117 protein-coding genes and 2 tRNA genes (2 of these 119 running past the window's edge) are annotated in these 112549 nt (G+C 54.0%); 63 read left to right on the plus strand and 56 right to left on the minus strand.

Annotation, left to right across the window (positions count from 1 at the left end; genetic code table 11):
* The 7 genes from cysG to M0D42_RS06555 all read left to right on the plus strand — a co-directional run.
* Nucleotides 1-956: the 3' portion of a siroheme synthase CysG gene (cysG, locus tag M0D42_RS06525; protein ID WP_265020786.1), read on the plus strand. 439 nt of this gene lie to the left of the window's left edge; only the last 956 of its 1395 coding nucleotides appear in the window; its start codon lies beyond the left edge, outside the window; its stop codon occupies nucleotides 954-956.
* Nucleotide 957: 1 nt separating this feature from the next.
* Entirely contained in the window at nucleotides 958-1260 is a 303-nt protein-coding gene (locus M0D42_RS06530; RefSeq protein ID WP_265020787.1) for a DUF2849 domain-containing protein, read from the plus strand.
* 2 nt (nucleotides 1261-1262) lie between these two features.
* Nucleotides 1263-2933, plus strand: coding sequence for a nitrite/sulfite reductase (locus M0D42_RS06535; protein WP_265020788.1), 1671 nt, complete (start codon nucleotides 1263-1265; stop codon nucleotides 2931-2933).
* Entirely contained in the window at nucleotides 2923-3717 is a 795-nt protein-coding gene (locus M0D42_RS06540; RefSeq protein ID WP_265020789.1) for a phosphoadenylyl-sulfate reductase, read from the plus strand. The genes M0D42_RS06535 and M0D42_RS06540 overlap by 11 nt, the downstream gene beginning before the upstream one ends.
* On the plus strand, nucleotides 3714-4142 hold the full coding sequence (locus M0D42_RS06545; protein WP_265020790.1) for a DUF934 domain-containing protein: 429 nt from the start codon (nucleotides 3714-3716) through the stop codon (nucleotides 4140-4142). Before M0D42_RS06540 ends, M0D42_RS06545 begins: the two co-directional genes overlap by 4 nt.
* Nucleotides 4143-4259: 117 nt before the next feature.
* Entirely contained in the window at nucleotides 4260-5117 is an 858-nt protein-coding gene (locus tag M0D42_RS06550; protein ID WP_265021110.1) for a ferredoxin--NADP reductase, read from the plus strand.
* Between the two features lie 139 nt (nucleotides 5118-5256).
* Nucleotides 5257-6906 (plus strand): U32 family peptidase C-terminal domain-containing protein, encoded by a 1650-nt coding sequence (locus M0D42_RS06555; RefSeq protein WP_265020791.1) that lies wholly within the window; start codon nucleotides 5257-5259, stop codon nucleotides 6904-6906.
* Between the two features lie 60 nt (nucleotides 6907-6966).
* On the opposite strand, the gene M0D42_RS06560 is transcribed toward M0D42_RS06555, so the two are convergent.
* Complete coding sequence (locus M0D42_RS06560) at nucleotides 6967-7692, minus strand: translation initiation factor 3 (protein ID WP_265020792.1); 726 nt, start codon at nucleotides 7690-7692, stop codon at nucleotides 6967-6969.
* A gap of 195 nt (nucleotides 7693-7887) precedes the next feature.
* Between M0D42_RS06560 and infC the strand changes: the two genes are divergently transcribed.
* Nucleotides 7888-8433, plus strand: a complete 546-nt coding sequence (gene infC, locus M0D42_RS06565; protein ID WP_265021111.1) for a translation initiation factor IF-3 — start codon at nucleotides 7888-7890, stop codon at nucleotides 8431-8433.
* Between the two features lie 80 nt (nucleotides 8434-8513).
* On the opposite strand, the gene M0D42_RS06570 is transcribed toward infC, so the two are convergent.
* The 3 genes from M0D42_RS06570 to M0D42_RS06580 form a co-directional block, all read right to left on the minus strand.
* Nucleotides 8514-9617: a dimethylsulfoniopropionate demethylase gene (locus M0D42_RS06570; RefSeq protein ID WP_265020793.1), complete on the minus strand. Its 1104-nt coding sequence runs from the start codon at nucleotides 9615-9617 to the stop codon at nucleotides 8514-8516.
* 228 nt (nucleotides 9618-9845) lie between these two features.
* Entirely contained in the window at nucleotides 9846-10397 is a 552-nt protein-coding gene (locus M0D42_RS06575; protein ID WP_265020794.1) for a thioredoxin family protein, read from the minus strand.
* A 19-nt stretch (nucleotides 10398-10416) separates the two neighbouring features.
* Nucleotides 10417-10800 (minus strand): GFA family protein, encoded by a 384-nt coding sequence (locus tag M0D42_RS06580; protein WP_265020795.1) that lies wholly within the window; start codon nucleotides 10798-10800, stop codon nucleotides 10417-10419.
* Between the two features lie 142 nt (nucleotides 10801-10942).
* Here M0D42_RS06580 and M0D42_RS06585 point away from each other — a divergent pair, with 142 nt between their 5' ends.
* From M0D42_RS06585 to M0D42_RS06625, 9 genes are all read left to right on the plus strand, one after another.
* Nucleotides 10943-11281 (plus strand): ArsR/SmtB family transcription factor, encoded by a 339-nt coding sequence (locus tag M0D42_RS06585; protein ID WP_265020796.1) that lies wholly within the window; start codon nucleotides 10943-10945, stop codon nucleotides 11279-11281.
* Nucleotides 11268-11711, plus strand: coding sequence for an SRPBCC family protein (locus M0D42_RS06590; protein WP_265020797.1), 444 nt, complete (start codon nucleotides 11268-11270; stop codon nucleotides 11709-11711). The genes M0D42_RS06585 and M0D42_RS06590 overlap by 14 nt, the downstream gene beginning before the upstream one ends.
* A 21-nt stretch (nucleotides 11712-11732) precedes the next feature.
* Nucleotides 11733-12113 (plus strand): DUF1761 family protein, encoded by a 381-nt coding sequence (locus tag M0D42_RS06595; protein ID WP_265020798.1) that lies wholly within the window; start codon nucleotides 11733-11735, stop codon nucleotides 12111-12113.
* 106 nt (nucleotides 12114-12219) lie between these two features.
* A complete protein-coding gene (gene pyrC / locus M0D42_RS06600) occupies nucleotides 12220-13260 on the plus strand; it encodes a dihydroorotase (RefSeq protein ID WP_265020799.1) in 1041 nt (346 codons plus the stop codon).
* A 69-nt stretch (nucleotides 13261-13329) separates the two neighbouring features.
* Nucleotides 13330-14010, plus strand: coding sequence for an orotate phosphoribosyltransferase (locus tag M0D42_RS06605; RefSeq protein WP_265020800.1), 681 nt, complete (start codon nucleotides 13330-13332; stop codon nucleotides 14008-14010).
* A 264-nt stretch (nucleotides 14011-14274) separates the two neighbouring features.
* On the plus strand, nucleotides 14275-15780 hold the full coding sequence (locus tag M0D42_RS06610; protein ID WP_419195962.1) for a replicative DNA helicase: 1506 nt from the start codon (nucleotides 14275-14277) through the stop codon (nucleotides 15778-15780).
* Nucleotides 15781-15855: 75 nt separating this feature from the next.
* Entirely contained in the window at nucleotides 15856-16890 is a 1035-nt protein-coding gene (gene alr, locus M0D42_RS06615) for an alanine racemase (RefSeq protein ID WP_265020801.1), read from the plus strand.
* Nucleotides 16891-16898: 8 nt separating this feature from the next.
* Complete coding sequence (locus M0D42_RS06620; protein ID WP_265020802.1) at nucleotides 16899-17672, plus strand: MlaE family ABC transporter permease; 774 nt, start codon at nucleotides 16899-16901, stop codon at nucleotides 17670-17672.
* Nucleotides 17669-18427 (plus strand): ABC transporter ATP-binding protein, encoded by a 759-nt coding sequence (locus tag M0D42_RS06625; RefSeq protein ID WP_265020803.1) that lies wholly within the window; start codon nucleotides 17669-17671, stop codon nucleotides 18425-18427. Before M0D42_RS06620 ends, M0D42_RS06625 begins: the two co-directional genes overlap by 4 nt.
* Before the next feature lie 8 nt (nucleotides 18428-18435).
* Here M0D42_RS06625 and M0D42_RS06630 read toward each other — a convergent pair whose 3' ends face one another.
* A complete protein-coding gene (locus M0D42_RS06630) occupies nucleotides 18436-18711 on the minus strand; it encodes a hypothetical protein (protein WP_265020804.1) in 276 nt (91 codons plus the stop codon).
* Nucleotides 18712-18992: 281 nt separating this feature from the next.
* On the opposite strand from M0D42_RS06630, the gene M0D42_RS06635 reads away from it, so the two are divergent.
* The 8 genes from M0D42_RS06635 to M0D42_RS06670 all read left to right on the plus strand — a co-directional run bounded on the left by M0D42_RS06635 (nucleotide 18993) and on the right by M0D42_RS06670 (nucleotide 26242).
* On the plus strand, nucleotides 18993-19790 hold the full coding sequence (locus tag M0D42_RS06635; RefSeq protein ID WP_265020805.1) for a DNA repair protein: 798 nt from the start codon (nucleotides 18993-18995) through the stop codon (nucleotides 19788-19790).
* A 100-nt stretch (nucleotides 19791-19890) separates the two neighbouring features.
* Nucleotides 19891-20316: a paraquat-inducible protein A gene (locus M0D42_RS06640; protein ID WP_265020806.1), complete on the plus strand. Its 426-nt coding sequence runs from the start codon at nucleotides 19891-19893 to the stop codon at nucleotides 20314-20316.
* Between the two features lie 16 nt (nucleotides 20317-20332).
* Nucleotides 20333-21700, plus strand: a complete 1368-nt coding sequence (gene radA / locus M0D42_RS06645; protein ID WP_265020807.1) for a DNA repair protein RadA — start codon at nucleotides 20333-20335, stop codon at nucleotides 21698-21700.
* 33 nt (nucleotides 21701-21733) lie between these two features.
* The gene (locus M0D42_RS06650; protein ID WP_265020808.1) at nucleotides 21734-22288 is read left to right on the plus strand and encodes a CvpA family protein; all 555 of its coding nucleotides are present in this window, start codon (nucleotides 21734-21736) and stop codon (nucleotides 22286-22288) included.
* A gap of 455 nt (nucleotides 22289-22743) precedes the next feature.
* Nucleotides 22744-24252, plus strand: coding sequence for an amidophosphoribosyltransferase (gene purF, locus M0D42_RS06655; protein ID WP_265020809.1), 1509 nt, complete (start codon nucleotides 22744-22746; stop codon nucleotides 24250-24252).
* Complete coding sequence (locus tag M0D42_RS06660) at nucleotides 24253-24684, plus strand: DUF1284 domain-containing protein (protein ID WP_265020810.1); 432 nt, start codon at nucleotides 24253-24255, stop codon at nucleotides 24682-24684. It begins immediately after the preceding gene.
* Nucleotides 24681-25604 carry an alpha/beta hydrolase family protein gene (locus tag M0D42_RS06665; protein ID WP_265020811.1) on the plus strand — a complete coding sequence of 308 codons (924 nt, stop codon included), beginning with the start codon at nucleotides 24681-24683 and terminating at the stop codon, nucleotides 25602-25604. Before M0D42_RS06660 ends, M0D42_RS06665 begins: the two co-directional genes overlap by 4 nt.
* A 164-nt stretch (nucleotides 25605-25768) precedes the next feature.
* Nucleotides 25769-26242 (plus strand): phosphoribosyl-AMP cyclohydrolase, encoded by a 474-nt coding sequence (locus M0D42_RS06670; protein WP_265020812.1) that lies wholly within the window; start codon nucleotides 25769-25771, stop codon nucleotides 26240-26242.
* A gap of 65 nt (nucleotides 26243-26307) precedes the next feature.
* Here M0D42_RS06670 and M0D42_RS06675 read toward each other — a convergent pair whose 3' ends face one another.
* Together M0D42_RS06675 and M0D42_RS06680 are read right to left on the minus strand one after the other, a co-directional pair.
* Nucleotides 26308-27279 (minus strand): YHYH protein, encoded by a 972-nt coding sequence (locus tag M0D42_RS06675; protein WP_265020813.1) that lies wholly within the window; start codon nucleotides 27277-27279, stop codon nucleotides 26308-26310.
* Nucleotides 27280-27299: 20 nt separating this feature from the next.
* On the minus strand, nucleotides 27300-27941 hold the full coding sequence (locus M0D42_RS06680) for a PEBP family protein (protein WP_265020814.1): 642 nt from the start codon (nucleotides 27939-27941) through the stop codon (nucleotides 27300-27302).
* A 168-nt stretch (nucleotides 27942-28109) separates the two neighbouring features.
* Between M0D42_RS06680 and M0D42_RS06685 the strand changes: the two genes are divergently transcribed.
* From M0D42_RS06685 to M0D42_RS06700, 4 genes are all read left to right on the plus strand, one after another.
* Complete coding sequence (locus tag M0D42_RS06685) at nucleotides 28110-28754, plus strand: SDR family NAD(P)-dependent oxidoreductase (protein ID WP_265020815.1); 645 nt, start codon at nucleotides 28110-28112, stop codon at nucleotides 28752-28754.
* Between the two features lie 91 nt (nucleotides 28755-28845).
* A complete protein-coding gene (gene surE / locus M0D42_RS06690) occupies nucleotides 28846-29628 on the plus strand; it encodes a 5'/3'-nucleotidase SurE (RefSeq protein WP_265020816.1) in 783 nt (260 codons plus the stop codon).
* The gene (locus tag M0D42_RS06695) at nucleotides 29625-30272 is read left to right on the plus strand and encodes a protein-L-isoaspartate(D-aspartate) O-methyltransferase (RefSeq protein WP_265020817.1); all 648 of its coding nucleotides are present in this window, start codon (nucleotides 29625-29627) and stop codon (nucleotides 30270-30272) included. Before surE ends, M0D42_RS06695 begins: the two co-directional genes overlap by 4 nt.
* A 124-nt stretch (nucleotides 30273-30396) precedes the next feature.
* Nucleotides 30397-31605, plus strand: a complete 1209-nt coding sequence (locus M0D42_RS06700) for a LysM peptidoglycan-binding domain-containing M23 family metallopeptidase (RefSeq protein ID WP_265020818.1) — start codon at nucleotides 30397-30399, stop codon at nucleotides 31603-31605.
* 120 nt (nucleotides 31606-31725) lie between these two features.
* Here M0D42_RS06700 and M0D42_RS06705 read toward each other — a convergent pair whose 3' ends face one another.
* The 4 genes from M0D42_RS06705 to M0D42_RS06720 are packed head-to-tail and all read right to left on the minus strand — an operon-like array spanning nucleotide 31726 to nucleotide 34080.
* Nucleotides 31726-32571 carry an ATP-binding protein gene (locus tag M0D42_RS06705; protein ID WP_265020819.1) on the minus strand — a complete coding sequence of 282 codons (846 nt, stop codon included), beginning with the start codon at nucleotides 32569-32571 and terminating at the stop codon, nucleotides 31726-31728.
* Nucleotides 32561-33436, minus strand: coding sequence for a twin-arginine translocase subunit TatC (gene tatC, locus M0D42_RS06710; protein ID WP_265020820.1), 876 nt, complete (start codon nucleotides 33434-33436; stop codon nucleotides 32561-32563). Before tatC ends, M0D42_RS06705 begins: the two co-directional genes overlap by 11 nt.
* Nucleotides 33433-33852 carry a Sec-independent protein translocase protein TatB gene (gene tatB, locus M0D42_RS06715; RefSeq protein WP_265020821.1) on the minus strand — a complete coding sequence of 140 codons (420 nt, stop codon included), beginning with the start codon at nucleotides 33850-33852 and terminating at the stop codon, nucleotides 33433-33435. The genes tatC and tatB overlap by 4 nt, the downstream gene beginning before the upstream one ends.
* 3 nt (nucleotides 33853-33855) lie before the next feature.
* Nucleotides 33856-34080, minus strand: a complete 225-nt coding sequence (locus M0D42_RS06720; protein ID WP_265020822.1) for a twin-arginine translocase TatA/TatE family subunit — start codon at nucleotides 34078-34080, stop codon at nucleotides 33856-33858.
* Nucleotides 34081-34238: 158 nt separating this feature from the next.
* Between M0D42_RS06720 and M0D42_RS06725 the strand changes: the two genes are divergently transcribed.
* Nucleotides 34239-34919, plus strand: coding sequence for a helix-turn-helix transcriptional regulator (locus M0D42_RS06725; RefSeq protein ID WP_265021113.1), 681 nt, complete (start codon nucleotides 34239-34241; stop codon nucleotides 34917-34919).
* Here the strand turns inward: M0D42_RS06725 and M0D42_RS06730 are convergent.
* The 5 genes from M0D42_RS06730 to M0D42_RS06750 all read right to left on the minus strand — a co-directional run bounded on the left by M0D42_RS06730 (nucleotide 34903) and on the right by M0D42_RS06750 (nucleotide 40180).
* Nucleotides 34903-35673, minus strand: a complete 771-nt coding sequence (locus tag M0D42_RS06730) for a squalene/phytoene synthase family protein (protein ID WP_265020823.1) — start codon at nucleotides 35671-35673, stop codon at nucleotides 34903-34905. The two genes, M0D42_RS06725 and M0D42_RS06730, sit on opposite strands and share 17 nt — an antisense overlap.
* Before the next feature lie 6 nt (nucleotides 35674-35679).
* Complete coding sequence (gene cimA, locus M0D42_RS06735; protein WP_265020824.1) at nucleotides 35680-37305, minus strand: citramalate synthase; 1626 nt, start codon at nucleotides 37303-37305, stop codon at nucleotides 35680-35682.
* The gene (cysS, locus tag M0D42_RS06740) at nucleotides 37302-38711 is read right to left on the minus strand and encodes a cysteine--tRNA ligase (protein WP_265020825.1); all 1410 of its coding nucleotides are present in this window, start codon (nucleotides 38709-38711) and stop codon (nucleotides 37302-37304) included. The genes cimA and cysS overlap by 4 nt, the downstream gene beginning before the upstream one ends.
* A gap of 193 nt (nucleotides 38712-38904) precedes the next feature.
* A complete protein-coding gene (locus M0D42_RS06745) occupies nucleotides 38905-39813 on the minus strand; it encodes a DMT family transporter (RefSeq protein ID WP_265020826.1) in 909 nt (302 codons plus the stop codon).
* The gene (locus M0D42_RS06750; RefSeq protein ID WP_265020827.1) at nucleotides 39806-40180 is read right to left on the minus strand and encodes a VOC family protein; all 375 of its coding nucleotides are present in this window, start codon (nucleotides 40178-40180) and stop codon (nucleotides 39806-39808) included. The genes M0D42_RS06745 and M0D42_RS06750 overlap by 8 nt, the downstream gene beginning before the upstream one ends.
* Before the next feature lie 81 nt (nucleotides 40181-40261).
* On the opposite strand from M0D42_RS06750, the gene soxR reads away from it, so the two are divergent.
* Both soxR and M0D42_RS06760 read left to right on the plus strand, forming a co-directional pair.
* Complete coding sequence (soxR, locus tag M0D42_RS06755; RefSeq protein ID WP_265020828.1) at nucleotides 40262-40735, plus strand: redox-sensitive transcriptional activator SoxR; 474 nt, start codon at nucleotides 40262-40264, stop codon at nucleotides 40733-40735.
* 216 nt (nucleotides 40736-40951) lie between these two features.
* The gene (locus tag M0D42_RS06760; RefSeq protein WP_265020829.1) at nucleotides 40952-42493 is read left to right on the plus strand and encodes a trimethylamine methyltransferase family protein; all 1542 of its coding nucleotides are present in this window, start codon (nucleotides 40952-40954) and stop codon (nucleotides 42491-42493) included.
* Between the two features lie 50 nt (nucleotides 42494-42543).
* Here M0D42_RS06760 and M0D42_RS06765 read toward each other — a convergent pair whose 3' ends face one another.
* The 3 genes from M0D42_RS06765 to M0D42_RS06775 form a co-directional block, all read right to left on the minus strand.
* A complete protein-coding gene (locus tag M0D42_RS06765; protein WP_265020830.1) occupies nucleotides 42544-42903 on the minus strand; it encodes a GrlR family regulatory protein in 360 nt (119 codons plus the stop codon).
* A gap of 313 nt (nucleotides 42904-43216) precedes the next feature.
* The gene (locus M0D42_RS06770; protein WP_265020831.1) at nucleotides 43217-46855 is read right to left on the minus strand and encodes a vitamin B12-dependent ribonucleotide reductase; all 3639 of its coding nucleotides are present in this window, start codon (nucleotides 46853-46855) and stop codon (nucleotides 43217-43219) included.
* Nucleotides 46856-47464: 609 nt separating this feature from the next.
* A tRNA-Pro gene (locus M0D42_RS06775) sits at nucleotides 47465-47541 on the minus strand.
* 169 nt (nucleotides 47542-47710) lie between these two features.
* Between M0D42_RS06775 and M0D42_RS06780 the strand changes: the two genes are divergently transcribed.
* Nucleotides 47711-48199, plus strand: a complete 489-nt coding sequence (locus tag M0D42_RS06780) for a GNAT family N-acetyltransferase (RefSeq protein WP_265020832.1) — start codon at nucleotides 47711-47713, stop codon at nucleotides 48197-48199.
* Nucleotides 48200-48216: 17 nt separating this feature from the next.
* On the opposite strand, the gene M0D42_RS06785 is transcribed toward M0D42_RS06780, so the two are convergent.
* From M0D42_RS06785 to pdxH, 4 genes are all read right to left on the minus strand, one after another.
* A tRNA-Pro gene (locus tag M0D42_RS06785) sits at nucleotides 48217-48293 on the minus strand.
* 70 nt (nucleotides 48294-48363) lie between these two features.
* Nucleotides 48364-48858, minus strand: coding sequence for a DUF192 domain-containing protein (locus M0D42_RS06790; RefSeq protein ID WP_265020833.1), 495 nt, complete (start codon nucleotides 48856-48858; stop codon nucleotides 48364-48366).
* A 1-nt stretch (nucleotide 48859) separates the two neighbouring features.
* Nucleotides 48860-49387, minus strand: a complete 528-nt coding sequence (locus M0D42_RS06795) for a cold-shock protein (protein ID WP_265020834.1) — start codon at nucleotides 49385-49387, stop codon at nucleotides 48860-48862.
* Nucleotides 49388-49509: 122 nt separating this feature from the next.
* Complete coding sequence (gene pdxH, locus M0D42_RS06800; RefSeq protein ID WP_265020835.1) at nucleotides 49510-50115, minus strand: pyridoxamine 5'-phosphate oxidase; 606 nt, start codon at nucleotides 50113-50115, stop codon at nucleotides 49510-49512.
* 108 nt (nucleotides 50116-50223) lie between these two features.
* Here pdxH and fabI point away from each other — a divergent pair, with 108 nt between their 5' ends.
* From fabI to trpE, 6 genes are all read left to right on the plus strand, one after another.
* Nucleotides 50224-51036, plus strand: coding sequence for an enoyl-ACP reductase FabI (gene fabI, locus M0D42_RS06805; RefSeq protein WP_265020836.1), 813 nt, complete (start codon nucleotides 50224-50226; stop codon nucleotides 51034-51036).
* A gap of 113 nt (nucleotides 51037-51149) precedes the next feature.
* Nucleotides 51150-51758 (plus strand): LysE family translocator, encoded by a 609-nt coding sequence (locus M0D42_RS06810; protein WP_265020837.1) that lies wholly within the window; start codon nucleotides 51150-51152, stop codon nucleotides 51756-51758.
* A 27-nt stretch (nucleotides 51759-51785) separates the two neighbouring features.
* Nucleotides 51786-52304 carry a xanthine phosphoribosyltransferase gene (gene gpt, locus M0D42_RS06815; RefSeq protein ID WP_265020838.1) on the plus strand — a complete coding sequence of 173 codons (519 nt, stop codon included), beginning with the start codon at nucleotides 51786-51788 and terminating at the stop codon, nucleotides 52302-52304.
* A 15-nt stretch (nucleotides 52305-52319) separates the two neighbouring features.
* Nucleotides 52320-53501, plus strand: a complete 1182-nt coding sequence (locus M0D42_RS06820; protein WP_265020839.1) for an aminotransferase — start codon at nucleotides 52320-52322, stop codon at nucleotides 53499-53501.
* Between the two features lie 165 nt (nucleotides 53502-53666).
* Nucleotides 53667-55511, plus strand: coding sequence for a SurA N-terminal domain-containing protein (locus M0D42_RS06825; RefSeq protein ID WP_265020840.1), 1845 nt, complete (start codon nucleotides 53667-53669; stop codon nucleotides 55509-55511).
* Between the two features lie 12 nt (nucleotides 55512-55523).
* Entirely contained in the window at nucleotides 55524-57035 is a 1512-nt protein-coding gene (gene trpE / locus M0D42_RS06830; protein WP_265020841.1) for an anthranilate synthase component I, read from the plus strand.
* 612 nt (nucleotides 57036-57647) lie between these two features.
* On the opposite strand, the gene M0D42_RS06835 is transcribed toward trpE, so the two are convergent.
* From M0D42_RS06835 to M0D42_RS06845, 3 genes are all read right to left on the minus strand, one after another.
* Nucleotides 57648-58271, minus strand: a complete 624-nt coding sequence (locus M0D42_RS06835; RefSeq protein WP_265020842.1) for a hypothetical protein — start codon at nucleotides 58269-58271, stop codon at nucleotides 57648-57650.
* 310 nt (nucleotides 58272-58581) lie between these two features.
* Nucleotides 58582-59082 carry a hypothetical protein gene (locus M0D42_RS06840; RefSeq protein WP_265020843.1) on the minus strand — a complete coding sequence of 167 codons (501 nt, stop codon included), beginning with the start codon at nucleotides 59080-59082 and terminating at the stop codon, nucleotides 58582-58584.
* Between the two features lie 40 nt (nucleotides 59083-59122).
* Nucleotides 59123-60571 (minus strand): polysaccharide deacteylase family 2 protein, encoded by a 1449-nt coding sequence (locus M0D42_RS06845; protein ID WP_265020844.1) that lies wholly within the window; start codon nucleotides 60569-60571, stop codon nucleotides 59123-59125.
* A 174-nt stretch (nucleotides 60572-60745) separates the two neighbouring features.
* On the opposite strand from M0D42_RS06845, the gene M0D42_RS06850 reads away from it, so the two are divergent.
* The 7 genes from M0D42_RS06850 to lexA all read left to right on the plus strand — a co-directional run bounded on the left by M0D42_RS06850 (nucleotide 60746) and on the right by lexA (nucleotide 66339).
* The gene (locus M0D42_RS06850; protein WP_265020845.1) at nucleotides 60746-61327 is read left to right on the plus strand and encodes an anthranilate synthase component II; all 582 of its coding nucleotides are present in this window, start codon (nucleotides 60746-60748) and stop codon (nucleotides 61325-61327) included.
* Nucleotides 61324-62346: an anthranilate phosphoribosyltransferase gene (gene trpD, locus M0D42_RS06855; RefSeq protein ID WP_265020846.1), complete on the plus strand. Its 1023-nt coding sequence runs from the start codon at nucleotides 61324-61326 to the stop codon at nucleotides 62344-62346. Before M0D42_RS06850 ends, trpD begins: the two co-directional genes overlap by 4 nt.
* A 23-nt stretch (nucleotides 62347-62369) precedes the next feature.
* Nucleotides 62370-63011, plus strand: coding sequence for a uracil-DNA glycosylase (locus tag M0D42_RS06860; protein ID WP_265020847.1), 642 nt, complete (start codon nucleotides 62370-62372; stop codon nucleotides 63009-63011).
* On the plus strand, nucleotides 63008-63820 hold the full coding sequence (gene trpC, locus M0D42_RS06865; protein ID WP_265020848.1) for an indole-3-glycerol phosphate synthase TrpC: 813 nt from the start codon (nucleotides 63008-63010) through the stop codon (nucleotides 63818-63820). Before M0D42_RS06860 ends, trpC begins: the two co-directional genes overlap by 4 nt.
* Nucleotides 63820-64305: a cyclic pyranopterin monophosphate synthase MoaC gene (moaC, locus tag M0D42_RS06870; RefSeq protein WP_265020849.1), complete on the plus strand. Its 486-nt coding sequence runs from the start codon at nucleotides 63820-63822 to the stop codon at nucleotides 64303-64305. Before trpC ends, moaC begins: the two co-directional genes overlap by 1 nt.
* Entirely contained in the window at nucleotides 64302-65477 is a 1176-nt protein-coding gene (glp, locus tag M0D42_RS06875; protein WP_265020850.1) for a gephyrin-like molybdotransferase Glp, read from the plus strand. The genes moaC and glp overlap by 4 nt, the downstream gene beginning before the upstream one ends.
* Nucleotides 65478-65631: 154 nt before the next feature.
* Nucleotides 65632-66339, plus strand: a complete 708-nt coding sequence (gene lexA, locus M0D42_RS06880; protein WP_265020851.1) for a transcriptional repressor LexA — start codon at nucleotides 65632-65634, stop codon at nucleotides 66337-66339.
* Here lexA and M0D42_RS06885 read toward each other — a convergent pair.
* Nucleotides 66333-68378, minus strand: a complete 2046-nt coding sequence (locus M0D42_RS06885; RefSeq protein ID WP_265020852.1) for a ComEC/Rec2 family competence protein — start codon at nucleotides 68376-68378, stop codon at nucleotides 66333-66335. The two genes, lexA and M0D42_RS06885, sit on opposite strands and share 7 nt — an antisense overlap.
* 107 nt (nucleotides 68379-68485) lie before the next feature.
* Between M0D42_RS06885 and gltX the strand changes: the two genes are divergently transcribed.
* Both gltX and gltA read left to right on the plus strand, forming a co-directional pair.
* Nucleotides 68486-69892, plus strand: coding sequence for a glutamate--tRNA ligase (gene gltX / locus M0D42_RS06890; protein WP_265020853.1), 1407 nt, complete (start codon nucleotides 68486-68488; stop codon nucleotides 69890-69892).
* A gap of 89 nt (nucleotides 69893-69981) precedes the next feature.
* Nucleotides 69982-71277: a citrate synthase gene (gltA, locus tag M0D42_RS06895; RefSeq protein WP_265020854.1), complete on the plus strand. Its 1296-nt coding sequence runs from the start codon at nucleotides 69982-69984 to the stop codon at nucleotides 71275-71277.
* 68 nt (nucleotides 71278-71345) lie between these two features.
* Here the strand turns inward: gltA and M0D42_RS06900 are convergent, their stop codons facing one another.
* The 11 genes from M0D42_RS06900 to M0D42_RS06950 form a co-directional block, all read right to left on the minus strand.
* Complete coding sequence (locus M0D42_RS06900; RefSeq protein WP_265020855.1) at nucleotides 71346-71558, minus strand: hypothetical protein; 213 nt, start codon at nucleotides 71556-71558, stop codon at nucleotides 71346-71348.
* 80 nt (nucleotides 71559-71638) lie between these two features.
* Nucleotides 71639-72607: an endonuclease/exonuclease/phosphatase family protein gene (locus M0D42_RS06905; protein WP_265020856.1), complete on the minus strand. Its 969-nt coding sequence runs from the start codon at nucleotides 72605-72607 to the stop codon at nucleotides 71639-71641.
* A 76-nt stretch (nucleotides 72608-72683) separates the two neighbouring features.
* A complete protein-coding gene (locus M0D42_RS06910; RefSeq protein WP_265020857.1) occupies nucleotides 72684-73475 on the minus strand; it encodes an enoyl-CoA hydratase-related protein in 792 nt (263 codons plus the stop codon).
* A gap of 66 nt (nucleotides 73476-73541) precedes the next feature.
* Nucleotides 73542-74006: a cytochrome c-type biogenesis protein gene (locus M0D42_RS06915; protein WP_265020858.1), complete on the minus strand. Its 465-nt coding sequence runs from the start codon at nucleotides 74004-74006 to the stop codon at nucleotides 73542-73544.
* Nucleotides 74003-75976, minus strand: a complete 1974-nt coding sequence (locus M0D42_RS06920; RefSeq protein ID WP_265020859.1) for a heme lyase CcmF/NrfE family subunit — start codon at nucleotides 75974-75976, stop codon at nucleotides 74003-74005. The genes M0D42_RS06915 and M0D42_RS06920 overlap by 4 nt, the downstream gene beginning before the upstream one ends.
* Nucleotides 75977-76049: 73 nt before the next feature.
* Complete coding sequence (locus M0D42_RS06925) at nucleotides 76050-76565, minus strand: holin family protein (protein ID WP_265020860.1); 516 nt, start codon at nucleotides 76563-76565, stop codon at nucleotides 76050-76052.
* Nucleotides 76556-77167 (minus strand): holin-associated N-acetylmuramidase, encoded by a 612-nt coding sequence (locus tag M0D42_RS06930; RefSeq protein WP_265020861.1) that lies wholly within the window; start codon nucleotides 77165-77167, stop codon nucleotides 76556-76558. Before M0D42_RS06930 ends, M0D42_RS06925 begins: the two co-directional genes overlap by 10 nt.
* Before the next feature lie 186 nt (nucleotides 77168-77353).
* Complete coding sequence (ccmE, locus tag M0D42_RS06935) at nucleotides 77354-77797, minus strand: cytochrome c maturation protein CcmE (protein ID WP_265020862.1); 444 nt, start codon at nucleotides 77795-77797, stop codon at nucleotides 77354-77356.
* 18 nt (nucleotides 77798-77815) lie between these two features.
* On the minus strand, nucleotides 77816-78844 hold the full coding sequence (argC, locus tag M0D42_RS06940) for an N-acetyl-gamma-glutamyl-phosphate reductase (RefSeq protein WP_265020863.1): 1029 nt from the start codon (nucleotides 78842-78844) through the stop codon (nucleotides 77816-77818).
* A gap of 107 nt (nucleotides 78845-78951) precedes the next feature.
* On the minus strand, nucleotides 78952-79764 hold the full coding sequence (gene murI / locus M0D42_RS06945) for a glutamate racemase (RefSeq protein ID WP_265020864.1): 813 nt from the start codon (nucleotides 79762-79764) through the stop codon (nucleotides 78952-78954).
* Between the two features lie 32 nt (nucleotides 79765-79796).
* Nucleotides 79797-80672, minus strand: a complete 876-nt coding sequence (locus M0D42_RS06950; protein WP_265021114.1) for a lysophospholipid acyltransferase family protein — start codon at nucleotides 80670-80672, stop codon at nucleotides 79797-79799.
* Nucleotides 80673-80989: 317 nt separating this feature from the next.
* On the opposite strand from M0D42_RS06950, the gene M0D42_RS06955 reads away from it, so the two are divergent.
* Nucleotides 80990-81892 carry a LysR family transcriptional regulator gene (locus tag M0D42_RS06955; protein WP_265020865.1) on the plus strand — a complete coding sequence of 301 codons (903 nt, stop codon included), beginning with the start codon at nucleotides 80990-80992 and terminating at the stop codon, nucleotides 81890-81892.
* A gap of 15 nt (nucleotides 81893-81907) precedes the next feature.
* Here the strand turns inward: M0D42_RS06955 and M0D42_RS06960 are convergent, their stop codons facing one another.
* Nucleotides 81908-82585: an SOS response-associated peptidase gene (locus tag M0D42_RS06960; RefSeq protein ID WP_265020866.1), complete on the minus strand. Its 678-nt coding sequence runs from the start codon at nucleotides 82583-82585 to the stop codon at nucleotides 81908-81910.
* A gap of 641 nt (nucleotides 82586-83226) precedes the next feature.
* Between M0D42_RS06960 and purL the strand changes: the two genes are divergently transcribed.
* The 5 genes from purL (at nucleotide 83227) to grxD (ending at nucleotide 86841) form a co-directional block, all read left to right on the plus strand.
* Nucleotides 83227-85386 carry a phosphoribosylformylglycinamidine synthase subunit PurL gene (gene purL / locus M0D42_RS06965; protein ID WP_265020867.1) on the plus strand — a complete coding sequence of 720 codons (2160 nt, stop codon included), beginning with the start codon at nucleotides 83227-83229 and terminating at the stop codon, nucleotides 85384-85386.
* Nucleotides 85387-85388: 2 nt separating this feature from the next.
* Nucleotides 85389-85919, plus strand: coding sequence for a hypothetical protein (locus tag M0D42_RS06970; protein WP_265020868.1), 531 nt, complete (start codon nucleotides 85389-85391; stop codon nucleotides 85917-85919).
* A 69-nt stretch (nucleotides 85920-85988) separates the two neighbouring features.
* Nucleotides 85989-86219, plus strand: a complete 231-nt coding sequence (locus tag M0D42_RS06975) for a BolA/IbaG family iron-sulfur metabolism protein (RefSeq protein WP_265020869.1) — start codon at nucleotides 85989-85991, stop codon at nucleotides 86217-86219.
* Nucleotides 86216-86482 (plus strand): hypothetical protein, encoded by a 267-nt coding sequence (locus M0D42_RS06980; protein WP_265020870.1) that lies wholly within the window; start codon nucleotides 86216-86218, stop codon nucleotides 86480-86482. Before M0D42_RS06975 ends, M0D42_RS06980 begins: the two co-directional genes overlap by 4 nt.
* A complete protein-coding gene (gene grxD, locus M0D42_RS06985; protein ID WP_265020871.1) occupies nucleotides 86479-86841 on the plus strand; it encodes a Grx4 family monothiol glutaredoxin in 363 nt (120 codons plus the stop codon). The genes M0D42_RS06980 and grxD overlap by 4 nt, the downstream gene beginning before the upstream one ends.
* Nucleotides 86842-86941: 100 nt before the next feature.
* Here grxD and M0D42_RS06990 read toward each other — a convergent pair whose 3' ends face one another.
* Nucleotides 86942-87337, minus strand: a complete 396-nt coding sequence (locus M0D42_RS06990) for a cell division protein ZapA (RefSeq protein ID WP_265020872.1) — start codon at nucleotides 87335-87337, stop codon at nucleotides 86942-86944.
* Nucleotides 87337-87918: a hypothetical protein gene (locus M0D42_RS06995; RefSeq protein WP_265020873.1), complete on the minus strand. Its 582-nt coding sequence runs from the start codon at nucleotides 87916-87918 to the stop codon at nucleotides 87337-87339. The genes M0D42_RS06990 and M0D42_RS06995 overlap by 1 nt, the downstream gene beginning before the upstream one ends.
* Before the next feature lie 276 nt (nucleotides 87919-88194).
* On the opposite strand from M0D42_RS06995, the gene tkt reads away from it, so the two are divergent.
* Nucleotides 88195-90168 carry a transketolase gene (gene tkt, locus M0D42_RS07000; RefSeq protein WP_265021115.1) on the plus strand — a complete coding sequence of 658 codons (1974 nt, stop codon included), beginning with the start codon at nucleotides 88195-88197 and terminating at the stop codon, nucleotides 90166-90168.
* A gap of 50 nt (nucleotides 90169-90218) precedes the next feature.
* Here tkt and M0D42_RS07005 read toward each other — a convergent pair whose 3' ends face one another.
* The 5 genes from M0D42_RS07005 to M0D42_RS07025 form a co-directional block, all read right to left on the minus strand.
* Nucleotides 90219-90437: a DUF6500 family protein gene (locus tag M0D42_RS07005; RefSeq protein ID WP_265020874.1), complete on the minus strand. Its 219-nt coding sequence runs from the start codon at nucleotides 90435-90437 to the stop codon at nucleotides 90219-90221.
* Nucleotides 90438-90498: 61 nt separating this feature from the next.
* Nucleotides 90499-91464: a DUF808 domain-containing protein gene (locus tag M0D42_RS07010; protein WP_265020875.1), complete on the minus strand. Its 966-nt coding sequence runs from the start codon at nucleotides 91462-91464 to the stop codon at nucleotides 90499-90501.
* Nucleotides 91465-91566: 102 nt separating this feature from the next.
* Entirely contained in the window at nucleotides 91567-92058 is a 492-nt protein-coding gene (coaD, locus tag M0D42_RS07015; protein WP_265020876.1) for a pantetheine-phosphate adenylyltransferase, read from the minus strand.
* A 102-nt stretch (nucleotides 92059-92160) separates the two neighbouring features.
* Nucleotides 92161-92595: a CBS domain-containing protein gene (locus tag M0D42_RS07020; protein ID WP_265020877.1), complete on the minus strand. Its 435-nt coding sequence runs from the start codon at nucleotides 92593-92595 to the stop codon at nucleotides 92161-92163.
* Nucleotides 92596-92670: 75 nt separating this feature from the next.
* On the minus strand, nucleotides 92671-93567 hold the full coding sequence (locus M0D42_RS07025; RefSeq protein ID WP_265020878.1) for a LysR family transcriptional regulator: 897 nt from the start codon (nucleotides 93565-93567) through the stop codon (nucleotides 92671-92673).
* Between the two features lie 102 nt (nucleotides 93568-93669).
* Between M0D42_RS07025 and M0D42_RS07030 the strand changes: the two genes are divergently transcribed.
* The 7 genes from M0D42_RS07030 (at nucleotide 93670) to M0D42_RS07060 (ending at nucleotide 100542) form a co-directional block, all read left to right on the plus strand.
* The gene (locus M0D42_RS07030; protein ID WP_265020879.1) at nucleotides 93670-95169 is read left to right on the plus strand and encodes a CoA-acylating methylmalonate-semialdehyde dehydrogenase; all 1500 of its coding nucleotides are present in this window, start codon (nucleotides 93670-93672) and stop codon (nucleotides 95167-95169) included.
* A 188-nt stretch (nucleotides 95170-95357) separates the two neighbouring features.
* A complete protein-coding gene (locus tag M0D42_RS07035; RefSeq protein ID WP_265020880.1) occupies nucleotides 95358-95801 on the plus strand; it encodes a hypothetical protein in 444 nt (147 codons plus the stop codon).
* Between the two features lie 113 nt (nucleotides 95802-95914).
* On the plus strand, nucleotides 95915-97048 hold the full coding sequence (locus tag M0D42_RS07040) for a carboxylate-amine ligase (RefSeq protein ID WP_265020881.1): 1134 nt from the start codon (nucleotides 95915-95917) through the stop codon (nucleotides 97046-97048).
* 158 nt (nucleotides 97049-97206) lie between these two features.
* Nucleotides 97207-98346, plus strand: coding sequence for an acyl-CoA dehydrogenase family protein (locus M0D42_RS07045; RefSeq protein WP_265020882.1), 1140 nt, complete (start codon nucleotides 97207-97209; stop codon nucleotides 98344-98346).
* A 22-nt stretch (nucleotides 98347-98368) separates the two neighbouring features.
* Complete coding sequence (locus M0D42_RS07050) at nucleotides 98369-99409, plus strand: enoyl-CoA hydratase/isomerase family protein (RefSeq protein ID WP_265020883.1); 1041 nt, start codon at nucleotides 98369-98371, stop codon at nucleotides 99407-99409.
* A gap of 3 nt (nucleotides 99410-99412) precedes the next feature.
* Nucleotides 99413-100285 (plus strand): 3-hydroxyisobutyrate dehydrogenase, encoded by an 873-nt coding sequence (gene mmsB, locus M0D42_RS07055; protein WP_265020884.1) that lies wholly within the window; start codon nucleotides 99413-99415, stop codon nucleotides 100283-100285.
* Nucleotides 100286-100353: 68 nt separating this feature from the next.
* Nucleotides 100354-100542, plus strand: a complete 189-nt coding sequence (locus M0D42_RS07060) for a YgaP family membrane protein (RefSeq protein WP_265020885.1) — start codon at nucleotides 100354-100356, stop codon at nucleotides 100540-100542.
* 130 nt (nucleotides 100543-100672) lie between these two features.
* Here the strand turns inward: M0D42_RS07060 and M0D42_RS07065 are convergent, their stop codons facing one another.
* The gene (locus M0D42_RS07065) at nucleotides 100673-101443 is read right to left on the minus strand and encodes a helix-turn-helix transcriptional regulator (RefSeq protein ID WP_265020886.1); all 771 of its coding nucleotides are present in this window, start codon (nucleotides 101441-101443) and stop codon (nucleotides 100673-100675) included.
* Between the two features lie 129 nt (nucleotides 101444-101572).
* On the opposite strand from M0D42_RS07065, the gene M0D42_RS07070 reads away from it, so the two are divergent.
* The gene (locus tag M0D42_RS07070) at nucleotides 101573-102016 is read left to right on the plus strand and encodes an excinuclease ABC subunit A (protein WP_265020887.1); all 444 of its coding nucleotides are present in this window, start codon (nucleotides 101573-101575) and stop codon (nucleotides 102014-102016) included.
* 55 nt (nucleotides 102017-102071) lie between these two features.
* Here M0D42_RS07070 and uvrA read toward each other — a convergent pair whose 3' ends face one another.
* The 9 genes from uvrA to M0D42_RS07115 form a co-directional block, all read right to left on the minus strand.
* Complete coding sequence (uvrA, locus tag M0D42_RS07075; protein WP_265020888.1) at nucleotides 102072-104930, minus strand: excinuclease ABC subunit UvrA; 2859 nt, start codon at nucleotides 104928-104930, stop codon at nucleotides 102072-102074.
* Nucleotides 104931-105189: 259 nt separating this feature from the next.
* The gene (locus M0D42_RS07080) at nucleotides 105190-105603 is read right to left on the minus strand and encodes a DUF1801 domain-containing protein (RefSeq protein ID WP_265020889.1); all 414 of its coding nucleotides are present in this window, start codon (nucleotides 105601-105603) and stop codon (nucleotides 105190-105192) included.
* A gap of 148 nt (nucleotides 105604-105751) precedes the next feature.
* Nucleotides 105752-106312 (minus strand): class I SAM-dependent methyltransferase, encoded by a 561-nt coding sequence (locus tag M0D42_RS07085; protein ID WP_265020890.1) that lies wholly within the window; start codon nucleotides 106310-106312, stop codon nucleotides 105752-105754.
* Nucleotides 106313-106340: 28 nt separating this feature from the next.
* A complete protein-coding gene (gene lpdA, locus M0D42_RS07090; RefSeq protein WP_265020891.1) occupies nucleotides 106341-107735 on the minus strand; it encodes a dihydrolipoyl dehydrogenase in 1395 nt (464 codons plus the stop codon).
* 102 nt (nucleotides 107736-107837) lie between these two features.
* The gene (locus M0D42_RS07095; RefSeq protein WP_265020892.1) at nucleotides 107838-108296 is read right to left on the minus strand and encodes an acetyltransferase; all 459 of its coding nucleotides are present in this window, start codon (nucleotides 108294-108296) and stop codon (nucleotides 107838-107840) included.
* Nucleotides 108297-108442: 146 nt separating this feature from the next.
* Nucleotides 108443-109015, minus strand: coding sequence for a DUF924 family protein (locus tag M0D42_RS07100; RefSeq protein ID WP_265020893.1), 573 nt, complete (start codon nucleotides 109013-109015; stop codon nucleotides 108443-108445).
* 96 nt (nucleotides 109016-109111) lie between these two features.
* A complete protein-coding gene (locus M0D42_RS07105) occupies nucleotides 109112-110365 on the minus strand; it encodes an MFS transporter (RefSeq protein ID WP_265020894.1) in 1254 nt (417 codons plus the stop codon).
* A 91-nt stretch (nucleotides 110366-110456) separates the two neighbouring features.
* Nucleotides 110457-111506 carry a tRNA preQ1(34) S-adenosylmethionine ribosyltransferase-isomerase QueA gene (gene queA / locus M0D42_RS07110; protein WP_265020895.1) on the minus strand — a complete coding sequence of 350 codons (1050 nt, stop codon included), beginning with the start codon at nucleotides 111504-111506 and terminating at the stop codon, nucleotides 110457-110459.
* 18 nt (nucleotides 111507-111524) lie between these two features.
* Nucleotides 111525-112549 carry the 3' end of a DUF3971 domain-containing protein gene (locus M0D42_RS07115; protein ID WP_265020896.1) on the minus strand. The gene runs 2296 nt beyond the window's last position, so the window shows 1025 of its 3321 coding nt (coding positions 2297-3321); the start codon falls outside the window, past its right edge; its stop codon occupies nucleotides 111525-111527.

The raw sequence follows: 112549 nt of genomic DNA on the forward strand, positions 1-112549 counted from the left end.
TCTCGCCAAATCTCGGCATGCTGGCACGTGTTGGTAAGACCTTCCGCAAGGCTGTAGAGGCCCTGCCCTTTGGTCGTCCGCGCCGTGACTTCTGGGCGGATTACTACTTCAAAGCGGGTCCTCGCGTAGAAACCAAAGGCGAAGTTGCAGCACAGCAAGAGCTCGACGAGCTTCTGTTTCAGCACATCTATGCTGACAAACAGCCGGGTCACGTGGCTTTCGTTGGTGCAGGCCCGGGTGACCCTGAACTACTGACCCTGAAAGCGCGCAAGGCTTTGGATGTGGCGGATGTTGTGATCTACGACCGTCTTGTTGCGCCAGAAATTCTGGAACTGGCCCGTCGCGAAGCGAAGCTGATCGATGCAGGCAAAACGCCTTATGGTCAGCATACTCCTCAGGAACACATCAACGGCCTGATCGTAGACCACGCTTTGCAGGGTCATCTGGTTGTCCGTCTGAAATCTGGCGATCCAACCGTCTTTGGCCGCCTCGATGAAGAACTCGAAGCCTGCGATGAGGCCCATGTGGCTTACACCGTTGTACCAGGCATCACCGCGGCCTCTGCAGCTGTTGCTTCCGTTGGTCAAAGCCTGACCAAACGCGGACGTAATACAAGCGTGCGCTTTCTGACCGGCCACGCGATCGATGGCTTTGCTGACCATGATTGGCGCGAACTGGCACAACCCGGTGCCGTCGCAGCCATCTACATGGGCAAAAAAGCCGCTCGTTTCATTCAGGGTCGTCTGATTATGCATGGTGCGGATCACGCAACCCCAGTCACCGTTGTGGAAAACGCATCCCGCGCAGATCAGCGCGTGATTGCATCCACACTTTCCTCTCTTCCACAGGATCTGGCCGAAGCCGATCTGACCGGACCAGCGCTGACTTTTGTCGGCCTCACTCCGCGTCGTGCCGCCGCCACCCTGACCAAGTTTCAACAACAGGAGCTCGCCTGATATGGCCCGCGCTTTCACACCTAAAGTCGTCACAGCAAACCACCTTCTGGAAGGTGATGTGATCTATATGACGGTCTCTGGCGAATGGACCCGCGATCTGTCCGAAGCAGAGCTGCTGACCGACGAAGCAGTCGCTGAAGAGCGACTGATCACAGCACAACAACAAGCGGCCGTCACTGTGGGCGCTTACCTTGCAGACGCAAAAGCAGGTGACGATGGTCGCCCTGCTCCAACCCATTTCCGCGAAGAGTTCCGCCGCACCGGCCCATCGAACTACTTCCACGGCAAACAGGCAGAGGCATAATCATGTATCAGTACAACGACTTTGACAGCGCCTTCCTCGCAGAACGCAACCGCCAGTTCCGCGCACAGGTTGAACGCCGCGTCGACGGCTCCCTGACAGAAGACGAATTCCGTCCGCTGCGTCTGATGAACGGGTTGTACCTGCAACTGCACGCCTACATGCTGCGCGTTGCTATTCCTTACGGCACCCTGTCCTCTGATCAGATGGACACTCTGGCTGTGCTGGCTGAGAAATGGGACAAGGGCTACGGCCACTTCACCACACGTCAGAACATCCAGTACAACTGGCCAAAGCTGAACGACGTGCCTGATATGCTGGACGAGCTGGCCAAGGTGAACATGCACGCCATCCAGACGTCCGGGAATACGATCCGTAACGTGACCGCTGATCATTTCTCTGGCGCGGCGGCGGATGAAGTGGCGGACCCACGTCCGATTGCGGAATTGATCCGCCAGTGGTCTACAGATCACCCTGAATTCCAAGCGCTGCCTCGGAAATTCAAAATCGCTGTCTCTGGCGCGATTGAAAACGATCGTGCGGTGATCAAGGCGCATGACATCGGCATCTACATCGTCAAGAACGATGCCGGTGAGATCGGTTACCAGATCGTTGTGGGTGGTGGCCTTGGCCGTACACCTATGATCGGTAAGGTTCTGAAAGACTTCGTAAAACAGGAAGACCTGCTCTCTTACCTGGAAGCGACTGTCTCTGTCTGGAACCTGCTGGGTCGCCGCGACAACAAGTACAAAGCGCGTATCAAGATCACCGTACACGAGCACGGCATCGAAGAAATCCAGCGTCGCGTGGAAGAGCGTTTTGCCCTGATCCGCCCAACGTTCGAAGGCTTTGACGTTGAACTGCTGAAAGAAATCGAAGCGCATTTCGCAAGCCCTGAGTTCCGCAGCGCGCCAACCGATGCATATGAAGCAGCATACAATGCGGACCCACTGTTCCGCAGCTGGGTTGACACCAACCTTGCCGCGCACAAGCAGGACGACTACGCGATTGTAACCATCTCGCTGAAGAAACACGGCGCGACACCGGGTGATGCATCCGCCGCGCAGATGCGCGTGATGGCGGATATCGCACGAAACTATGCGCACAATGAGCTGCGCATCAGCCACGAGCAAAACGTGATCCTGCCGCATGTGCATAAATCAGACCTTCCAGACATCTACGCTGCGCTGAAGGAAGCTGATCTGCACACGGCTAACATCGGTCTGATTTCGGACATCATCGCCTGCCCGGGCATGGACTACTGTGCGCTGGCGACCGCGCGCTCTATCCCAGTGGCTGAACAGATCGCTGAGCGTTTTGACGAGCTGAAAATCGAACATGACATTGGTCACGTTCAGATCAAGATCTCTGGCTGCATCAACGCATGTGGTCATCACCACGTCGGCCACATCGGCATCCTGGGTCTGGATCGCGCAGGCGTTGAAAACTACCAGATCACTCTGGGTGGTGACGCGACTGCGACAGCCGCTGTTGGTCAGCGCGTTGGTCCGGGCTTTGCCTATGACGAGATCGTCCCAGCGATTGAACGCATCATCGAAGGCTATCTGCAGCTGCGCGAGAGCTCCGATGAAACCTTCATCGAGACCTACCGTCGTGTCGGCCTGGAAGCGTTCAAAGGCTATATTTACCCTGAGAAACAAGCCAATGCAGCATGATCGGGTGAATAATCAATCGGCGATTACGCCTTTGTCCTTTGGAGGGGAAGCTTCCGCTGACCCGCTAAAGGAAAAGGTGGATCAGCTGAACGCGCGCTATAAGCACCACTCGGCGACGGCCGTGCTGGAGCGGGCGTTGAAAGACGATGACGTGGGCAAGCTTGCCCTCGTCAGCTCCTTTGGCGCGGAAAGCGTGGCCCTGCTGCATCTGGCGGCCATGGTGGATCGCAACATCCCTGTGCTGATGGTCGATACAGAGATGCTTTTCACTGAGACGCTGGAATATCAGCTAGAAGTGGCTGAACGTCTGAACTTGCAAAATATGCAGATCATCCGCGCTTCTGAGGTCTCTTTGGATGCAGAAGACCCGGATGGTACACTGCATCAGCGCGACACGGACGCTTGCTGTTCATTGCGCAAAACCCGCCCATTGCAGCGCGCGCTGCGGGATTACAATGGCTGGATTTCAGGCCGCAAACGCTTTCAGGCAGGTACACGTGCTCAGCTGGAGTTCTTTGAAGTCGAAGACTTTACCGGCCGTATCAAGGTGAACCCGCTCGCCTATTGGGCCCCTGAAGACGTCAAAGCCTACATGGAAGAAAACAACCTGCCGCGTCACCCTCTGGTGGCGAAAGGCTACCCGTCTATCGGCTGTGCGCCTTGCACAAGCCCTGTGAAACCGGGTGAAGACCCACGCTCCGGCCGTTGGCGCGGACAAGATAAAACCGAATGCGGCATCCATTTTGAAAACGGCAAAATGGTGCGCAATGGAGTAAACGCATGACTGTGATCATCACCGATACTGGCTTTGCAGCCGATGACTGGACTGAAGGTTTCGTTGCGCTTAGCAATGAAGACGAAGCGGCCAATGATATCAAAGCCTTGGACCTCGCATCTGATGTGTTCCCAGAAAACCTCGGCAACGCGATTGCCAATGTGGAATTCATCCGCATCGACTTTCCAAGCGCCGCTGATGGCCGCGGTTTCACCATCGCCCGCCAACTGCGTCTGATGGGTTTCAAAGGCCGCCTGCGCGCCAAAGGTCACGTTCTTGCTGACCAATACGCTATGGCGCGTCGCTCTGGCTTTGATGAAGTTGAAATCTCTGATGAACTCGCTGCCCGTCAGCCAGAAGATCAATGGCAGTTCCGCTCGGACTGGCAGGCACACGATTATCAAAACCGCCTGCGCGCCAAAGCAACAAGCTGAAGGCCCCATCTGACGCAGACATGTGCGAATTGGACATGTCGGCTATTCCCAGATTGGACCTGTCAAAACACGTAGAAACTGATAGATGGAAGGCGGTGTATGCCGCCTAATTGCACGATGAACGAGCTGACCAAAGTGACTGAAGCAACTGCTGTAGAAGCAAAAAAACCCGTCCTGCCAGACGCGCAGACCGTGACCGAAGTGAAACATTGGACCGATCGCCTGTTTTCCTTCAAGTGCACGCGCCCTGCCTCCCTGCGTTTCCGCTCTGGCGAATTTGTCATGATCGGCCTGATGGGAGATCCGCACCCAGAGACAGGCAAGCAGAAACCTTTGCTACGTGCCTACTCCATCGCCTCCCCATCCTGGGGCGAAGAGATGGAGTTCTACTCGATCAAAGTCCAAGACGGCCCGCTGACCTCGAAGCTCCAGCACATCAAGCCAGGTGATGAGATCATCCTGCGTCCAAAGCCTGTGGGCACATTGGTTCATGACGCGCTGATCCCCGGCAAGCGCATCTGGTTCTTTGCAACCGGCACCGGCTTTGCACCTTTTGCATCTCTGTTACGTGAGCCAGAGACTTACGAAAAATTCGATGAGATCATCATCACCCACACCTGCCGGGAAGCAGGTGAGCTGACCTACGGTCGAGAACTGATCGAGAGCCTAAAAGAAGACGAGCTCTTGAACGAAGTGATCGGCGAAGGCTTCTGGAAGAAGATCAAATACTACCCAACCACCACGCGCGAAGAGAGCGCCAAGATGGGCCGCATCACCGACCTGATGCGTTCTGGCGAAGCCTTCAAGGATCTGGGCGTGGAACCACTGAACCCAGACACAGACCGCGCGATGATCTGTGGCAATCTGGCGTTTAACCTGGAACTGAAGGACCTGTTTGAAAACGAATACGGTCTGGAAGAAGGGGCAAACTCCAAACCAGCGCATTATGTGGTTGAGAAGGCCTTCCTCGACTGATCGAGACGATATGAGTTTAAATTAAGCCGCTCAGTCATCTGGGTGGCTTATTTGCGTATATAACCTAACTTTCAGATGTAAATTTTCATCCCCAGCCACAGCCGTTAAAGCGGCGCAGACCTTTTCTTGGCTGGCGATCATGACACACCATCGTTCCGAACTTCTGATGCCTGCGGGCAATTTGCGCAAACTCAAGATGGCGATCCTTTATGGTGCGGATGCTGTCTATCTGGGTACGCCGGATATGTCCCTGCGCACGAAATCTCAGTTCTCGTTAGAGGACGTGATTGAAGGCGTGAATTTCTGCCATGAGCACGGCAAACGCGCCTACCTGACGCTCAATCTCTTCTCGCACAACAAAGACATTCCAAAGCTTGATGAGTACATCGAGACCGTGCGTAAGGTGAACCCGGACGGATTGATCATCGCTGATCCGGGCGTGTTCCAATATGTGCGTGAGCGTGCGCCGGAAATCCCGCTGCATATCTCGACCCAAAGCAACATCTGCTCTTGGCTTTCTGTGAAGTTCTGGGAGCAGCAAGGTGCGCAGCTTTGCGTTTTAGCGCGGGAGGTTTCCTACCCGGAACTCAAAGAAATCCGGGAAAAATGCCCGGATATCAAACTGGAAGCCTTCGTGCATGGCGCCATGTGCATGACCTATTCAGGCCGTTGCCTGCTGTCGAATTTCATGGCGGAACGCGGCGCCAATCAGGGCAATTGCGCCAATTCCTGTCGCTGGAATTACACCTTCCGCCTGCGCCTGAAGGATGGCACCGTGCAGGACCTCAACATCACCGATGAAAACGCCGAGATGTTCGAATTCCTTCTGGAAGAAGGCTGTCGCCCGGGTGAGCTGATGCCGATCGAGGAAGATGCGCGCGGCTCTTATATTCTGAACTCCAAAGACCTCTGCATTATGCCCAAACTCGACGAATACCTGTCGATTGGCGTCGATAGCCTGAAAGTCGAAGGACGCGGGAAATCCGAATATTACGCCGCCATCGTAGCCCGCGCCTACCGGATGGCGATTGATGACTATTATGCAGACCCAGAAAATTGGGACCCCAAACCCTATATGCGCGAACTCGAGGCGGTCGGAAACCGGGGCTACACGCTGGCCTTCCATGATGGCCGGCTGACGAACTACGCTCACGGTTTTGAACACACTGCCTCTCTTGCTCAGTGGGAGTATGCAGGTGTGGTCACTGAGGTGACCGAAGATGCCTTCCTGATCGAGGTGAAGAACAAGCTTGAAGCCGGAGACGTTCTGGAATTCGTTTCGCCTATTGCGCGAGAGACCATCCTTCTACGTGCCTATGACTTTGAGGAGGCCGCCACAGGCAAGCGATTGGATGTGGTTCACGGCAGCACCAAGACGGTGATCCGCATCCCATTCGATTTGTTTGATCACGAAGAGCTGGACGTTTTAAAGACGCTCTTCCCGGTCTATTCGGTCCTACGCAAAGAACGCGCTCTGACAGAAGAACAGTGGAGCCGCATTCGATTGGATAAGCTCACGCAAGGCCTGGAAACCAGCGGTAAGGACAATCCGAAAACCTATGCGCGCCGGCGAGACAGTCTGATCGAAAACATTGGCGACGCGTCAGAAGAGCGTCGCTTCAAAACCAATCGCGTTGGAACGGAAGGCTGTTGTGGACGTGGGTGCAATGGCTGCCTGATCTTCTGGCAAGATGATCAATACGCAAAGGCGCGCGACGCGCTCTTGCGGCGCAAACAGGGTGAGCAGCTGAGCCGGGAAGAAGCCAAAACACTCAAGCTGGTGCCATAGTGCAAAACAAAAAAGCCGCAGCGTTTATAGCTGCGGCTTCCTTTTTGTGAACGTTTAAGATCAGAGACCCAGCGCTTCTTTGACTTGTGTCAGAGCTGCTTCCAGAAGTTCAGGATTGTTCTGTGCGGCTTCTACAGCCTTCGTCAAAGCAACCTTCTTCAGACCATCAAGCTCTGATCCGTCGATCAGCTCTGCCACTTTTTCCATGCTGAAATTCTCTGGAGACAAAAGATCGAGCGCAGACATGCCTGTGTCAGCCGCCGCATCTGCGGTTTCTGCTACAGTCTCAGCAGCTGCGTCTGTTGTTGCATCGACCGCTTCGCTCGTGGCTTCGGTCACAGCTTCAGTTGTGCCTTCCGCGGTTTCTGCAGCGTCTTTCACCATCTCAGCTGCGCCTTCAACGACTTCGCCAGCGGCCTCTTCGGTAGCTTCAACGGTGCCATCAACGGCATCAGTCGCCGCATCACCAGCGCCAGTCAGGGCGTTGGTCGCATTCTCAAGAGCGTTATTCACCGCTTCTTCTGCGTCGTCTTTTGCCGCTTCGACGGCTTCTTCGACTTTCTCTCTCGCTTCCTCGACTGCGTTTTCAGCCTGTTCTTTCACGTCTTCAACCGCTTCGGTGACGGCATCTTGCGCTTCTTCAGCTTCTTCAACTACTTCCGCAGGTGCCTCGATTTCAGCAACGGGTGCTGCGTCCTCAGCGACCTCCGCGTCTTTCTGACCAAACAACACATAGCCTGCGACTGCGAGGCCAGCTGCGATAACAACCCAAATCAAATTTTTCATGGACTTTCTCCCATGTCCTTTCACCACGAAACCGTGGCATCTTTTCCATGATGACCAAATGCAGGCAGACAGGAAGGACAACAAGGGGGAAAGACTTGCGTTTTGGCGCAGAACCGCTGATTAACCGCTTGTATCGGCACAATCTCGCATATAGTTTGCAAACCCAAATCTGCTAATTATCGAAGGAAGAAAACCATAGCCCGCAGACCACACAATGCGCCTCCACAGCGCGACACTGGCCCACGTATCAACGACCGCATCCGTGCACCTGAAATTCGCCTGATCGGCGCCGAAGGTGAAAACGTAGGCGTCGTGCATCCCGCTAAAGCTCTGCAAATGGCGCGCGATGCTGAACTGGATCTGGTTGAAATCTCACCAAACGCCAACCCGCCCGTCTGCAAGATCATGGACTATGGTAAGTTCAAATACGAACAGCAGAAACGCGAATCTGAGGCTCGGAAGAAGCAGACCACCATTCAGGTGAAAGAAGTTAAATTCCGTCCAAACACCGACACGCATGACTATGACGTGAAAATGCGCAACGTGGTGAAGTTCCTGGAAAAGGGTGACAAGGTCAAAGTGACCCTGCGCTTCCGTGGCCGTGAAATGGCCCACCAGAACCTTGGTCGCGAACTGCTGGAGCGTGTTGCCGAAGACACCAAAGAAATCGGTAAAGTTGAGAACTTCCCTAAGATGGAAGGTCGTCAGATGATCATGTTGATCGGCCCACTGCCGAAGTGATCAACAGCTAATCGAGTGAGAAAACCCGGCCTTTTGGCCGGGTTTTTTGTTGTCCATGCGATAGGTATTCAGTCAGGTTCTCAGTTCCAGAAGCTCTGTTGCACGACTGCAGATCGAATGCCTTCAGAGGTCTCAACTGTTAACTGCATACCAGCATCCCAGTATTTTGCATCGACCATGCCTATCGCAACATTTGTTTTGAAATCTGGCGACCAGGCCGCCGACGTCACCTGCCCCACTTTCATCCCATCCTTCATCAGCGGCCAGGCAGCGGTGGGCGGCTTCACAGCGTCTCCTGAAATGGAAATCGCACGGATTTGCTGAACCGGGCCGCTCTCTTTTTCCCGTTTCATTGCCGCCAGTCCTGTATGATCACTGTCTTCAGTTGGATTGCAGAATTTACCCAACCCACATTCCATAGGTGTGTTTTCCATCGTCATGTCATTGCCATAGCTTAACAAGCCGCTTTCGATACGTTCGATGAGGTTGGGGCACCCCGGCCGCACATTGAGGTCAGCACCAGCCTCAAACAGCGCATTCCAAAGCGGCATGCCACAAGTCCCGCCCTCAACATAGACTTCATAGCCGCCTTGCTTTGAATACCCGGAGCGCGCGACAACGAAAGACGTGCCCTGAAACAACAGGCGCTTGTAGCGGAAGAAGCGAATATCCCGCACCTCATCCCCAAACACCCGCGCCATCAATTCGTCTGCTTTCGGACCTTGAATGGCAAGCGGTGAGACGTCAGGTTCAAAGACATTCACATCCAAACCGGCGCCAAGCGCCAGCCCCTTTACCCAGAACAAGAGATCGCTATCAGCGATAGAGATCCACCATCTGTCGTCACTGTGTTTGATCGCCACCGGGTCGTTCAGCATGCCACCGGTTTCATCAACGATGGGCACGTAATAGCACTGATCGTCTTGCATCTTATCCAGATTGCGCGGGGTCAGGCGTCTCATCAATTCGGATGCATCCGGACCTTTCAGCTCAACCTGTCTCTCACAGGAAACATCCCAGACCTGCACATGTTCTTTCAAGTGACGATAATCCGCTTCGACACTCTCAAAGACAGTTGCCAATAGCATCCGGTTGTAAACGGTGTAGGCCTTCACACCTTCTCTTTCGACACCTTCTGTAAAAGGTGTTTCGCGTAGGCGACGTGATCTAGACAGCATACTCATATTCGTGAACCTAATTCGGGGCGTTCCTGTTCCTGTGAATTCAGGAGATTGCCGGTTGACCAACACGGGGTAAGAAACGTGAGGTTTGTGTGGCCCCACAAGAAAAGATTTGCCGCGATCAAGCGATCGGGCAAGCGCCTAAATACTGTGCAATATGATAACGCTGCGTAACGGGTTTTCGAATTACGGGTTATTTCTGTCTCTCAGGGACCGCGCGGCCTCTCAGACTTATCGCCACTTGATCGAGCAGCCCATCGACGGAACCTGTTCAAGTGGCCCCTGCCCGGTTTTCGCGACCTGAATCATCGCATGGAACAGCTCACGTTCGGCCTCACTCGGCCTATTCATCCGCCCCGCCGCATCCAGGCGTCCGCGATATTGCAGGCCACCCACCGCATTGAAACCAAAGAAATCCGGGGTACAGACCGCACCATAAGCTTTCGCGACAGATTGGTCTTCGTCGTGGAGATAGGGAAAAGTGAACCCATGATCCCTTGCAAAATCTGTCATCGGATCAATTCCGTCCTGCGGATACATCTCCGCATCATTTGAACAAATCGCTGCAACGCCGACCCCATTTGATTGCAGTTCACCTGCGTCGCGCACAAGGCGATCAATCACGCCAACCACATAGGGGCAGTGATTGCAGATAAACATGATCAATGTGCCATTTGAACCGGCGACATCGGACAAGGCATAGGCCTTGCCATCGGTTGCAGGTAACAAAAATGCAGGCGCTGGCCAATCAAAGTCACAAACAGGTGGGTTCAATGCAGGCATGAAATATTCTTTCGCTGACTCAGTATTTCTGAATATGCGGAGCGTCTTCGGGTATCTGGTAGTACGCGCCCTTATCTTTCACAAAGATATGCCGACCCATCTTGAAATCGCTTGGATCATCCAAACAGCCCGCGCCGACAGACATGTGGTCTTCTTTGAACATCCGGTAAAATAGGCTCGATCCACATTTCGCACAGAACCCGCGCTCAGCCCAGTCCGAAGACTTGTACCATGTAAGCCCTTCTTCACTGAGAAATGTGTAATCCTCCCGACCAGCTGTTGTGGACGCCCAGACATGACCGCTGGTGCGCTGGCATTGTTTGCAATGGCAGGCCGTAATCGTTTCCCGCAAGTTTTTCACTTCAAATCGAACGGATCCACATTCGCATCCACCTGTGTGCATTGATCTAAATCTCCTAGTTAGTCCAGTAAGCCTCCTTCCATTCACTATGCCAATCAAGCCAATTTTCGTGATGCCTCCCATCATTCATCCTTTTGGTTGACTGAATATGTCTCACATGTTATTCACCCATATGGTTGAACGAATGGATCAAACCCAGCTCACGGAAATCATGAAGGCCGCCAGCGACCCGACGCGCCGCGCCCTGCTGACGCTGCTCGCACAGCATGGACCCAGCCGTGTCACCGCCCTGGCTACGCATTTCGATATGAGCCTCAACTCCGTCTCCAAACACATCAAGGTGCTGGAGAAGGCCGGGCTTGTTGTGCGCCGCACCGAGTGGCGCGAGCACATCATAGAAGTGCAGATGGAGCCTTTACGCCTCATCGACATGTGGTTCGCCGAGTTGCGTTCGATCTGGGCCATGCGCCTTGAGGCGCTGGACGATATTTTGACAATGGAGACTGCCAATGACGACGACTGATGTAAGACCCGACCTGAGCCTATCGGTTGACCGCGTGATCGCGGCGGCGCCAGAGAAAGTATTCAATGCCTGGCTGAACCCAGAAATGCTCGCCAAATTTATGCGCCCCGGCCCTGATATGGGCGCGCCAGATGTCACAACCGATGCCAAAGAAGGCGGTGGTTTTGAGATCATCATGAAAGCAGGCGATCAGGACCTACCCCACCGCGGCACCTATAAAAAGATCGATCCGCACAGCCAGATCATCTTCACCTGGGAAAGCGCCTTTTCGCCCGCAGAATCCGAGGTGACCCTCGACATCCGCCCGGAAGGTGACGGCAGCCACATCCGGCTCACTCATGTGACCTTCTATGACGAAGAAAAGCGCGACAATCACGAGGGCGGCTGGACACAGATTCTGGCGACCTTAGACAGCGCTTTGGCGGCCTAAGCAAAAACCGGAGGGACAATCATGGAAAGCGAAGCATTGAACATGACAGCCGTCTTGGTTGGCACAGTCGTAGCCTTCTTTGCGGGCTGGATTTACTACAGCGTGAAACCAATTCGCGTCCTTTGGGCCGAAGGCACGCGCATCAGCAGCGAGCCGCCTGAAAAGATGCCAATGATGGCGATGGCGCTGCAAATTGCCGGACTTTTCCTGCTGGCCCTGGTTGTTGGAATGACCGCGCAAACCAATGCGCTCTTCACGGCAATTGCTGCGATTTTGGCGACAGCGGTCATGGTTATGGCGCAGGACGCCTTTTCACAGAAATCAACAGCAGCCATCGTGATAGACGGCATATTTGTCGTACTGGCTGGCGTTATCATGATAGTCTGTCAGGGCATTTTTTGACCACTCAATCAAATCCCAAAGAAGCCTGCCCCATCGGCGGGCTTTTTCTTTGCAAGACACGGCAAACCCTCTAGCACCGATCCGCCAACCGGTGTAATCGGCAGACATGACCCAAAGCCTGACAATCACCCGCCCCGATGATTGGCACCTTCACCTGCGCGATGGCGCAATGTTGGAAGCCGTTCTGCCAGAGTCCGCCCGCCACTTCGCCCGCGCGATTGTCATGCCAAACCTGGTTCCCCCGGTTGTCACAGGCGCTCAGGCCGCAGCTTACAAAGACCGCATTATGGCAGCCCTGCCGGAGGGCATGTCCTTTGACCCGCTGATGGTGCTTTACCTCACTGAAGACACAGACCCGGAAGATGTCGCTGCTGCGCATGCTTCTGGCTTGGTGAAAGCAGTAAAGCTCTATCCAGCTGGCGCGACAACCAATTCTGCCTCTGGCGTTCAGAACTTTGACAACGTCCGCCCAACTCTGGAGAAAATGGCCGAGATCGGCCTGCCGCTTTGTGTGCATGGCGAGGTTACCAATCACGACGTCGATATATTTGACCGCGAAGCGGTTTTCATTGACTGCGTGCTTGATCCAATTCGCAAGGCCAACCCGGACCTCAAGGTGATCATGGAGCATATCACCACCAAAGACGGCGTCGATTACGCCAAATCCGGCGGCGATAACCTTGGCGCAACCATCACCACGCACCACCTGATCATCAATCGTAACCACATCCTCGCAGGTGGCATCAAACCGCACTACTACTGCTTGCCGGTTGCGAAACGCGAGAACCACCGGCTCGCCCTGCGCGAAGCAGCAACCTCTGGTGATAAGACCTTCTTCCTCGGGACCGATTCCGCACCGCATACGGACGAAAACAAACTTCTGCCCTGCGGCTGCGCGGGTTGTTTTACAGCCACCAACACCATGGCCTTGCTCGCCCATGTGTTTGAAGAAGAAGGCGCGCTCGATATGCTTGAAGGTTTCGCATCTCAGAACGGCCCAGCCTTCTACGGCCTGCCACTAAACAGCGACACCATCACGCTGACCAAATCTGACACGGCCACAACCTTCCCAGAAAAGATCGAAAGCGGCGACGGCCCTGTCACCGTCTTTGATCCGGGCTTCCCGGTTTTCTGGAATGTGACCTAAGCCCTTCTTCTTTGTCTAAATACTCAAAACAACCACGCTGCCACGCCCATACCGCCAAAGGAACGCACCATGCTCCCAACCAGCTACCCGACCAAAGAAGAAATCGCCCGCCTCACCGCGCGCATGCTGCTTGAGATCAAAGCCGTCAACTTCAACACCAAAGAGCCCTTCATTCTGGCCTCTGGCCTGCCAAGCCCAAGCTACATCGACTGCCGTAAGCTGATCTCTTACCCCCGTATCCGCAGCACCTTGATGGATTTCATGACCGTCACCGTCATGCGCAACGCAGGCTTTGAAGCCTTTGACAATATCGCGGGCGGCGAGACAGCGGGCATTCCATTCTCTGCACTGGTGGCGGAACGTATGGCGCTGCCAATGACCTATGTGCGCAAGAAGCCAAAGGGCTATGGCCGCAACGCACGTATCGAAGGCGACATGAGCGAAGGTCAGCGCGTTCTGCTGGTCGAAGACCTCACCACAGACGGCGGCTCCAAACTGTCCTTCGTAGACGCCATCCGCGAAACCGGCGCGACCTGCGGCCATACCGCGGTGATTTTCTACTACGACATCTTCCCGGAAACGACCAAAACTCTGGGTGATCATGGCGTGGAGCTACACTACCTCTGCACATGGTGGGATGTGCTGGCTGAGGCGCGTGCACAGCACGCTTTTGATGCGGAAACGCTGAATGAAGTGGAAAAATTCCTGAACGACCCGCGCGCTTGGCAGGAAGCCAATAAACAAGACTAAGCATGTGGAAAGCCTGTGCACAAAATGCGCAGGCTTGCCGATTCGAAGTCTCATTTCAGGATAGATTTGGCATATGCGCCCGCTTGTGCCACTATATCTAGGCGACACCGAAATTTGCGCCACTAAGGCGCGGATTTGTCCACAGAGTAATCCCAGGCTTATCCTCGAACCTTTCCAGATTTGAGATACGCCCGATGTCCGCTATCAATGTCTCATGGGGACACGCGGATAAAAACAAGACCCGCGAAAGATCCGGGGAGCAGTATGAACGAGCTAACGACAATAAACTCCGGTGTCCCCGAGGCGCTTGGCCAATCCGCGACAGGCATGCAAGACGGCGATCCGATGCCGCATTCCATCGAGGCTGAACAACAGCTTCTGGGGGCGATCCTGACCAATAACGATATCTATGATCGTGTGGCTTCGGTGATCAATTCCTCCCACTTCTATGACCCGGTTCATGCCCGGATTTACGAAGTCGCCGCTGCGCGGATTGCCAAAAACAATCTGGCGTCCCCTGTGACGCTGAAAGCCTTCCTTGAGGATGACGAGGGTCTCAAGGAACTTGGCGGGCCAGCCTATCTGGCCCGTCTGGCTGCCTCTGCGATTTCAGCCTATGCGGCCAAAGACTATGCGCAGATGATCTATGACATGGCGATCCGCCGTGAACTCATTGGATTGGGGCATGAGATTTCCAGTCGCGCCCAGACCATGGACGTTGCCGAGGAACCTCGCGAGCAGATCGTACAGGCAGAGCAAGCGCTCTATAAACTATCTGAGCAAGGCAAGACCGACAGCGGTTTCGTTTCCTTCCTGAAAGCGGTGACCGAAGCGGTGAATACGGCCAATGCGGCCTATCAGCGTGATGGCGGTCTTGCCGGCGTTTCAACCGGCCTGATTGATATGGACAAAAAGCTTGGGGGCCTGCACCCGTCAGACTTGCTGATCCTCGCTGGTCGCCCATCCATGGGTAAAACCTCCCTTGCGACCAACATCGCCTTCAACGTGGCGAAAGCTTATAAAAAGGGCATCCGCCCCGATGGAACTGAAGGCACGGTGGAAGGTGGCGTCGTAGGCTTTTATTCCCTCGAAATGAGCTCTGAACAGCTTGCAGCACGTATTCTGTCTGAGGCGGCAGAGGTCCCGTCTCAGCAGATCCGTTCCGGCGACATGACCGAACAGGAATTCCGCCGGTTCGTTGATGCCGCGAAGGCGCTGGAAGCCTGCCCTCTTTATATCGACGACACCCCGGCCCTGCCGATTGCACAACTTGCAGCGCGTGCACGTCGCCTGAAGCGCACCCACGGGCTTGATCTTCTGATCATCGACTACCTTCAGCTCTGTCGCGGTACATCGGACAACCGTGTTCAGGAGATCGGTGAAATCTCTATGGGCATGAAGGCGATTGCCAAGGAACTCAATATCCCTGTGATCGCCCTCTCCCAGCTCTCCCGTACCGTGGAAAGCCGTGACGATAAACGTCCTCAGCTCTCTGACCTTCGGGAATCGGGTTCTATCGAACAGGACGCCGACGTGGTGATGTTCGTGTTCCGCGAGGAATACTACAAAGAGCGTGAAAAACCAGGCGAGCATGATCTGGAAAAGATGGCCGCCTGGCAGGAAGAGATGGAACGTTTGCACGCCAAGGCCGAAGTCATCATCGGCAAACAGCGTCACGGTCCGATTGGCACAGTGGAATTGAGCTTCGAAAGCCAATTCACTCGCTTTGGCAACCTTGTGAAACCATGGCAACAAGAGCCGGATTATTAATCACATTTTGTCCTGAAATCAGGCCATTCGAAAACGCCTCTTGACCTAGCACTTCCTTGGCTTCAACTAACCTGCATGGCTACTGCAAAACTCACGATCGACCTCGCCGCCCTTGTCCGCAACTGGCAAGCGCTAGACGCAAAAACCAACTGCGAAACCGCTGCCGTGGTAAAAGCAGATGGCTATGGTCTGGGTGCCGCACGCGTGGCGCGCACCCTAGCAGGTGCAGGTGTGCGCAAGTTCTTTGTGGCAGCAACAGAAGAAGGCGCGGAAGTGCGTCAGGCTTTAGGCCCCGGACCAGAGATCAACATTTTCTCAGGCCACATGTCGGGTGACACCGATATGATCAACGATCTGCAGCTGACGCCAATGGTCAACTCCATCGACCAGATGTTGCGCCATGTTGAGAGCCTGCCCGGACGTCCGTTTGGCGTTCAGCTTGATAGCGGGATGAATCGCCTTGGGATGGAGCCCGCCGAATGGGCCGCCCTGCGCGAAATTGCCGAACAACAAGCGCCGACCCTGATCATGTCGCACCTGTCTTGTGCGGATGATCCTGAAAACCCTATGAACGCCCAACAACTCGCCGCTTTCATCGAGATGACCGAAGGGCTTGAGGCGCCACGCAGCCTTGCGGCGACTGGCGGCATTCTTTTGGGCAAAGACTACCATTTCGATCTGACCCGTCCGGGTGTTGGTCTTTATGGTGGCACCCCGTTTGAAGAAGCCGAACCCGTCGCTCACGTTTCTATTCCTGTCATTCAATGCCGCGATGTTGAGCCGGGTGAAACCGTTGGATATTCAAACACTTGGACAGCCAAGCGCCCTAGCCGTGTTGCGACTATTGCCGCAGGCTATGCAGATGGTCTCCCGCGCATCATGGGTGAGAACATTTCGGTTTATCATGGCAGCACCGCCTGCCCTGTGATTGGCCGTATCTCGATGGACATGATCGGCGTTGACGTCACTGACCTTGGCGAAGACCCGCGTGAATTGGATATTCTGACCGAAGATCAAACCGTCGATGTTTTGGCGGATGCTGCCGGGACCATTGGCTATGAAATTCTGACATCTTTGGGCGGTCGCTATGATCGTCGCTATACATCATGACGATCTTGATGACCCCACTGGCCCACCTTGGGCGCGCGGTTCTGGGGTTTCTCGCCGTCACAGGGCGTGTCGCCTTGTTTGCCTTTGAGGGCATCAGCCACATTTTCCGTCCTCCGTTTTACTTTCGCGAGTTCCTGACGGCCCTGATGCAGATCGGCTGGCTTTCGCTACCAGTTGTTGGGCTCACGGCCTTTTTCACAGGCGGCGCACTGGCTCTGCAGATCTTCGCAGGCGGCGCGCGCTTCTCTGCGGAGGCCGTTGTGCCCCAGATCGTTGCCATCGGCATGGTTCGAGAGCTTGGCCCTGTCTTGGTGGGCCTGATGATCGCGGCTCGTGTCACTAGCTCGATCGCGGCTGAAATTGCGACCATGAAGGTGACGGAACAGATTGACGCCTTGGTTACGCTTTCAACGCATCCAATGAAATACCTCACCGCGCCACGTGTGTTGGCGGCTTTGATTGTGGTGCCACTCTTGGTTGGCATAGGCGATCTCATCGGCATCTATGGTGGCTATATCGTCGGCACACAGCAGCTTGGCTTTAATGCTGCGAGCTACATTAAGAACACCGTCGACTTCCTTGAACCTGCTGACATTATCAGTTCCATGGTCAAGGGCTGCGCCTTCGGTGGCATCGCGGCAACCATGGGCTGCTACTTCGGGATGCAGTCAGGCCGCGGCGCACAGGGCGTGGGCCAGGCCACCAAGGCCTCCGTGCAAGCTGCAGCGGTTCTGATCCTCGCGGCCAACTTCCTTCTGACATCGGTATTCTTCGCCTCATGATCACGCTTGAGAACGTTCATAAGTCCTTTGGCCCAAAGAAAGTTCTGCAGGGCGTGAACCTGACCATCCCCAAGGGGGAATCCATGGTGATCATTGGTGGCTCAGGCACTGGGAAATCAGTATTGCTCAAGTCCGTTCTGGGCCTCGTTACCCCGGATCAGGGCAAAATCATCGTTGATGGCCAAGACGTGACCCATGCGCAGATCGGTAAAGACCGAGATGCGTTTCTGGCGCGCTTCGGCATGCTCTTTCAGGGCGGGGCCCTCTTTGACAGCATGCCGGTCTGGCAAAACGTGGCTTTCCGCCTTTTGCGCGGGTCTCTGAAAAAGCCGCTCACAGAAGCGCGCGCGATCTCAATCGAGAAACTGCGCCGCGTGGGGCTGACGCCTGATGTGGCTGATCTCTACCCATCAGAACTCTCAGGCGGCATGCAAAAGCGGGTCGGACTGGCCCGCGCGATTGCAGCTGATCCTGAAATCATATTCTTCGACGAACCGACCACGGGGCTTGATCCCATCATGTCTGGCGTCATCAACGATCTGATCCGAGAAATCGTGGTGGAGATGGGCGCAACGGCCATGACAATCACCCATGACATGACTTCTGTCCGCGCAATCGCTGACAAGGTTGCCATGCTGCACAATGGCGTCATTCAGTGGACCGGACCGATTGTGAATATGGACAACAGTGGCGACGCGCACCTCGATCAATTCACCCATGGGCGCGCTGAAGGACCGATTGAGGCTGTAAGATAGGTGCTGCCTTAGATCACGCTTGCCAGAGCTTGTAACACTATGGCCAATGCAGTTGCAAAAGCTGCCCATTTATTCCATTTCGCCTGATGTATCAAAGTCGCGATTAAATCATACTCCTTCCCATTGTCGATAAGAGCAACAGTCACCTTGCTTGGTGATGTTCCGGGTTCAGCTAACTTTTCTCGCCGTTGGTATTCCTTTTCGACCGAAATCGAGCTTGTTGAATAGAACCACAATGCGGCAGATAAAAACGCGAATAAGACACTCAATGTAGAAAGAAGCATGACACAGTTTAATTAGAATAATTTCACTAAGCCTTCTTAGCAATCAAAGGCACGGAAGTGGAACGGTAATTTGGAAGACATACCACCAATCTCAAGAATGTTCTTTGGCAGCTCAACAGGAGGATAGCGCTCTCAAGATTAGCATAGAACCGCACTAAAAAAATGTTTGTTTCTAAGGTAGAAACAATCCCCAAAAACCTAACACTTTGTTTAGTATCGAAGATTTTACTTAACAAAACCTTACCCAAGTGGGATCATATAGCCCTTGGAAGGGACACAAAATGGGTAATGGGTTCAACAGCTTCGCGCTGACAGTAGTGCGTCTCGTACAGACTTTGACGTTTTCAATCTTGGTGGCCGGTTCTTTGGCCTTGGTAGGATGGACGATTTTGGCCGCTCTTGGGGTTTGGCCATGGCTCTCGGTTGACATGAGCGTCGGCAACACAGCCATCCATGGCGCTTATCTTCAGATCGGCGTGATGGCCTTTGCGGTGGGGCTCTGTGTCTTTCTGCCAGCCAATGCGCGCATCATGAAACTGGAGAAGTCGCACCGGAAGTTTTCGGTGGATATGAATGACATTGCGCGGGCGTATCAAGTTAGCCATGACGCTGATCGCAAAGGGGTTTTCGCCCTTTCCAAAGAGTTTGACTCGGTGCGTGAACGCCTTGTGCATTTGCGCAATCATCCTGATCTTGGTGATCTGGAACCGGAGATTTTGGACATCGCGGCACAAATGTCTTTTCAGTCCAGAGATCTTGCGAAAATCTACTCGGAAGAAAAGGTCGAACGCGCATACCAGTTCCTGACCCACCGTCAGGAAGAGGCTGACAAGATGGAAGATCGCCTTGATGCTGCGCGGCGCACTTGTGATGAGTTGCGCCGCTGGCTTGAGGATGTTGAGGCTGAAGAGCGTATTGCAGCAAAGCAGATAGAACGGCTCGAATCAGACCTTATGGAATTGCTCCCAAGCATTGGATATGAGCTTGATGGCGACCCAAATATCGTGAAGCTTGAAACAAATCCAAACAAAGCGAAACGAAGCAAAGCATCAGATGAGCGTCCTAAACGGCTGAGCTGATTTCGCGCTGAAGTCTGAGTTATTTGCAAATTCCCCCGTGAATTCAAATGCTCCTGCATCTAGATGTCAGGGAACCAGAGTTCTTTGACCCGGAGTCTTGATGCTGCGCTATGCCAACCTCGCACTATTAATCCTCTTTCCGATCAGCTGGTTCGCCCCGCTCATGCGTGCAGGCATCCTGCCGCTATTCGGCTTGTCGGAAATCTCTGTTATTTCAGGCCTCATATCGCTTCTTGAAACCGACATCTTCTTGGGCCTTCTTGTCATGCTTTTTGCGCTCATCGCCCCGATGACCAAAACCATCGGTTTGGCACTGATTCACTTCGAGCGTATGTCGGACCGTGTAAAACCCCTGTTTGAGACGATGGGAAAACTGGCCATGGCAGACGTTTTTCTGATCGCGCTTTATATCGTGATCGTCAAAGGCGTGGGGCTGGCCACAGTGGAAACAGCCTGGGGCCTCTACCTCTTTTCAGGCTGCATTTTAGCCTCTCTCGCCATTAGCCATTTGACGCGCCGCCCATAAGGGGTAAAACGAGAACATGGCAAAGGCAAAAACCTCATTTTCATGCTCGGCTTGCGGGTCGGTTTTCAATAAATGGTCCGGGCGCTGCGATAACTGCGGCGAGTGGAACACCATCAGTGAAGACGCTGGCATTTCAGCTGGACCAAGCGCAGCAACGCTTGGCAATAGCAAAGGCCGCACAGTGCCTTTAACGGACCTGCGCACCGAAGAAACACCCCCGCCCCGCACCCTGTCAGGGCTTGCGGAACTGGATCGGGTGTTGGGCGGCGGCTTGGTACCTGCTTCTGCAATCCTCGTGGGCGGTGATCCCGGTATCGGTAAATCCACGCTTTTGCTGCAGGCTGCGGCAGAATTCGCACGTAAGGGCCTGAAAACCATTTATGTTTCAGGCGAAGAAGCCAGCGCTCAGGTACGCATGCGCGCTCAACGTCTGGCCCTAACAGATGCGCCCGTGAAATTGGCAGCAGAAACCAACCTGCGCGATATCCTGACCACGTTGGATCAGGAGAAACCACAGCTGGCGATCATCGACTCGATCCAGACCATGTGGTCTGACTCTGTTGGATCAGCGCCCGGCTCTGTCAGTCAGGTCCGTGCGGCGGCGCATGAGCTAACATCCTATGCCAAACGCAAGAATATGGCTGTGATCATTGTGGGTCACGTTACTAAAGAAGGACAAATTGCTGGCCCGCGCGTGGTCGAGCATATGGTTGATACCGTGCTCTATTTCGAAGGCGAACGCGGCCATCAGTTCCGCGTGTTGCGCGCGGTGAAAAACCGCTTTGGTGCAGCAGATGAGATCGGTGTCTTTGAAATGACGGGCGGCGGCCTGTCAGAAGTCACCAACCCCTCTGCCCTTTTCCTCTCCGAACGCGGCACCCCTGCTCCGGGATCTGTGGTTTTCGCAGGTATCGAAGGAACTCGGCCCGTCCTGGTCGAGTTACAAGCCCTCGTTGCGCCAAGCCCCCACGCGCAGCCGCGCCGTGCGGTCGTCGGTTGGGACAGCAGTCGTCTGGCGATGATCCTAGCGGTTCTCGAAGCGCGCTGCGGTATCCCCTTCACCGGTCTAGATGTCTATCTAAACGTCGCTGGCGGCATGAAAATCAATGAACCAGCGGCAGATCTTGCTGTTGCAGCCGCGCTACTATCTGCACGCGAAGACGCAAGTATTCCCGCTGACACAGTCGTTTTCGGCGAAATTTCACTGTCTGGTGCCCTCAGACCCGTCAGTCAGACAGAAAACAGGTTGAAAGAAGCCCAAAAACTTGGTTTCACGTCTGCAATAGCTCCGAAAGGTGGCAAATCTCCGAGCGTTGCAGGCATGGCGCTCAATCAACTTGCAGATTTGACGCAATTCGTTGGGGACACATTCGGCGCAGGCTAAGCCACGGCGATTTGGGACAGAGGGAAGAAAACCATGGAAGGTTTCACCATCATCGACGCCGTAGTGGCGGGCGTTATTATCCTGTCGGCCTTGCTGGCCTATTCACGCGGTCTTGTGCGTGAAGGCATGGCCATTCTCGGCTGGGTTGCCGCCGCTGTTCTGGCGTTTCTTTTTGCGCCTCAAGTTGAACCACTGGTGAAAGAAGTCCCCGTAGTCGGCGAATTCCTTGCAGACAGCTGTGAATTGGCGATGATTGCAGCCGCGGGTGCAGTCTTTGCAGGTGCTTTGGTGCTTGTATCTTTCTTCACGCCACTTTTCTCATCTTTGGTGCAGCGCTCTGCCCTTGGGGGTCTCGACCAGGGTCTGGGCTTCCTCTTTGGTGTGCTGCGCGGCATCCTGTTGGTGGCGGTTGCCTTCTTTGTCTATGAGACTGTGGTTACCAGCCAAGATATCGAAATGGTGGATGACAGCCGCTCCGCGGCAGTCTTTGCCCGCGTCACTGGCCAGATTGAAGATCGCAACCCGACTCAAGCCCTGGGTTGGATCACTGAGCAATATGAAGAATTGGTAGGCAACTGCGGTCAGTAAACTGCACTCACCCTAACCTTTTGATCATGTAAACACCGGGGCGTTCCTTTCGAACGCTCCGTATTTTTATGTTCACGTCGCTTTTCGTATCTGTAAGCAAAAGGAATGTGTTAGTTTCGTGACATATACGCTTCAACCCTCTAAGAGGTGCGCAGCAAGATGAACGGATTCGGAGCGACCTCCTTGTCAAGCCAGCGCCAGATTGCCTGCATGCCACTCGGACATATGTCCGGTCGCGTTGCTGCATCTAATGGTGCGACAGGAAATACCTGGAGCTATGGCCATTTCACGTCCAATATATGGTCCTATTCTCACATCTCTCAATCCCCCAATATTCTATCTCAACACCTGCCCATCACGCGCAGGTGTTTTTTGTCGGATTTCGGCCAGGAAAACTTGGCAGAGGCGGCAAACCTTAGCGAACGACCCAAACACCAAGACATTGGAGCCAGCGCATGTGCGGCATTCTAGGCATCTCTAATCGCAACAGCCACGTCTTTGCGGAACTCTACGACGGCTTGCTGATGCTGCAACACCGCGGCCAGGATGCTTCTGGCATGGTGACCTATAACGGCGAGTTCTTCCGTGAGAAGAAAGCCAATGGTCTGGTGAAAGACGTCTTTGACGCCGCCGAAGCAGAGACCCTGCTGGGCAAAGTCGGCATTGGCCACGTCCGCTACCCGACAGCTGGTTCCCTGTCCGCTGCAGAAGCGCAGCCTTTCTTCGTAAACGCGCCTTACGGCATCTACCTCGTGCACAATGGCAACATCACGAATACTGAAGAGCAACGCTCTAAAGTCACTGGCAAATACAGCCGTCACCTGCGCACCACCTCTGATTCAGAAATCATGCTGAACGTTCTGGCGGACAAGATCTTTGACGCCATCAAAGTGAACGGCAACGACGATCCGATCCGCAACATCTTTGCGGGCGTCAAGATGATGATGGAGCGCATTCAGGGTGCTTACTCTGTTATCACCATGGTCGCGGGCGTTGGTATGCTTGCGTTCCGTGATCCACATGGCATTCGCCCGTTGTCTGTTGCGAAACGCGCGGCAGATGGTGCTGGTGATGACTATTCCTTTGCCTCCGAGGATGTAGCCTTTGACATCAACGGCTTCAAAAAGCTGCGCGATGTGAAACCTGGCGAAGCAATCCTGATCGACCTTGAAGGCAATATGCACACCTTCCAAGCTGCAGATGGTGAGCTGACACCATGCATCTTTGAATACGTCTATCTTGCGCGACCAGACACGCTGCTTGACGGTATTTCCGTCTACAAAACCCAGATCCGCATGGGGGAAGCGCTGGCCAATCAGATCAAAGAACTTGATCTGGATATCGACAGCATCATCCCGGTGCCAGATTCCGCGCGACCAGTGGCGCTTGAAGTTTCCAATGCAACCGGCATTCGCTATCGCGAAGGTCTTGTGAAAAACCGCTATGTCGGTCGGACCTTCATCATGCCAGGCCAGGAAGAGCGTCAAAAATCAGTGCGCCGCAAATTGAATGCGGTCACGCTGGAGTTCAAAGACAAGAACGTGCTTTTGATTGATGACTCTATCGTGCGTGGCAACACCATCAAGAAGATCGTTCAGATGTGCCGCGAAGCCGGTGCCAAGAAGGTCTATGTGGCGAGTGCATCCCCGCCAGTGAAATACCCGAATGTTTACGGCATCGACATGCCAACCAAACACGAATTGATCGCCAATGGCCGTGATATTGAAGATATCCGCGAAGAACTGGGCTGTGATGCTTTGATCTACCAGAAACTGGACGATCTGATCTGGGCCGCCAAAGAAGGCAATCCAGATATCAAACAGTTCGACTGTTCTTGCTTTGACGGCAAATACATCACTGGTTCTGTTTCCGATAGCTATCTGGATCAGCTGGAACAAAGCAGCCGTGTCAGCGCGAAAATCAAAGATATGCCATCTCCGAAGAAGATGGCCAAAACCGCCTAAATGGCTGGCCACCGCGCCCCTATACGATTTCGCCCACATCACTTCCTGTGTTCGCTGGGCTTTCAGGGCGCGGGCTATTCTTCTGCTTTCACTGCCAATATGAGCGACATCGTTGACGGGCGTTTACGCGAGGCTGGCGGTGAAAACGTCAAGATCACTGTGACCTTTGTCGCCGACAGCATCTGCACCCCCTGCCCGGAACGCCGCGGTCTGGGCTGCGTGAAGATCAACACCATCAGGCAACTCGACGAGCGACACGCTAAGGCGTTGGGGCTGCGTGATGGCGACTGCATTTCTTGGGGTGAAGCCTTAAAGCGGATCAAGGCAAAAGTGCAGCCGGGATCGCTTTCTACCCTGTGTCAGAACTGCCAATGGCTTGAACTTGGTGCCTGTGAGGCGGCTTTGAAGCGGCTTCACGAAGAAACCTCATGACCCGTCAGGATCGTTCAGCAAAACTTCGCGACGATCTCGGCCAATTGCTGGGCCCCAGCTTTCTACAAAAAGGCCTGATGAACCCAGAAACGATTGGGATCAAAGAGGCTTTTGGCTGGGTTCTGGAGACCTTGCGTTTCACGGCCCCTGATGGCGAAGCAGTGCAAGCCTATTTCTTTAGACCACCAGAAGGAACTGCACCTGTTCCGGCGGTGATCTATGCCCACGCTCACGGAAATCGCTATGCGTTTGGGAAAGATGAACTGTTCGAAGGCCGCCCAACCCTACAGGGTGCTTATGCGAAGGTCCTAATGACTGCAGGCATTGCAGCGCTTTGCATTGAAATGCCCTGTTTTGGCGACAGGCAGCAGCCAGATGAAAGCACCCGCGCCAAAGCGAAGCTTTGGCGAGGTGATACGCTTTTTGGACAGATGTTAAGTGAGCAGCGCGCGGGCTTGGACTTTCTCGAAAATCACCCAGCCATAGACAAGTCCCACTTGGGTGCAATTGGCTTTTCGATGGGCAGCACCCTCACCTTTTGGCTGGCCGCGTTGGATCATCGTATACGCGCAGCCGCAGCGCTTTGCTCTTTTGCAGATCTTGATACGCTCATTCAGACCGGAGCCCATGACGGGCACGGTATCTACATGTCCGTTCCGGGGCTTACACAAGCTGCGAGCACAGGCGAAATCGCTGGGTTAACAGCTCCGCGCGCACTTCAGATCTGTGCTGGGCTAAAGGATTGGTCAACGCCGAGCGAAGCGCTTAGAATTGGGCTGCAAGACCTGGAGGCCGCTTATAGGTCACAAGATGCGTTGGAACATCTATATGTCCACATAGACCCGGACTGCGATCACGCTGAAACGCCAGAAATGCGAGCGGATGTTTTGAGTTTTCTAAAGAAGGAGCTTTATGGGTAATCCCTTGGAATACCCCGCCAATGTGGTTCAGGGACCGAAACACGGCGTCATAAGCGCAATTCAGGTAAATTATGCGTCGACGCTTGCCCAGACAGCCGTTAAACCAACCGGAAACCATCAGGCGCGAACTTGCGCAGCCGTGAAGACCTAAGAAGGAAAACAGGATGCCGATCACCGAAGCAGAAATCACCACAGCAGGTAAAATCTGGGGCGACGCGCTGGTTGCCGTGTCTAAGGCCTACGAAGCTGATGGCATCGATGGCGCTCGTGTCGTTGCCGAAGGCGCGTTGGACGCAGCCTATGGCTACAACCTTGGCCCGGTGCTCTTCAAACCAACTCTTGCAGGTGGTGAGAAAACCTTCCGGACCACCCGCAAAGGCGCCCTGTCCTATTTTGTGGGCCATGACGACGACTATCCAAGCGACGGCGGCTTTGGAATCAAAGGCTGGCGCACCGTGGTGTTTGACACCGCAGCAACCTTTGTTGAGGGCGATGTCGCCATGTGGATGGGTTGGGTGACCTTCACCGATAAAGACGGAAACGTCACCAAGGTAGACAAGACATTCGGCTACAAGAAAGACGAAGAAGGCACTCTACGCATCGTGCTGCACCATTCGTCCTTGCCTTATCAGGGCTAAATTCAAATCTGTGACGACGACGCAAGCGCTAAATAAGGAGCGCTTGCGTCGTTTCTACAACCGTTTCAGCGACAGAACTCTCCAGATTTATCTCTGCCGTTGTTGGTGACCGTTTTGGTCTTAAACTCATAACATCCTGCACGACCCGACGGGGTGTAGCGGATGTAATAGCGACTTCCCTCATACATGTAATCCATGCTTCGGCTGCCATCCGAAGCCTCTGTGAACTCTAAGTTTTTCACGCCTCCACGCGGCGGTTTCCCAGCGCTGGCCCCACCGCCACCTGACGCCGAAAGCGGACGGACGCGTGGGAGCTGATCAAAACCCGGAACAGCGCCCATCAAACACTGTAAGATGTACGGCGCACTTTCTGATGTGTGATACCTATATCCGAAGACGTCGTCAGGCTGACCGTTGCAAATGTCCAGAACACCCTTTGCAATCTCTGTCCCATCTGGATTGTTGTCACCATAGATAGGAAAGCCATCAAAGCCCCAGCCAATAATTGCATCATTGCCCGCGTTTGCCATCTGATTGATCATGCAAGTGGGCTTTGCGTGATAATGATAGTCGTCACCTCGACCGGCATGACCACCACAGATATCCAATTGACCTGTCTGGACCGTATCATGGCGCGCCTGGTGGTGCGCCAGATCCGCTTCGCTCATTTCACCCCCGGCTGTGTAGTCGTAGATCGGCACGCCGTTAACGGCCACTCCAATGGCTGCGTCTCTGGTGAGTGGCTTTGAACCAAGACTCGGCGACAAAATAACAGGGACGGCATATTCAGCCGGCACTGGAACCTGTTCATTAGTCCCGGTGATCCCGATCATTTTCGGATGATCAGGATAGGTATCAGAACTGATTATCCCGCTGTCTCCAGAACAGGTCACCGATACACGATCCGAAAATCCGGCCTCCTCAACCGAGGCTTTAATGGCTGCACAGTGATCGTCATGTGCCTGAGCTGGCGTAGTCATCGCAACTGTAATAAGCGCCACGACACTCGCTAGGTTCACCGGAATTGCAGAACCCAATTTTTCTGTTCCACACACCATCATTTCACTTCTACGCGACACAATACCGTGTTGCTCTGCTCAAGGTCCGGTCCCCAGATCAACTTGGCATCTCGGTCCCAACGAATGCGATCATAGCCATCTTTGGGTCCAACCTGATCTTCCGAATAGACCTCTGCATCAGGCCAATCTGTCGTGTCAAACCCCGCGATATCCCAACCTGCTGGCTCTTCCAGTGTCTCAAACCCACAATCGCCCTGCCCTGCAACCGGGTTTGATGACCTTTCGCAGGATTTATTAAGAGGTGCAGTATGCGTGACAAAACACTGCCAATCGGCGTTGCTAACGACCACCGTCTGACCCGACACATCTTTGATTTGAACGATAACACCACCGTCACCCATTTGTTGTTTGCGCGAGCCGATGTATTCCAGACCAGTATCATTTTCCTTGAAATCTTTCGCCACTAAACCGATCACAAATGGGCGTTCTGCCTGAAACTCAAAACTTTCTGAATTGAAGGACCGTTCCGTTGTAATGGGCACGCTGTCCTCCGCGACTTGTGCGCCGTTGATGCGCATTTCAAACCAATTGTCTGCCCAAACGTCTGCGGAAAAGGTTTCGGCCGATCCCAGAGTGGTTGATGACAGGAGCAGCAGGCCCGCGCAGCTCAAATGTTTCATGATATTTCCCTCAAACCAATTACGTTCATTAACTAAACGCAGCTTAAACATTTTTCCGTCGCGCCAATCACAAATGTTTTGCAAAATATTGCAGTGGGCGGTGCCCCGCTGCAATCCGAATTCTCATCCCCTCTTGACCTCTTCTTCCAATACGATCAAACCGAGCGCATGACTGAGAAAATCGCACTTGTTACCGGCGCATCCCGCGGCCTTGGTTTCGCTTTTGCAGAGGCGCTGGCGCCTGACTATCACATCGTGGCTGTTGGCCGGACCGTTGGCGGTCTGGAAGATCTTGATGACAGGATCAAAGCCAAAGGTGGACAGTCCACTCTGGCTCCTATGGACATAACCAATGTCGACGCAATGGCGCAGCTTTGCCGCTCTGTCTATGACCGCTGGGGTAAGGTGGATCTCTGGGTGCACACAGCTGTTCATGGTGCGCCTTTGACGCCCACCAGTCATATCGATGCGAAGGATTGGTCAAAGTCAGTGGCCTGCAACGTCATTGCGACAGGCCAGCTGATCCCTTTCATCGCACCCTTATTGGGTGAAGACGGCCAAGCGGTTTTCTTTGACGATGCCCGTGGAGGTGAAAAGTTCTTTGGCTCTTATGGGGCCACCAAGGCAGCTCAGATCGCCTTGGCAAAAAGCTGGCAGGTTGAAACAGCGACAACTGGGCCAAAGGTAAACATCCTGACGCCAAACGCGATGCCAACTGGCACGCGCGCGCGCTTCTTTCCGGGTGAGCCACGTGAGGCATTGACTTCCCCTCAAGATGAAGCTGCCCGCCTCCTGAAAGAGCTTGATCTTTAACGCTGGGTAACAGCTTGCGTCTCAATGCTTGCTGACCTCGAAGCAGTCGCTTAGAGAGTGAGAAACAGCCTGTTTTTCACCGGAGCCCCGCATGCGTATTTTGATCACCAATGATGATGGCATCAACGCGCCAGGGCTTGAGGTTTTGCACCGTATCGCGACTGATATCGCCGGCCCGGATGGTGAGGTTTGGACCGTTGCACCGGCTTTTGAACAATCCGGTGTTGGGCACTGCATCAGCTACACTCACCCAACCATGATTGCTAAAATGGGAGAACGCCGTTTCGCGGCAGAGGGCAGCCCAGCCGATTGCGTATTGGCGGGCATTCACGACGTGTTGGATGGTGAGCTGCCTGATCTGGTTCTATCCGGCGTGAACCGCGGCAACAATTCTGCAGAGAACACCGTTTATTCCGGCACCATTGGCGGTGCGATGGAAGCGGCTCTGCAAGGTGTGCCCGCTATTGCGCTTTCCCAATACTTTGGCCCCGGCAATGCGGAACTTGAGAATCCGTTTGAAGCCAGCGCGACCCATGGCGTTGAGGTTGTGCGCAAAATCCTCGCAGCCCAAACGCCCGACACTCAGGATTACCGGTTGTTTTACAATGTGAACTTTCCGCCTGTCGCTGCAGATCAGGTGAAAGGCATTAAGGTCGCTATTCAGGGACGCCGCAAAGGTGTGAACTTTGCCGTCAAAGCAGAAACCAGCCCGTCCTTCCGTCGCTTTCTCTGGGTGACCGGCGGGGATCAACGCGCGAAGGCGGGCGAAGGCTCAGATTCAGAGGCCAATCTCAACGGTTATATCTCTGTTACCCCTATGCGTGCCGATCTGACGGCTTATGATGCGCTAGAGGCCTTGAAAGTGATCGAATGACGGACTCACTTGCAGAACGCAAAATGCAATTCATGTTCGCCCTACGCAGCAAGGGCGTAACAGACATGAATGTTCTGACAGCCATGGAAAAGGTTGACCGCGGTCTTTTTGTGAAAGGTCTCTTTGCCGATCGTGCCTATGAAGACACGCCCCTGCCGATCCCATGTGGGCAAACGATCAGCCAGCCTTCAGTGGTGGGTTTGATGACACAGGTTTTGAATGTGTCTCCGCGCGACAAGGTGCTCGAAGTTGGCACCGGTTCTGGCTATCAGGCCGCCATTCTCAGTCATCTCGCGCGCCGTGTTTATACGGTTGACCGCCATCGTCGCCTTGTGGCTGAAGCGCAGAAGATTTTCCAAGAGCTTGATCTGGCCAATGTCACTGCCTTTGCAGCAGACGGCAGCTTCGGACTTCCGGAACAAGCGCCCTTTGACCGCATTATTGTGACAGCCGCCGCTGAAGACGCCCCAGGCCCCCTTCTTGCGCAGCTTAGAGTGGGCGGAACCATGGTTTTGCCCGTCGGTCAGTCAGACGCCGTACAATCCATGATCAAGGTGGAGCGCACCGATGATGGATTTGACTATGAAGAGATCAGGCCGGTGCGCTTTGTCCCCTTGGTTGAAGGGATGGCACGTGACAATTAGGCGGTAATTTGCTTATAAGTCCCCAAGATTTGTGACTGGGCCGCGTATCCTTTCGAAGTCCAGTATTGTTAATGCGTAAAGAAACCCTGCAGCGAAATAGACGGGGTTCTACGAGGATATCGAGATGACAGTTTCTCTGAAACGCCCTGCCTGGAATGTAACGGCCCGTCTTGTAATGGCGGTTTCTGCCATGGCGATGGTTTCAGCCTGTAGCGGCCCATTGGATTTAGACCTGCGGGATGTGTTTGGACAACGTCTGGACACCTCTGAGGCTGCCGTTGGTGCAACGGCGCAACGCCCGGAACCAGACAACCGGGGCATTATTTCTTACCCGAATTATCAGGTCGCTGTGGCGCGCCGTGGTGATACGGTATCGGACGTCGCCAATCGCGTGGGCGTTGATGCCAATCAGTTAGCTGAATACAACGCGGTCAACGTCGATGACCCGCTGCGCGCGGGTGAGATCGTTGCCCTGCCAACCCGCGTCTCAGAACCAACCTCTGGACAGATCGTATCGCCATCCAATGTCGACATCAGCTCATTGGCAGGAAACGCGATCGACAACGCGACGCCAACGGCTGTGGAAACCGATCAGCTTGAAGCAGCACCGGTTCAGATCACGGAAGACACGCAGATTGGCTATGAGCCGATCCGTCACACGGTTCAGCGTGGCGAAACGGCCTTTACCATCGCGCGGCTCTACAATGTTTCCGTTCGTGCGCTGGCCGAATGGAACGGGCTTGGTAGTGACTTCACCATTCGTGAAAACCAGATCCTTCTGATTCCACCAGCACAGCCTTCAGCACCGTCTGAAAGCGCTCGTCCGCAAGCGCGTTCGACAGAAACCAGCGCCCCTGGCCAGGGCAGCGCAACGCCAGTGCCACCAAGTGCGGCCAAGCCGTTGCCGGATGAGAAACCATCGGCACAGGTTGCCAAACCTGCAGCACAAGACCTGTCTAAAACCCAGACCAAACCAGCGAACTCCAGTGCGAAAATGTCCTTCCCTGTAAATGGCAAGATCATCCGCACCTATGCCAAGGGTAAGAACAACGGTATCGACCTCTCTGCCCCAGCCGGCACTCCTGTTGTGGCTGCTGCGGATGGTACGGTCGCGGCCATCACTACCGATGCGGATGGCGTAAAGATCGTGGTCGTGCGCCACCCCGACAATATCATGACGGTTTACTATAACGTCGATAGTATTTCTGTGGCCAAAGGCGCCTCAGTGAAGCGCAACGCAAAATTGGCGCAAATCCCGTCCAAGGACAGCTTCGTTCATTTCGAAGTACGTAAGGGTTTTGATAGCATCGATCCGATGCCTTACCTGCAATAAGTATCTGACGGGCTCTGCCCCTCGGCCTGCGGCCTCACCCCGGAATATTTTTGCAAAGAAGAATGCGGGATTGGAATTAGGCCGTGAGGTTGAATAAAGGGCCGCTGAGGCCCTTTACATTTATGAATTGATCAGCACGCCTTTTCGCCCCGCAAGATCAGTAAAATACTGCCATGCGACGCGGCCAGACCGGCTGCCTCTGGTGGCCTGCCACTCAATGGCTTCAGCCCAGAGCGTATCTTCATCGATCTTTACACCGTAGGTCTTGCAGTAGCCGCGGATCATGTCGAGGTATTCATCCTGCGAACATGGGTGGAAGCCCAGCCAAAGGCCAAATCGATCTGACAGAGAGACTTTCTCTTCGACCGACTCAGATGGGTTGATGGCCGAAGAACGTTCATTTTCAATCATATCCCGTGGCATCAGATGGCGACGATTGGAGGTCGCATAGAAGACCACATTCTCGGGCCGTCCTTCGATACCTCCATCCAGCACTGCCTTCAGGCTCTTGTAGTGCTGGTCATCATGGGAAAACGACAGGTCATCACAGAAGAGCACAAAGCGTTCCTCCCTGCCCCGCAGATGATTAAGCAGCCGAGCGACACTTGGCAGGTCTTCGCGCTGTAGCTCAACAATCTTCAAAGGCAGGCCTCGGTCTAACACCTCAGCATGCACAGCTTTCACCAATGAGGATTTCCCCATGCCGCGCGCGCCCCAAAGCAGCGCGTTGTTGGCAGGAAGCCCTTTGGCAAATTGAACGGTGTTTTCCAGCAGCGTATCGCGAGACCGGTTCACGCCGATCAACAGTTCGATGCCAATACGATTGACCTGAGGCACTGGTTCTAGTCGATCAGGTTCCACATGCCAGACGAAGGCATCTGCCGCGTCAAAGTCCGGGGACGGCAAAGGCGCCGGAGCCATCCGCTCCAGCGCCTCTGCAATACGTTTCAAGGTCTTATTTGCCATCTGTATTTAGCTCGTCCTCAAGGTCGGCTTCTTCTTCGTCGTCATAGTAACCTTCTGCGCGCAATTTTTCCTCGCGCTTGGTTTCCACTCGACGCACCAAGAAGATCGACACTTCATAGAGGCCATAGACCACCACAAACAAGATCACCTGTGTGATAACATCAGGTGGCGTCACCAGCGCGGCCAGAACCAGAATGCCCACAACCGCGTATTTGCGCATGTTACCGAGACCTTCAGAGCTGACGAGTCCCGCTTTGCCCATCAGGGTCAACAACACAGGCAGCTGGAAGCAGAGGCCAAAGGCCACAATGAACTTGATGGTCAGGTTCAGATATTCCTGTGCAGAGCCTTGGAAAACCACCGAGAGACCCTGACTGACCTCCTCACCTACGACAGCCTCGCCTTCATTGCCAAACTGCTGGAAGCCCAAGAAGAAATCATAGGCCAGCGGCGTCACAACGTAGAAGGCAAAGGACGCGCCCAGAATGAACATGAAGGGCGACGCAATCAGGAACGGCAGGAAGGCCCCACGTTCGTTTTTGTAAAGCCCGGGCGCAACAAAGCGCCACATCTGCAGGCCAATGTAAGGAAAGGCCAGGATGAATCCGCCCAAGAAAGAGATCTTGATCGCAACAAAGAAGCCTTCTTGCGGGCTGATAAAGATCAGATCACAGTCCTGGCCGCGCTCCCCCAGCACCTGACACAGCGGTGCGGTCAGGAAGTTAAAGAGCGGTGTTGCAACGGTGAAGCAAATCACCATGCCAATGACAAAGGCTACAACTGAGTGGATCAGCCGTGTCCGCAGCTCTGCGAGATGTTCGATGAGCGGCGCAGAGCTGTCTTCGATTTCGTCAGATGAGCTCATTCTGCGTCCTTTGCCTTCTCAGCAGCCTCTGTGGCTGCCTTCGCCTTTTGTGCGGTCGCTTCCTGGATTTTCTTGGCCGCCTCAGAGCGTTCCTCGCTTAAGGATTCGCTATTGAGGTCCAATTTGAAATCCGTCGCCTCTTTAACAGAGTCTTTCACGGAATCCGTGGCCGCCTTCAGAGGGTTTGAAATGGAATTCAGACCATCCGTTGCGCTTTTAAAGCCCGATGTCGCGTCTTTCACGCCTGCTTCGTCAGCGGCCTGGTTCATGGCGTAGGAAAACTCCCGCGCCATGCCACGCGCCCGACCAACAAAACGGCCCACCTGCTGGAACATCACCGGCAAGTCCTTTGGCCCGATCACGATCAGGGCCACAACGCCGATGACCAGAAGTTCGGTCCAACCGAGGTCAAACATCTGTTAGACCTTGTCTTTTTCGTCTGCTGGCGTGACGTCTTTTGCCACTTCAGCAACATCCGCTTCGCCTTCTTCGATCTCTTTCTTGCCGTCATCCACGCCTTTCTTGAACGCAGTGATGCCTTTGCCCACTTCGCCCATCAGGGACGAGATTTTGCCACGGCCAAACAGAACCAGAACGACAACGGCGATCAGCAGAAGACCCGGCAGGCCAATGTTATTGAGCATGAATTTTCTCCCAGTAGGTGCCCATGTCTCAGGGCGTCTATATCTCTGACCCAAGTTTTAAGCATTGCAGACAGCGGGTGACAGCGAGATTAGGTATGGATTTTCACGAAATCATTGCCGATACTGACACTAAACTGACAGTATATGGAATAGTCACCTTGCCCGGCTCAGAATCACGCAGTGCGCGCCTCAGTGCAATTATGAACCGACTATCGGGCGGTGAGACGCTGCGCGCCGAAGATCTGGCACGCGAATTTGGCGTCTCTCAACGCAGTATCTATCGCGATATGGACACGTTGAAAGCCAGCGGCATGCCGATTGAGGCCACACAAGGGACTGGATATCGCGCCGCTGCGGTCATCACGCTTCCTCCATTGCATTTGAATGAACAGGAACTAGAAGCCTTACACCTAGGTCTGCTTGCCGTGGCCGCCAGTGCTGATGAAGATCTGCAAGCAGCCGCACAATCGGTTTCAGAGAAGCTTGACACAGCCATACCCGCTGAAGGAGGCATTTCAGACCAAAGCTTTGCGGTTTATCCGTTTGAACATGCGGGCACAGCTTTGCAGCACCTCGCCACGCTCAGGGCTGCGATCAGATCACAGCAACGGCTACGCGTGACGCTGGGCAGCGGACAGATCGAAGATCTTAGGCCTCTGAAATTAGATTACTGGGGGCGTGTTTGGATTTTGACCAGCTATGGGGAAACCACGCAGGGATTTGTCAAAACCCATGTGAGCTCGCTGACATCCGTTTCAATCCTACCCGGACTGTTTGTGTCTGAGGAAGGCAAAGGGCTCGCTGATCTGACCTCAGCAGAGATCACCAATTTGCGTTAAGTGACTTCCACAAGAGACTGAATTTATTTCTGAATTCCCCGTTATACAGATTGCCTTCTTGCACCACATTCGGGTTTTTCATAGCCTGTTTCAACAGTGAACTAGATTGCCACGTTAGGCGCAGTACGGCGGCGACATCTCGATCAACGCGTCCAATTTCAACACGCGCCATCTTGAAATCAGCAAGCGCCTCTTTCGCCAGCTCTGCAACCGCACTCGCGCGGCCATCGACCAACGGAATACGCCCCTGCGCCTCAAGAGCTGGGATCGCCTGAAACCACCGCGCCAGCCCATCCACACGTCCGACAGTCTGAATATGCTGTGTCTCTGAAGCGCCCGCCAGTTCCGCAGCGACAGCCAGCAACACTCCAGCTGTGTCATCAAGATGGGTCTGAAACGCCGCTACATCCTCAAACGGATCTTTGTAAATGTCCCAACGCCGCGCTTCTACCAGCACATAAAGCGCCTCGGCTTGCTTGGAATTGAGAACCTCTGACAGTGGTGTCACCACCTCATGCCGACGCACCTCACCACCTTTGGCAATTTCTTCCAAGGCGTCACGCCACCATTGCAGGCGCATTTCGGCGATCATGCTTTCTTGAGTCACCCAAGGCGCACGGGCGACTTCGACATTCATGGCATAGAGCGGAAAGAGCTTTTCACGCAGATGCAATGGCCCCGACATAATCGCCAAAAATCGATCAGGATCGCCTTTCTGGACGATCCCGGCGCAGGCTGCAATGTCAGGATTCACGCGCGCTTACCCAATCGGCTGCGCGCCATCGCGCACCAGCTTCCAGACCGTGGCATCGACAAGCGCCTCAAAAGACGCATCCACGATATTGGCTGAAACGCCCACGGTAGACCATTGCCGCCCCTGCCCGTCCACGCTGTCAATAATGACGCGTGTGACAGCCTCTGTGCCGCCCTGTGTAATACGCACTTTGAAGTCCACGAGCCGCATGTCGTCGATCACGTCCTGATACGGTCCCAAGTCTTTCGCCAAGGCCTTCGCCAAAGCATTCACCGGGCCTCGGTCAGAACCGGTTTCATCCATGGACTCGCTTACACTCAGGAATTTCTCTCCACCCGCTTTCACCACAACCACAGCCTCAGACAGGCTGACCATTTCATTACGTTTGTTCTTTCGACGCTCAACCGTCACGCGGTAGCGTTTGACCTCAAAGAACTCCGGCAGCAGGCCAAGCTCTCGTCGCGCAAGCAGCTCGAAACTTGCCTGCGCTGTATCAAAACTATAGCCAAGCGCCTCTTTTTCTTTTATTTTCTCAAGGATACGCGCAAGGGCTGGATTGCCTTTTTCAACCTCAATCCCCGCCTCGCTCAGGCGACGCCTGAGGTTGGATTGGCCAGCCTGATTGGACATTGGGATGACCCGCGCGTTGCCGACAGTAGACGGATCAACATGTTCATAAGTCGATGGATCTTTCAGGATCGCGCTCGCGTGCAGCCCCGCCTTATGAGCAAAGGCGCTGGCGCCCACAAAGGCAGCCTGCTTCGTCGGAACGCGATTAAGGATGTCATCGAGCATCCGGCTGATTTTGGTCAGATCAGTCAGCGCTTCTGTGGTTACACCGGTATCAAACTGGCTCGCGTATGGCTCTTTCAGCAATAGCATCGGAATGAGCGTTGTCAGATTGGCATTGCCGCATCGCTCACCAAGACCATTGAGTGTTCCCTGAATATGACGCGCGCCTGCATCCACCGCAGCCAGTGAGTTCGCCACAGCGTGTTCGGTGTCATTATGCGTATGAATACCCACGTGATCACCGGGCACACCCGCCTCGATCAGCGCTGCCACCGCCTCATGGACTTCTCCCGGCAAAGCGCCACCGTTGGTATCACACAGCACAACCCAGCGTGCGCCGGCGTCGTAAGCTGCCTTCGCAGCCTCCACCGCGTAGGAAGGATTGGCCTTGTAGCCATCAAAGAAATGCTCCGCATCAAACAGCGCCTCGCGGCCTTGGGCTTTGATGTGCGCGATAGATTTCGAGATGTTTTCTGTGTTCTCCGCAAGCGTAATGCCAAGCGCGGTTTCAACGTGGAAATCGTGGCTTTTGCCGACTAGGCACACGGCAGGCGTGCCCGCGTTCAGCACAGCAGAGAGCACATCGTCATTTTCCGCAGACATGCCCGCGCGTTTAGTCATGCCGAAGGCGGTGAATGTCGCTTTAGTGTCCGGGCGGTTCTCAAAGAATTCGCTATCCGTCGGGTTTGCTCCGGGCCAGCCGCCTTCGATGTAATCCACGCCAAGCGTGTCGAGCGCCTGTGCGATCTGTTGCTTTTCAGTCGTTGAGAACTGAACACCTTGGGTTTGCTGCCCATCGCGGAGCGTCGTGTCGTAGAGGTAGAGCTTTTCTTTGGTCACGAAAGCACCTCCAGCTTGGCGGCATCAAAATCCGCACCCGGTAAAAGCTCCACACCCGCCTTGCTCATGCGCACTTCAACACCTGCTTCAATGAGGCCTGTTTTCAAACGATCAACCTCAGAGAAGTCTTTGGTTTCCATTGCCTTTTCGCGCGCGCCAGCCAGTAGTGCCTCAAAGGATGAAAGATCCACCTTCGGAGCTGCTGCCCATTCCGGAACAACATCGCCCACCAAGCCAACAAGCTGCATTGCCGACTTCAGACCGGCGGCATCACCTGCCCCAGCCAATCGGTGCATTTCCGTCAGCGCCTTTGAGGTATTCAGGTCGTCAGCGACAGCGATAAGCACCTCTGAAGGCAGATCGCCCTTCTCAGCGCCCTCCACCATTGCAAACCACTTGCGCAAAGTCGCCTCAGCCTCTTTCGCCTTCTTCTCTGTCCAGTCCATTGGCTTACCGTAATGGGTCGACAGGAAGACAAAGCGGATCACCTCGCCCGGTATACCCTTGTCCAGCAAGTCGCGCACAGTGAAGAAGTTGCCCAATGACTTGGACATCTTCTTGCCTTCTACCTGAAGCATCTCATTGTGCATCCAGTAGCGGGCGAATTCCCCTTCTGGGTGGGCGCAGCAACTTTGTGCGATTTCATTTTCGTGGTGCGGGAACTGCAGGTCATTGCCGCCACCGTGAATGTCAAAGCTTTCGCCAAGCAAATCATGCGCCATTGCGGAACATTCGATATGCCAGCCCGGACGACCCCAGCCCCATGGGCTATCCCAACCGGGCAGATCATCTGTCGAAGGCTTCCACAGCACGAAATCCATCGGATCGCGTTTGTTGTCAGCCACTTCGACCCGCGCACCAGCGATCATGTCATCTACGGAGCGGCCAGACAGCTTGCCGTAATCGGCATAGCTTTTCACCGAAAACAGCACATGGCCGCCGCCATCTGGATAGGCATGGCCCTTTTCAATCAGCCCTTCGATCATGGTGACCATCTGAGCGATATAGCCCGTCGCGCGGGGCATGAAGTCAGGCTCCATCGCCCCCAAAGCACCCATGTCCTTGAGATACCAACCGATGGTCTCATCAGACCGCTCGGCAACAAGCTCTTCAAGAGTACCAGCAGCGCCAGCCTCTTTGCGGCTCAAAGCGGTCGCGTTGATCTTATCATCGACGTCGGTGAAATTGCGCACGTAGGTCACGTGATCCGCACCATAGACATGACGCAACAGACGGTTCAGCACGTCAAACACAACCACAGGCCGCGCATTCCCCAAATGGGCGCGGTCGTAGACCGTTGGACCACAGACGTACATGCGTACATTCTTGGCGTCCAAGGGCTCAAAAACCTCTTTCTTGCGGGTCTTTGAGTTATGCAGTTTGATCGTCAGATCAACGTCGGTCATGGCTCGTCCTCACACGGCTTTCGTGCTGGCGGGCTTAGCAACTTTATCAATGTTTTGAAATAGTAGAACGGCCCGCCAAAATGTCTTAGCAGGTAATGCAGCAAATAATGATGATGCTTGCGGTGTTCATGGGGGCGACCCTAGAAGGCCGCCCCCATGAGGTCAAGGGTGGGTCATGATAATCTACGAAAACCTAGACCCGTGACCGGCGCAGAGAGACCTTGGATTGCGCCAATATTGTGAGAGCGATGCCAAAAAACACCAATCCAGCCCCGGCCCAAGTCACAGTGGAGTAGCGTTCGCCCAGAAACAGTGTTGCTGAGAAAAGGCTCGTCGCAGCAGCCACATAGCCGGTTTGGCTAAGCAATAATGGCCCGCCCAAATGTTGCAGTCGGAAGTAGGCCGGAAAGATCAGCGCGGCAGAGACGAGCTGAATAGCAGTCACTGTCGGAATCACACCGAATTTGGACAGTGGGATCGCGCCATAGAGTACAAACTGCGCTATGATCAATCCGATCAGAGCAGCGCCCTGGCTCCAGAACGCAAGGCTTGCGGGATGCTCGCCCTCAGGCCAGTGCAGCGTGCGATAAATATTCCCCGCGGCAAGCACCATCGGCAGTGCCAACCCTAGAAGCGCCCACGGGTTTATCCCGGCAAACGCGCCATCCCGACCAAGCACCACGACGCAGGCTCCGACAAGGCCAAAGACAATGCCCAAAACGCCAAGCGGCGAAACACCTTTCAAACGAAAGAGCACGGAAAGCGCCAATGTGAAGACTGGGGAAAGCGCGAACATCAACCCCACCTGCCCGGCCCCAAGCTCTGGGATCAAAGCAAAGATCATCACATTGACCAGGGCAAAAGACACCAGTCCTGAAATCAGAACATATTGCAGGACGCGGCCGCGTGGGATTTTGAAGTCCCGCCGCCTCCACAGGTCCGGCGCAATGAAGATCACAGCACCCAAGGAAATAACCATGGCCCAGACTATCGGCGGAACCCCGGCCTGGGAGGCCATTTTTCCGAGTGGAAAGGTCAAGCCAAAGAGGCCACCGGTGTAAAGCAGCAGCGCGCTAGGGCTTTTGTAGATCGCTTCAAGCATAGCTGACGACCTCAAATTCTATGCCCTCTGGGCCGTCAAAATAAAACCGCTCACCAGGTTCGTAGTCGGCATGGCTATGCGGCTTGTAGCCTGCATTAATGACTCGATTTTCGACCGCCTCTAGGTCATCCACAACAACCCCAATATGGTTAAGCCCGCTGAGCAGTCCGTAAGAATTATCGTTCTCAGTCAGAGGCTTATTCGGCGAATACAAGGCCAAATATGAATCATCACTACCAACGTGAACCGTGTATCCGTTGTTCATAGCTGTTCCCTCCCAGCGGATCTTCCAACCAAAGAGGTCATTTAAGATACCAGCCATTTCTTTCGGGTCAGCCACGGTGACATTCACATGTTCTAAGCGCATTTGCTGCTCTCCTATCTATTGAAACTCAATGGAATCTTTTCTAATTTCTCAAGTACTCTTTAAGTCAAACGGATAATATCATTGCAAAACAGACAGATAACAAATAGAGGGCTGAGCATTGGTCAGATTTCTGATCGAACTGGCCTCGCACCAAGCGCCATACGCTACTACGAGGATGAATCGCTGGTTGCACCCTTCCGCAATGCAGGCGGGCAACGTCGCTATGAAAGGGCTGATATTCGGCGGCTTTCATTCATTATGATCGCGCAGCAACTTGGGTTCTCAATCAAACAGATCAAAGCTGCGCTTGCGAGCCTGCCGGACAATCGTACGCCGACCAAAGCCGACTGGACGCGCCTGTCCAAACAATTCCGCGACGATCTAGAGGCGCGCATCGCTCAGATGGAAGCCCTAAGAGACAAGTTGGATGGCTGTATCGGTTGTGGCTGTCTCTCGCTAAAGGCTTGTAAACTCTACAATCCTCAGGATCGCATCAAAACCAAGGGCCATGGGCCAAGGTATTTGATGGGGAATTCAATCGAGGAGATTATGTAAGGTCGGTTTTGCGCTGGATTGGTCGCAAATAAATCAGAAGATTCCGGTATCTCACGGCATCCTGAAAAGCATGGAGAGCTCAATGATCGGCAACCGTTGGAAAATCTGTCTAGTGAGCCGCACGATTGGTGCGGAGCGCGGTAAAGCCGCGCGTGGAGGACCGTGGGCGTAATCACCCCACACGCAAACCTCAATACACTCACAGGACAGACCTCAATGACTCGCACTCAAACCCGCCGCGCTGGCGGACGCAACGCCCGCCGCGAAGCCCGCGCCGCTGCCCTTACAGAAGATCAGCGCGCCATCCACCCCGGCATGTCCGGCGGGAGCTGTAAACCGCTGTCTCCATCGGATATAGACCGCATCCACGAAGCCGCCCTACGCGCTTTGGAAGAAATCGGTCTTGCTGACACGCCAGACAGTGGCGTGGCCTATTTGAAAAAAGTCGGCGCGGTGCTGGGGGACGATGGCCGCGTGCGCTTCCCGCGTGAGGTTGTTAAGGATGCTCTAGGGAAGTCCTGCAAGTCCTTCACCCTCTACGGTCGGGATCCAAAACATGATCTAGAGCTGAATGGCACCCGTGTTTACTTCGGCACCGCTGGTGCGGCCGTCAGCATGGTCGACGTCGAAGGCCGGAACTATCGTGATAGTACGCTACAAGACCTGCACGATGCCGCGAAGATCTGCGACCAACTCGATAACATCCACTTTGTCCAGCGCCCTATCGTGGCGCGTGATGTCCTAGACAATCGCGAGATGGACCTGAACACGATCTACGCGACTTGTTCCGGCACAACAAAACACATTGGCACGTCCTTCACAGAGCCCGATTTTGTAGATGACGCATTGAAAATGCTACATAAAATCGCGGGCGGTGAAGAAGCATGGCGCGCTCGTCCTTTCGTGGCCAATACCAACTGTTTTGTTGTTCCCCCGATGAAATTCGCGACCGAGAGCTGTGAAGCGATGGAGCGCTGCATTCTGGGGGGCATGCCTGTTCTGCTTCTTTCAGCCTGCATGTCAGGCGCAACTGCTCCCTCCACCATCGCAGGAGCGATCGTTCAATCTGTAGCAGAATGTCTGGCGGGTCTGGTCTATGTGAACGCTGTGAAACCGGGTCACCCTGCCATCTTTGGTACATGGCCCTTTGGTCTCGATCTGCGCACCGGCGCTATGACGTCAGGTTCTGGCGAACAAGCGCTGCTTTCTGCAGCCTGTGCGCAAATGCATCAGTTCTATGGCATTCCAGGCGGATCACCAAACGGCATGACCGACTCAAAATTGCCAGACATGCAGGCAGGTTGGGAGCAGATGTGTTCAAACGTCATGAGCGCCCTGTCCGGCACCAATATGGTCTACGAAGCAGCGGGTATGCACGCATCGCTTCTTGGTTTCTGCCATGAAAGCTTAATTCTTGGAGATGACCTGATTGGTCACGCAATGCGCTGCCTACGTGGTATCGAAGTTAATGACACCACGCTCGCAGTTGAGCAAATCAGAGAGGTCTGCATTGGTGGTCCGGGGCACTATCTGGGCACAGATGAAACCCTATCTAGAATGCAAAAAGACTTTGTTTATCCAAGTCTTGCCAGCCGAACCTCACCTAAGGAATGGGAAGAGCAAGGCAAGCCAGATCTGATCGAAGCTGCCACAGCACGCAAAAATGAAATCCTTGGCCGGCCTTCAGCAGCGGCCTTTGATATCCTTCTCGATTCCGAGTTGCGTGAGATGTTCAACATTCACCTGCCACGACCGTAATGAGTGAATTGTTTTATGGTCGGGGGTCACTGTTGTGTCCCCCGGCCTATTTAGAATCCGCGTGGACGACGGTGTGTGCTTACCCGTGACATTTGAACGGACAGGCTCAGGTCTTCCTGACCAACCATCGTTGCAGACAGTTCCGCTTTTCCGTCTCGGATCTGCCCTTTCAGCATGAGTTTATAGGTCTGAAAATCACCAAAGACCGACTCCATGTCTTTGTTGTGCTGTCTCAGCTCAACATGTCCTGTGTATTCATCGTCTTTCAGCTCTTGGAATGCGCCGTCATAAAGAAAACCAACATCCACACCTGAAATCGTCAGGTCTTTCATGGTGAGCTTACCTGCGCCTACATTGCCTACGTTGCTCGCAAAATTGACTTCGTAGTAGCCGTCCGTCGGATGTGCCATGCTCAATACCCCTTCGTTTCACCAAAAAGCGATCTACTGCCGCATCACACAACCTAAGGGTCATCAAGGCTCAATTTGAAAGAAATTGAGACAATTTTATGGCATTTAAAATCTGGAAATAAAATTGGGGGGCCTCGCCCCCCAAGTTTCGCCGCTTAAGCTCACTCTTTGTACCGCTCGAAGTTTTATGCCTGCGGCCTAAGCGTCGTCTCCGGGTGAGCGCACCCACCCTAGAATTCGTGGCGGAATTAACCCTCCGCCGGGGGACGGGTCTGGCCCGAAGGCCATCCCCAGGTGTTCCTGGTCCTAGCTCTTAGCTACAACCTGATGTTGCACCACAGGTGTTGCACTTCATGCATGTCCCGTTGCGCACAAGCGTGTAGTTGCCACAATCCCCACAGGGATCGCCTTCGTAGCCCTGCATTTTGGCCTTGGTGCGCTCATCCATCGTCATTGTGCCGGATGCAACGGCTGTACCTGACGTCATCGCCGCAGGTTCTGCTGTTTCTGGCACCAATGTACTCAGCGCCACCTCAGCATCCATACCACCGTTTAGAACCATTAGTTCCTGTGGCAGACGTTTGCGCAGATAGCCCGTAGAAGAGACCTGTTTGAGCATCTCAAGAGACCGTGTTGCAGCGTTCTCACTCAGCTCTTTTACGTTCGCAACGCCTTCTTCTTCGCCACGGCCCAGATCATCAAAGGATGCGCCTTCTGGCTTCACGTGAGCCAAATCTGTTCGATCTAGATAAGAAACAGCCAGTTCACGGAAGATATAATCAAGTATAGATGTCGCATTTTTGATAGAGTCATTTCCCTGCACCATGCCCGCAGGCTCAAATTTGGTGAAGGTAAAGGCATCTACAAACTCTTCCAGAGGTACGCCGTATTGAAGACCAACCGAGACCGCGATGGCGAAGTTGTTCATCATTGCCCGGAAGCCTGCACCCTCTTTGTGCATATCGATGAAGATCTCGCCAAGCGAACCGTCAGAATATTCGCCAGTCCGCAGATAGACCTTGTGACCGCCAACGATGGCCTTTTGTGTATAGCCCTTGCGGCGCTCAGGCATTTTCTCGCGGTCAGCCTTATAGACCTCTTTGATGACGATCTTTTCGACGATCTTCTCTGCCAGAACCGCCGCTTTTTCCTGCGGAGTTCCGCTTTCGAGGATCTCTTCTGCCTCTTCATCATCCTCGATCAGTGCTGCAGCCAGAGGTTGAGAGAGTTTCGATCCGTCACGATACAGCGCATTGGCTTTCACACCCAAGGACCAGCTGAGCTCGTAAGCTTTCTGGCAGTCTTCGATGGTTGCATCATTTGGCATGTTGATCGTTTTAGAGATCGCGCCAGAGATAAAGGACTGTGCTGCCGCCATCATGGTGATGTGACTATCCACGGAAAGGAAGCGCTTGCCATTCTTGCCGCATGGGTTTGCACAGTCAAAGACCGGCAAGTGTTCTTCTTTCAAATGCGGGGCGCCTTCTAGGGTCATCGTGCCGCAAACATGGTCATTGGCCGCGTCGATGTCTGCTTTGGAGAAGCCCAGGTGGCTTAGAAGGTTGAATTCTGGGTCCATCAGCTTCGCTGCTGGAACACCGAGCGTGCCAGTTACAAACTCCTCACCCAGCGTGAAGTGATTGAAAACAAAGCGGATATCAAAGGCTGTTGCGAGAGCACCTTCGACTTTATCGAGTTCAGCCTGCGTAAATCCATGGCCTTTCAACGTTGTTGGGTTGATCGCTGGTGCATTGCCCAATGTGCCGTGACCCACTGCGTAAGAGATGATCTCTTCAATCTGTGCTGAACCATAGCCTAGCTTTTCCAGCGCGGACGGCACGGAGCGGTTGATAATCTTGAAATAGCCGCCGCCGGCAAGTTTTTTGAACTTCACCAGTGCAAAATCAGGCTCAATCCCGGTGGTGTCGCAATCCATAACCAGACCGATGGTGCCGGTTGGCGCAATCACAGAGACCTGCGCGTTGCGGTAGCCGTGTTTCTCACCTAGTGCGAGCGCTTCATCCCAAGACGCCATCGCCAATTTCGCAAGGTCTTGGTCTGGCACATTGGCCAAATCCAGCGGCACTGGTTTCACTGCCAAGTCTTCATAACCATCTGATGCGCCGTAAGCCGCGTTGCGGTGGTTGCGAATGACGCGCAGCATGTGGTCTGCATTGCGCTTGTAACCAGAGAACGGCCCTAGCTCGCCCGCGATTTCCGCGGAAGTCGCATAAGATACACCGGTCAGGATCGCGGTCAAAGCACCGGTCAGTGCGCGGCCATCTTCACTGTCATAGGACATGCCCATGTTCATCAGAAGACCGCCGATATTGGCATAGCCCAGACCTAGCGTTCGGAAATCATAAGACAATTGCGCGATTTCCTTGGATGGGAACTGCGCCATCATCACAGAAATCTCAAGTGTCACGGTCCACAGACGGGTCGCGTGCACATAGTCTTCGGCTTGGAACTTACCATCCTTCAGGAAGGTCAGCAGGTTCATCGATGCGAGGTTACACGCCGTGTCATCGAGGAACATATACTCAGAACATGGGTTCGAACCGCGAATCTCACCGTCTTCCGGACATGTATGCCATGCATTCACTGTGTCGTGGAATTGGATGCCCGGGTCTGCACAGGCCCATGCAGCATGCCCCACCTGCTCCCACAGATCACGCGCTTTGATCGTCTTTGCCACAGACCCGTCTGTGCGGCGGATCAGCTCCCAATCCCCATCGGTTTCCACAGCCTTCAGGAAGGCATCGGTCACGCGGATGGAGTTGTTGGAGTTCTGACCCGACACAGAGGCGTATGCTTCACTGTCCCAATCAGTGTCGTAGGTCGGGAATTCGATGCTGGCGTAGCCCTGCTTGGCATAGTCCAACACACGTTTCACGTAAGTCTCTGGAATCTTTGACTTCCGCGCCCCTTTGATCGCTGTTTTCAGCTGATCGTTTTTCTTTGGATCAACCGCATCTTCGGTGGACCCGTCCCAGCTGCGAATGGCTGAGAAAATCTCATTCAGCTTCTCTTCGTGAACTTTAGAGCCCGCGACGATCGACGCCACTTTCTGCTCTTCTTTCACTTTCCAGTTGATGAATTCTTCGATGTCCGGGTGATCGGCATCACAGATCACCATCTTCGCTGCTCGACGGGTTGTCCCGCCTGATTTGATCGCACCCGCTGCGCGATCACCAATTTTCAGGAACCCCATAAGGCCAGAAGACTTCCCGCCGCCAGACAGCGCTTCACCATCCGCGCGCAGGCTAGAGAAGTTTGTGCCGGTCCCTGATCCATACTTAAAGAGACGCGCTTCACGGACCCAGAGGTCCATAATGCCACCCTCGTTTACAAGATCATCTGACACGGACTGAATAAAGCAGGCATGAGGCTGTGGGTGCTCATAGGAGCTCTTCGATTTGGTCAGCTTGCCAGTTTTGTAATCGACATAATGGTGGCCCTGTGCTGGCCCATCGATGCCATATGCCCAGTGCAAGCCTGTGTTAAACCACTGTGGAGAGTTAGGCGCAGCACGCTGGGAGGCCAACATGTGGCGCATCTCATCAAAGTAAGACCGCGCATCGTCTTCGGTGGAGAAATAGCCACCTTTCCAGCCCCAATATGCCCAAGCGCCTGCGAGACGATCAAAGACTTGCTTGGCAGAGACCTCTCCGCCCATTTCAGCGCCATCAGCAGGTACAGAACGCCACAGAAACTCTGGAACACCCTTTTCTTTCACTTTCTTGAGCTTGGAAGGCACACCGGCTTTACGGAAGTACTTCTGCGCAATTACATCAGAGGCGACCTGGCTCCACTTCGCGGGGATTTCGACATTTTCTGCCTGAAAAACAATCGACCCATCCGGGTTTCTGATCTCTGATGTAGTGGTGATAAAATCTAGGTCCGCGTATGCGTCTTGGTCTGCCTTGGTAAATTTACGCTCGATCTTCATTTCTGCCCCGAAGTCTTGAACTTACTCTAATCTACATACGAAACAGAGCCATCCAGGCAGCGAGCAGTGGTCAAACTTTACCGGTCAAAACTCTACCGGGCGTGCGCCTAATAGCGCGCGCTGAAGCCAGAGAAATCCCTGGGCAACGTCTTGTTGTGTTTAGTCCCTCTGCGGTCGCTATACCCACTATATATGGTGGCCATCTGATCCGCCCATACAATCTGACGTATATTCACCGATTTGGTCAACGAATTTATTTGAGATTTTTTCGGCTATTTCCTGTTGACCGAATTCCTAAATCCGAGGGTATAGCCCCCTCCTCACGATTCTTAAGAATACCTTCATATTTGTGGCAAAGGTTCTAAGACTCAGGTCCTTTTCAGAAGCCCTTATAACAAAAGAAAAAAACAAAACTGTCGGGATCAATGCCTCGCAACACACCAGATATAGGGGTTAACACCGCATTAATAACCAGATGCATACAGGACGTGAGAAAAAGCTATGCTTCGAAACCTGCAGCTTTTCTGTCGCGGCACCAATTATCTCAACTTTGCGTAAAACTTACGCGCATCAAAACACGTAAAAGCTGGGTCTTCAATGTGAGGAAAGTGGTCGGGGCGGCGAGATTCGAACTCACGACCCCCTGTACCCAAAACAGGTGCGCTACCAGACTGCGCTACGCCCCGGACCGTTCGCACCGTTTAAACATCAGCGCGCGGAAAGGAAAGAGGAAAAAGTGTGATTTTTGCCCTGTTCCCAAAATTCCGCAAAACAAAGACGCGACTTTTCTGAAAGCTCTAGGATAACTAGGTCAAGGCACATTCCAATGCCCAATACAGTTGATAACTCCTAGCTATGACCAACAACTATAGATTTTTGCGTCTGACGGAAATTCCAACCGCTGCTATACGCGAGCACATGTCTGATCCGCGTGTTGCCAAACACCTCCCCCTTATGACGAAGACGAGTTGGCAGGACAGCGACGTCGAGGCCCTTATCGCCTCCAAAGAGGCATGCTGGACAAAAGACGGCTTGGGGCACTGGGGAATACTTTCAGGCGACACATACCTCGGCTGGGGAGGGTTTCAGAAGGAGGCTGAGGAATGGGACTTTGGTTTGGTCCTTCATCCTGATCATTTCGGTCACGGGTTAAAGATCGCGCATCAGGCGCTGCGTTACGCGGTACAACACCCAGATATTTCCGAAGTCACTTTCTTGCTGGCCCCATCACGCAAAAATCTGAGCGCTTTAAGCCGCTACGGCGCAGAGTTTATTGGAGATGTCAGCCACGCCGATCAAACATTCCTCAAGTTCAGGCTGCCGACCCCTCAGGGTGGGTCTTAAGATTATTTGGTGGAAAGTGGTCGGGGCGGCGAGATTCGAACTCACGACCCCCTGTACCCAAAACAGGTGCGCTACCAGACTGCGCTACGCCCCGGACCGTGACGGGGGAATTAGTCTCTAAGCGCTGGAATGAAAAGACCTAAAGTTCAGTTTCTGCGATTTTTTTAGCTTGCTTCGGAACAACGCCAGGCAGCGTTGGTTTGAAGGATCGACGGGTGGCGCAATTCGCTGCCCGCATTGATACCCAGGGCCTTCGATAGGCCTGCATTGACTTCCAGAACGTAGCGCGCAGGCGCGCCGCTCGGAATTGGCGTTTCATCCAATGGCACCGCATTATGATGCACTCGCACAACAACCCCGTTTTCATCCAGGAAGATCATATCTAACGGAATCAAAGTGTTACGCATCCAAAACGCAAGAGGTTTTGTCTGATGGTAAACAAACAGCATACCGCTGCTCATTGGCATCGACGGGCGTCCCATCAAGCCTCTTGAACGTTCAGCGGCATTATCCGCAACTTCAACAGTAAATCGCGCCTGTCCCCAATCCCCACGCAAATGCACGGTATTTGGGCTACAGGCTGCAGTCGCTGCAATAACGCTGAGAACTGATAAGATTATCGCCAAAGCTGTTGAGAGCAAACCTTGGCGAAGCGACATGTCAGTCTTCCTTATCGAGTGCGTTCTCCCAAGAGCAGACCTGCGCGGCCATAAGTCCGCGTCGCCCTTCCATCACACGGATAGCAAGCGCCTCTCCGGGCTGCAACTCTGCCAAGCCTTGGCGGCGCAACACTTCCACGTGAACAAAGATGTCTTCTTCGCGCCCAAAGACATTGGCAAATCCAAAGCCTTTGCCTTTATCAAACCACTTTACGCGCGCCGGCTGCAGCGGCAGGTTTTTGACATCAGGCGCATCAAGTTCTTCGAAATCTGCAAGCGGAACGGAATCCTCTGATTCTGCCACATGTATGCTTAGAATTTCGACGGCTTGTACGCCTCTCTGTGTTTCCTGTGCGAGAAGTTCGATGTTGGCCCCATCCGCCACCGAACTCTGCCCAAAGTTGCGTAACACATTGGCGTGCAAAAGAATGTCCGGCCCGCCGCCTGATGCAACAACAAAACCAAACCCTTTCACAGGATCGAACCACTTCACCTGCCCGTCGATCTTGTGGGCAGTCACATTATTCATTTCTATGCCTTACCATACGTTACCCCATCCCCAGGGCATGTTTCTTCTGCGATAAATCCCCACCTACAGCAAGGAAAAAATCGTAAGCGTTTCATAGACTTGCATTTTACGTGACGTGAGTGTCAAGGGTTCAAACGTATAATTTCCCATGCATCAGAGGGGGTTGCGCGACGCCAAACAAAGCGGTCATGGAGGCGAAATGCCCCATCTGCCCAAAACTCAATTTCCGTTGGCGTGATGCGATATCCCCCCCAAAACGGAGGACGTTTCGGATTCAAACCGTGCTTAGTCGACATTTTAGCAGCCTTGGCCACCAGAGACGCACGCGAATCCAATGGCTGAGATTGATCGCTGGCCCAGGCGCCTAATCTGCTCTTGAGCGAGCGCGACTCATAATATGCATCAGCCTGTTCGCCATCTTCGCGTTCGACAAGCCCCCGCACTCGCACCTGACGGCGCAAAGATTTCCAATGCATTACGAAAGCCGCCTTGCCACCCTGCTCGATTTCCCGCGCTTTGGCTGAGCCATAGTTGGTATAGAATACAAAAGCTGCATCTTCGACTTCTTTCAACAGCACCATACGTGCGTTTGGCATGCCCGATGCATCCACCGTGGATAATGCAATGGCATTGGAATCGTTGGGCTCACTCCTCTCAGCTTCAGCCAGCCAGGCGCGTGTAATCTCAAACGGGTCATCACCAGCAAATATTCCGGTACGATCTGACATGTGTTTCTCCATTGCCATGAAAGCTCTTAACCCGCTCTAGTGGACTTGATGCCAAAGGGGCTATCGCCTAAAGGTGCGTCAAACGAAATAAGGGACGGAGTTGTCCAAATGTCAAACAATCTGATGGCAGGCAAACGCGGCCTGATTATGGGCCTGGCGAATGACAAATCGATCGCTTGGGGTATTGCGAAAGCCTGTGCAGAAGCAGGTGCGGAAATGGCTTTCTCTTATATGGGCGACGCCTTCAAAAAGCGCGTACAGCCTTTGGCCGACCAACTCGGTGTTGAAACCCTGATCGATTGTGATGTGTCTGATCCTGACTCCATTGATGCTGCATTCGCTCAGATTGAAGAAAAATGGGGCAAGATTGATTTCATCGTGCACGCCATTGGTTTCTCTGACAAAAACGAGCTGCGCGGCCGTTACGTAGACACCAGCCGCGACAACTTCCTGATGACCATGGACATCTCTTGCTACAGCTTCACAGCCGTCATGAAGCGCGCCGAGAAGCTGATGACAGAAGGTGGTTCTGCCCTGACGCTGACATACTACGGTGCAGAGCAAGTTATGCCGCATTATAACGTCATGGGTGTTGCAAAGGCCGCTCTTGAAGCCTCCGTAAAATATCTGGCGGAGGACCTTGGTAAAGACGGTATCCGCGTAAACGCGATTTCCGCCGGTCCGATCAAAACACTGGCGGCCTCCGGCATTGGCGATTTCCGCTACATTTTGAAGTGGAACGAATATAACTCTCCGCTGCGCCGCACTGTGACCATCGATGATGTTGGCAACTCTGCTCTCTACCTGCTGAGCGATCTGGCTTCCGGCGTGACAGGCGAAAATCTACACGTAGATTCTGGTTATCACGTGGTTGGTATGAAAGCGGTCGACGCTCCTGACATCGACGCCAGCAAGAAGTGATCTCCGCCAAAAAAGCGAACACTAAGACGGACCCAGCCTCGCTGCGGTCCGTTTTTCTTTGACATTTGTCCTGTCGCGCCCTTCCCTGCAGCAACCAACTTTACGGAGCTGACATGGAACTGAACCATCTAGTTGCATTTAATCTGACGTTGATCGCCGCCATTCTTAGCCCCGGCCCGGCCATGCTGGTGGCCCTGCGAAAAAGCATGGCGCAAGGACGGCGTGCGGGCATTCTGACAGGTATGGGTCTTGGCCTCATGGCGGCGAGCTGGACAGCGCTGGCACTGCTTGGGTTGGAAAGCCTGTTCCTTCTGTTCCCCTGGGCCTATGCTGCCATGAAAATCCTAGGCGCGCTGTATCTACTTTGGATCGCATATAACACCTGGCGATCCGCCAAACGGCCCATCAGCGAAGACCCGTCTCAGCTGGCTCGGCGAAGCTTCCTTAATGGGCTCTCAGTAAATTTGGCCAATCCAAAATCTGTGCTTTTCGCATCTGCTGTGCTTCTCGTAATCTTTCCAAATGATCTCAATCTGTTTGAGAAAGGCTTTATTGTTCTTAATCATCTTTGCATCGAACTGGCTTTCTACACAGGATTTGCGCTCCTACTCTCGACCAAAAGGTCAAAATCCGGCTATTTGCTTCTCAAACCAATATTTGACCGAGTCGCCGCGCTTGTCTTGGGTGCGCTTGGCATTCGCCTGTTGCTCGATCGCACTTGAGCAACGGACGCTAGAAAGGAATATGAGATGAACGATCGTCTGCCCCATGAAAAAGGCTTCCACATCAGTTGGGATCAATTGCACCGCGATGCCCGTGCGCTGGCATGGCGCCTCGATGGTAAAGGTCCAGATGACGGCGCGTGGAAGGCTGTGGTGGCGATCACCCGTGGCGGCATGGCCCCTGCGATGATCGTGGCGCGCGAACTCGATATCCGTGTCGTGGATACCATCAGCGTAAAATCCTACAGCGCCGGTGGCGGCGATACAGCACAACGTCGCGAAGCGCAGGTTCTGAAATCCCCGTCTGACGAGATCATGGGTGACGGCGAAGGCGTTCTGATCATTGATGATTTGGTGGACTCCGGGAAAACTCTGGAACTTGTCCGCAAGCTTTATCCCAAGGCGCATTTTGCAACGGTCTACGCAAAACCGATGGGTGAGCCGCAGGTTGACACGTTCATCACGGGTGTAAGTCAAGACACATGGATTTTCTTCCCATGGGATATGGCGCTGCAATATGTACAACCCTATCGTGGCACCGACTAAGCAATAGCGACGCAAATGACAGGCAGCCGTACTTCTCAGACATTTCTACCACCGGTCATGGAAGCCCGGCGCTGGATTGCGGGCAAACCTTTTCCCAAAGACAAGCCCCTCATTAATGTGAGTCAGGCGGCCCCGATTGAGCCGCCGCCGAAAGCGCTGCGCGAGAAAATCGCTGAAACTGCCCTGTCAGTCCCAGAAGCACATATTTACGGTCCCGTTCTGGGATTGCCGGAACTGCGCAGCGAGTTGGCGCAACAGTGGTGCCAGAACTACGGCGGTCAAATCACGCTGGAACAGGTGGGGATCACCTCAGGCTGCAACCAAGCCTTCGCCGCTGCCATCTCAAGCTTGACCAACCAGGGGGACGAGATCATTCTGCCGACCCCTTGGTATTTCAACCACAAAATGTGGCTCGATATGCAAGGGGTCTCTGCCGTGCCTTTGCCATCGGGTGCGGGCCTGTTGCCTGACATTGCGATGGCGGAATCTCTGATCAGTGAAAAAACCCGCGCTATTGTTTTGGTCACACCCAACAATCCAGCCGGTGTTGAGTATCCTGCGTCACTTGTAATGGACTTCTATTTGCTGGCGAAAAAACACGGTATCGCGCTCATCATCGATGAGACCTACCGCGATTTTGACAGCCGGTCAGCAGCTCCTCATGAGCTCTTTAAGCAATCCGATTGGCCTCAAACACTGATCCAACTCTATTCGTTCTCAAAGGCTTACAGGTTAACCGGACACCGCGTTGGCGCGATTGTCACCAGTGAAGGGCGGCTTCAAGATATAGAAAAATTCCTGGATACGGTGACCATCTGTCCAAATCAGCTTGGTCAACATGCCGCTCTCTGGGGCATGCAGAATCTCGGCAAATGGCTGGCCGGTGAACGAGATGAAATCCTCTCGCGCCGCGCAGCGATAGCTTCCAACATGCCAATACTGGAAAGAGCGGGATGGAAACTGCTTGGGCTTGGGGCCTATTTCGCTTATTTGAAACATCCATTTGATCTGCCGTCAGATCAACTGGCTCAGGAGCTCGTGGACGAAGCACATGTCCTTGCCCTGCCCGGCACCATGTTTCATCCTGAAGGCAGCATAGACGGCGCTCGTCAATTACGATTGGCCTTTGCCAATGTGGATGGTGAACAGATCAAAGAGCTTTTCAATCGGCTCGCTGCTTATCACCCGAAAAGCTGATCTCGACATTCTCGCTCCCGCTTGGCTGGGACAGGTCTAAAAAACAGGGCTGCATCCAGCGCAGACTGCTTAATCAGCATGTTAGCGCTTGCCCCCCTCCCCAGCCCGTCGTAGACATCCGAAACCATTTTGTGCAGCAACGTCAAAACCCGATAGAGGTCTCAAATGTCCAAACAAAATTCTATCTCCAAAACCTTGGTTTGGATCCTAATGGGCATGTTGATTTTGGGCCTTGGCGGATTTGGCATCACCAACCTGGGCGGGGCTGTGCAATCGGTCGGCAATGTGGATGGCAAATCCATTGACGTAAACGACTATTTCCGCGCGGTGCAGCAAGAACTCGACGCGATCCAGGCGCAAACAGGTCAGCGCATCACCTTTGCTCAGGCCCAGCAATTTGGCCTGCAGCAACAGGTACTTGCGCGTCTTGTGAACCAGCGCGCATTGGATGGTGAAGCAGAGCGTCTTGGTCTCTCCATGGGCGATGAGAACCTGCGCGATCAGATCCTGAACATCTCTGCCTTCCAGGGTCTTGATGGCTCATTTGATCGCGAAGCCTATCGCTTTGCACTGCAAAACTCAGGTCTGAACGAAACCGATTTTGAAGATTCTCTGCGTGAAGACGCAGCACGTACCCTGCTACAATCTGCCATCGTGGGTGGCATCGAAATGCCAGCAGCATATGGAGCCGCACTGACAAGTTTCCTGGGTGAAAACCGCAGCTTCTCTTACGCGATCCTGACCGAAGAGAACCTCGACGCTGAAATCACAGAAGCGAGTGAAACTGACCTGCGCGCCTTCTATGACGCGAACGTCGAAAGCTTCATGCAGCCTGCAACACGCGACATCACCTATGCATGGGTTGCACCATCCATGTTGCTGGACACCGTTGAAGTCGACGAAGACAGCCTGAGAGCGCAATACGACGATCGCAACGCCGAGTTTAACCAGCCGGAACGCCGTCTCGTTGAACGTCTTGTTTATGGCACCTCTGACGAGGCTGCGGCGGCGCTGGCACAGATCACTTCAGGTGAAAGCACTTTTGAAGCACAAGTCGAAGCACGTGGTCTTGATCTCGCGGATGTCGACATGGGCGACGTGACACTGGCGGCATTGGCTGGCGCAGGCGAAACCGTCTTTGCGGCAGAAACCGGTGCGGTGATTGGTCCGCTCCAAACTGATCTTGGCCCGGCTCTCTTCCGGGTAAACGCCGTACTGGAAGCGCAGAGCACCTCGTTTGAAGAAGCCAAAACCGCTCTGCGTGCCGAGCTGGCCGTGGATCGCGCTCGCCGCGTGATTGACGCGCAAATCAACACTGTCGACGACCTTCTTGCCGGTGGTGCGACCCTGGAAGAAGTGGCGGAAGAAACTGATCTGGTTCTGGAAACCATTAAATTCCACACAGGCTCTGACGAAGCGATCGTAGGTTACACCGATTTCCGCGCCGCGGCTCAGGCCGTGCAAGACGGTGATTTCCCAGAAGTCGCAAGCCTTGATGATGGCGGTATCTTCGCGCTGCGTTTGGATGGCACATCAGAAGCTGCGCCTACCCCGTTTGAGGACGCGCGTGCAGATGTAGAAGCCGCATGGCGCGCCGATCAGATCGCCACCGCTTTGGAAGCCAAAGCCAACACTCTGATTGATCAGATGAAAGCTGGCGCCGACATCATCACCTTGGGCCTAGTGGTTCAGCAGGAACAAGACGTGACCCGCAATGATTTCATCCCAGATGTGCCAGCAACCTTGCTGCCAACCATCTTTGAGATGGCCGAAGGAGAGCTGCGCGCGGTTGAAGGCGCTGGGTCTTACCTGATCGTTGAGCTTGATGAGGTGGCTGAGGCCGATCTTCAGTCTGGTGAAAACACAACCATCCAGAACCTCGTGGGCCAACAGGTGAGCCAATCCCTGACCCAAGATATTCTGGACGCCTATGCCAACTTCGTGCGCTCCAATGCTGAGATCGAGATCGATCAACACGCTTTGGCAGCCGTGCATTCACAGCTTCACTAAGGACGGAACATCGTGGCACTAACTCCTTCCTTTGACGCCTTTGAAGCCGACTATAAGGCTGGTAAAAATCAGGTGGTCTACACCCGCTTAGCAGCAGATCTCGACACGCCTGTGTCCCTGATGCTGAAACTGACGGGCGCTCAGAAAGACGCCTTCATGCTGGAGTCTGTAACCGGTGGTGAAGTGCGTGGGCGCTATTCCATCATCGGCATGAAGCCTGATCTGATCTGGCAGTGTCATGACAAGCAAAGCCGGATCAACCGTCAGGCGCGTTTTGATGGAGATGCCTTTCAAAATCAGGATGGCGATCCTCTTGAAAACCTGCGGTCCTTGATTGCCGAAAGCAAAATCGACCTACCAGATGACTTGCCGCAGGCTTCAGCTGGTCTCTTTGGCTTCCTTGGCTATGACATGATCCGTCTGGTGGAACATCTACCAAATGTGAATCCAGACCCACTTGGCCTGCCTGATGCCTGCATGATGCGCCCATCCGTCGTAGCCGTGTTGGATGGCGTCAAAGGCGAAGTCACTGTTGTCTCCCCTGTTTGGGTGGCCGAAGGCCAATCTGCCCGCGCAGCATATGCACAGGCCGGTGAACGTGTGATGGATGCGGTGCGTGATCTTGAGCGTTCCATGCCAGAGGCAAGCCGTGATCTGGGCGAAGAACTGCAGGTGGGCGAGCCCGTCAGCAACTTCACCAAATCGGGCTATATGGAAGCCGTCGATAAGGCCAAGGAATATATCAAAGCCGGTGACATCTTTCAGGTCGTGCCTGCACAGCGCTGGACGCATGACTTCCCGCTGCCGCCCTTTGCGCTGTACCGCTCTTTGCGTCGCACAAACCCGTCGCCCTTCATGTTCTATTTCAACTTCGGCGGCTATCAGGTGATTGGCGCAAGCCCGGAAATTCTGGTGCGCGTCTTTGGCAACGAAGTCACCATCCGCCCGATCGCAGGCACCCGCCCGCGCGGAGCGACGCCAGAAGAAGATCGCGCCAATGAGGCGGACCTGCTGGCGGACAAAAAAGAACTCGCAGAGCACCTTATGCTGCTGGATCTGGGCCGCAACGACACAGGCAAAGTATCCAAAATCGGTACCGTGCGCCCAACCGAAAAGTTCATCATCGAGCGCTACAGCCACGTGATGCATATCGTGTCCAACGTTGTAGGCGAACTTGCCGATGATCAGGACGCGCTGTCAGCCTTCTTTGCGGGCATGCCAGCGGGCACGGTCTCTGGCGCCCCAAAGGTGCGCGCGATGGAGATCATCGACGAGCTCGAACCTGAAAAACGTGGCGTCTATGGCGGCGGTGTTGGCTACTTCAGCGCCGGCGGCGACATGGATATGTGCATCGCGCTCCGCACAGCGATTGTGAAAGACAAGAAGCTCTATGTTCAGGCCGGTGGCGGCGTTGTCTATGACAGCGACCCTGAAGCCGAATACATGGAGACCGTGCACAAATCCAACGCCATCCGCCGCGCCGCTGAAGACGCGGGTCGGTTTAATGGGCGTGGGAATAGTTAGAAGATTAAAGAGCACTATTCGAAAATATTATACTACAGTGACTGCGGATCGCGCTTCCAAGATTTTTGTTGTATGGCCAAACCAATTTTAAAAATTCTTGCGGGGCCCACGAATGCCCAAAACGGTATTAATCAAGCTTCTTCGGCAGGACTGGGTCCTTTAATATCGGCTGCAAGTAAAGCGGCTGATCTATATCCTCATGATATCGAAGGTCTCATTCAAATACTCCACTTCCGAGGCCATACATCGAAAGCTGCCCAACGGAGAAGCCGCTGGATCGGGGGAAGGCTATATAACAAGTTCTCAGGTGAAGATCCCGATTACATTCCATTGTCTGGGACTCATCTTCGTCAAACACTTTCTGCGGCGGGGATTATCACGCCTGACTTAGTAGTCGCATCCGGTAAGTATCTCCTCCGCTTAGACATCGCAGAAAAGGCTGTGTCTGAACTGATTGAGATGAGAGACCAAAGTTAGTCTGATTCTGGAATCTCCGAAGCATGATGCGCACAGTTGAGTTCTGCATCGTGCGCGATTTAGCCATTTAGCCGTTGACGCAATCGCAAGATGCGTTGCACCAACGGTTCGGTATTTGGCTTTCTCAAGTGACAGTCATTGCAAATCCACAAAGATCTGAGACTCGACACCCGCATTATGCAGGCCTTCTTTGATCGCATCGATCGTGCTTGCATCTGCTGAGCTGACAACAACCACCTCATTGACCACCAGCGAATAAAGCGGCGCGTCAGGCTCTAAACTTGGCTCCAAGCTTGCCAGATACTCTTCTGCCGCGCCACGAGACTTTGGACCCCAGCGGCCGTCATGAGCAACGCCAATGGTGTATTGCACATCCATAATGGTTTCTTTGCTGACAGTACGCCCTTCGTTGAGATCCAGCAGCACCTCTTCAAGCCGCGCCTCGTCGTTGACCCGTTCGGGAATAAAAACATTCCGGCAGGTTTCGACGTTCTTATACTTTGTCACGGTCTTTTTGCTGTTGTGGTGACCAACAGCCCCGCCGATCACCGCACCCGCGGCAGCGCCGGCGTTGTCTTTGGTGACCACCTTGCCAAGCACGCCACCAATAAGCGCGCCTCCAATGACCTTCTCAGGTTGCCCGCCTTTGACGGTTTCCTGATAGGGTACAGATTTCGTTGAGCATTTTACTTCGTAAGACCCAGCAAAGGCCTGAGATGCAATCAATGTCGCCGCAGCGGCTTTTACCAGAATTTTCATGGTCTAACTCCTTCATTCTGAACATCGCGTGGTCTGGGCCCTCGTTTGGGCCATAGTGAAACACACCAACGCAATCGTCCTTTCGCCCATGAAACAACGTGTCACGTCAGGACACGGTTGCTTTGCACGAACCTAAGGAGAGCTAGCCAGTCACTCTGTTGTTATTCAATATCACAGCAGTTTTCTGCTGATTTTCAAGGCGAGAAGGCAAAAACCCGCGAGTCAGTTGTATGCCGATATGTGTGATCTGCCACCCGGGGAGATGCTCTTGTGAGTTACCAGATCGTAAATTCTAGTGATGAGTTTGCAGTTACTTGCGATGCACAATGAAAATTGTCAGCGGCCCCATCCCATGCAAGTTGCTGATGACGGCGCGAGATTCAAAAGTCAGATTCCCTTTCTGAAATCCCCCTTTTGGTGCACCGCTTTTGTAGCGCAATTGTATAGGCCGATAGCCGCGTTTTTCCAAAGCTGAACCATAAACCTTAAAAAGTGATCTAGCATCATTCGCAAACAGAGACGACACAGTAATCGTACAGGACGTTGCCTTCTTAGATGCACGAGAGACCACCTTAACAGACGAACCGGTCGCAAGAATGGGCGATTTGTAAGGTGCTTTTTTGTACCCTTTTCCTGCCTTGGCATATTGGTATCTCCGCAGGTCCGGCAGACTTTTGGAGTTGTTTTCTATCATTTCTGAACAGGCGTTTGCCATGCGGATAACCTCAGTTTTTAGATCAAGGGGTTCCGAGGCTGTCGCTGGCAAAGCCAAAATTAGAGTAGAAAGACAAATTGCTAGAAACTTATTCATTTGATTTTCGACCTAAATAGAGAATTTCGAAATATTCGACTTATTGGTTTTTGAGCGCAGAAAGAAGCGCAGACACAGGCGCCACAGAAACTGTGCTTGCGCGATCTTGCAGCGCCCAGCTAGCCAAGGCCGCAATGGTGCTTTCTTGCAAACGGCCCAGCATCAAAACCGATTCATTCTGACGCGCTTTGAATGCCGCCTGATCAAGGAAGCGCCGGATCACCACTTCGCTCTGATCATTGCCGTCTATATCCCGGAAGACTGTCACAGCCCCTACCCCTTCGCGCACAGCAAGTTTCTGCGCTGTGTTGAGACCCTTTGGTTGTAACACCAGCCCATGCCCACTGTTGAGCGCATAGGCAATCACCTGATCCGCAATATCTCGTGTTTCCTGTACGCCCGTTTCAAACCCATCCATGACGGCAACGGCTTCAGGCACATTGGCGAGTTGACCGCTGATGTTCACTTCCACCTCGCTGGCCGTTGCCCCCGCTGGGAAATCCATGATCGCAATCACCTCAAGACCTGCCGCTCGCAGCGCGGCGGCGCGGGCTGTGGCGGTCTCGGATTGCGCATTCACAGCGATAGAGACCGGGAGTGGGAAGGACGCCAAAGTTGCAAGATCAACGCCAGCCGCATCATCGTCCAGCAAGACAATCGACATCAGAGGCTTGTCACCATCCGCTTCAAAAGCGGCTGCAAACCCTTCAAGCGGAGGCAAGTCTAGGGCGACCACATCTTCGGCAGAGACTTCAGGAGCTTCAGTCGCCCCAACTGTCGGGAGGCGCGTGGATGTTCTTTGTTCAAACTTTTCATCAAAGCCGGTCACAGGTTTCAGCAAAGACGCGGTTTCTTCCTCAACCGGCTGTTCTGCCAGACTTGGCGCTGCCACGTCCACTGAGGGCAACGTGTCATCGCCAGTTTGATCCTGTTGAGAAGGTGCAACCTGAGTCGGGGCTGTGTCCGTCGCCACAACCGGTGCATTACTTTCTCCATTGGTCTGCGGTGCATCAAAGGCCTGATCTTCCACATTGGCCGGGCTTTGCGGTTGCGCAGGGTCGACGGAAATAGACGGCTCGTCATCTTCACCCGGGCTCGCAATCGGATTGGCCTGCGGATTTGGCAGAACCGGAGAGTCTGACTGCAAGGCCAAATCGACATTGCCATTCTCAGTGGGCGCTTCGGGTGCGTTTTCCACTGCCACGGCATTTGGACGAGGTGCTGACTGTTGATCCGCATTTGGAGCGCCATCGACGCCATCAACAGCCGCAGGAGATTGCGCAACGGAATCAGCCTGAACCGGCGCGTCGGTCGCAGAGGTTTCAGAAAGCGATGTGCCACTTTGAGTAGCAGGTTGGCTCGCGCTTGGCTCTTCCGCCTGAGGCACAGCCACATTTGAGGGCAGCGGTGCCAAAAGCGACACAATGCCCGCAAGCATCAAACCCAGCACACCGCCAAAGAATAACCCTGTGATAATCCCGCGTAACATCGCTCTTGCCCTCAGTTTATACTCAACTCGATTTAACATCGTATTTTTGGGTCGGTTTTTAGGCTGATGACCCGCAGCCCCTCTTGACCCTTCCGGCCAAGCCTGTCCATGTATACCCCGTCTATGGGCTGGGTTAATACCCTGTTCTTACTTTGAATGAAAATGAGTGCCGCTATGCTGCTTCTGATCGATAACTACGACAGCTTCACCTATAACCTCGTACATTATTTGGGCGAGCTTGGGGCCGACGTACAGGTCTGGCGCAACGATGCGCTGAACACTCAGGAAGCCATGGCGATGAATCCAGCAGGGATTCTTCTGTCTCCGGGACCATGTACGCCGAATGAAGCAGGTATTTGCCTCTCTCTGGTCGAGGCTGCGGCTGAAACCAAGACACCTCTGATGGGGGTTTGCCTTGGCCACCAATCCATTGGGCAGGCATTCGGTGGCAATGTCATCCGCTGCCACGAGATCGTGCACGGCAAGATGGGCACCATGCATCATTTTGACAAAGGTCTGTTCAAAGGGCTGCCAACACCGTTTGAAGCCACCCGCTATCATTCGCTGGTAGTGGAACGTGAAACCCTGCCTGATTGTCTTGAAATCACGGCTGAGCTGGAAGACGGCACCATCATGGGCCTGCAACACAAAGAGCTGCCAATCCAAGGCTGCCAGTTCCACCCGGAAAGCATTGCTTCCGAGCACGGCCACGCCATGCTGCAAAACTTTCTTGATACAATGAAGGTGCCAGCATGAGTGACGCGCTGAAACCCCTGATCGCCGCGGCGGCCGATGGGCCGCTTACTCGCGCGCAGGCTGAGGAAGCTTTCGAGATCCTGTTCAACGGTGAAGCGACGCCAAGCCAAATCGGTGGGCTGCTGATGGCGCTGCGTACACGTGGTGAAACCGTGGATGAATATGCGGCGGCTGCAGCCGTCATGCGTGCAAAATGTGTACCGGTGAAAGCGCCGGAAGGTGTGATCGACATCGTTGGCACTGGTGGATCCGGTAAACACACGCTGAACATTTCAACCGCGTCGATCTTTACTGTCGCCGGCGCAGGCGTGCCGGTGGCAAAACACGGCAACCGCAAAGCCAGCTCCAAATCCGGCACCGCAGATGTACAATCCGAACTTGGCATCAACGTCATGGTTGGCGCAGAAGTGGTTGAAAAAGCGTTGGAAACCTGCGGCGTGGGCTTCATGATGGCCCCAATGCACCATCCAGCGATCAAACATGTGATGCCAACCCGTCTGGAGCTAGGCACGCGCACGATCTTCAACATTCTTGGCCCATTAACCAACCCGGCAGGCGCGAAACGCCAACTCACCGGCGCCTTCTCTCGCGATCTGATCCGCCCGATGGCGGAAACACTCGGCAAGCTGGGCTCTGAACGGGCATGGCTGGTGCATGGCTCTGACGGAACGGATGAGCTGACCATCACCGGAACAAGCTATGTTTCCGCTCTGGAAACCGATGGTTCGGTGCGTGACATTGAAATTCACCCGGAAGACGCTGGTCTATCGGTACATCCGTTTGAGGAAACTGTCGGAGGCACGCCTGAATTCAATGCAAACGCCCTGCGCGCACTGCTGGATGGCGCGGAAGGCGCCTATCGTGATGCGGTTCTGTTGAACTCTGCTGCCGCGCTGGTGATTGCCGACAAGGCATCTGACCTGAGACAAGGCGTTGAAATTGCAAAAGAAAGCATCGATTCTGGCAAGGCCAAAGCTAAACTGGATTGCCTCGCAAAATTGACTTCGGAATCGGTCTAAGACGCGGAGCGGGCGGACACACTATGACGCCTACAGCTTGGGCACATCTTCTATTCTTTGCATCTGATGTCGCGGCTATCGAAGCGAAAGTCGCGGCAGACGCAAGAGACATTCTGCCACCAGCGCACCAACGTTTTGCGGCTCTGGACGCATGCGCCCCAGAGAAAGTGCGCGTTGTTATTCTCGGCCAAGACCCCTACCCGACACCCGGACATGCACACGGTCTTGCCTTTTCCGTGGAACCAGACGTCCGTCCACTGCCGCGCAGCCTCAACAATATCTATAAAGAGATGGTCGAAGACCTTGGCGCCGCGCCTCTCAATGGCGACCTGCGCGGCTGGGCAGCTCAAGGCGTTCTTCTCCTGAACACAGTGCTCTCGGTGCCTGCCGGAGAAGCTAACGGGCACAAAGACCTCGGCTGGCAGAGCTTGGCCCATCAGGTGCTTGCCGAAGTCTCACAAAAACCCACCGCCTTTGTCCTTTGGGGCAAACAGGCGCAGGCACTTGCAAAGCATATTCACCCCGGGGATCATTTGATGATAGAAACCGCCCATCCCTCGCCGCTCTCGGCGCGGCGCGGTTTCTTTGGCTCCCGGCCATTTTCGCGTATCAACACTTGGCTCACCGACCGCGGCGAGCAACCCATCGACTGGACCCTGCAATGACGATCACCGTTCTGGATAAAATCAAAGCCTGTAAGCTTGAGGAAGTCGCCGCTGACAAAGCCGCGAAACCCTATGCAGAGGTCGAAGCCGAAGCGAAAGCCGCCAGCCCAACACGCGGCTTTGCCAACGCGCTGATTGAGGCGTCAAAAACTGGCTACGGCCTGATTGCCGAAGTCAAAAAAGCCAGCCCCTCCAAGGGTTTGATCCGCGAAGACTTTAATCCGTCAGTATTGGCGAAAGCCTATGAGGATGGCGGCGCAACCTGCCTGTCTGTGCTGACTGACACACCGTCCTTCCAGGGCGCGAAAGAGTTTTTGGTCCAGGCCCGCGCGGCAACCAACCTGCCAGCCCTGCGCAAAGATTTCATGTATGACACCTATCAGGTCGCCGAAGCGCGTGCCTTGGGAGCTGACTGTATCCTGATCATCTTGGCCTCGGTGTCTGACGCGCAAGCTGAAGAGCTTGAAAGCGCGGCCTTTGATTGGGGCATGGATGTGCTTCTGGAAGTACACGACGCGGAAGAGCTGGAACGCGCGAGCAAGCTAAAATCCCCGCTAATGGGCATAAACAATCGCAATCTCAAAACCTTCGAAACAACTCTGGACACCACCCGAACCCTTTCAAAGATAGTCCCAGAAGACCGCCTGATTGTCTGCGAAAGCGCGCTCTCTACTCCTGCGGATCTCGCCGACATGGCGCGCCACAACGCGCGCACTTTCCTGATTGGCGAGAGCCTGATGCGTCAGGACAATGTGACCGCGGCCACCAAAGCGATCCTCGCAAATCCACTGATGCCGGAGAACATCTGATGGCAGATAACAAAGGTCTCACCCATTTTGACGCCAAGGGCGAAGCCCATATGGTCGATGTCTCCGACAAGGCTGTGACAGACCGTATCGCCACCGCGGTCGGACACGTCAAAATGAACAAAGAAACCTTTGATATCATTGCAGAAGGCCGTGCCAAGAAAGGTGATGTTTTGACCGTTGCTCAGCTTGCTGGCATCATGGGCGCAAAACAGTGCAGCACACTTATTCCGCTCTGCCATCCCTTGCCCATCACCAAGGTATCCGTTGATCTATCAATGAACGCAGATCTGCCGGGCGTCGATATCAACGCGACGGTGAAAACCACCGGTCAGACCGGCGTCGAAATGGAAGCACTAACTGCCGTCAATGTTGCCGCGCTGACGGTTTACGACATGACCAAAGCCGTCGACAAAACCATGGAGATCAGCGGCATCCGCGTGGTACTGAAAGACGGCGGCAAATCCGGCCGGTTCGAAGCCAGATGATTTCTGTCGCAGAGGCCCTCGCCCATCTTTTTGATCTCGCCACACCTCTGGAAACCGAGGTCGTGCCGCTTAAACAGGCCAACGGACGGGTTCTGGCCAAGGACGCCATTGCGTGCCGCGACCAGCCACCCTTTTCTGCCTCTGCCATGGACGGCTATGCGGTCCGCAATGCGGATGTCAAAACCGGCGTGACACTCACCATGATTGGTGAAAGCGCGGCAGGCCACCGATTTGATGGGGCCATCCGACCCGGCGAATGCATCCGCATCTTTACAGGTGCGCCACTGCCAGAAGGTGCCGATCGCATCATCATCCAAGAGGATGTCACAGCCGAAGGCGACCAAATCACAATCGGCGACAGTCTCGACAGCAATCCCTACGTCCGGGCGAAAGGCTTTGATTTCAAAGACGGCGAAGCTGTTGCAGCCCCCAAAACGCTGCGCCCGTCCGATATTGCGCTTCTCGCGGCCATGAACATCAGCGAAGTCACGGTGACACGGAAACCAAAGGTCGCGATCCTGTCCACCGGCGATGAGCTGGTGATGCCGGGAGAAACACCCTCCGAAGATCAGATCATCGCGTCCAACAGCTTCGGCCTTTACGCGATGCTGAAAGACATCGGCGCAGAACCTCGCCTTTTGCCCATCGCTCGCGACAATGAAGCGAGCCTGAAAACCGCTTTCTCACTCGCAAATGATGCCGACTTACTGGTGACCATCGGCGGGGCCTCTGTCGGCGACCACGATCTCGTCGGTGATGTTGCCGCAGACCTTGGTATGGAACGCAGCTTCTACAAAATCGCCATGCGCCCTGGCAAACCTCTGATGGCAGGTCGTCTGGCCAACGGTGCCATGATGATCGGCCTGCCGGGCAATCCCGTTTCTGCAATGGTTTGTGGCAAGATTTTCTTAGAACCAGTTGTTCGCACCATGTTGGGGCTTGGCAAGGCCCCCGCCCCCGAATTCACCGCCCCTCTGGCCCAAGATGTCAAAGCCAATGGCCCACGCGAACACTATATGCGCGCATCACTGGAAAACAGATCGGTCACGATCTTTGATCGACAAGACAGCGCACTTCTCAGCGTGCTGGCTGACGCGAATACCCTGGTTATCCGCCCGCCAAACGACCCAGCACGTAAAGCTGGCGAACTCATGCGTTGCGTCGCTCTTTAGCGGCAACAATGTCCTTCTTTTTGGCCTAAATACCTCCGCCGGAGGCATCTACCTTAACCAAAAAACGGCTCCAAATGGGGAACAAACCCTAAACTCTTGACACAAAACAAGAACAAGGGTAGAACAAAAGCAAATTATTGGTGGAGGCGAGCAGATGCTGACCAAGAAGCAAAAAGACCTTTTGGAATTCATCCACAAACGGCTTCAAAAAGACGGTGTTCCGCCGAGCTTTGATGAAATGAAAGACGCGCTGGATTTGCGGTCAAAGTCGGGTATTCACCGGCTGATCACAGCTTTGGAAGAACGCGGATTCATTCGGCGCCTTGCCCATCGGGCCCGCGCAATAGAGATTGTGAAACTACCAGATGGCATGGCACCGATGGCTGGCATGGGGGGATTTGAACCCAAGGTTATCGACGGACCACATCCCTCACCCGCCCAAGCAGCCAATGTCACTCCTGATGAGGTGCAGCTCTTTGCGCGCGAACTTCCCGTAATGGGTCGCATTGCTGCGGGTGTTCCAATTGAGGCGATCAGCCATGTGCATCACCACGTAGCTGTGCCCGGTCAGATGCTGAAATCCGGTGGGCAGCATTATGCGCTTGAGGTGAAAGGTGACTCAATGATCAACGCGGGCATCAATGATGGCGATGTGGTGATCCTACGCGAGACCTCCTCTGCGGATAATGGCGATATCGTAGTTGCGCTTATCGAAGATGAAGAAGCGACGCTAAAAACCTACCGCCGTGTTGGCAGCTCCATTGCCTTAGAAGCCGCGAACCCGGCTTATGAAACCCGCGTCTTCCCGGATGAGAAAGTGCGCGTTCAGGGCCGTTTGGTCGGGTTGATCCGCAACTACTGATTTAACTGGTTTGGGGGCGACCATAGTCTTCGCCCCCGCCGCTCTGCGACTGTCTGAAATGACAGCTCACCAGCACCACCGATCCAGATGGCAACTGCTCCGGTTGACGCCAAACGACTGGCATCAAAGACCTCACAGTTTTCTAAGGTGGCTGCGGTTTGATCAAGAACCACTATCTCAGAGGCGGTACATTCCGTAAATTGAGCGACACCTTTTTTGCCCTGATAGTGTAGGAGCGCGTGCTCCGCGAGCTGTGAAACAAAGACCCCCGGCTGGATTAGTTCTCCACGTGCCGCAGCCTCTGCTTGCGGAGCCTCGTCGCCATCGTTTTCAAGCCAATTCTTCGCAACAAATCCCTGCCCGCGCGTTTTGCTAAGCGCTCGCCCCTGATCTGTTAAAACACCAACCAGTTTGCCATCTCCTGAGATAAGCACCATTGGGCGATCAGTCTTTACCCAAAACATAATCGCTACCCCCATGCCGAAGGCAGCCAGCCATCGCAAATGCCCTTTCCAAAGAATAAGCCAGCACCCGCTGAAACCCAGAACCGGCAGAACCCAAGCATTTGGCGTCACGACAGGAACGCGCGCGCCTTCAAGCGCACTGACCCAATTTGCCACAAGCAATATCCAGCGCAGCCCGATAGCCATGAAATCCAAACCGATGCCTGCCCCTCCAAAGGGGGAGAGCAGCGCAGCCAATACAGCTCCTGGAATGACGATCATTCCCATGGCTGGCACCGCCAAGACATTGGCGAGCAAACCATACGCAGCCCATTGATTGAAATGCGCCGCCGCGAAGGGTGCGGTTGCAAGTCCAGCGATCGCTGAAGACAGTACCAATGTGAAAATTGTTTTCTGCCAGCGCCGTAAAGACAAACCTGGAATATCTCTCAACGCGGAAAACACATAGACCAAGGCCGTTGTCGCTGCGAATGACATCTGAAACCCCGGAGAAAGCAGGCTTGATGGTCGCAGCGCTAATACAATGAATGCTGCTATGGCGACCGACCGCAAAGTCAGCGCCCTTCGATCCAAAGTGACCGCGATCAGCGCAACGGCTGCCATGATAAACGCCCTCTGTGTTGCAATTGATGCACCTGACAACAGCAAATACCCAGTGGCCCCTATCAAAGCGGCAATGGCTGCGATTTTTTTTACGGGTATGCGAAGTGAAATTGATGGCCTTAGGGAGAATGCCAACCTGATGGTTCCAAAAAGAAATGCCGCCAAAAGCCCCATGTGCAAGCCAGATATGGCCAGAAGATGCGCAAGGTTGGAGATCCTAAGCGCGTTGATTGCCTCTTGTGAAAAAGCACTTCGATCCCCGGTGGTGACGGCAGCGGCAAATCCTCCAACATCGCCACCAAGATAATCCGCCACAAATCGTGAGATGGCAAAACGCAGATTGGCAATCGGCATTGCCCCCTCAGGTGGCTTCATTTCCAAAGCAGGTGTGCGTGTGTAACCGACGGCGCCAAGCTGTAAGAACCAAGCATGCCGTTGAAAATCAAATCCTCCGGGTTCAACAGGTCCGTCGGGCCCAGAGAGATGCCCCGTCAGACCAATGTATTGCCCGGGTTGCGGCTTTAACCACTCCTGCCGACCATGCAATGAAATGCGGATTCGCTCAGGCGTTTGATCCTCTGACATCTTCGTCAGCTGCACCTGATCCAATGTCAGCCGTAAAGCATGCGAACTTGATCGGTCGATATGGATCACACGTCCATATATCGGCCCATAGTAATGATAGGACAGGATCGGCGCGGCAAGACTGCGGGCATTTATCCCTGCCCAAGCACAGCCGAGCACCATCATGACCGGCAGAAACGCTGCCACACCAATGAGATAGCGAAATCTGGCGACCAGTGCGAAACTGAAAAGTCCGAACAGAGATAAAGCGACCAAAAACAGAAAATCTGGCTCAAATCGCAAAGAAAAATAGAGACCTATTCCAATAGCGAAACACACAACAGACCAGACGAAGACCTGACCATATTGCTTTGAAATCTGAAAGTTAAGCCAGGTATAGACGGCCAAAACGGCACCTCGTTATCTTGTGCGCCCTATCTTGTTCTCTGGCCCTCTGGTCGTTACACAGGCACCAAATCTATTCCTCTCTTGGTTACTGAAAGGTTAAGCCTGTCATGTCCGGCACGGTTGTCACACGATTTGCACCATCCCCAACTGGGTTCCTTCACATCGGCGGCGCCCGTACGGCTCTGTTCAACTGGCTTTATGCGCGCGGTCGCGGTGGGAAATTCTTACTGCGCATCGAAGATACAGATCGCGAACGCTCTACCCCAGAGGCCACCAACGCGATCCTGCAGGGCATGGAATGGTTGGGACTGGATCATGACGGTGAGATCGTTAGCCAGTTTGAAAACGCAAACCGCCACGCAGAAGTAGCGCTGCAACTTCTGGCCGAAGGCAAGGCTTACAAGTGCTTTGCCACACAGGAAGAAATCGCCGAATTCCGTGAGAAAGCCCGCGCAGAGGGTAAATCCACGCTCTACCGCTCTCCTTGGCGCGATGCAGACGTCTCCACACACCCGGATGCGCCCTATGTGGTGCGCATCAAGGCACCTCAAACGGGTGAAACTGTCATTAAAGACGAGGTTCAGGGTGACGTCACCATCAAGAACGATCAGCTGGATGACATGATCCTGCTACGCTCTGATGGCACGCCTGTTTACATGTTGGCCGTTGTTGTGGATGACCACGATATGGGTGTTACGCACGTAATCCGCGGCGATGACCATCTGAACAACGCAGCACGTCAGATGTTGGTTTACAATGCGATGAACTGGGACATACCGGTCTGGGCGCATATCCCGCTGATCTTTGGCCCAGACGGCAAGAAACTCTCCAAACGCCACGGCGCTACTGGTGCGCAGGAATATCAAGCGATGGGCTATCCAGCCGCTGGCATGCGTAATTATCTGACCCGTCTGGGCTGGAGCCATGGCGATGACGAATTCTTCACGGATGCACAAGCGCAAGAGTGGTTTGATCTCTCTGGCATTGGCAAAGCACCCGCACGATTTGACTTCAAAAAGCTCGAAAATATCTGTGGCCAGCACATTGCAGCTTCTGACGATGCCGCACTGCTGCAAGAGCTAGAGGCATACCTACACGTTAAAGGCGAAAAATCTCTAGAAAGTGATGTTACCGTACTTCTACGGGAAGCAATGTACTGCCTCAAAGATCGAGCGAAGACTTTCCCGGAACTCCTTGTAAAAGCTGAATTTGTTCTCGCGAAACGCCCAATTGCACCAGATGAAAAAGCCGCAAAAAATCTCGATTCTGTATCCCGTGGTATACTCAGTGAATTGACGCCGCAGCTGCAAAATGCTAGCTGGTCGCGTGAGGGGCTTGAGGCGGTCACCAACTCCTTTGCTGAGGCGAAGGAAATCAAATTCGGCAAGATGGCAGGACCGCTCCGCGCGGCACTTGCAGGCCGGGCGGTGACTCCAAGCGTGTTTGATATGATGCTCGTTCTCGGGCGCGACGAAACCATCGCGCGCCTGCAGGATGCGGCAGAGCCATCATAAGGCAAAAGGACGACACGTCGCCCTTCTGTCTTGTGCACGAACGAACGCCCGGGGCCTTGTGCCCGGGGCCACAAGAGGAAGGGAAACCTATGACCGACAGCAAGAAATCCGCCACACTCAATATTGATGGCGAATCCTACGACCTGCCGATCTTCTCACCCACCGCTGGCCCTGATGTGCTGGATATCCGCAAGCTTTATGCGCAAGCGGGCGTCTTCACATATGACCCGGGTTTCACGTCTACTGCGTCCTGTGACTCCACCATCACCTTCATCGATGGCGGCAAGGGCGAGCTGCTGCACCGTGGCTACCCGATTGATCAGCTGGCCAGCAAATCCCACTATCTAGAGGTCTGCTACCTGCTGCTTTACGGTGAACTACCGACAGCCGCGCAGCTGGAAGACTTTGAAACTCGCGTGACAAACCACACCATGGTGCATGAGCAAATGCACAACTTCTTCCGCGGTTTCCGTCGCGATGCGCACCCAATGGCGACATTGGTGGGCGTGGTTGGTGCGATGTCTGCCTTCTACCACGACTCCACAGATATTTCTGACCCTTGGCAGCGTGAAGTGGCGGCGATCCGTCTGATCGCGAAACTGCCTACCATCGCAGCGATGGCTTATAAATACTCCATCGGTCAGCCGTTCGTTTACCCACGCAACGATCTCGATTACGCGGCGAACTTCCTGCACATGTGTTTCTCTGTGCCTGCAGAAAACTATGAAGTGAACCCAATCCTGTCCCGTGCGATGGACCGGATCTTCACTCTGCATGCAGACCACGAGCAGAACGCATCCACATCCACTGTGCGTCTGGCGTCTTCTTCTGGTGCAAATCCATTTGCATGTATCGCAGCCGGCATCGCCTGCCTCTGGGGGCCTGCTCACGGTGGCGCGAACCAAGCCTGCCTTGAGATGCTGAAAGAGATCGGTTCCGTGGACCGCATCCCTGAATTCATCGCACGTGCGAAGGACAAAGACGATCCATTCCGCCTGATGGGCTTTGGTCACCGTGTCTACAAAAACACCGACCCACGCGCGACTGTTCTGAAGCAGTCCGCAGACGAAGTTCTGGAGCTACTGGGTGTCGAAGACAACCCACTGCTGCAGGTCGCAAAAGAGCTGGAACAGACCGCTCTGAACGATCCATATTTCATTGAGAAGAAACTCTTCCCGAATGTGGACTTCTATTCCGGCATCATTCTGGAAGCGATGGGTTTCCCGACATCCATGTTCACACCGATCTTTGCCCTGTCCCGCACAGTTGGCTGGATTTCTCAGTGGAAAGAGATGATCGGCGATCCACAAAACAAAATTGGTCGCCCTCGTCAGCTCTATCTGGGCGAAACAATGCGCGATTACACAGATATCGAGAACCGCTAAGGGTTTCTAATGTCGAAATGGAAAAGCCGCCCGATGGGCGGCTTTTTTAACGTATTCACTTGTAAAGCTTATGATGTGGAGAGCATCTTACTTTCAATCGCGATGTCCAAAGTTTCGTTATTGATATCCATGAGACCCAATACATCGATGTTGGCAGGTGTATTGTTGGTCAACACCTCGATCGCCTGATCTTCAAGACCTCCGTCGACAAACCAAGTATAAAATGCCTGCGCTACGTCGTCTGAGCCATCCCCGACAAAAGTCAGTGTTACTTTACGCATGTGTATTCTCCAATAAATTGGTGGTTGAATTTTTTGTACATCAAAGCCGTACACCCCTCGTACGACAATTTGATTACGTTCTAGGACACATCAAATTGCGCCCAGATTGGCCTGTGATCTGAAATGTGAAATCTCAGATAGGCATCGAAATCGGATTCATCGCGCTGAGGATCATCCCACAGATCACTAAAGAGCGCGCCGTCGAAATCAAAGACGCCTTCTTGAATGAAAGATTGTCCGGCATCGCCTGGCAGGAAGGCCAGCTGGTCATAGTGTTTCCCTTCGGTGATCGTCGTTCCGATCCTCGATTGATGTGCCGGAATATGAAGTCCACGAGCCGTCAGCGCGTCATACATCTGATCCCCCGGCTCAGCCGCCGGCATATTCAAATCTCCAATCACCACCACATTGTCGGAATAGGCATTCCCGCGTTTGTCACGCAAATCTGCCCATCGCCCCAGGGCATAACATTCGAGTGCGCGACGGTTCTTAGAGTGCGTGGAGTCGCTCCCGAAATAGAGATGCGCGTTTACAATCGTGAATTCGCGATTCCCGCAGGAAAACGCAACGGCAAAAGGATTACGATCAAATCCATCAAATTTCTGCTCTGAATGCGGCAAACGAATATAACGATGAGAGGAAGGAGGAATAGCAATTTCACCCGCCAGCTCTAGCCTATCAACTCGCGCAGTGTCATGGATGAACACCATACGTTCGTTGTTGCCTCCTTGGTCAGACATCACGGCTGCATAGCCGCTTGGCAGAGCCGCCTGCAGGCGCCGAAAGTCACTAAGTCCTTCTTTAACTTCTTGAATTGCAACGACATCAAACCAACTCAGCACCTCGGCCATCACTTCGATATCATCTTGCGCCCTTACTTGTTTCTCGTCTCCCAGATTGGCAATATTCCAACTGGCCAAGAGCATTTTGTCGTTCTGCTTGGTTGGAATCTGACGCCCTGGCTCTGTATCACGCCAAGTTCGCAGTTTCTGAATTTCGGTTTGTGGGTCGTAGGAATATGAAAAGTCGGGTTTAGGAAATGGAGGCATAAAAAATCTCGCGCTAGTAAACAACCAACGCGAGATTAACTTAGTTTTAAACTATCACCAAAGGTGAATTTAAAGGTTAACGCCCTTCGTAATTTGCAGGCCTCTTCTCAAGGAAAGCCACAACTCCCTCCTGGAAGTCACGGGTTTTACCGCAAGCGCCCTGCAACTTCGCCTCATGCGCCAGTTGCTCATCGAGATTGTTGTTCCACGTTGCGCGCATCGCTTCCTTGATCCGCGCGTAGGCGGCAGTCGGACCATTTGCCAGATGAGCTGCACGGGATTTCCAGTGATCCGAAAATTCCTTATCGGCCACATGTTCCCAGATCATGCCCCATTCATCCGCTTGTTTCGCAGTGATCTTGTCTGCAAACAGAGCTGCGCCCATCGCTTTAGCCATGCCCATTTGACGTGGCAGCATATAGGTCCCGCCAGCATCTGGCATCAGACCAATACGCGTGAAGGCTTGGATAAAGACGGCACTTTCAGAGGCGATCACCACATCTGCTGCCAAAGCAAGGTTAGCCCCTGCCCCGGCTGCTGCACCGTTCACCGCTGAAATCACCGGCAATGGGCAATCCAGAATGGCCCGGATCATTGGCGTATATTCGTCTCGCAGCGTGCGCTCCAGATCAAGTGTCGCGGCATTGCCGCCATCGCCTAGGTCCTGCCCCGAACAGAAGGCAGCGCCAGCTCCTGTCAACACCAGGACACGAATACCCTGAGTCTGACCATGCAAGGAAATATCATGCACCGCATGTGTGATCTCCGCCCGCATCTGCGCATTCAGTGCGTTCATTTTCTCCGGGCGGTTCAGTGTCAGAACGGCCACGCCGTCTTTCACATCGAGTTCAATCGCTTGATATTCCATCAGGGCCTCTCAAATTCTTTGCCTCAAGATAGGATCATTCACAGCCCTGTGAAGGGGAACCGCACGTCAATCTTTCAGGATTTCCTGCAATCGCGCTTTTTCTTCGTCGGATAGAGCCTCAACCTTGCGTTCCGCGCGTTTGGACCGGCGGCGCAAATAGCCACCTGACAATCCCAACCCAAGGATCAGCATCACCGGGCCTGCCGCCCATAGAACGATGTTACTGCCACCTGTCTGAGGTTTCAGCAGCACGTATTCTCCGTAGCGATCAACCACGAACTCCACCACATCCGTGTTGCTGTCACCGGCAACCAGACGTTCGCGCACGAGTACCCGAAGGTCTTTAGCGATCCCTGCATTGCTTTCATCGATGCTTTCGTTGCGACAAACCAAGCAGCGCAGGTTCTTCGAAATGATCCGGGCGCGTTTCTCAAGCACCGGATCATCGAGAATTTCGTCCGGCTCCACCGCCCAAAGCGGGGTCGCGACAATCATCAAAAGGATTAGCAGGCGTTTCAGTCCCCAGGTCATTCCGCAGGCACTCCAACCCGTTTGCGCGCACCAGCCGCGACCCGATAGCGGCGGTCAGTGAGGCTTAATAGGCCACCAAGAGACATCAGGGCGCAGCCCAACCAAATCCAGTTTGCAAGCGGCTTCACATAGGTGCGCACAGTGTGGCCACCATTATTCTGTGCATCACCAATCACCACATAGACGTCTCGGAAAACACGGTAGTCAATCGCCGCCTCAGTTGTAGGCATGCCAGCCACCGGATAGATGCGCTTTTCAGGCTGCAGCAATGCAACCTCACGCCCGTTCTGCGTCACCAGAACATCCGCCATGGTCGACAGATAGTTCGGCCCTTCCACGTCACGGACCTGTTTCAGGGTGATCTCGTAAGTGCCAACTGGGAACGGCTGATCAATCTGTGCCACGCGAATGTCTTCCACTTCCCAGGCCATCAGACCCGCGATGGCAAACATCGTAACGCCAAGACCTGCATGGGCGGTTGCCTTCCCCCAATCCGCACGCGGCAGACGCATCAACCGAGCCAGACGTTGAGACAGCGATCCACGGCCCGTGCGGCTCATCACATCGATAAATGCACCAACCACGACCCATGTGCCCAGCAGCAGCCCTACCGGCCCCAGAAGGCTCTTTTCTGTCTGCAGCGCCCAGGCCAACCCGGCCAAGGCGATAGCCAGGACCGCAGCTGGCACCAGCTTCGGTGCCACTCGCCCCAACATAGCGCGCTTCCATGGCAACATGGCCCCGATGGGCAATAGTGCCCCTAGCGCGATCATAAAGGGCGTAAAGGCAAGATTGAAAAACGGTGGTCCGACGCTGAGCACACGGTCAAAGAACATCTCGGAAAAGAGCGGCCAGATCGTACCGACGAAGACCACAAGACAGGACACAGCCAGAAGAAGGTTGTTTAGGACCAAGACGCTCTCACGGCTAATCACGCCAAAGACACCCTTGGCTTCAAGCGCTCCAGCACGCGCCCCAAAGAGCGTCAGCGCCCCCCCCATGAAGATCGCCAAGATTGCCAGAATGAAGACTCCGCGTTCAGGGTCGTTCGCAAAGGCATGCACCGAGGTGATGACACCTGACCGGACAATGAATGTCCCGATCAAGGAAAAGCCAAAAGCGAGGATTGCCAAAAGAATCGTCCAGCTTTTCAGGCTTTCGCGCTTTTCCACCACAATCGCGGAATGCAGCAAGGCCGCAGCCAAGAGCCATGGCATGAAGGACGCGTTTTCAACCGGATCCCAGAACCAGAAACCGCCCCAGCCCAGCTCGTAATAGGCCCACCACGATCCAAGCGCGATACCGATGGTCAGGAAGATCCAAGCCGCCAGGGTCCAGGGGCGCACCCAGCGGCCCCAGGCAGCATCGACACGACCTTCGATTAAGGCAGCGACGGCAAAGGAGAAGGCCATAGAGAGACCAACATAGCCCAAGTAGAGAAACGGCGGATGCAATGCCAACCCCGGATCTTGCAACAAAGGGTTCAACCCACGGCCATCAAAAGGAACACCATTGATATCAATGCGATCAAACGGGTTTGATGTGAACAGAATGAAGGCAAAGAAGGCCACCGCTATGGCCGATTGCACCGCTAATGCGCGCGCTTTTAAACCCGGAGGCAGACTGCCTCCAAACCAGCTGAGGCACGCGCCAAAGAGCGTCAGGATCAGCACCCAAAGCAGCATCGACCCTTCATGGTTCCCCCACACACCGCTGATTTTATACAGCATCGGCTTCAGCGTGTGCGAGTTGGCGTAGACCAGTCGAACAGAAAAATCAGAGGTCACAAAAGCATGGGTCAGAACGCCAAAAGCAAAGGCTGTGAGGAGAAACTGCGCAGAGGCCGCTGGATCAGCCAGCGCCATCCAACCAGACCAACGTTTCTGCGCCCCAATCAGAGGCACCACCGCCTGAACTACGGCCACAATCGCGGCAAGTATCAGGGCAAAATGACCAAGCTCATGTAACATGAGCACTATATACGACGCGCAGAATTGATCGCCAATTCAATTCGCTGTGCTTCCTAAGGCCAATTGTCGCGCGTCAGGAAGCTTTCGAGTTTTGCCAATCCACAAGCGCGGCATTGGGCTCTTCCTGCAAAAAGGCAGGGGCATTCTGCTGCCCTTGCACCTCTGCAATCTGTGAAAGCGCGGCGGCCATAGACCGTTGAAATTCCATTCCTTTCATCTGATGTCGCGCCCCAAAGTAGAAACTGACGATCACTCCCAAAAGCCACCAAAGGGGCTCCGGTACAAGCGCAATGCCCTGCATGCGCGCTGCAAACCAAACCGGATCGACCATGGCTGAGACAAAGAGCCCCAAGCACCCCAAAGCCATCAAAGGACGCGGCAGTCGATTGATCGCGTCCATAAGACGGTCAAACCGACCTCGTCTCCCCCTCAAAAACTCGCCACCAAATTGCGCCATGGCCGCGGTGTGGCGCTGATGTTCTCGCTGCGCCCCGGATTCCGCATTCTCGCGAAAGACCTCAACCGTTTCGCGCACCACGTTGCGCCCGCCACCAAAAATGAAATCCAGTACTCGAGTGATCACGCCCATGCCGCCACCCTTTCAGAGAACTCCTCTTCAGTCATGTGATAGCGCGCTGACATGAATTCCTCCGCGCGCTTGATCCAACCGCCCTTCCCGCCAGAACGGTTACGCGCGTATTTACGCGACGCGGGTCGCCGGTCAGCCAATCTGAAATAGTAGTTTCGCCGCGCAATGGCATAGGCGTCGGCAAGATGATGCGGTGCCAATGCCGCTGCACTTTCGCAGGCTGCCAAAGATTTTGGGCCAAGCACCCCATCAACTGCTATGGACTGCCCCATCTGGTTCAGCAGTCTTTGCAGTATCTTCACCGCATTCGCGCCAGCATTCACATACATATCAAAGACACTGGCCTGTAACTCGGCAGGCAGCCCACCAAGCCCCGGTCCGTCGAAATAGTGTTTAAGGAATATCTCAACGGCCTGCGACCTGCCCAAGCGGCGCACATCTTCCCCGTCCACATCACCGTCCCCGTCGACGTCAATGCCAAGTCGTTTCAACGTGCGGATTGTCACCCCGTAGTTCGTCGCCCCTCCGGGATCATCGGGATCATTCACATACCCCCCCTCACGCGCCACGATCTCTGTTGCGATCTGTCTGACATCCAACATTTGTCGCCCCTCTTCTGCTGAGGCGAAATTCGCAAAAGACCTCTTAAATCTACGCAATTTCACCGCGCGCGGCATAGGCAACGCCAGATCGGGTCGACGCATTCGCTGCTGGGGTCGAGAGCACATCAAAACAAAGCGGCCCGGTGAATTCTCACCGGGCCACCGCTTACCTACAAAAGCAAACTTCTAGGTTTCAGGCTCTACATAGACACCTTGCTCTTTCAGAGCGTCCAGCACTTCCTTTGGCATATATGTCTCATCGTGTTTCGCAAGGATTTCAGAGGCTTGGAAAACACCATTGATGTAACGACCTGTGCCAATCATGCCCTGATTTTCTTCAAAGAGATCGGGTAAAACCCCGGTGTAAGCCACAGCCACTGAGCCGCCACCGTCTGTCACACGGAAGGTCACGGTCTCCCCTTCGCCGCGCACAAGGCTGCCTTCTTCAACCAGACCACCCATGCGGAATTCCTCGTTTTCCGCAGGTGGTTCGGCAATCACTTCGGCTGGAGAGCGGAAATAGTTGATCCCATCCCGCATCGCATAGCCAATCAGTGCCGTTGAAAGCGCCAGCGCCACGGCGGCGACCAGCACGATCTGAATGCGTCTTTGCTTTTTGAGGCCTTTCATTGCCTCTCCTTCACATGCTTATGGGAAACATGGTGCCAGCATCAGGCCGGCGGTTTCCTCTTCACCCAGCATCAAGTTGGCGTTCTGCAACGCCTGCCCGCTGGAGCCTTTGGTCAGGTTATCAAGCGCCGCAATAACAATCGCGCGGCCTTCGATCCGGTCCGCGGTCACACCAATGTGGCAGAAGTTGCTGCCCCGCACATGCCGCGTGCTTGGCGCCTGGCCAAAGGGCAGCATCTCGATAAACGGCTCATCCGCATAGGCTTTTGACAGGGTATCATAGATCACCTGCGCATCACCCTGCACATAAACCGTCGCCAGAATGCCACGGTTCGCTGGCACCAGATGCGGTGTGAACTGAACTTTGACTGGCCGCCCTGCTATCGCTGAGAATTCCTGGTCAAATTCACCCAAGTGCCGGTGTGTGCCGCCGATGGCATAGGCGTGGTAGCCCTCGCTCAGTTCCGCGTGCAGTAGATTCTCCTTCAATGACCGTCCTGCGCCAGATACTGCACATTTCAGGTCCAGAATGATCTGATCAAGATCAATAACACCGGCTTCAATCAACGGACGCAGCACATATTGGCCGGTTGCCGCGTTACAGCCGGTTCCGGCAACCAAACGCGCTTCTTTAATCTGATCGCGATAGAACTCGGTCAGGCCGTAAACTGCCTCTTCCTGACACTCCAGTGCATCATGCTGACCGCCATACCATTTGACGTATTCTTCTGGGTCACGCAGACGGAAATCCGCTGACAGATCAACGACTTTGACTGTCTTAGGCAGTGCCTTGATGACTTTCTGGCTCGTGGCATGCGGCAAACCACAGAAGACAAGATCAACGTTATCAAAGTCGATCTCATCAATCTTCACCAGATCAGGCAGCTTCAGATGGCGCAGGTGCGGGAACACATCTTCATAAGCCATGCCAGCCTTGGAGTTTGCCGCAAGAGCGACGATTTCCATAGATGGATGGGTGGCAATCAACCGAACCAGTTCAGCACCTGTGTATCCAGAAGCGCCAAGAATAGCGATTTTATGGGTCATATCAGACCTTTCATATCTTCAATGCCTAGATAGGCAGCTTCGCGGCGCTTTGAAGCCGCGAATTGTCACATGTTGGGAATGGGTTTTACGGATGCCTTGAAAGGACATCAAGCCGAGATGAACTGGATCTCTCGTCGCAAAAACCGTGTCGCATGGGCAGAGACCAATTTCGGATCACCGGTGGTCAGGAACATGCTCTCTTGTCCAGATCCGCGCATATTCGGGTGCCGCTCCAGATAATCGCCCAGACTTTCTGCAACCAGTTTCGCCTGACTATAGACTTTCACGTCTGGCCCCAACGCATCCTGAAACGTCTCAGCCATCCAAGGATAATGTGTACAGCCCAAAATAGCGGCTTCTGGATTTGGCATTTTGCGCTTCAGCGCTTCCACATGGCTGCGCACCAGGGCCTGCGCCAGAATGGTGTCGCCTTCTTCGATGGCATCAACGACACCACCGCAAGCCTGCGCTTCTACATCCACGCCAATCGCACGGAATGCCAATTCACGTTGAAAAGCACGGCTAGAGACCGTCGCTGGCGTCGCAAAGAGCGCCACATGTTTCACAGCAACTTCACGCGGTGGGCTATTGTCACCCCAGCTGCGTTCGGTCATGGCCTCGATCAAAGGGACAAAAACCCCAAGCACACGCTTATCAGCAGGCAGCCAGCTTTCTTGAATGCGCCGCAGAGCCGCGGCACTTGCCGTATTGCACGCCAGAATAACGAGATCACATCCCGCCTCCCATAGGCGTTCAATCGCAAAGGTGGTTTTCTCAAAGATATCGTCTGCATCACGCACACCATATGGCGCGTGCGCATTGTCGCCGAAATACACAATTGGCTGATCAGGCATGGCCGCATGAACCGCGTCATAAACCGTCAATCCGCCCAATCCGCTGTCAAAAATTCCCACTGCCATGGTTTTGCCCTTGCTATCACCCGATTGGGGTATCAGCCCTTATATTTCTCTTCAAATTCAAACCCATAGGACGATGCGTCGATCCCATCTTGAGATAAAGCATAGGTACGCGTGCGAAGGAAGTCCATGAGACGCTTTCTATCACCTTTAAATCCCACAATTTCAGACCGGTTTATCGCTTTTCCGACCACAATTCGAACCGGAGCGTCCACGCGTTTACGAAATTCGCGGATTAGAAACCCCATTCTTAAAGTATAGTGCAAATGGCTTGCCAGCTGAAACAGACGTGAGGTGGTGCCCTCAAAGAAAACTGGTACGATCTGTGCGTCAGACTTTTCAATCATACGCGCTGTGAACCCGCGCCAAACTGGATCAAGCGGAACCCCGAATGGCGCAGCTGCTGTTGAGACCGTCCCGCCCGGAAAAATACCTATGGCGCCGCTGTCATGCAGGTAATCCAGCGCCACCTTACGGGTCCGAATATTCAGAGCAAGCGCTTCCTTCGTGGCGTCAAAGCTGATCGGCAGAATGATGCGGTCCAGATCCTCGGCCTTCCGAAAGACCTGATGCGCCAGGATGCGAAAGTCACCGCGCAACGCGCTCAGGATATGCCCCATCACAAGTCCATCCAAGATGCCATAGGGGTGATTGGCGATCATCAAAAGCGGCCCTTCGCGCGGTATCAGGTCCAACGAACCACCCACGACTTCGAGCTTCAGCCCATAGCGCTCCATCATGACCTGCCAGAAATCAGCGCCCTGAGCGACTTCCTCTTCGTAGCCTTTGGCGCGCCTGATCAGCCCTAACCGACCGGTGGAATTCTCCAGAAGCCGGATCATGGCCTCGCCGGCTGAAGTTTCTGCGGAATAGGCATAGCTAATATCGCGCGCCGTTGCGTCTTGGGGCATTTTTTGAAGCACTCGATCTTTCCTCCAGGTCACCGAATTCCACGGCGAATTGGTCTTCCTTCATCGAAGATAAATGCGAAGCCATTCAATTTCCATCAACGTTTGCTTGAAACCTGCAGCATCTTTGCGACAAACGCCTCAAACAGAGGCAATCTGGGCTGGATCACTCCGCAATCGGTCTCATTTGAAGCGCCTAGCCCCCTGAAAACATGACTTTTTGCTACACCCACCAATATTCTCCACACATTCTTTCTTGGGAGTGTTTTACTCATCAATAAACTCTATTATGCCTTTACGCGCGACAAAGGGGTACGGTCATGGACTGGGACAAATTACGGATTTTTCACGCGGTTGCCGATGCAGGGAGTCTTACCCATGCGGGCGACACGCTGCATCTGTCACAATCCGCCGTTTCCCGCCAAGTTCGCGCACTGGAAGAAAGCCTGAACACAACGCTTTTTCACCGTCATGCCCGTGGTCTCATCCTGACAGAACAAGGCGAATTGCTGTTTGAAGCCACTCGTTCAATGTCCAAACGGTTGGATGCCGCAGCGGCGCGCATTCGCGACAGTGAAGAAGAGGTTTTTGGAGAGTTACGCGTCACAACCACGCTTGGATTTGGCACGCTTTGGCTCGCTCCGCGCCTGCACAAGCTCTATGAGCTCTACCCGGATCTGAATATCGACCTGATGCTGGAGGAAAAGGTGCTTGATCTCCCAATGCGCGAGGCCGACGCGGCAATCCGCATGAAAGAACCTAGCCAAGCTGACTTGATCCGCAAACGCCTGATGAGCGTTCGTATCCGCCTGTTCGCAACACAGGCCTACATCGACAAACACGGCGCGCCTGAGTCCATCGATGATTTGACCAATCACCGGCTTATCTATCAGCGCACCGAATCCATTCAGGTTGGCGCCAGCTCATCCTTAACTCACACACTTCTGGCCAACGAAATCCCGTCTCGCCTGATGGTGAATAACTATTTTGGCGTTCTTCAGGCCGTCCTGCATGATCTTGGAATTGGCGTGCTGCCCGACTATGTGGTGGAAGAGCACCCTGAACTTGTGCGTGTTTTGCCAGATATTGAAAGCGACGATGTGCCTGTCTACCTCGCCTACCCAGAAGAACTGCGTCACTCCAAACGCATTCAGGCCTTCCGCGACTTCGTGCAGGAAGAGATTATCGATTACCGCAAACACCTGCGCGAAATCAGCGGTTAATGGGCAAGCCCAACATTAGAAATCAAAACTTGCCTGTGGCGGATCATAGGGCTCGATCAGATCGGGCCCGTCGCTTTTTCGATCAATCGGTTTCACACGATGATATTCAAAGCGCCCTGCATGAGAGGTGCCCAATGTTTCCTGCGCTTGATCAGCGGTAGTGACATTGCCAAGCCAATCCTGAATCTCATCTGGTGATAATATTACTGGCATACGCGGATGCAGATGAGCGATTTCTTTTGCCGCAGGTCGGGTCATGATGGTGCAGCATTTCGTACCCGATCGATCAATCGAGTAGAAACCCGCAAAAAACAGCATAGGTGCGTTGCGTTTCACGGTCACGAAATAGGGTTCCTTACGCCCACTCGCGCCACTCCATTCGTAATACCCTAGCGCCGGGATCACGCAGCGACCGTCTTTCCAAAAGTCTTTCCAGAAATCGACATTCTCGATCTTAGAGTTGATCATCTTATGCGTGTTCTTGGGCAGTTCCATCTGCCACTTGGCGCTGGTCAAAAGCGTCGCCCCCTCGATCGCATGAGCCAATTGCACCTGATCTGTTGGGCTGATGTTAAAGCCCGGTTTTGAGGTTGGCGCACTGCCGTCCGGGAGCAACTTTCCATAAAGAAAGTACTCCATCAAAGCCAACATTTCGGCTTGGGTCAGGTGTCCAGCAGCGAATTTTCCACACATAGACTTAGACTACCGCTGTCCATTCTGATGGCAACGTCTCAATGAAAGAAATCCAACCAAGGGTTAACCCTGCAAAAACATTCGATAAACACCGCGCGATGTCAGCCATGCATATAGCGCATAACGGGTTTGACTCATGTTTTCTTGAAAGATTCATCCCTGCCTACTATTTCAGCTCTCGAAGACGGTGATTGCACTTAGGCGCATCATCTTCATACCTCCCTGTTGGACTAAGGCCGAGCTTATTTGCTCGGCCCTTTTTTTTGCCCAATCGATTGGCAGTTCACACGACTCTTATGGTGTCTCTATCTTTTCAGCTCCCTGCAGAAGCCCCACCCGTTAACAAAGTGATTTCTTTTTAATCAGCGGAGCCAATATTTCCGGGTTAACCGAGAGCACCTGAGCCTTTAGCGAACCCATTTTAATATTCAAAGACACCCGGAAGGGTCACCCATGCTTTCGCGGCCCCCGTCAAGGAGGAGCATTCAGTGTGACCGGGTCTAAATCCGAGGCCAAATCGAATTAATTCCACAGCACATGGCCTTTGGGTCAACGGCCCCCTTCCCCTTTGAGCGTCCTTGTCGTAAAGAGCGCGCAACATCATCCCGCATGCCACCGCATTGCGAAGTCAGGGGACAGAAATGCAAGATCCAGAAATCACTGAAGACGTCATCGCGAGCCATGGTTTCACACCAGAAGAATACGCCGAGGTGATCAACATTCTGGGGCGCGACCCTACTTTCACCGAGATGGGTATTTTCTCTGCAATGTGGAACGAACACTGTTCCTATAAGTCTTCCAAAAAATGGCTGCGCACCCTGCCAACCGATGGCCCACAGGTGATCTGTGGACCGGGCGAAAACGCGGGTATCATCGATATTGGTGATGGCGATGCTGTGGTTTTCAAAATGGAAAGCCACAACCACCCATCTTACATTGAACCTTACCAAGGTGCCGCCACCGGTGTTGGCGGCATTTTGCGTGATGTCTTCACTATGGGCGCGCGTCCTATCGCAGCCATGAACTCTCTAAGCTTCGGTGAAACCTCCCACCCAAAGACCAAACAGCTGGTCAATGGCGTGGTTGAAGGTATCGGCGGCTACGGCAACTGCTTTGGTGTTCCAACCGTGGGTGGCGAAGTGCGCTTCCACCCGGCTTATAATGGCAACTGCCTTGTGAACGCTTTCGCAGCGGGTCTCGCGAAAACAGACGGCATCTTCTACTCCGCGGCATCCGGCGTTGGCATGCCCGTTGTTTATCTCGGCGCAAAAACTGGCCGTGACGGTGTTGGCGGCGCGACCATGGCCTCGGCTGAATTTGACGACACCATCGAAGAAAAGCGTCCAACCGTTCAGGTTGGCGACCCGTTCACTGAAAAGCGCCTGATGGAAGCCACTCTGGAGCTGATGCAGACCGGCGCAGTGATCTCTATTCAAGACATGGGCGCTGCAGGCCTGACCTGTTCCGCTGTTGAGATGGGCGACAAAGGCGGTCTGGGTGTGAAGCTCAACCTCGAAGACGTGCCACAGCGCGAAGAGAACATGACAGCTTACGAAATGATGCTGTCTGAATCTCAGGAACGCATGCTGATGGTTCTGAAACCAGAACTGGAAGCCGAAGCGCGTGCTGTTTTCGAAAAGTGGGACCTTGATTTTGCAATCGTCGGTGAAACCATAGCCGAAGACCGCTTCCTGATCGTTCACAACGGCGAAGTGAAGGCGGACCTGCCGCTGTCCAAACTTTCCTCCACGGCGCCTGAATATGATCGTCCGTGGATCGAAACTCCGGCGGCAGAGCCTCTGGCAGACGTACCTCAGGTTGATCCAATTGATGGTCTGAAAGCTCTGATCTCTTCCCCGAACTACGCGGGCAAGCAGTGGGTTTATGACCAATACGACTCCATGGTTATGGCTGACACCGCGCGTGGTCCGGGCAAAGGCTCTGGTCTGCTGCGTGTCCACGGCACTGATAAGAAACTGGCCTTCACTTCCGACGTGACCCCACGCTACGTGAAAGCGAACCCAGTGGAAGGCGGCAAACAGGCCGTTGCAGAAGCCTACCGCAACCTGACAGCTGTTGGTGCGCTGCCTCTGGCAACCACTGACAACCTGAACTTCGGCAACCCGGAAAAGCCTGAAATCATGGGCCAATTTGTGGGCGCGATCAAAGGCATCGGTGAAGCGGTTGCGGCTCTTGATATGCCAATCGTTTCTGGCAACGTCAGCCTTTACAACGAAACCGACGGTAAAGGTATTCTGCCAACCCCAACCATTGGTGCTGTGGGTCTGGTTGCCGCAGACGAAGAACCAATCGACGGTGAAGTCCGTGAAGGCCACGTAGCGCTGCTGGTTGGCTCAACCGGTGAACACCTCGGTCAATCCGCCCTGCTGGCAGAAGTCTTCAACCGCGAAGAAGGCGACGCGCCTTCGGTTGATCTGGCCGAAGAAAAGAAAAACGGTGAATTCATCCGGGCGAACCGCGCATTGATCAAAGCCTGCACTGACCTTGCAGACGGCGGTCTGGCCCTCGCAGCCTTTGAACTTGCTGAAGCAGCCGGTGTTGGTGTGCATCTGGACAGCGATGCAACGCCAGAACTCTTTGGTGAAGACCAAGCCCGCTATCTGGTGGCCTGCAACTTCGATCAGGCCGAAGCGCTTATGCTGGAAGCAGGCAAGGCGGGTGTGACTATCCAATCTGTTGGTAAATTCGCAGGCGACAGCGTGAAATTCGGCGGCTCCGAAGCTCCTCTGGCCGAACTGGCTGAAACCTTCCGCGGCAGCTTTGCCGCTGCGGTAGCCTGATTATGTCGGGGAAAGCCACCCCTTTCCCCGATCTCACAGCTGATTGCTCTCGATGTGCCGCGCTCTGTTGCGCGGCATATCCGTTTGACGATGACGAAGATTTCGCGCTTTTCAAAGAGGTCGACACCCCCTGCCCGAACCTTTCAAAATCCTGTTTTGATTGCTCGATCCACGCAGACCTGCACAAACGCGGCTTTCGCGGTTGTGTCACCTATTCCTGCGCGGGGGCTGGTCAGAGGGTCACACAGGAACTCTTTAATGGGGAAACATGGCGAGATGATCCTGATCTTCTCACCCATATGACCTATGCTCTGCGCGTGGTGCGCCCCATCCACGAGGCGCTGCTGCTTCTGCAGGAGGCGCAACGGCTGCCCATTCCGGAACATAAAAACGCCGAGGCCAAGGCGCTTATGGCAGCGCTTTGCCCAGACTCTCCGAAATCGATCTATGATTTTGAGGAACCTGAAGTTCAGGATGCGCTGGCAAGCGTGCCGGATTTTCTGCAATCTTTGGCACCTTTTGTCTCGGTCTAGTGATCGAATGGCGCTTGCAGCCCCCAAAGGCGCACCCTAAGTTAAGCTCGAAGAAAATGAGGAACATTCATGGCCATTCTCGCCTCTGATATCGAAGCAATGATCCGCGCCGGCTTTCCGGATGCCAAAATCACCGTCATGGGCGATGACGGGCAGCATTTTGCGGCTGAGGTCGTGGACGCAAGCTTCAAGGGCATGTCCCGCGTCGCACAGCAACGTGCCGTGAACGCAACTGTTAAGTCCGCGATCGATAGCGGCGAATTGCACGCTTTGGCCCTGACGACAAAGGCGCTTGAGTGAATTTCGAAATCTGGGTTTACGTGATTGCCATCGTCGGCGGTATAATCGGTTCGATAGCGATCATTATTACTACTCTGAAGCGTGGAGTGCCCAGAAAACCAAAAGGAACCGCACCAGGACAAGGCAGTTCGCTTATTGTAGGTGGTGCGGGTGCATCAAGTGGCGAAGGTGGCGGCACGTCTCGTGCTTACACGGTACCCAAAGACCCGAACGAATATGCGAAGGCCTTTGTGCCTAGCTCTGCAAAGGATCAAAAGAAATGACCGACGTAAAAACCCGGATCGACGAAACCGTTAAAGGCAACGACGTAGTGCTCTTCATGAAGGGCACCAAAGAGATGCCTCAGTGTGGCTTCTCTTCTCGCGTGGCTGGTGTGCTGAACTACATGGGTGTCGAATATACCGACATCAACGTTCTGGCAGATGAGGATGTGCGTCAGGGTATCAAAGACTATTCTGACTGGCCAACCATCCCACAGCTCTACATCAAAGGCGAGTTCGTAGGTGGTTGCGACATCATCTCTGAGATGACCCTATCTGGTGAGCTCGACACTTTGTTTGACGAAAACGAAGTTGGTTATAGCAAAGAGATGGCAGATAAAATCCGCGCGGCAAACGCTTAAGTTTCAGAACTTCAAAAGAATAAAGCCGGGCTGAAGCCCGGCCTACATCGCCAATATAGGCAGGCCGGGCTTCAGCCCGGCTTATTTATTGGGTGCCGCCTTACTTGGCCGCCTTCTCTTCTACGGTGCTGGCCAGGGCTTCTGCGCGCGCGGCAAGTTCCGCCAAACTGTCTTTGATAGAGTTCGGCACCACAGGCACTTCAACCTTTTCAGGCATTGGAAGCGGCATGTTCTTCATGCTTTCGATTTCCTCTGCCTGCTCAGCGATCTTGGCTTCGAGTTCGCGCAGCTTGTCATCCATGCCTGCTGATTTATCTGCCAGCATAAGACCCGCCATCAGCAACATGCGTGCCTCCGGGATGCGACCGATTTGACTGGTCAGAACACGCGCCTCATCATCCAGCATCTTGGCCGCAGACTGCAGGAAGTGCTGTTCACCCTCCTGGCATGCCACTTCGAAGGTGCGGCCACCGATTGTGATATCGACTTCTGGCATTAGAGCGACTCCTCTGTATCTTTTTCAGGATCGCCCAAAAGCGGCTGAAGGGTCTTCAGGATCACATCCGTTTCGGCGCGTTCAAGCTCCTGAGCTGCCTGCAGCGCTTCCAGCTCCACTTGCAGGGACTGATTGATCGCCTCAGCATCTGCCACCTTGGCGGTTGCAGCCTGACGCATTTGCGCTGCGTTGCTGCGCATCAACTTGTTGGTCCGGCGCATGCGCACCAAGCGGCTGTTCAGGCCTTCCCAGGCTTCGCGTTCCGAGGCTGAAACCGCACGGATGTATTCCAACTCTTCCGCATGCGCCTTTTTCAACGCATCGAAATCCCCGTCACTGGTGCTTGCCGCATTGGCTGCAGCTGCACCGGATAGGGTTTTAATCTGTTCTTCCAAAACGGCCTTTGCGCTGCGCTCTTCTGCAAGCGCCGCCTCGAGCTCCGCGATCCGCTCCGCCTGAGCATCTGACCCTTCAGAACTCGGCGCGGAAGCCGCAGGATTAACATCTATTTGATCAACACCCTGAGCGATCCGATCCAGTGCCGCTGATAATCTGTTTTCCAGATCTGCAATCTCACTCATCACTGCCGTCCTTTCGTCCGTCCCTCAAGACACATGCGCTGCTCCCCGAATCGCGCGCCGGTCCAAATTTCTTTGAGTTTACCCAAAGGCTCTGGAAATTGCGCCCCCTTTCATTTCAAAGACTTGCGGCCTGCGCTTAATCCAGCCGACAAGGCTGTCCTTGAACTTATGTGTAACCCTGCTATTGAGCGCTAAAGCACATATAAACCAGAGGACGTCGCCCCAGTGGAAAACGCTGACATCGCCGCATTGAAAGCCAAAAATCCTGATCACTGGATGAAGGCCACCGCCATCCGCGCTCTGGCGCTTGACGCAGTAGCAGCCGCAAATTCCGGCCACACCGGCATGCCGATTGGCATGGCAGATGTGGCAACTGTGCTGTTTGAAAAGCACCTGAAATTTGACGCTGCAAACCCACAATGGCCAGACCGCGACCGCTTTATCCTGTCTGCGGGTCACGGCTCCATGCTGATCTACGCGCTGCTCTATCTCTCTGGTGACAAGCAAGTCACTCTGGATCAGATCAAGAACTTCCGTCAGCTCGGCGCTCTGACCGCTGGCCACCCGGAAAACTTCCTGATCGACGCTGTGGAAACCACCACAGGTCCGCTGGGCCAAGGTATTGCAAACTCTGTTGGTTTCGCCATCGCAGAAGAAATCCAGCGTGCGCAATACGGCAAGAAAATCGTCGACCACAACACCTATGTGATCGCGGGCGACGGCTGCCTCATGGAAGGTATTTCTCAAGAAGCCATCGGTATCGCGGGTCGCCACTCTCTGGGCAACCTGATTGTCTTCTGGGACAACAACAACATCACCATCGACGGGACTGTTGAGCTGTCTGACCGCACCAACCAGGTGCAGCGTTTCAAAGCATCCGGCTGGCACGTGCAGGAAATCGACGGTCACGATCCAGAACAGATTGATGCGGCCATCACCGCTGCGAAGAAAACCAAAAAGCCATCCATGATCGCTTGCAAAACCCACATCGCGCTGGGTCACGCTGCACAGGACACATCCAAAGGCCACGGCGCTCTGACCGATCCGGATCAGCTAAAAGCGGCCAAGGAAACCTGGGGCTGGAACTACGGGTCTTTCGAAATCCCTGCAGACGTGAAAGCCCAATGGGAAGCCATTGGGTCCCGCGGCGCGGCGGATCGCGAAGCTTGGGAAGCGCGTTTTGCAGAGGTTTCCACTCAGAAACAAAACCGTTTCAACCGCGCATACGCTTTGGAAGCGCCAAAGAAACTCTCTGCAGTGATCAAAGCGCTGAAGAAAGAGGTGTCTGAAGGCCAGCCAAAAGTGGCAACCCGGAAGTCTTCCGAGATGGCCCTGAAAGTGATCAACGCGGTGATGCCTGAAACCGTGGGCGGCTCTGCCGACCTCACCGGTTCCAACAACACCAAGACCGATGATCTTGGCATGTTTGACACCAACAACCGCAAGGGTCGTTACATCTACTGGGGCATCCGTGAGCACGGTATGGCTGCTGCCATGAACGGTATGAACCTGCACGGTGGGATGCGCGCCTACGGTGGTACCTTCATGGCTTTCACCGACTACGCACGCCCATCCATGCGTCTGGCGGCCCTGATGAAAGTGCCAACTGTTTTCGTAATGACCCATGACTCCATCGGCGTTGGCGAAGACGGCCCAACCCACCAGCCGGTTGAGCACGTGGCGATCTCCCGCTCCACGCCAAACACCTATGTGTTCCGCCCAGCGGACACTGTGGAAACAGCGGAAGCCTGGGAAATCGCTGTGACGTCCAAGTCCACACCATCTGTCATGGCCCTGACCCGTCAAGGCCTGCCAACCGTGCGGACCGAGCACAAGCTGAAGAACCTGACAGAGCAAGGCGCTTATGTGCTGGCGGATTCCGAAGGCAAACGCCAAGCGATCCTGATTGCCACCGGCTCTGAAGTCGAAGTGGCCCTGAAAGCCCGCGATCTGCTGCAAGCTGAAGGCATCGGCACCCGCGTGGTTTCCATGCCGTGTATGGAGCTCTTTGCTGAGCAGGACGAAAGCTACCGTCGCAAGGTTCTGCCAGCAGGCCCAGTCCGCGTTGGTATCGAAGCCGGTGTACGCCAAGGCTGGGATCAGTGGCTGCTGGGCGAGCGTGGCAAGAACGGCAAGGCAGACTTCGTCGGCATGGACAGCTTCGGCGCGTCCGCACCTGCAGGTCAGCTCTTTGAGAAGTTCGGCATCACTGCAGAAAATGTTGCCAACAAAGTCAAAGCGATGCTCTAAACATCGCACCTTATCAAATTCAAAGGGCGCCCCAATCGGAGCGCCCTTTTTTATTGACCTGATCTGATCATTTCCCTGATCTTCACAGCTTTCTCGAAGTGATCCAACTCATGGACCTTGATCCACCATGTCGCCGCTTCAAAAAGCGCATCTGGGTCATCATTCCGATTGGCAAAAAACGCATAGAAAGAGACACCAACCGTCTCGCCCTTCTTTGCTATTTTCTCATCACAGACCTGAATGATTTTTGAACGTAAACTTTCTCGCACCAAACCTATTCTTCTTTGCAAAAATACTCCCGCCGGAGGCATCCAACGGATCAAAGCAGCGCTAGGCCTTCTTAGGCCACAGCGCCTTCCACACCGGGGCAATCACCTTTGAGGCAAGAGGAATAAGCAAAAAACCAAGCGCCAACCCAAAGACGCCGTCCATGGTTGCCTTGCTCAACCACTCCACAAAGCCCTCCCAGGCTTCCGGGACTGAATGACCCGCCGCATAGGCCCAGTCGTGGATGTGATGGCCAAGCCAGCTAAAGCCAAGTTCCTCAAGCCCGTGAACGATAATCGACCCGCCGACCCATAACATGGCCGCGGTGCCAACAATCGTCAGGAGAGTCATGAACTTCGGCATGGTTTTCACAATCCCACGACCAAAGGCGCGAATTGCTCCAACAGCGCTGTTGCGCGCCATCCAGAGGCCGACGTCATCTGCCTTCACAATCAGCGCAACGGAGCCGTAAACGGCGACCGTAATCCCTATGCCCACCATCGCCAAAGTCGCTGCTTCCATCCAGAAATTGCTTTCTGGGATTGCGGCGAGTGAGATGGTCATAATCTCAGCAGAGAGAATAAAATCTGTCTTGATCGCCCCGGCGACCTTCTGCTCCTCCAGATGCGCAGGATCACCGGGCGCGTCTTCTGGAAAAACATGGTGCTCATCATGAGGCACCAGCAGGTGATAAATCTTCTCTGCCCCCTCAAAGCAAAGATACGCCCCGCCCAACATCAACAAAGGCGCGATCAGCCAAGGGGCGGAATTCGCCAACAAAAGGCCAATAGGCAAAAGGATCAGGATTTTGCTTTTGAAAGACCCTTTGGCGATCTTCCAGATGATCGGCAATTCTCTTTTGGCTTCAAAGCCATGCACGTATTTTGGCGTCACGGCAGCATCGTCAATCACAGCGCCTGCTGCTTTGGCCCCCGCCTTAGCCGCATTTGCCGCCACATCGTCAATCGACGTCGCTGCGATTTTTGCAATACCTGCCACGTCATCCAGCAGCGCCAGCAAACCACTCATACCATATCCCTCAAGTGCCATTCCCGCACCGCGGGACACGCACAAAGATAACGGTCAATGTTGGAATTCCAAGGCCTGTCTTCGACAGGCGCGTAGGCGACGTTATCCGAGGCGATCTTTCAGCGCTTTGTTTACGTCAGGAGTTACAAATTTGCTGACATCTCCGCCCAGGCGCGCAATTTCTTTGACCAGCTTGCTGGCAATCGCCTGATGCTGCAGATCGGCCATCAGGAAGACAGTTTCAATGGATGAATCCAGTGCTCGGTTCATGCCAACCATTTGATATTCATACTCAAAGTCAGTCACGGCACGTAGGCCCCGCACGATGGTCTGCGCGCCCACTTCTTTGGCACAATCAATCAGCAGGTTCTCAAACGGGTGCGCAACGATTTCGACGCCGGTTTCTTTGGAGAGCTTGCCACATTCCGCTTCGATCATGGCCACGCGCTCCTCGAGCGAGAACATCGGCCCCTTGTCCCGATTGATCGCAACGCCAATGACCAGACGGTCCACCAACACAGTCGCACGACGAATTATGTCGATATGACCCAGAGTGATCGGGTCAAATGTTCCGGGATAAAGGCCGATGCGCATTCAATTTCTCCAGCTTTCTGTCCTGGTAAGGTGATGGCACGCAACAATATTGCCTGCCAAATTGCAAGAGATCATCTGTCGCATCAGTGAAACTACGGGACGTCAGTACCCCATGATCATGCCTTCAAGAGCATCTTTTTCCATTGCCAGCTCAGACAAGCGCGCTTTTACGACGTCGCCCAAAGTGATGATGCCAACAAGCTTCCCATTCTGCAGCACTGGCATATGACGAAAACGTCCTTCGGTCATTTTCGCAAGAATACTGACCGCATCGTCGTTCAGACCACAGGTGACCAAATCTTTGGTCATCATGTCATCGACCTGGTCGCTCATACAGGATGGACCCCGATTGCCGATTTCACGGACGATATCACGTTCTGAAAGAATACCATCTGCCGTTTCGCCATCTGCAGAGACTATCACTGTACCAATGCGCCGATCCGCGAGGATTTTGGCGGCATCTTGCACCAATGACCCTGGTTTTACCGAAACGACTTCGGCGTCACCTTTCTCTTTCAGAATTTGCTGCACCAGCATCTGCGTCCACCTCCGAACAAATCTTTCGTTTTCAATAGCGTCGTTGCAATAAATGAAAAAGTCAAGCAAATGCCCCTAGGTAAGCGCCTCTAATCGTGCAACCTCCCTCCGCAGCCCTTCTGTCAGCGCACTCGCTATGCGATTATGGCGTTCCAGCCTCTTATCGTCTTCGTGGCGCAGTAGATAAAAGGCACGTTTCAGCGAAAACTGGTCGGGTAGAACTTTGCGCACGCCAGGTAAGGCCGGCAACGAAAAGTCGTGCACAATCCCAACCCCTGCCCCCTGCCTGATCCAATTGGCCTGCACAGAAACCGAGTTTGACGACAGGTCCGGCGCCGCGATGCCGATTTCCCCCAGATAGTCGACTTCTTTGGAATAGATCATATCCATGATGTAACCAACGATCCGGTGCTCCTTCAGCATGGCCACCTCCCTGATCGATGGATGGCGTTCCAAATAGGCCTCGGCGGCGGCAAGGCTGAGTTTGTAATCAGTGATCTTTTGCACCATCAAACGCCCCGTGTCTGGGCGGCTCACGGTGATTGCAAAATCTGCTTCGCGCTTGGACAGGCTAAACAGACGCGGCAAAGCCACGATTTGGATTTCCAAATCTGGATTGTTGCGGGAAATCTCTGCACAAACCTGTGGCAGCAGGTAGTTGGCCGCCCCATCCGGCGCACCAATTCGGATCTGACCACTCAGCCCGCCCTCCTGCCCGCTCATGGCCTCATCGGCCATTTGCATGGATTGTTCAGCTTTCTGAGCGTGTTCCAGCAGGCGTTCCCCCATATCGGTTAAGGCATATCCTGTCGGAGACTTCACAAAGAGCGGCGCGTCATAGCTGGTTTCCAACCGCGCGATCCGACGCCCAACCGTCGCCGGGTCCATTCGCAGACGCTTACCCGCTCGCGACAGGCTTTCATCACGCGCGACCGCCAGAAACACACGTACATCATCCCAAAGAGGTTGCATCACACACCTTTGCATTTTTGCAAAATCAATTTGAGATACTGCGCCTTCTACGAAAGAAATTGCAAGACTAAACTGCGGGCAACATTATCCATGGAGATTCTCATGCAAGAGCTCACTCACCTGATCAACGGCGAAAAAGTTGCTGGCACGTCTGGTCGTTTCGCAGAAGCACGCAACCCTGCAACAGGTGAGGTCATCACCAAAGTGCCTTTGGCCACCAAAGACGAGCTGGATGCAGCCGTGGCAAAGGCGGCGGAAGCCCAAAAGGAATGGGCGAAAGTAAACCCTCAGAAACGCGCGCGCGTTTTCATGAAGTTTGGCGCTCTGATCAATGAATACATGGATGAGCTCGCCGAAATTCTTTCCAAAGAACACGGCAAGACAATCCCTGATGCCAAAGGCGACATTCAGCGTGGTCTGGAAGTGGTCGAGGTCTGCATGGGTGCCCCTGCCATGATGAAGGGCGAATTCACTGGCGATGCAGGTCCGGGCATTGATCTCTACTCCATCCGTCAGCCTCTGGGTGTTGTGGCGGGTATCACGCCGTTCAACTTTCCTGCGATGATCCCTCTGTGGAAGATGTCCCCAGCGATTGCTTGCGGCAACGCGATCATCCTGAAGCCATCTGAGCGCACACCAAACACGGCAAACCGTCTCGCAGAGATTTTCAAGGAAGCTGGTCTTCCAGATGGCGTGCTACAGGTTGTGCATGGCGACAAAGAATGTGTCGACGCGATCCTGGATAACGAGACCATTCAGGCGGTTGGCTTTGTTGGTTCGACCCCAATTGCGCAATACATCTATGGCCGCGCGGCGACCAACGGCAAACGTGCCCAGTGTTTTGGTGGTGCGAAAAACCACATGATCATCATGCCAGACGCCGACATCGAAAAAGCCGCAGACGCTCTGGTTGGTGCAGGCTTTGGTGCGGCAGGTGAACGCTGTATGGCAATTTCCGTGGCCGTGCCGGTTGGCAAAGAAACGGCTGACAGGCTGATCGACAAGATGCTGCCAAAAATCGAAGCGCTGAAGGTCGCGCCATACACCGGCGGAGACGACGTCGACTTTGGCCCGGTCATCACTGCACAATCCAAAGATCGCATCGAAGGTCTGATCTCTTCTGGTGTCGAGCAAGGCGCAAAAATTCTGACCGACGGCCGTGGCCTGTCAATCCAGGGTTATGAAGATGGCTATTTCGTTGGCCCGACCCTATTTGACGACGTGACCCCAGACATGGACATCTACAAAGAAGAAATCTTTGGCCCGGTTCTGTCTGTTGTGCGTGAAGACAACTACGAAGATGCGCTGAAACTGGTGGTCGAAAACGACTATGGCAATGGCACGGCGATTTATACAGCAGATGGCGATGTGGCCCGTGATTTTGTAAACCGCGTGAACGTTGGCATGGTGGGCGTGAACTTCCCGATCCCAGTGCCCCTGTCCTACTATTCCTTCGGTGGCTGGAAGAAATCAGGCTTTGGCGATCTGGACCAATACGGGCCAGATGCCTTCAAGTTCTATACCAAGACCAAAAAAGTCTCTTCCCGCTGGTTCTCTGGCATCAAAGATGGCGTTGCTTTGAACTTCAAAGCGATGGATTGATCCAACCAATGTATGAATTTGAAAGGTCCGCCACTGAGCGGGCCTTTTTGCCATATCGGCAACAGTCAATTTCCCGCATAGGTTGTAATTTCACTTCACAACCTGTGGATAACGTGGTTAGAATATATTAAGCCTCTGAATAGCATACTGAATTCGGAACAACGACTGCGTGTATTGAGACAATCCTTATGCCAACTTCAACCTGTGCAATCCCCGAAGCCAACCTACTGTTCGCGCGATGTTACGGGCACATTGCCCCTGAAGATGTGATTGGATGGGATATTGAAACCAAAATCGCGTCCTCAGAAGACGGTCAGCTCAATGCATTGGTAGATCTATCGGACATCACAGGCACCGATATGACATTTGATGACATCAATACGATCCATGGAAAACTGGTGCGTCATTACCAACCGAGGAATCAGAAGCTGCTTTTGATCCTCTATGCACCAGATGACCTGGCCTTTGGCATGACACGTATCATGCAGTCGTTGTCAGGCATGACCGATCATATTGACGTTCAAATCTTCCGAGAAAGCGAAAGTTTGGCTGAGTATTTGCCAGCACTAAACCAGAGCTTGCAAGATCTGCGCAGTAAGGCTCTGGAGCAGGGTTCACGCTGTTCGGCCTAAAATTTGCACTCCGCAATTTAGGAACAAATCGGACCTACTTGCTTGCACCTCCCTGCCATCCCTGACTTACTGGTCAAAAATAAGATCAATAAGACGCGGACAGTGGAGGATTTATGCCCGTTAAAGCCCCTGATTTCACCATAGGTGTTGAAGAAGAATACCTGTTGGTCGACAAAGATTCCTTTGATTTGGCCCCTGCCCCAGCAGCATTGATGGAAGAATGCCAAGCAGAGTTGCAAGGCCAGGTCAGCCCGGAATTTCTTGATTGTCAGATTGAAATCGGAACCACGGTTTGCCAGACGGTTGGTGACGCGCGCGAGGACTTGAAACGCCTGCGCAGCACCGTCGCACGCGTTGCAGCCAAGCATAACCTTGCTCCGATCGCCAGTTCTTGCCACCCGTTCAGTGATTGGCGTCGGCAACGCCACACAGACAAAGACCGTTACAATCAACTGTCCAACACGCTGGGGGGCGTGGCGCGTCGGATGTTGATTTGCGGCATGCACGTACATGTTGGCATCGAAAGCCGCGAAATGCGCATCGATATCATGAACCAGCTAAGTTATTTCCTGCCGCACCTACTGGCCCTTTCCGGGTCTTCCCCATTCTGGCAAGGCGATGACACCGGGCTTTCTTGCTATCGATTGACGGTATTTGACAACCTGCCACGCACTGGACTGCCGCAAGTGATGGACAGTTGGGGGCAATGGGAACGGTCTGTTGAAGCCCTGCGCATGTTGGGTGTGATCGAAGACAGCTCGAAAATCTGGTGGGATCTTCGACCCTCAAGCAAATTCCCCACGCTTGAAACACGCATTTGCGATGTCTCCCCCAGGTTGGAAACAACGCTTTCGCTCGCGGCCCTCAATCAGGCATTGGCGCGCATGCTTTATCGTCTGCAGACCCAAAACCAGCGCTGGCGCCTCTATGACAGTTTCCTGATCAAAGAAAACCGTTGGCGCGCGCAACGCTATGGCACAACAGAAGGATTGATCGACTTTGGCCGCCGCGAAATTACCCCTTTGGCGGATCTTATCCGCGAGTTGCAAGAATTGGTCGCAGAAGATTCAGAGCTGTTTGAAAGCAAGGCTGAAATTGAAAACGCGATCAAGATCGCTGAAAACGGAAACGCAGCCCAAGATCAACGCAAGGTTTTACAGGCATCGCTGGATGCGGGGAAAGACCAGGAAGAGGCTATGCGCGATGTAGTGAAATTCCTGACGGAAGAGTTTCACGCCGACCTCTGATTAATGAGCCAAACCGGCCCATTTTCACGCCAAAATCGTCGCGTTCAGAAAAGGACGCAACGTCGCTAACCTATTTAAGTCCTGACACATTCTCGAAAGAAAGTTATTATAAGAACAACTGTTCATTTACGACTGGTAGACTTTCTGGGAGACGCCTCATGGACTTCGCTCTGACCGAAGAACAAACGCTGATTTTCGACATGGCCAAGAGCTTTGGTGAAGAGCATATCGCGCCATTTGCTCAGCAATGGGAGCGCGACGGCACCATGCCAAAAGACCTTTGGCCAAAACTGGCAGAACTGGGTTTTGGTGGGCTCTATGTCTCTGAAGAATTTGGCGGGTCTGGCCTTTCACGCCTAGACGCAACTCTGGTCTTTGAAGCGCTCGCCATGGCCTGCCCTGCGGTGGGGTCTTTCCTGTCAATCCACAACATGTGCGGCGGCATGATCGATAAATTTGGCTCTGAAGAGCTGAAGCAACGCGTTCTTCCGGGCCTCTGCTCGATGGAGAAGGTCTACTCATACTGCCTGACGGAACCGGGCAGCGGATCAGACGCAGCAGCCTTGAAAACCCGCGCGGAGAAAACCAACGACGGCTATGTGCTCAATGGCACCAAGGCATTCATTTCCGGAGGCTCTTATTCAGACGCCTATGTTGTTATGTGCCGGTCTGGAGAGGATGGCCCTAAAGGCATCTCCACCGTGATTGTTGATGATGGCACCGATGGGCTTTCTTTTGGCGCGCTGGAACACAAGATGGGGTGGAAAGCGCAGCCCACCTCGCAGGTGCAATTTGACGATTGCAAAGTGCCGCTTGAGAACCTCGTTGGTGACGAAGGTCGCGGTTTCTCCTACGCCATGGCCGGCCTTGATGGCGGGCGCCTGAACATTTCTGCCGGCGCCCTGGGCGGTGCTCAGCAAGCCCTTGATCAGACAGTGCAATATATGTCCGAACGCAAGGCCTTTGGCCGTTCGATTGATCAATTCCAAGCCCTGCAATTCCGCCTCGCAGAATATGAAACTAAGTTACAAGCAGCGCGTATCTTCCTGCGTCAGGCGGCCTGGAAACTGGATAACAAAGATTTTGAGGCCACCAAGTTCTGCGCCATGGCCAAGCTGATGGTCACCGATGTGGCCTTTGAAGTCGCCAATGGCTGTCTTCAACTACATGGTGGCTACGGTTACCTTGCAGACTACGGTGTCGAAAAAATCGTCCGCGATCTACGCGTGCACCAGATTTTGGAAGGCACCAACGAGATCATGCGCCTGATCGTGGCGCGTCAGCTCATCGCTTCTTAAGCCACTCAGAAGGCACTCTAAAATGAGCGATATCAATATTCGCAAGGTTGGAAAAACCGGCCGTATCACGTTCACCCGACCTAAGGCGTTAAATGCGCTGAGCTATCAGATGTGCCTCGCCGTCGAAGACGCGCTGGATGCCTGGGCAGACGATGACGACGTGAAAATGATTGTCATCGACGCGGAAGGTGATCGCGCCTTCTGTGCAGGTGGCGACATTGGCGACCTATATGAAGCTGGCGTCAAAGCTGATTTCGCATATGGCCAGAAATTCTGGGCCGATGAATACCGCATGAATGCCAAGATGTTTGAATTCCCCAAACCTGTTGCTGCCTTCATGCAGGGCTTCACCATGGGGGGCGGCGTTGGCGTTGGTGGCCATGCGTCACATCGCGTTGTTGGGGACAGCAGCCAGATATCGATGCCTGAATGCGGAATCGGCTTGGTGCCGGATGTGGGCGGCAGCTACATCCTTGCCAATGCGCCGGGACAGACAGGTGTTTATCTCGGTCTGACCGCTGGTCGCATGGACGCTGCAGATGCAATCCACGCCGGTTTCGCGGATTACTATATTCCGGAGGCCGACTGGCCAAAACTCATCGCCCATCTGGAAGAAAGCGGAGATTATGCCCTGATTGATGCGGCAGCTCAAACGCCTGCAGAGAGCAGACTTGTCGCCAATCAGACACAGATCGACGCCCATTTTGCTGGTACTCGCCTCAGCGATATCCTCACCTCGCTGCAACATGATGACAGCGAGTTTGCCGCGCAAACCCTGAAATCCATGTCGCGGAACTCTCCGCTCTCCATGGCCTGCACTGTGGTTCTGATCCAACGCAATCGCGCCTTTGACAGCATCCGCCCAGCCCTGCAGCAGGAATATCGCTTTACCTATCGTGCCGTAGAGCATGCTGATTTCATTGAAGGTATCCGCGCGGCCATCATCGACAAAGACCGCAATCCGCAGTGGGCTTACACTCTGGACGACCTTCCCTCGCTGAAGGTCACCGAGATGTTGATGCCGCTTGGCGATGCACAACTGACTTTTGAGAAGGGAGAGTAAGCCATGAAGATCGGGTTTATCGGATTAGGCAATATGGGCGGCCCAATGGCGGCCAATCTCGCCAAAGCAGGCCATGACGTCACCGGCTTTGACATGGCAGATGTCAGCATCGAGGGCGTGACTATGGCGGACACCGGTGCAGAGGCGGCCGCCGGCGCAGATGTCGTTATCACCATGCTGCCAAACGGGAAAATCCTGCGCTCTGTCGCCAATGAAATCATCCCGGTAATGTCCAAAGACGCAGCACTTGTGGATTGCTCGACTGTAGATGTGGACAGCGCAAAGGCGGTTGCGCAGCAGGCTGAAGCCGCGGGGCTTCTCTCTGTCGATGCTCCGGTCTCTGGAGGTGTCGGCGGGGCCGCAGGCGGCACTTTGACGTTTATGGCAGGCGGCAGTTCGGCGGCATTCGCCAAGGCAGAGCCGCTCTTTGACATCATGGGTCAGAAAGCCGTGCATTGCGGAGAGGCCGGCGCTGGTCAGTCTGCCAAAATCTGCAACAATATGATCCTCGGCGTCACGATGATTGCCACCTGCGAAGCCTTTGCTTTGGCGGACAAATTAGGGCTCGACCGTCAGAAGATGTTTGACGTGGTCAGCACCTCATCGGGCTACAGCTGGACCATGAACGCCTATTGCCCTGCCCCAGGCGTCGGGCCACAAAGCCCATCGGACAATGGTTACCAACCGGGCTTTGCTGCAGAGCTGATGTTGAAAGACCTACGATTGTCGCAGCAGGCCGCAGAATCTGCAGATGCCGATACCCCCATGGGGGAAATGGCCAGCAAGCTCTATGAGCAATTCGTTGAAAATGAAGACGGTCTGGGAATGGATTTTTCGGCCATGCTGCTGCGTTTTGAAAAACGCGGTCGCGGTTGATCCATATCATATTCCGAACAGGGAATGTGAAATAAGCAAGCATCACCAACTCTAGAAAGGACTTGATGATGCTTGCAAAAAACATTGGCATGATAGACCGTGCGTTCCGCCTAATTCTCGGTGCAATACTGATCTTGGGGGCGGTGCGCGAAGGCCATCTTTGGATGTGGATTGGTGTGGTGCCTCTGATCACCGGATTGATCAGCAGTTGCCCGCTCTATTCTCTCTTCGGTATCAACACCTGCAAAAAGAGCTGACCCGCGCGCACAGGGCTTTTTCAGAAGCAAAGCATTCCGGCAGAAATCGCGACCTGAAAACTGAGCACATCAGCCGCTGACACATTTTCGGGTCCGCGGCGTGATGCTCCTCAAAGAGGAGATAGAACCTCTAACCCTGCTCTACCATTGCAAAAATTGCGCGTCGGGTGTCTTCATCAGCTGGGAAGAAGAGTTCAATCCGTAACTCTGACATAGCAACATCCTCGATGCCTCCGAACTGCGCAATGGTTGAAAAGAACGACAGGCAGGTATCGCCAACCTGATAGATCGCAGGAATGATTGTCGATATCCCCGTTGGTGCAACCTCTTCGGATTGCACGTTTGCCTGAAGTTGTGCAATCGCCGCTTCAAGCACGGGGTCACGACCGAAATGTGCGAGTTCCGTGCGCAGACGCGACAACATCAAGCGCTCGACCTCCTCAAGATTGATCAATGCACTGCGAAGTCCATGATCCCCCAGAAATGCAGTCAATAGACTGTCCCCAGCCTTTAGCCCAACCCCAGAAAACAGCATCTCAGCAGGCCGATTGAGGGCTTCGAGTTGCCAGTGCCTGTCCACTGCAATCGCCGGGTATGGTGCGTGCTGGCTTAACGTCCAGTCCACAGCCTGTTTGAGCGGTGCCATATCAGCTTCATTCAGAGAGCGACTATCATAGACTGCCGCCAAACCTGCGGAAATCAGCAGCTGGTTCCGCGCGCCCCTCGGCATATCCAACTCTTCGCTAAGCCTCAGGATCATCCCTCGACTGGGCCGAGAGCGCCCTGTCTCCAGAAAGGAAATGTGTCGCGCAGAGACACCAGCTGACAGTGCAAGCTCAAGCTGACTCATCCGGCGGATCTGTCGCCATTCTTTCAGTATTTCACCAAATACTTCCTGCATATCGCCTCCACGATTTCCACCACTCTAGTGCATTGGAGTTCCAAAACCACTTACCTTGCAGGTAATTGTTTTGCTGATGTGATTTCGAGAAACCTGCGCGCATTCCAAGTGTGAGCAGAGGAACATCACATGACATTAGAGACTTCCATCCGCGTTCTCAGGTCTGCCTGTATAGGCACCACACTCTACGCGATCGCATTGATTTTTGGGCTTTTTCTTCCGCCTTTTGCGGCGTTCAACAACTTCTTTGCAGACATCGCACATCTGCCAATGGACGGTGAACAGACCATTGAAACACCGACCGAGCGGCTCTTTCTAGCCATCTTTGCAGGGCTGATGCTGGGCTTCGCGGGCTTCGTTTGGCAAATTACGACGCATGTCTTTTCCAAGAACCCCAACCTTGGGGCTAAAATCATGATCCCAGCAGTTCTGGCCTGGTATATCCCAGATGGCATCGGGTCCCTGATCGCAGGCGCATGGTTCAACGTCGTGATGAACACATTCTTCCTCGGCCTGTTCCTCCTCCCCGTTATACTCGTTCACAAACCCGCGCAGAGCGCGCGCGCTGCATAAATTCACCTTTGCATAAATACTCCGGGGAGTCGCCGCAGGCGGCGGGGCAGAGCCCCTACTCCGCTGCCACCCGTGTCGCGTTCAGCATCTCTTTCAAGTAGCGCCCAGTATGGCTGCGCGGAGACTGCGCCACCTCTTCCGGCGTGCCTTCAGCGACAACTTCACCACCACCGTCACCGCCTTCCGGGCCAATATCGATGATGTGATCTGCGGTTTTCACCACATCCAGATTGTGTTCAATTACAATCACGGTATTGCCTTGCTCCACCAATTCATGCAGCACTTCCAATAGCTTACGCACATCTTCAAAGTGCAAACCAGTGGTTGGTTCATCCAGGATATAAAGCGTGCGGCCCGTCGAGCGTTTCGCCAGTTCCTTGGAAAGCTTCACCCGTTGCGCCTCACCACCTGAGAGCGTCGTCGCCTGCTGGCCAACCTTAATATAGTCAAGCCCCACACGGCTCAGAGCCTCCATCTTATCGCGGATCGACGGCACGGCCTTGAAGAACTCCTTCGCGTCCTCAACGGTCATATCCAACACGTCAGCGATGCTCTTACCCTTGAACTTGATCTCCAAAGTCTCGCGGTTGTAGCGCGCACCGTTACAGGTTTCACACTGCACATAGACATCCGGCAGGAAGTGCATCTCAATCTTGATGACACCATCACCCTGACAGGCTTCACAGCGCCCGCCTTTGACGTTGAACGAGAAACGCCCCGGCTTATAGCCACGTGTTTTGGCCTCTGGCAGCCCGGCAAACCAATCACGGATCGGAGTGAAGGCACCGGTATAAGTCGCTGGGTTCGACCTTGGTGTGCGCCCAATCGGACGTTGGTCGATATCGATGACCTTATCCAGATGCTCCAGTCCTTTGATGGTCTCACAAGGTGCAGGGGTCTGTCGCGCACCATTGAGGCGCATGGAAGCGGTTTTGAACAGGGTTTCAATGGTCAGCGTAGATTTACCGCCACCTGAAACACCGGTTACGCAGACAAATTTGCCCAGCGGGAAATCAACGGTCACATTTTTCAGGTTGTTCCCTGTCGCCTTCACAACGGTCAGTTTCTTGCCGTTGCCTTCGCGGCGCTCCAGCGGAACGCTGATTTCTCGCGTGCCAGAGAGGTACTGCCCCGTTATCGAGCCCGCATCTGCCGTGATCTCGGCAGGCGTTCCTTTTGACACGACCTGACCACCATGCACACCAGCCCCTGGCCCAATGTCAAAAACGTAATCCGCCTCGCGGATCGCCTCTTCATCGTGTTCAACCACGATAACCGTATTGCCCTGATCGCGCAGGTTCTTCAGCGTGCCCAGCAGACGGTCATTGTCGCGCTGGTGCAGACCAATCGATGGCTCATCAAGCACATAAAGAACGCCGGTCAGGCCAGAACCGATCTGGCTGGCCAGACGGATGCGTTGGCTTTCCCCGCCAGACAGGGTGCCACTTGAACGTGACAACGTAAGGTATTCCAAACCAACGTTATTTAGGAATCCAAGCCGCTCTGAAATCTCTTTAATGATCGCTCGCGCAATCTCTTGTTTCTGAGGTGTCAGGCTTTCGTGCACCGAAGCCATCCAATCCGCAGCTTCGCGGATCGACATTTCCACGACTTGACCGACATGCATACCCGCAATCTTAACCGCCAGCGCCTCTTCCCTCAGACGATAGCCGCTGCAGGCCCCGCATGGACGGTTGTTCTGATAGCGTTCAAATTCCTCTCGGATCCAGTTGGAATCCGTCTCACGATAGCGCCGCTCCATATTTGGAATGACACCTTCAAAGACCCGCGTGACTTCGTAGACACGGCCACCTTCATCATAGCGGAATGGGATTTCCTCTTCACCAGAACCATAGAGAAAGACCTGCTGCACGTGTTTCGGCAAGTCCTTCCAAGAGGTGTTCTTGTCAAACTCGTAGTGCTTCGCAATTGCCTCAATAGTCTGCAGGAAATATGGAGATTTCCCCTTCCGCCAAGGCGCCAATGCACCGTCATAAATTTTCAAAGTCGCATCAGGCACCACGAGTTTTTCGTCGAAAAACAACTCCTTACCCAGACCGTCACATTCCGGGCAAGCCCCGAATGGCGCGTTGAATGAGAAGAGACGTGGCTCGATTTCAGGAATGGTAAACCCAGATACAGGGCACGCGAAGTTTTCAGAAAAGGTGATACGTTCCGGGTCGCCTTCTTTCGGTGCGGTTTCCAGCACGGCAATGCCATCGGCCAGATCAAGCGCTGTGCGCAGGCTGTCCGCCAGTCGGGTTTCCAGCCCTTCCCGGATCACAATCCGGTCCACCACCACATCGATGTCGTGGCGGTATTTCTTGTCCAATGTCGGCGGCGTATCGAGCTCATAGAACTCGCCATCCACTTTCACCCGCTGAAAGCCCTGTTTGCGCAGTTCCAGGAATTCTTTTCTGTATTCGCCTTTGCGATCCCGCACGATTGGGGCCAGCAAATAGCCGCGCGTGCCCTCCTCCAGCGTCATCACACGGTCAACCATGTCCTGCACTTGCTGGGCTTCGATGGGCAGACCAGTTGCTGGGGAATACGGTGTCCCGACCCGCGCAAACAACAGGCGCATGTAGTCATAAATCTCTGTGACCGTGCCGACAGTCGAGCGTGGATTTTTGGAGGTTGTTTTCTGCTCAATCGAGATCGCAGGGCTGAGACCCGCAATGTGATCGACGTCAGGTTTCTCCATCATGTCAAGGAATTGGCGGGCATATGCGCTGAGGCTTTCCACATAGCGGCGCTGGCCTTCGGCGTAGATCGTATCAAAGGCCAAAGACGACTTCCCGGAGCCAGAGAGCCCTGTGATCACCACCAGCTGATCGCGCGGAATATCCACGTCGATGGACTTCAAATTATGCTCGCGCGCGCCGCGCACCTCGATGTTTTTTAGCTCAGCCATACGGGCCCCCAAATGCAGCCCTTCACAAATAGGTCGATGGGCCTGAGTCTCCAATAGCAAATAGTGAACAAAATATGAACACCTTATTGAATTCTATAGAGTCGTTCCCTGAACTAAATGGAATCTCAAGTAAGAAATATAGGTATGCTAGAATTTGGGTGCTTAGCTGTCAGATTTTGACAGCAGTTTGAGGGGAGATCGATTGACTTAAGCTACGCGGACAAACCTGACGTGAGCCTTATCGACTGGAATGATGGTTTTAAAGTTGTTGGCCCGGAAGCTTCAGGGCTTGGTGAACCCAGCGCATAAGTTGCTCTTTATCGAGGGCCTCATCCTCGCGAATATCCAGATACCGTGTGCCCTCTACCTTGGATGCTTTCGGCGGTGCTGGATCAAGCGATGTCCCGGTCAAAAAAGTGATCTGGACGTAGTTTTTGTAGCAGTACATCGCTAGAAACCAACCATCCTCTTTGCCATAGAATGGCGTGTTCCAACGAACCTGTTTGCGTACCTCAGGGAAGGCCCTTACGACGGTTGCGTCGATTTCCTTACCAAGCGCGCTTTTCCAACCGAGCATCGCCGATATATACGTCTGTACGACTTCGTTGCCATCACCCTTTGGGACATAAGGGTTCGTGCAGGAGGAATGTGTGGGCTTTTTCTTGTTGGTCATAAGATGAGCGTACCATGAGCAAGTTTGAAAACCGACTCTCGGTTCCAGGTGCATTCCTCAAGTCGGGCTCAAAGCAGGCACTCGACCGAGAACTACGATAACACGCTTGTCGCGGTATTACATTACCTTGAAGTTACAAAGGAAATGCTCACGCCTTCCGCCCCAAGGCCCAAGCCACAATTGGGAAATTCCGGTCGTTTTCCAGATTATCCTTTTCATTGTCATATTCTGGCGGCCATTCCGCCTCCAGATTACGCATGGCGGCCTCGCGGTTACCCCACTGGGCGGAACGCACCTGATCTTCGGCGAAACCTGCTTCGACCAATAGGTTCGCCAAGCCACGCGCGGACCAGCGAGAGCAATCCTGCGGCGCGGCGTGATATGGGATATGAAACGGCACAGCGAGCCAGAAATACCCACCGGGACGCAGCATTTCCATCACGTGTTTGGTGGCGGCATAGGGGCGATCCAGATGCTCCCAGACCTGATTGGCGAGGATGAGGTCGTATTTCAGCACCTCACCATCCAGATAGCGTACAGGCCCTTTGCAGATATCATGCGCCGGGAATTTGTATTGCACATAGGACTTGGTCTTGAGGTTCATGCCCCATTGGCCGGAAATCTCTGCGACATCCATGTCTTGAACGCCGATCTCCTCCATCATGCGACGGCTACGGCGGTTCATAATGATCCGGTTCAGGCTGGGCATCTGCTCTCGTCCTTAAAAGGGCTTCTGGTTAAATATGCAGCGCCCGATCGTAGGCATCGAGCACGCTTTCGTGCATCATTTCAGAAAGCGTTGGGTGCGGGAAGACTGTTTCCATCAAATCTTCTTCCGTTGTCTCCAGCTGACGCCCGACGACGTAGCCCTGGATCATCTCAGTCACCTCAGCACCGATCATATGCGCGCCCAGTAATTCGCCGGTTTTGGCGTCAAAGACAGTTTTCACCATACCCTCTGGTTCGCCCAAAGCGATGGCCTTGCCGTTGCCAATGAATGGGAAGCGACCCACTTTGATGTCATAGCCAGCTTCTTTGGCTTTGGCCTCTGTCAGACCCACAGAGGCGACCTGCGGATGGCAATAGGTACAGCCTGCAATGCTTTCTGGCTTCACCGCGTGGGGTTTTCCGCCAGCGATGAGTTCAGCGATCATAACTCCCTCATGGGAGGCTTTATGGGCCAGCCATGGCGCGCCTGCGACGTCGCCGATGGCATAGAGCCCGTCCACGCCCGTGCGACAGTATTCATCCGTCACAACATGCGTGCGGTCGATCTTCACGCCAAGCGCCTCAAGACCCAGACCTTCGACATTGCCCACAATACCGACTGCGGAAATCACGCTGTCAAAATCATGTTTGGTGACCTTGCCACCCACTTCGATATGCGCCGTCACCTTGCCTTTTGCGCGATCCAGTTGTTTGACCATGGCTTTCTCCATGATCGTCATGCCCTGTTTCTGGAAGGCCTTCTTCGCAAAGCCTGAAATCTCGGCATCTTCCACTGGCAGGATGCGATCCATGACTTCGACAACGGTCGTGTCAGCGCCAAGCGTGTTGTAGAAGCTCGCAAATTCGATACCGATCGCACCAGAGCCAATCACCAAAAGCTTCTTCGGCATGCGTGGCGGTTGCAGCGCGTGTTTGTAGGTCCAGACCAGATCACCATCCGCCTCCAACCCCGGCAGCTCCCGCGCCCGCGCTCCGGTTGCCACAACGATATGTTTAGAGGTCAGCTCTTCGGTGCCTTTGTCGGTTTTGACAGAGACCTTGCCTTTTGCAGGAATGGTCGCCTCGCCCATGAAGGTCGTGACCTTGTTCTTTTTCATCAGATGGCCGATGCCAGAGTTCAGCTGCTTGGCCACCCCGCGAGAACGTTTCACCACCGCATCAAGGTCATAAGAGATATTGTCCGCGCTCAATCCGTAGTCTTTAGCGTGGTTCATCAGATGGAAGACTTCAGAGGAACGCAGCAGCGCCTTTGTTGGGATACAGCCCCAGTTCAGGCAGATCCCCCCCATGTGTTCCCGTTCAATGATCGCAACCTTCAGCCCCAGCTGCGCCCCACGGATCGCCGCCACATAGCCGCCCGGCCCTGCTCCAATCACAATCATATCAAAGGATTTTGCGGCCATGATGCTCTCCCAGTTAAAGCTTTTCATGAACCTTACGAAGCCTCACGCGAAGTGCAACGAGGTTTTTTCCTGGGCGCACGCTTCAAGCATGGGTTTGAAACCTCAGGCTTCGATTTTCATGGGAAGCACTGGGCCCCAATCTGACGCGATCACGTCGCCAAATATCTGAAAGCCAACTTTCTGATAAACAGCGATCGCAACCGTATTTTTCGGGTCAGGATCGGTTGCAACCACGGGAACGCCTTCTTTGAACAGCGTTTGCACATGTTGGGTGATCAAAGCACTGCCGTGTCCAAGGCCAATCTTGTCGGGTTCACCAATGTACTGATCAATGCCGCGCGCACCCTTTGGAAGGTGGGCGAAGTAGTGATCAAAATCCCAGCCCTGCACCGCGTAATCCTGAATATAGGCGAAGGGTTTGTTATCCTGACAGACCAGCCAGCGCCTCACCAAGGGATGTGCAAGTTCTTCTTCATCGAGTTTTTCGTCATCCCCCCACCATTTGCGCACATGCGGACGCTGGCGCCAGCTGTCAATGAGGCCAAAGTCATCTGGGGTCACAGAGCGAAACTGATATGGTGATTGATCGATGATAGGATGCCTTCCATCTCAAAATGTTGGGCTAAGAATCTGAGCTCACGTTTGAGATAAAGCAACAAAAAACCCGCGCCATGGGCACGGGTTTTCTAAAACGAAGAGCTGCTGGTTTATGCGGCCTCAAGCTGACGCACAGTTTCGCCGTAGCCACCTTTGTTCAGATACTCTTTTTCTGCCTGTGTGGAGCGGCGATCCAGATCAGAGTTGCGATGTGGGAAGCGGCCAAACATGCGGATCACTTCGCGATGCGCGCGTGCGTGCAAGAGATTGCCTTCGGCGTCGTCCAGTCGCTCTTTTATCAAACGAACACAACGGTCCTGATCACAGAGGTTTTCTGAGTGCATCAGCGGCATATAGAAGAACATGCGCGCCGGCTGATCAATTTTGAGATCCCATTTCTTGGTGATCGCGGTTTTCGCAGCCGCTAAGGCGCGTCGATCAGAGGCAAATGACTGCCCATCTCCGCGGAACATATTGCGAGAAAACTGATCCATCAGAATGATATATGCGAGGGAGCCGCTTGGGTATGTCAGCCACTGTCCTAGGCCACCCTTCATCGCGCTTTCCCAAGTGCTCAGAAACCTTGTCCGAATGGTTTCGTCCAACGCATCAGATGCTACGTACCAATCTTTTGGCTCCACCTCATCAAGCCAAAAATTGAGTATCTCTTCAGGCCCTGCCATAGCCCTTACTCCTCTTCAGAGACATCATAGTGTTACAAAAACGTTACGCATGAAATTACAGGACATAAAAGTCATTTTTTGCTTCAAAACCGACATTTACCTCTCATTGTCGCTTTCTTGAGCTTCCTCGGCGACAATTTGGGCCACTTCAAATGCGACCGGAGATGATGTTGGCGCTATCGGCGTATAACTTGACGTATCGTCGACAGATGGCGCTGGACGTCGAGCCATTCGGTAGAAGGCATATAAAGCGAGAATCGCCATCAAGCCGGACATATATCCAAAATAGGCAACCGGTCCGAAAACTCCCATCAGCCAACCGATTGCAATCGGGCCGACGATGGCGCCGAGCCCATTGATGAACAAAAGACTACCAGAGGTGCCAGCCATTTCTTCCAGTGAGACGAAATCATTCGTGTGGGCCAAAAGCAGCGAATAAAGCGGGTTGGCTGTGCCTCCCAGAACAAAGGCTGCGACCAGCAGGAATTCAAAGGATTCCAGATAAATTGCCCCGGCCAAACCACCAAATACCGCAACAACGGCAACCAACATGATCAAAACGCGCCGATCCATGCGATCTGACAGCCAACCAATCGGGAATTGTGTGGCGGTCGCACCGACATAGATCGCTGCAACAAACATCGCAATCTGCGTAACGTTCAGGCCGATTTCAGTGCCAAAAACAGCTGCCATGCCGAATTGCGCAGCGAACATCCCACCCAGCAGGAAGATGCCGACAAACCCCAAAGGAGAGACGCGCCAGAGATCAATGAAGCTCATGTTCTTGGATTGCTCAAAGGCAGGTGTCGGGGTGATCGACAGAAGAATTGGCGCAAATGAAATTGAGATTAGAACGGAGGGGATCACAAAGAGTACGAAGCCAGATGGATCACCAAGCAGCAGGATACCCTGCGCAGCAATTACGCCGAGCATCTGAACAATCATGTAAAACGACAATGCCTGCCCGCGCGTTTCATTGCTTGCCGCATTGTTCAGCCAACCCTCGGCGGTGACGTAAACGCCAGAGAAACAGAAGCCAATTATGATCCTGATCACCACCCAGGCCCACGGGTCAGAGACCACCGGGAAGAGGATCAGACAGGCCGAAATAAATGAGGCCAGAGCCGCAAAGACCCGCACGTGTCCAACGCGGCGGATCATCTCTGGAGTCAGTTTGGAACCGCCCAGAAAGCCTACGAAATAGGCCGACATCACATAGGACATCTCGGTGGTTGAAAACCCCTCGATCTCGCCCCGGATCCCCAGCAGGGTGCCGTGCATGCCGTTGCCCAGCATCAGCAGCAAAATCCCAAGCAACAAAGCCCAGGCACCGGACAGGAATTGGCCCATTAACGTCTCTCCAGAACAAAACTATGAATCACTACTGCAGCGGATTATTGATTCCGCCAAGCATGAAAATCCTACGTCTCAAAAATTGGCGCTATTTTGGCAGCAAAAGCGATGAATCGCCGTAGGAGAAAAACCGGTAGTTGTTTTCGATCGCATGCGCGTAGATCTCACGCACCCGTCCCTGTCCCATCAAAGCTGAAACCAGCATCATCAAAGTGGACTTCGGCAGGTGGAAGTTTGTCATCAGCGCATCAGTGACCTGAAATTCAAACCCCGGATAAATGAAGATATCCGTCTCCCCTTCCCAGGGTTGGATTACTCCATCACGAGCCGCACTTTCGATCAAACGCAGCGCAGTTGTGCCCACCGGAATGACCCGGCCGCCTTTGGACTTGGTCTCAGCGATCTCAGCCGCAGCAGCCTCGCTGACCCGCCCCCATTCGGCGTGCATTTTATGGGTTGTGACGTCATCGACCTTCACCGGCAAGAACGTACCTGCGCCCACATGCAGAGTTACATGGCTGAACTCCACGCCCATGTCGCTGAGTTTTTGCAGCAGATCTTCGTCAAAATGCAAAGATGCTGTCGGCGCTGCCACGGCGCCAGAATGACGCGCAAAAACAGTCTGATAGTCTGTTTTGTCCTGTTCATCCGCCGTGCGTTTTGCTGCGATATAAGGAGGCAAAGGCATCGCGCCAGAGGCTTGAAGTGCAGCTTCGAACGCATCGCCATCAGCATCAAAGCGCAGGATCGCCTGACCATCTTCTTTGCTTTCCAGAATGGCGGAGAAATCACCTGAAAAATGAATGACCTCACCTTCCTGAATCTTCTTCAGAGGCTTAATCAAAGCACCCCATTGCCCTTCGCCTTTCGGCTCCAGCAGCGTGACTTCAATCTTGGCTTTTACAGGGCCTTGTGCGCTATCACGATGGCGATAACCGGTTAGCCGTGCCGGGATGACCTTGGTGTCATTGAGAACAAGACGATCGCCAGGGCGAAAGAACCGCGTAATGTCATGCACCCGCGCATCCGTGATCTCACTGGATGTCGCGACCAGCAGCTTCGCAGAAGTGCGTGGCTTTGCTGGCCGGGTCGCAATCAAGTGATCTGGCAGGTCAAAATCAAAGTCAGAAAGCTGCATTACATCCGGTCCAGCGGGTTATTGAGAATTCGTCGCGCCGTCGGTCTCAGGGACTCGCGTCGGGCGCCGGAAAATCTCTCGAAGGAAGCCGGGCGTCAAGACCGAAAGCGGGTTCACGGAAACAGATGGATTTTCCGAGGAACCGCGCAAGCTGTAGTTAAAGCCAAAGAGCCCCTCTCCACGTTTGGAAATAGGCCGCCCGATCGCGTTCAGCACATAGATCGGAGAGATCACGCCCTGCATATCCAGCTGCTCTGAGTTGAGGTTATATCTTCCATCCATCGAAATCCCCATGGATGGTCCAGCTGCGCTACCTTGTGTTAGCTGAACGTAACTTGGGTTCAGCGTGAATTCCGCATTCACATCGGTAAAGAGAATGCCCTCACCGCCCAGCTGATCCAACAGACCAATCACGCTGATCGCATTTAAAAGTTCAGCCATGGCTGGCGCATCTTTCACCCGCAGCGATGATGCCTTGAGACGCCCTTGGTACTGCCCCTCACCCCCAATCGGTGTCAGCGTGACCTCCAGATCACCACCAACGCCCTGCTTGAATACACCCGTTGACCGCATCGCCCCGCCTGCATCAGCGGATCTGATACGCACGGCTGAGCGGCCGTTGCTGGGCACGATGACCCCACGGATGGCCGCGCCACCATTTACGCGAGAGGTGAATTCGCCATTGAAGCCGCCAGTCGTACTGAAGTCGCCCTGAAGATTGGTCAGCGTAATGCCGTCGGAAATGGTCACGCGATCCAGATTGCCCGAGATCGAAGTACCAGCGCCACGGTTCCCACCTGAGGCGTTTTGATCCGGCGCATTGCGCATATCCAATGTGCCAGAGACCAGCTGAACATTGGGCGTAGATGACCCGCGTCCAATCAGATTTGCACTGCCGTTGAGCCAATTGCCAACCTTAACGCTGCTGAGGCTAACCTGACGCAAACCGCCTTCAGGTTTCAACGAGATTGCCCCCTCTGCCTCTAGCCCCGGCGCGTCCAAAGAAAGTTTGGTAACGGCAAGAGGCGTCGTCAGCACACCCT

This window comes from Cognatishimia activa, assembly GCF_026016445.1.
Classification (GTDB): Bacteria; Pseudomonadota; Alphaproteobacteria; order Rhodobacterales; family Rhodobacteraceae; genus Cognatishimia; species Cognatishimia activa_B.

What these genes read in the sequence shown, in the direction of transcription:
- M0D42_RS06610 (WP_419195962.1), top strand. Translation starts at nt 14,275, where the DNA reads ATGAACGAGCTAACGACAATAAACTCCGGTGTCCCCGAGGCGCTTGGC.
- cysS (WP_265020825.1), bottom strand. Translation starts at nt 38,711, where the DNA reads ATGACCGACGTTGATCTGACGATCAAACTGCATAACTCAAAGACCCGC.
- M0D42_RS06955 (WP_265020865.1), top strand. Translation starts at nt 80,990, where the DNA reads ATGGACTGGGACAAATTACGGATTTTTCACGCGGTTGCCGATGCAGGG.
- M0D42_RS06535 (WP_265020788.1), top strand. Translation starts at nt 1,263, where the DNA reads ATGTATCAGTACAACGACTTTGACAGCGCCTTCCTCGCAGAACGCAAC.
- tatB (WP_265020821.1), bottom strand. Translation starts at nt 33,852, where the DNA reads ATGTTTGACCTCGGTTGGACCGAACTTCTGGTCATCGGCGTTGTGGCC.
- pyrC (WP_265020799.1), top strand. Translation starts at nt 12,220, where the DNA reads ATGACCCAAAGCCTGACAATCACCCGCCCCGATGATTGGCACCTTCAC.
- alr (WP_265020801.1), top strand. Translation starts at nt 15,856, where the DNA reads ATGGCTACTGCAAAACTCACGATCGACCTCGCCGCCCTTGTCCGCAAC.
- M0D42_RS07040 (WP_265020881.1), top strand. Translation starts at nt 95,915, where the DNA reads ATGCCCGTTAAAGCCCCTGATTTCACCATAGGTGTTGAAGAAGAATAC.
- M0D42_RS06580 (WP_265020795.1), bottom strand. Translation starts at nt 10,800, where the DNA reads ATGCACACAGGTGGATGCGAATGTGGATCCGTTCGATTTGAAGTGAAA.
- M0D42_RS07085 (WP_265020890.1), bottom strand. Translation starts at nt 106,312, where the DNA reads ATGCCCAGCCTGAACCGGATCATTATGAACCGCCGTAGCCGTCGCATG.
- M0D42_RS06835 (WP_265020842.1), bottom strand. Translation starts at nt 58,271, where the DNA reads ATGAAAATTCTGGTAAAAGCCGCTGCGGCGACATTGATTGCATCTCAG.
- radA (WP_265020807.1), top strand. Translation starts at nt 20,333, where the DNA reads ATGGCAAAGGCAAAAACCTCATTTTCATGCTCGGCTTGCGGGTCGGTT.
- M0D42_RS06670 (WP_265020812.1), top strand. Translation starts at nt 25,769, where the DNA reads ATGCCGATCACCGAAGCAGAAATCACCACAGCAGGTAAAATCTGGGGC.
- fabI (WP_265020836.1), top strand. Translation starts at nt 50,224, where the DNA reads ATGTCAAACAATCTGATGGCAGGCAAACGCGGCCTGATTATGGGCCTG.
- M0D42_RS06840 (WP_265020843.1), bottom strand. Translation starts at nt 59,082, where the DNA reads ATGAATAAGTTTCTAGCAATTTGTCTTTCTACTCTAATTTTGGCTTTG.
- argC (WP_265020863.1), bottom strand. Translation starts at nt 78,844, where the DNA reads ATGACCCATAAAATCGCTATTCTTGGCGCTTCTGGATACACAGGTGCT.
- grxD (WP_265020871.1), top strand. Translation starts at nt 86,479, where the DNA reads ATGACCGACGTAAAAACCCGGATCGACGAAACCGTTAAAGGCAACGAC.
- M0D42_RS06605 (WP_265020800.1), top strand. Translation starts at nt 13,330, where the DNA reads ATGCTCCCAACCAGCTACCCGACCAAAGAAGAAATCGCCCGCCTCACC.
- M0D42_RS06910 (WP_265020857.1), bottom strand. Translation starts at nt 73,475, where the DNA reads ATGGAATATCAAGCGATTGAACTCGATGTGAAAGACGGCGTGGCCGTT.
- M0D42_RS06765 (WP_265020830.1), bottom strand. Translation starts at nt 42,903, where the DNA reads ATGGCACATCCGACGGACGGCTACTACGAAGTCAATTTTGCGAGCAAC.
- lexA (WP_265020851.1), top strand. Translation starts at nt 65,632, where the DNA reads ATGCTGACCAAGAAGCAAAAAGACCTTTTGGAATTCATCCACAAACGG.
- M0D42_RS06915 (WP_265020858.1), bottom strand. Translation starts at nt 74,006, where the DNA reads ATGACCTGGGGACTGAAACGCCTGCTAATCCTTTTGATGATTGTCGCG.
- M0D42_RS06660 (WP_265020810.1), top strand. Translation starts at nt 24,253, where the DNA reads ATGGCTGGCCACCGCGCCCCTATACGATTTCGCCCACATCACTTCCTG.
- M0D42_RS06995 (WP_265020873.1), bottom strand. Translation starts at nt 87,918, where the DNA reads ATGAGTGAGATTGCAGATCTGGAAAACAGATTATCAGCGGCACTGGAT.
- lpdA (WP_265020891.1), bottom strand. Translation starts at nt 107,735, where the DNA reads ATGGCCGCAAAATCCTTTGATATGATTGTGATTGGAGCAGGGCCGGGC.
- M0D42_RS06860 (WP_265020847.1), top strand. Translation starts at nt 62,370, where the DNA reads ATGACGCCTACAGCTTGGGCACATCTTCTATTCTTTGCATCTGATGTC.
- M0D42_RS06795 (WP_265020834.1), bottom strand. Translation starts at nt 49,387, where the DNA reads ATGAATAATGTGACTGCCCACAAGATCGACGGGCAGGTGAAGTGGTTC.
- pdxH (WP_265020835.1), bottom strand. Translation starts at nt 50,115, where the DNA reads ATGTCAGATCGTACCGGAATATTTGCTGGTGATGACCCGTTTGAGATT.
- M0D42_RS06825 (WP_265020840.1), top strand. Translation starts at nt 53,667, where the DNA reads ATGTCCAAACAAAATTCTATCTCCAAAACCTTGGTTTGGATCCTAATG.
- ccmE (WP_265020862.1), bottom strand. Translation starts at nt 77,797, where the DNA reads ATGAAAGGCCTCAAAAAGCAAAGACGCATTCAGATCGTGCTGGTCGCC.
- M0D42_RS07030 (WP_265020879.1), top strand. Translation starts at nt 93,670, where the DNA reads ATGCAAGAGCTCACTCACCTGATCAACGGCGAAAAAGTTGCTGGCACG.
- mmsB (WP_265020884.1), top strand. Translation starts at nt 99,413, where the DNA reads ATGAAGATCGGGTTTATCGGATTAGGCAATATGGGCGGCCCAATGGCG.
- M0D42_RS07105 (WP_265020894.1), bottom strand. Translation starts at nt 110,365, where the DNA reads ATGGGCCAATTCCTGTCCGGTGCCTGGGCTTTGTTGCTTGGGATTTTG.
- gltX (WP_265020853.1), top strand. Translation starts at nt 68,486, where the DNA reads ATGTCCGGCACGGTTGTCACACGATTTGCACCATCCCCAACTGGGTTC.
- M0D42_RS06780 (WP_265020832.1), top strand. Translation starts at nt 47,711, where the DNA reads ATGACCAACAACTATAGATTTTTGCGTCTGACGGAAATTCCAACCGCT.
- moaC (WP_265020849.1), top strand. Translation starts at nt 63,820, where the DNA reads ATGGCAGATAACAAAGGTCTCACCCATTTTGACGCCAAGGGCGAAGCC.
- M0D42_RS06620 (WP_265020802.1), top strand. Translation starts at nt 16,899, where the DNA reads ATGACCCCACTGGCCCACCTTGGGCGCGCGGTTCTGGGGTTTCTCGCC.
- M0D42_RS06925 (WP_265020860.1), bottom strand. Translation starts at nt 76,565, where the DNA reads ATGGGCGTGATCACTCGAGTACTGGATTTCATTTTTGGTGGCGGGCGC.
- M0D42_RS06930 (WP_265020861.1), bottom strand. Translation starts at nt 77,167, where the DNA reads ATGTTGGATGTCAGACAGATCGCAACAGAGATCGTGGCGCGTGAGGGG.
- M0D42_RS06635 (WP_265020805.1), top strand. Translation starts at nt 18,993, where the DNA reads ATGGGTAATGGGTTCAACAGCTTCGCGCTGACAGTAGTGCGTCTCGTA.
- M0D42_RS07060 (WP_265020885.1), top strand. Translation starts at nt 100,354, where the DNA reads ATGCTTGCAAAAAACATTGGCATGATAGACCGTGCGTTCCGCCTAATT.
- M0D42_RS06560 (WP_265020792.1), bottom strand. Translation starts at nt 7,692, where the DNA reads ATGAAAAATTTGATTTGGGTTGTTATCGCAGCTGGCCTCGCAGTCGCA.
- surE (WP_265020816.1), top strand. Translation starts at nt 28,846, where the DNA reads ATGCGTATTTTGATCACCAATGATGATGGCATCAACGCGCCAGGGCTT.
- trpD (WP_265020846.1), top strand. Translation starts at nt 61,324, where the DNA reads ATGAGTGACGCGCTGAAACCCCTGATCGCCGCGGCGGCCGATGGGCCG.
- M0D42_RS06695 (WP_265020817.1), top strand. Translation starts at nt 29,625, where the DNA reads ATGACGGACTCACTTGCAGAACGCAAAATGCAATTCATGTTCGCCCTA.
- M0D42_RS07080 (WP_265020889.1), bottom strand. Translation starts at nt 105,603, where the DNA reads ATGACCAACAAGAAAAAGCCCACACATTCCTCCTGCACGAACCCTTAT.
- M0D42_RS06745 (WP_265020826.1), bottom strand. Translation starts at nt 39,813, where the DNA reads ATGCTTGAAGCGATCTACAAAAGCCCTAGCGCGCTGCTGCTTTACACC.
- M0D42_RS06575 (WP_265020794.1), bottom strand. Translation starts at nt 10,397, where the DNA reads ATGCCTGCATTGAACCCACCTGTTTGTGACTTTGATTGGCCAGCGCCT.
- M0D42_RS06810 (WP_265020837.1), top strand. Translation starts at nt 51,150, where the DNA reads ATGGAACTGAACCATCTAGTTGCATTTAATCTGACGTTGATCGCCGCC.
- purL (WP_265020867.1), top strand. Translation starts at nt 83,227, where the DNA reads ATGCAAGATCCAGAAATCACTGAAGACGTCATCGCGAGCCATGGTTTC.
- M0D42_RS07025 (WP_265020878.1), bottom strand. Translation starts at nt 93,567, where the DNA reads ATGCAACCTCTTTGGGATGATGTACGTGTGTTTCTGGCGGTCGCGCGT.
- tatC (WP_265020820.1), bottom strand. Translation starts at nt 33,436, where the DNA reads ATGAGCTCATCTGACGAAATCGAAGACAGCTCTGCGCCGCTCATCGAA.
- M0D42_RS06585 (WP_265020796.1), top strand. Translation starts at nt 10,943, where the DNA reads ATGGATCAAACCCAGCTCACGGAAATCATGAAGGCCGCCAGCGACCCG.
- M0D42_RS06550 (WP_265021110.1), top strand. Translation starts at nt 4,260, where the DNA reads ATGAACGAGCTGACCAAAGTGACTGAAGCAACTGCTGTAGAAGCAAAA.
- M0D42_RS06590 (WP_265020797.1), top strand. Translation starts at nt 11,268, where the DNA reads ATGACGACGACTGATGTAAGACCCGACCTGAGCCTATCGGTTGACCGC.
- M0D42_RS06970 (WP_265020868.1), top strand. Translation starts at nt 85,389, where the DNA reads ATGTCGGGGAAAGCCACCCCTTTCCCCGATCTCACAGCTGATTGCTCT.
- trpC (WP_265020848.1), top strand. Translation starts at nt 63,008, where the DNA reads ATGACGATCACCGTTCTGGATAAAATCAAAGCCTGTAAGCTTGAGGAA.
- M0D42_RS06545 (WP_265020790.1), top strand. Translation starts at nt 3,714, where the DNA reads ATGACTGTGATCATCACCGATACTGGCTTTGCAGCCGATGACTGGACT.
- M0D42_RS06950 (WP_265021114.1), bottom strand. Translation starts at nt 80,672, where the DNA reads ATGCCCCAAGACGCAACGGCGCGCGATATTAGCTATGCCTATTCCGCA.
- M0D42_RS06790 (WP_265020833.1), bottom strand. Translation starts at nt 48,858, where the DNA reads ATGTCGCTTCGCCAAGGTTTGCTCTCAACAGCTTTGGCGATAATCTTA.
- M0D42_RS06820 (WP_265020839.1), top strand. Translation starts at nt 52,320, where the DNA reads ATGACAGGCAGCCGTACTTCTCAGACATTTCTACCACCGGTCATGGAA.
- M0D42_RS06530 (WP_265020787.1), top strand. Translation starts at nt 958, where the DNA reads ATGGCCCGCGCTTTCACACCTAAAGTCGTCACAGCAAACCACCTTCTG.
- M0D42_RS07065 (WP_265020886.1), bottom strand. Translation starts at nt 101,443, where the DNA reads ATGCAGGAAGTATTTGGTGAAATACTGAAAGAATGGCGACAGATCCGC.
- purF (WP_265020809.1), top strand. Translation starts at nt 22,744, where the DNA reads ATGTGCGGCATTCTAGGCATCTCTAATCGCAACAGCCACGTCTTTGCG.
- murI (WP_265020864.1), bottom strand. Translation starts at nt 79,764, where the DNA reads ATGGCAGTGGGAATTTTTGACAGCGGATTGGGCGGATTGACGGTTTAT.
- tkt (WP_265021115.1), top strand. Translation starts at nt 88,195, where the DNA reads ATGAAGGCCACCGCCATCCGCGCTCTGGCGCTTGACGCAGTAGCAGCC.
- M0D42_RS06540 (WP_265020789.1), top strand. Translation starts at nt 2,923, where the DNA reads ATGCAGCATGATCGGGTGAATAATCAATCGGCGATTACGCCTTTGTCC.
- gltA (WP_265020854.1), top strand. Translation starts at nt 69,982, where the DNA reads ATGACCGACAGCAAGAAATCCGCCACACTCAATATTGATGGCGAATCC.
- M0D42_RS06975 (WP_265020869.1), top strand. Translation starts at nt 85,989, where the DNA reads ATGGCCATTCTCGCCTCTGATATCGAAGCAATGATCCGCGCCGGCTTT.
- M0D42_RS06685 (WP_265020815.1), top strand. Translation starts at nt 28,110, where the DNA reads ATGACTGAGAAAATCGCACTTGTTACCGGCGCATCCCGCGGCCTTGGT.
- M0D42_RS06700 (WP_265020818.1), top strand. Translation starts at nt 30,397, where the DNA reads ATGACAGTTTCTCTGAAACGCCCTGCCTGGAATGTAACGGCCCGTCTT.
- coaD (WP_265020876.1), bottom strand. Translation starts at nt 92,058, where the DNA reads ATGCGCATCGGCCTTTATCCCGGAACATTTGACCCGATCACTCTGGGT.
- M0D42_RS06900 (WP_265020855.1), bottom strand. Translation starts at nt 71,558, where the DNA reads ATGCGTAAAGTAACACTGACTTTTGTCGGGGATGGCTCAGACGACGTA.
- M0D42_RS06630 (WP_265020804.1), bottom strand. Translation starts at nt 18,711, where the DNA reads ATGCTTCTTTCTACATTGAGTGTCTTATTCGCGTTTTTATCTGCCGCA.
- gpt (WP_265020838.1), top strand. Translation starts at nt 51,786, where the DNA reads ATGAACGATCGTCTGCCCCATGAAAAAGGCTTCCACATCAGTTGGGAT.
- M0D42_RS06640 (WP_265020806.1), top strand. Translation starts at nt 19,891, where the DNA reads ATGCTGCGCTATGCCAACCTCGCACTATTAATCCTCTTTCCGATCAGC.
- M0D42_RS06990 (WP_265020872.1), bottom strand. Translation starts at nt 87,337, where the DNA reads ATGCCAGAAGTCGATATCACAATCGGTGGCCGCACCTTCGAAGTGGCA.
- M0D42_RS06720 (WP_265020822.1), bottom strand. Translation starts at nt 34,080, where the DNA reads ATGCTCAATAACATTGGCCTGCCGGGTCTTCTGCTGATCGCCGTTGTC.
- M0D42_RS06705 (WP_265020819.1), bottom strand. Translation starts at nt 32,571, where the DNA reads ATGGCAAATAAGACCTTGAAACGTATTGCAGAGGCGCTGGAGCGGATG.
- M0D42_RS07010 (WP_265020875.1), bottom strand. Translation starts at nt 91,464, where the DNA reads ATGAGTGGTTTGCTGGCGCTGCTGGATGACGTGGCAGGTATTGCAAAA.
- M0D42_RS07020 (WP_265020877.1), bottom strand. Translation starts at nt 92,595, where the DNA reads ATGCTGGTGCAGCAAATTCTGAAAGAGAAAGGTGACGCCGAAGTCGTT.
- M0D42_RS07070 (WP_265020887.1), top strand. Translation starts at nt 101,573, where the DNA reads ATGACATTAGAGACTTCCATCCGCGTTCTCAGGTCTGCCTGTATAGGC.
- M0D42_RS06920 (WP_265020859.1), bottom strand. Translation starts at nt 75,976, where the DNA reads ATGTTACATGAGCTTGGTCATTTTGCCCTGATACTTGCCGCGATTGTG.
- M0D42_RS07050 (WP_265020883.1), top strand. Translation starts at nt 98,369, where the DNA reads ATGAGCGATATCAATATTCGCAAGGTTGGAAAAACCGGCCGTATCACG.
- uvrA (WP_265020888.1), bottom strand. Translation starts at nt 104,930, where the DNA reads ATGGCTGAGCTAAAAAACATCGAGGTGCGCGGCGCGCGCGAGCATAAT.
- M0D42_RS07045 (WP_265020882.1), top strand. Translation starts at nt 97,207, where the DNA reads ATGGACTTCGCTCTGACCGAAGAACAAACGCTGATTTTCGACATGGCC.
- M0D42_RS06680 (WP_265020814.1), bottom strand. Translation starts at nt 27,941, where the DNA reads ATGAAACATTTGAGCTGCGCGGGCCTGCTGCTCCTGTCATCAACCACT.
- M0D42_RS06555 (WP_265020791.1), top strand. Translation starts at nt 5,257, where the DNA reads ATGACACACCATCGTTCCGAACTTCTGATGCCTGCGGGCAATTTGCGC.
- M0D42_RS06850 (WP_265020845.1), top strand. Translation starts at nt 60,746, where the DNA reads ATGCTGCTTCTGATCGATAACTACGACAGCTTCACCTATAACCTCGTA.
- M0D42_RS06905 (WP_265020856.1), bottom strand. Translation starts at nt 72,607, where the DNA reads ATGCCTCCATTTCCTAAACCCGACTTTTCATATTCCTACGACCCACAA.
- M0D42_RS06665 (WP_265020811.1), top strand. Translation starts at nt 24,681, where the DNA reads ATGACCCGTCAGGATCGTTCAGCAAAACTTCGCGACGATCTCGGCCAA.
- M0D42_RS06570 (WP_265020793.1), bottom strand. Translation starts at nt 9,617, where the DNA reads ATGAGTATGCTGTCTAGATCACGTCGCCTACGCGAAACACCTTTTACA.
- M0D42_RS07100 (WP_265020893.1), bottom strand. Translation starts at nt 109,015, where the DNA reads ATGGCAGGGCCTGAAGAGATACTCAATTTTTGGCTTGATGAGGTGGAG.
- M0D42_RS06845 (WP_265020844.1), bottom strand. Translation starts at nt 60,571, where the DNA reads ATGTTACGCGGGATTATCACAGGGTTATTCTTTGGCGGTGTGCTGGGT.
- queA (WP_265020895.1), bottom strand. Translation starts at nt 111,506, where the DNA reads ATGCAGCTTTCTGACTTTGATTTTGACCTGCCAGATCACTTGATTGCG.
- M0D42_RS06770 (WP_265020831.1), bottom strand. Translation starts at nt 46,855, where the DNA reads ATGAAGATCGAGCGTAAATTTACCAAGGCAGACCAAGACGCATACGCG.
- M0D42_RS06760 (WP_265020829.1), top strand. Translation starts at nt 40,952, where the DNA reads ATGACTCGCACTCAAACCCGCCGCGCTGGCGGACGCAACGCCCGCCGC.
- glp (WP_265020850.1), top strand. Translation starts at nt 64,302, where the DNA reads ATGATTTCTGTCGCAGAGGCCCTCGCCCATCTTTTTGATCTCGCCACA.
- M0D42_RS06650 (WP_265020808.1), top strand. Translation starts at nt 21,734, where the DNA reads ATGGAAGGTTTCACCATCATCGACGCCGTAGTGGCGGGCGTTATTATC.
- M0D42_RS06750 (WP_265020827.1), bottom strand. Translation starts at nt 40,180, where the DNA reads ATGCGCTTAGAACATGTGAATGTCACCGTGGCTGACCCGAAAGAAATG.
- M0D42_RS06960 (WP_265020866.1), bottom strand. Translation starts at nt 82,585, where the DNA reads ATGTGTGGAAAATTCGCTGCTGGACACCTGACCCAAGCCGAAATGTTG.
- M0D42_RS07035 (WP_265020880.1), top strand. Translation starts at nt 95,358, where the DNA reads ATGCCAACTTCAACCTGTGCAATCCCCGAAGCCAACCTACTGTTCGCG.
- M0D42_RS06595 (WP_265020798.1), top strand. Translation starts at nt 11,733, where the DNA reads ATGGAAAGCGAAGCATTGAACATGACAGCCGTCTTGGTTGGCACAGTC.
- M0D42_RS06625 (WP_265020803.1), top strand. Translation starts at nt 17,669, where the DNA reads ATGATCACGCTTGAGAACGTTCATAAGTCCTTTGGCCCAAAGAAAGTT.